The sequence below is a fragment of the Pseudomonas sp. GM41(2012) genome, assembly GCF_000282315.2.
In the GTDB taxonomy this organism is placed as follows: domain Bacteria; phylum Pseudomonadota; class Gammaproteobacteria; order Pseudomonadales; family Pseudomonadaceae; genus Aquipseudomonas.
On record NZ_AKJN02000006.1, the window covers coordinates 1 to 115,343 of the forward strand.

Below are 115,343 nucleotides of genomic sequence, written 5' to 3' on the forward strand. Positions count from 1 at the left end.
GGGTCAGTCGACATCATTGTTGGATGATCGACCGCTTTCGCGAGCAGGCTCGCTCCCACATTTTTTGATCCGGTTACAGGCCAATATCCCACTCCTGTCTCTTATACACATCTAGATGTGTATAAGAGACAGACAATACGCTATCGTCGGATCGCCGCCCGGAGCCAGCTCGGCTCCTACAAGGGATTGGCGGTGGTTTGTGGAATGCGATTGGGAGGGCCGTCGATGTGGCATCAGTCCCTACGTGATGTTCGCCGTTTGCGCCGCGACAATCGGTCTGGGCTCGTGGGCAAGTTACGAATGGGTGGAAAAATGCAGCTATCGGTGGCTGAAAGGCCGAATCGACGGCGATTTGGCTATCGAGGCCGTTCCAGCTCTTTCCCGACAAAAATACTAGGACTTTGTACGGCGCGATGATTGGCGTAAACTGCGCCCAAGCCTGCGAGGAGTTTCCATGACCGCTATTACCATTACCGACGCCGCCCACGATTATCTGGCTGATCTGCTCTCCAAGCAGAACACCCCAGGCATCGGCATCCGCGTCTTTATCACCCAGCCTGGCACCCAGTACGCCGAAACCTGCATTGCTTATTGCAAGCCGGGCGAAGAAAAACCTGAAGACACGGCGCTGGGGCTCAAAAGCTTCACCGCTTACATCGACTCGTTCAGCGAAGCGTTCCTGGACGATGCGGTAGTCGACTACGCCACCGACCGTATGGGCGGTCAGCTCACCATTAAGGCGCCAAACGCCAAAGTACCGATGGTCAGCGCCGACAGCCCGGTCAATGAGCGTATCAACTATTACCTGCAAACCGAGATCAACCCGGGGCTGGCCAGCCACGGCGGTCAGGTCAGCCTGATCGATGTGGTCGAAGACGGCATCGCCGTGCTGAAGTTCGGCGGCGGTTGCCAGGGCTGCGGCCAGGCAGACGTCACCCTTCGCGAAGGCATCGAGCGCACCTTGCTCGAGCGCATTCCCGAGCTCAAGGGTGTTCGTGACGTCACCGACCACACGCAGAAAGAAAACGCCTACTACTAAGTAAGGTGTTCGCTGCAAACATAAAAAACGGCGCCCCGTGAGCGCCGTTTTTTTATGGGGGAAGCCTTAAAAGATCGCAGCCTCCGGTAGCTCCTACATAGGGATGCGTTCACCTGTAGGAGCTGCCGAAGGCTGCGATCTTTTGATCTTTTGATCTTATGGGCGATACAAATGCGCATGCCCCGCACGATACAGCGACGACTCGCTGAAATGATCACTGCCCAAAACCCGACCCACCAAAATCAACGCCGTGCGCCGAAACCCCTTGGCTTCAACCTTCGCGGCAATGTCTTCAAGCGTCCCCACCACCCAATCCTGATCCGGCCAGGTCGCCCGGTGAATCACCGCGATCGGGCAATCCGCGCCGTAATGCGGCAGCAATTCGGCCAGGATCTTCTCCAGATGATTGACCCCCAGATGAATCGCCATAGTCGCCCCGTGCTGCGCCAGGCTGCCAAGCTCTTCGCCGGCAGGCATCGCAGTTTTGTCGGCATAGCGGGTCAGGATCACGCTTTGCGACACGTCGGGTAACGTCAGTTCCGCGCCCAATAGTGCCGCGCAGGCCGCCGTGGCCGTGACGCCGGGAATGATTTCAAACGGGATGTCGAGTTCGCGCAGATAGCGGATCTGCTCGCCAATCGCACCATAAAGACTCGGATCGCCGGAGTGCACCCTGGCCACGTCCTGGCCCTTGGCGTGGGCGGATTTGATCAGCTCGATGATCTGTTCCAGGTGCAGTTCGGCGCTGTTGACCACCTGTTCGGCGCGATGGCCTTCCAGCACGGCGGCGGGCACCAGGGAGCCGGCATAGATGATCACCGGGCAGCTGCGAATCAGCCGTTGGCCTTTGACTGTGATCAGTTCCGGGTCGCCGGGACCTGCGCCAATGAAGTAGACGGTCATCGTCGGTTCCTGTGAGAAAAAGGGGTTGGGCAAGGCTTCAGATGAAGATTGCTCATGATCGATGGCGGGGATTATCGAGGATATTAGGCGGCGCCGGCCAATGCCAAGGTGGCCTGGGCATATTTTTGTCGTGGAATCAGCAATTTTGCCGGTGCCTGGGCCAGTTGTTCGGCCAGGGCCAGGGCGGCACTTTCCGCTACGCCGTAGCAGCCGGTGCGTTCGAACGCGATGTCCGAGCGGTGGCTGAGTAGCGGTTGATAGCCGGCCAGTTGTTCGCTGCTGAAGTACATCAACGGTAACTCAAGCTGTTCGGCCAGTTCGATCAAGCCAGGTTCTTCGCGCTTCAGGTCGATGCTGGCCAGGGCTTTGATCTGGTGAAGCTCGATTTTATGAGCCTGTAACGCCTGATCGAGTAGCGCCCGCAGCGTGCTGACGGGGCAGCCGCGCTGGCAGCCCAGGCCGACCACTAAAGTCGGCGCTGTGCTGATCTCAGTCATGCGTGGTATTGACCATCGCTTTTGCGGCGGAACAACCAGGCACTGATCAGGCCCAGGGCCAGCCAGAATGCCGCGTTGGTCAACTGCGAAGCGATTTTGAACTGAGCTTCCAGGGCTTCCGGAGCCAGCATCGAGTGGACTTCCGGTTGTGGTGCGCCGATCACGTGAGGAACGGCCAGGATGGCCACGCCAAGCACTTTCATCAGCCAGTGACGGCTGAACACGATCAATGCGATGCCGACCGCGGTGGAGGCCGCCGTGCCGATCCACCAGATCTGCCGTTGCGCCAAATCAGCGGCGGCAGTGCCCGGCAGCTCAGGCGGCAGACCGAGGGTCGGTGCCAGCACGAACGTCGCGTAACCGGCCAGGCCCCAAAGCAGGCCTTGGGAGGTTTTGGTCGGTGCGCGCAAGGTGTAAAGACCGGCCAGCATCAGGGCGAAACCGACCGCTACCACCAGGTTGCCGCCGGTGGTGGACAGCACGCGCTGCCAGCCGTCTTCCGGCTCCCAGGCCTCAGCATCGTGGGTGTGAGCGGCGACAGCACCTGCGGCGTGTTCGTGAACTTCAACCGCGGTGGGCTCGGATTTTTCGTAAGTCTCGGCCTGCAGAATCAGCGGAGCCACCCAGAAGCTTTGCAGCAACGTCAGCAACAGGGCGGCCAGCAGCCCGGTGAACCCTGCGGTTTGCGCGATACGCTTGATCATGTGGGCAGGTCTCAATGACACGGGAATGCAGAGCTGTGGCGGGTATCGTGAGCGGCGTTGTGCACCGCTTCGATGTGCGAGAAACCGGCGAAATACACAAGGCACGCACCCAGGATCGACGCACACACGGCGGCGGTCAGGCGTTGAGTCAGGGTATTGGTGGTGCTGGCGGTGCTCTTATCGGTGTTGCTGCCGGTGCTGCTGATGATCGACATGGCGCTTCCCTCTGGTCTGTCAGCGGGTGATACAGAGCGCATGGAAGACCCCTGCGAGTCGGGCACGCAGAGGTTCAAACAGCGCCCGCCCACCGCGGGTTTGTTATTCAGTGATCGTAATGGTCACTTTGTGTTGCGGGCCGGTCTCCGGGCTCACGAGGGGGCACTGGCTTTCGCCTTGACCTGCAAGCATCACCTTCCCATGCCGAACTGCTGGCACAGTGGATCTGACGCTTCGCTCGCTTACCGTTGCGGGGGCAGCACCGGACTGACATGACTTTAGAGTAAAGCACATGATTCACCGGTTTCCCGTTTCACCCTGTGAAGGGCACCCGTAACAAGGCGTGTAGGAGAGCATGGGCGGGGGTTGGACGTCAATTGGCAAGGGTTCTCAACTCGACACCTCAGTGCCTCAATCGCGGGCAAGCCTTGCTCCTACAGGACGGCGGCGCTCTTGTAGGAGCAAGGCTTGCCCGCGATAGCGTCCTGAGGGTCGGCACAAGACATTGACCCGCCCCCACACGATGCGTAGCCTTGCGCTTTCGAGGTTCTTCGGCGTTTGCCGAAGCTAAGAAGGGAACGCGGTCGATGCCGCGGCTGCCCCCGCAACTGTGAACGGTGATGTTCGCTGCCACGCCACTGCAAACCCTGTGCAACGGGTTCGCGGGAAGGCGCAGCGAATGCCAGGCCCACCAGCCCTGCACACCGTCAGCCAGGAGACCTGCCTCGACACAGATTCTCACTACAACCGGGCGGGGTGATCCGGTGACGAACTCTTCCGCGCGCGCCTCCGCCGCTGCGATTGTCGTCCCGTATGCCCGCCACCTTGCCAAAGGGCATCCGATGAAAACACTGGCCAAACTCCCCGTCACCATCGTTACCGGCTTCCTCGGCTCGGGCAAAACCACATTGCTGCGGCACATGCTCGACAACGCTCAGGGCCGTCGCATTGCGGTGATCGTCAACGAGTTCGGCGAGCTGGGCATCGACGGCGAAATCCTCAAGCAGTGCTCCATCGGTTGCACTGAAGAAGAAGCCAACGGCCGCGTCTACGAACTGGCCAACGGCTGCCTGTGCTGCACCGTTCAGGAAGAATTCTTCCCGGTGATGCGCGAATTGGTCGCCCGTCGCGGCGACCTCGACCACATCCTCATCGAAACTTCGGGCCTGGCCCTGCCAAAACCGCTGGTGCAAGCCTTCCAGTGGCCGGAAATCCGCAGCGCCTGCACCGTTGACGCGGTCATCACCGTGGTCGACAGCCCAGCGGTCGCCGCCGGCACCTTCGCGGCTTTCCCGGACCAGGTCGATGCCCAGCGCAAACTCGACCCGAACCTGGACCACGAATCGCCGCTGCACGAACTGTTCGCCGACCAACTGGCCAGCGCCGACCTGGTGATCCTCAACAAGGCCGACCTGATCAGCCCTGAAGACCTGGCCCGTGTACGCCTGGAAGTCGCTGAAGAACTGCCGCCCGCGGTGAAAGTCATCGAAGCCAGCAGCGGTCGCGTGCCACTGGACGTGCTGATCGGCCTCGGCGCCGGCTCTGAAGAACACATCGACAGCCGTCACAGTCATCACGATCACCACCATGAAGACGACCACGACCACGATGCCTTCGACTCCATCTCCATCGAACTGCCGCAAGCCGACGAAAGCCTGCTGCTGGACGCGTTGACTCAACTGGTGGTCCAGCACGGCATCCTGCGCGTCAAAGGCTTCGCGGCGATTCCGAACAAGCCGATGCGCCTGCTGATCCAGGGCGTGGGCACACGTTTCGACAAGCACTTCGACCGTCAGTGGGGCGCCGACGAAGCGCGTACCACGCGCCTGGTGTTGATCGGTCAGGAGCTGGACGCCACTCTGCTTGAAGCGCAATTGCGCGCTGCGCTCAGCGTTTAAGCCATGCACCTGCTCAGGACCCAGCCCGGCGGTTTCGTGTCGGATGACAACATTGCCGACCTTGGACAAACCCCCGCCGAGCTGGTGATCCTGTGCAGCGGCGACTCCAGCCTCGCGCTGCTCGCCGAAGCGGCGCAGCAGTTGCCCGACGATTACCCCAGCGTGCGCCTGGCCAATCCGATGCAGGTGCAGAATCACGCCTCGGTCGACCTGTATGTCGACGAAGTGCTGCGCCACGCCAAGGTGATTCTGATCTCGTTGCATGGCGGTATCGCCTATTGGCGTTATGGCGTCGAGCGTCTGGTGCAGCTGTCGGAACGCGGCGTGCAGCTGATTCTGGTGCCCGGCGATGACCGCCCGGACCCGGAACTCAGCGACCTGAGCACAGTGGGCGCGGAAGACCGCGACCGGCTCTGGCAGTTTTTGCGTCAGGGCGGCATGAGCAATGCCCTGGATTTTTTCCGCTGCCTCGCCAATTGTTGGCTGGATCGCGACTACGCCTGGGCCGAGCCGCAAACCTTGCCGCGCACGGCGATTTACCACCCGCGCAAAAGCCCCGCTGAACTGAAGGATTGGCAAGCCGACTGGCAGGCCGGTCAACCGGTGGCGGCGGTGCTGTTCTACCGCTCGCATTTGCAGGCGGCCAACACCGGCTTCATCGATGTTTTCTGCCTGCGTTTGCAGGCGGCGGGGCTGAACCCGTTGCCGATTGCCGTGGCCAGTCTGAAAGAGCCCGGCTGCCTGACGGTGGTTGAGGACTGGCTGGATGAAGTCGAGGCCGGCGTAATTCTCAACACCACCGGTTTCGCCCAATCCAGCCCCGAGGCGCCGCATTTGCGACCGTTTCGCCGCAACATCCCGGTGATCCAGGCGATCTGCGCGCAGGACAACGAGCCCGGATGGCGCGCCAGCGAACAAGGCCTCGGCCCGCGTGATCTGGCGATGCACATCGCGCTGCCGGAACTGGATGGGCGGATCATCAGCCGACCGATCAGCTTCAAGGACCTGGCCTGGCGCAGCGAGCGCAGTCAATCCGATGTGGTCTGCTATCGACCACAACCGGAACGCATGGATTTTGTCGCCGAACTGGCGCGGCGCTGGATTGATCTGGCACGAGTGCCCAACGCTGAAAAACGCATCGCCCTGATCCTCGCCAACTACCCGACCCGCGACGGTCGCATCGGCAATGGCGTGGGCCTCGACACCCCGGCCGCGGCGCTGAACATCCTGCGTGCGCTGCATAAAGAAGGTTATCCGCTGCCGGCCGAGTTGCCTGATAGCGGCACCGCGTTGGTCCAGCAATTACTCGGTGGCGTCAGCAACGACCTCGACACCCTCGACCAGCGCCCGTGTATGCAAAGCCTCGCGCTGGACGACTACAACCTGATGTTCAACGCCTTGCCCGAATCCAATCGCCAAGCGGTGCTGGAGCGTTGGGGCTCGCCGCAAAGCGATCCGATGTTCCGTGGCGGGCGAATGATGATCGCCGGGCTGCGCTTTGGCCTGACCTTCGTCGGCATTCAACCGGCGCGGGGTTATCAGGTCGATCCGAGCGCGGTGTATCACGACCCGGACCTGGTGCCGCCTCACGGTTACCTGGCGTTCTATTTCTGGTTGCGCAACACCTATGGTGCCCACGGCGTGATCCACGTCGGCAAGCACGGCAACCTCGAATGGTTGCCGGGCAAAGGCGTCGGTCTGTCCGAGCATTGCTGGCCGGATGCGCTGCTCGGTCCGCTGCCGAACATCTATCCGTTCATCGTCAACGATCCGGGCGAGGGCGCCCAGGCCAAGCGCCGCACGCAAGCGGTGATCATCGATCACCTGATGCCGCCGCTGACCCGCGCCGAAACGTACGGCCCGTTGCGCAACCTCGAACTACTCGCCGACGAGTATTACGAAGCGCAAATGCTCGACCCGCGCCGTGCCCGGGAATTGCAACGCGACATCCTGCAACTGGTACGCGAGACGCACATCGACCGCGAACTGCAACTGGACGAAAAGCTCGACAGTGATGCCGATGCAGCGATCTGGCTGCCGCGTCTGGACACCTATTTGTGCGACTTGAAAGAGTCGCAGATCCGCGACGGCCTGCATGTGTTTGGCGAGTCGCCGATCGGGCGCTTGCGCATCGACACGTTGCTGGCGCTGTTACGTATTCCGCGTGGCGATGGGCGCGGTGCGCAATCGAGTCTGCTGCGGGCCTTGGCCAAGGCGTTCACGCTGGGCTTCGATCCGCTGGATTGCGCGCTCGCCGAACCTTGGACCGGGCCACGTCCGATTGAATTGCAAACCCTCACCGATGAAGTCTGGCGCACAGCAGGTGATACCCGCGAACGTCTGGAACTGTTTGCTGCTCAACTGATCTCGCAGACGTTGAATACCGAGGTCGAGCCCGTCCCCTGGGGGAGCGAGCTTTTGTGGCGAGGGGATTTATCCCCGTTGGGTCGCGAAGCGGCCCCAAAAAATGGGACTGCTGCGCAGTCCAACGGGGCGGTGCGACGTTTCGCTAAATCCCCTCGCCACAAAAGCTCTGTCCCACAGGAGGCGGGCTGGTCAGAAGTGAGCGCCATCGTCGACAGCCTGCGTGAAGTCGTCGCGCCACGGCTGGATGCCTGCGGCCCGGCGGAAATGCGCGGTCTGCTCGATGCGCTCAGTGGCCGCTTCGTGCCGGCCGGCCCCAGCGGTGCGCCGAGTCGCGGTCGACTCGACGTGCTGCCGACCGGGCGCAACTTCTACTCGGTGGACGTGCGTAACCTGCCGACCACCACCGCGTGGCGTATCGGTTTTCAGTCGGCCAACCTGATTCTCGAACGACACCTGCAAGACCACGGCGATCACTTGCGTCAGCTCGGCTTGTCGGTGTGGGGCACCGCGACCATGCGCACCGGTGGCGACGACATCGCCCAGGCCATGGCGCTGATGGGCGTGCGCCCGGTCTGGGCCACGGGCAGTCAACGGGTCGACGACTTCGAGATTCTGCCGCTGAGTCTGCTGGACCGTCCGCGCGTGGACGTGACCTTGCGCGTCTCCGGATTCTTCCGCGATGCCTTTGCCAATCTGATCCGTCTGTTCGACGCCGCCGTGCAAGCGGTCGCCGCCCTCGACGAACCGGACGACCTCAACCCCCTGGCCGCCAAGGTGCGTGCCGAGCGCGAAGCGTTGATGCAATCGGGGCTGGATGAAGACGCGGCGAAGCGTCAGGCCGGTTGGCGCATCTTTGGCGCCAAACCCGGTGCTTACGGCGCGGGCGTGCAGGGCGCCATCGATGGTCGTCTGTGGCAAAGCCGCGATGACCTGGCCGAGGTTTACCTGAACTGGGGCGGCTACGCTTACGGCGGTTCTGACGAAGGCACCGCGGCGCGCGAGCAGTTCGCTCAGCGCCTGAGCCAGGTGCAGGCGGTGCTGCAAAACCAGGACAACCGTGAGCACGACTTGCTCGATTCCAACGACTATTACCAGTTTCAGGGCGGCATGCTCGCGGCGGTGGAAAGCCTCAGTGGTGAAGCCGCGGCCAGTTACCATGGCGATCACAGTCAGCCGGATCTGCCGAAGATCCGCACATTGAAGGAAGAGCTGAACCGGGTGATTCGCTCCCGGGCGGCCAATCCGAAGTGGATCGACGGCGTGAAGCGCCACGGCTATAAAGGCGCGTTTGAACTGGCGGCGACGGTCGATAACCTGTTCGCCTTCGACGCTACAACGCAGTTGATCGACGACCACCAGTACGCGTTGCTGGCGGATGCGTATTTGCTGGATCCGGCGACCCGGGATTTTGTTCGTGAGCATAATCCGCATGCGTTGCGCGATATGACTGAACGGATGCTGGAGGCGCAGCAGCGGGGGATGTGGAAGGCGCCGGGCGAGTATCGCGAGGCGCTGGAGAATTTGTTGTTGGACATAGAAGAAGACACCTGACGCGCCGCAAACCCCTGTGGGAGTGAGCCTGCTCGCGATAGCGGTCGACCAGTCAATATTGATGTCGATTGATCCACCGCTATCGCGAGCAGGCTCACTCCCACAAGGTACAAAGTGTGCCTGCTACCGACCATGACCGAGTATTGAAGATGACCGACACCCCCCATTTCCCGCTTTCCGCCGTGGTCGGCGCTGACGATCTCAAACTCGCCCTCTACCTGACCGCCATCGACCCGAAAATCGGCGGCGTACTCATCGAAGGCCCTCGCGGCATGGCCAAGTCAACACTGGCCCGAGGCCTGGCGGACTTGCTCGCCAGCGGCCAATTCGTCACCTTGCCGCTCGGCGCCACCGAAGAACGGCTGGTCGGCACCCTCGACCTGGACGCAGCCCTGAGCGAGGGTCGCGCACAGTTTTCCGCCGGTGTACTGGCCAAGGCCGACGGCGGCGTGCTCTACGTTGATGAGGTCAATTTATTGCCCGATCACCTGGTGGACCTGCTGCTGGACGTGGCCGCCAGCGGCACCAACCTGATCGAGCGCGACGGCATTTCCCATCGGCATTCGGCGAAGTTCGTGCTGATCGGCACCATGAACCCGGAAGAGGGTGAGCTGCGTCCGCAACTGCTCGACCGCTTTGGCCTGAACGTCGCCCTCAGTGGTCACACCGCACCGACCGAACGCGGCCAGATCATCCGGCGACGGCTGGATTTCGACAGCGATCCCCATAGCTTCTGCGCCGAATGGGAACGCCAACAGCAGTCGCTGCGCGAACGTTGCCAGAAAGCACGCAGCACGCTGGCAAGCATCCCGCTCGACGATCATGCGCTGGCGCAGATTACAGAGCGCTGCTTTGCCGCCGGGGTCGATGGCTTGCGGGCCGACCTGGTCTGGTTGCGTGCCGCGCGTGCCCACGCGGCATGGCGTGGGGCGAATGCAATCGCCGAGGAAGACATCGACGCCGTCGCCGAATTTGCCTTGCGCCATCGCCGCCGCGAGCCATCGCCACCAGCGCCGCAACAAAGTCAGCCGCCCTCTACGCAGCATTCCAACCCGAGCGAAGGCCAGGGCCAATGGGGTGAAATGCCCGCTCAGGCGTTACCGGTCGGCGCACGCCGTGAAGTGCCGAGCTGGCCAAAAAAGCCCTAGGCATTCGCCCTCGATCTGACGCGGGGGCGAATGCCAGACCCCGCGCCGGACGACTGGACAACGGCAAACAGGGTAAACGTCACGCGGCGCGTAGCGGCTCGATCAATTGGCCCGGTACCTTACTGAACGGCCGCCCGCGTCGGCGTGATGATGTGTTGTTTCACCTGCGCACCCGCTCGCCCCACGAACTGTGGCTGGTGATCGTCGACGCCTCGGCTTCGACTCGTCGCCATCAGGCGTTGAGCGATGCCAAGGGCTTGCTCGCGCAACTGTTCGACGACGCCTATCGCCAGCGTGCACGCTTGGCGTTGCTCACTGCCAGTGGTCATGTGCCGAAATGGCAAGTGCAAGGGTTGAAAGCCTCCGCGGGTTTGCGCGACTGGCTTGATGGGCTGGGAGCGGGCGGTGGTACGCCATTGCTGGCGGCGCTGGGTGAAGCGGGGCGCTGGCTGGCGGTCAGGCAGAAGCGTTTTCCGGCGGAACAGCAGCGCTTGTTGCTGGTGACCGATGGCCGATTGAAGGACTGGTCGATGTTGCCGGCGCTTGATTGTCCGGGACTGCTGATCGACATCGAACGGGGGCCGATTCGGCTTGGACGGTCTAAAGTCTTGGCTACCGAGTTGCAGGCCGAATATCAACATATCGATGATATGGAGTGAACCGAAAAGATCGCAGCCTGCGGCAGCTCCTACAATGAACGGCGTACACCCGTAGGAGCTGCCGCAGGCTGCGATCTTTTGATCTTCACAGGAGTGAGTCATGCGAGTTCTAGCCGCCAACATTCAGGACGATTTCCGCGTCAAAGCCTACGCCGGCACCAATGGCGTGCTGTTGGCCATGGATCTGGCCGAACACCGGCGCAAAGGCCTCTTGGGTTTCGCCATCGAAAAGCAGCAAGGCCCCAAGCCCTGGCTGTTCCTGTTCAACAGCCTGACCTTCCCCGGCAAGGTGCATACCTTTCCCCAGTTTCACGCCACCCCCAGTGATATCGCGCCATTACAGAAATTTCGCTGGGCCGATTACGCGGTCAATCCGGGGGCGACGATCCATTACCGAATCCACCTGGCTTACGGCAGCGTTGATGCGCCGCAACTGGGTGAGTTCCTGGAAGTGACGGTCACCTCCGACAATGGTCAGCCGAATAACCAAAGCGTGATCTTCAATCGCGCAGTGGCGGCCAGCCAGGCGTTCCAGCGCAAGTTTCCCGAGCTCGATGCGCTGATCAGCGCCAACAAGAACCTGCCCATCGAAGCCTGGCCGGATATCCCGCGGCAATGGCTGGAAAACGGTTTGCTCGGACGTTTGCTGGGGTTTATCGAGCGTGCGGTGGATGGCCAGTGGGCGCTGGACGTTGCGATCTACGAGTATGAATTGCAGGCCATTGTCGATGCGGTCAATGCCGCGTTCGAACGTGGGGTGAACGTTCGCGTGCTTTATCATGCCCAGCCGGGCGATGAAGACACCGCCATGAACGAGGCCAGCCTGGAAAAAATCCCGGCAGAGAACAAGCGCGGACGGGTCACCCATAACATCTTCCACAACAAATTCATGGTGCTGAGCCGGCTCGAAGCGGCGGGGCAGCGTCAGCCGGAAGCGGTGCTTTGCGGCAGCACCAATTTCACGCCCAACGGCGTTTACCGCCAGGCCAACGTGGTGCATGTGCTGGACGACACGCGCGTCAGCACCAGCTATCTGCACACCTTCGAGCAGGTCTGGGCCAACCCTGCGGATGTCGGTGCCACCCGAAACTGGCTCACGCAAAACAACCCGATGGATTCGCTGCAGCCGATGTTCGCCGGTTTCTCTCCTCGCTCGGGCCAAGGGGATCTGCAAGCGTTTGTCGAGATCATCAACGCGGCGAAAAAAGACGTGCTGTTCGTCACCGCGTTCGCCTTGCCCGACGACATCCTGAACGCCTTGCTCGGCTTGCCCCACGACGACATTTTGCGTTACGGCCTGCAAAACACCGCCAGCCGTATCACCGGTTTCCACGCCGACCGCACCGCCGAATTCGCCGCCACCGCGCTGCTCAACACCGGGCTGGAAGGCTGGCTTCGAGAGAACATGAAAGGCCAGAAGGGCAACCTGCTGGTGCACACCAAAGCCGTGGTGACGGACTTCACCAGCGATGCGCCGACGATCATCAGCGGCAGCCACAACCTCAGTGCCGCGGCCAGCAATGGCAATGACGAGAACTACCTGATCATTCGCGGTGATACCGATCTGGCAGACCGTTATGGTCTGGAACTGCTGCGGTTCTACGAGCATTACCGCTTTCGCTACTTCGCCAGGAAACTCGCGCTCAAGCAGGTCCATCCGTTGGCGGCGGATGACAGCTGGACCGATGATTACTATCGCGCGGGGGATTTGCGCCAGCTATCCAGATTGCGTTTTTCCGGACGGTAACCCCCCCCCTTGTGGGAGTGAGCCTGCTCGCGATAGCGCCCGACCAGTCAATATTGATGCCGCCTGACACACCGCAATCGCGAGCAGGCTCACTCCCACATTGGATTACTTCATTCCCATCGCCTGCCGATACTGGCGAGTCCGCCGGGCGATGTGCACGCGGTCGAGAATCAACGCCCATAGCGCCGATACGTCGGGACGGGTCTTGCGCCCACGGCTCAGGCGATTGAGCTGGAACTTCACGACGGCCATGCTCGCCAGTGCCGCCAGGGGTTTGCGTTTCCAGCGAATCGGCGGCAGTTGCGGGTGACTGTTCTGACCTTCGCGCCAGCGTTTGACCAGTTGAGGTTCAATCGCCAGTGCTGTGCCGATTCCAGCCATGGCGATACCGCTGTCGAGCACCTGTTCGACGATCGCCAGGCGCCGAATCCCGCCGGTCACCATCACCGGCATGTTCGCCACACTGGCCAGCTCACCGGCCATCTCCAGAAAGTACGCTTCACGCGCCAGGGTCCGACCATCCCGGGCCTCGCCTTGCATGGCCGGGGCTTCGTAGCTGCCGCCGGAGAGTTCCAGCAGATCGATCGATTGATCGTTGAGCCACTGAATCACTTGCCGGGCATCGTCGGCATCGAAACCGCCGCGCTGGAAGTCTGCGGAGTTGAGTTTCACCGCCACGCAAAATGTCGGCGATACAGATTTGCGCACGGCGCTGATCACCGCCAACAACAAGCGCGCGCGATTTTCCAGAGAACCACCCCAGCGGTCGGTTCGGCGGTTGGTCAAGGGCGAGAGGAACTGGCTGATCAGATAACCGTGTGCGGCATGAATCTGCACCCCGGTGAAACCGGCCTTTTCCGCCAGGGCCGCGCTGGTGGCGAAGCGTTGGATCACGTCTTCGATGTCGCGCTCGCTCATGGGCTTGGGCTCGGCAAACATCTTCGAGAACCCACCCAGGTCCAGCGCCACTGCGGATGGCGCCAACGCTTGCTGGCCGAGGTTGGCCATGGTCTGACGGCCGGGATGATTGAGCTGCATCCAGAACTGCGCGCCACCGGCCCGACCGATGCTGGCCCATTGGCGAAAGCGTTCAAGGTGCCGCTCATCTTCCAGCACCACGCCACCGGGCCCGGTCATGGCGCGGCGGTCGATCATTACGTTGCCAGTCAGCAACAGGCCGGTTTCGCCTTCGGCCCACGCCTGATACAGACGGAACAAGGCCTCTGCAGGTGCCTGCTCGCTGTCAGCGAGGTTCTCTTCCATCGCGGCTTTGGCGATGCGGTTGCCGATGGTCTGGCCGTTGGGCAAATTCAACGCTTGGAAGGGCGACATACTTGACTCCTCATCAGTGAAGAGTAGAGGCTAAGCTTAAAGTTAACTTTAATGTCAAGCAGGCAAATGAGGCTGAGATGAAGATTGGTGAATTGGCGGAGTTAAGTGGCTTCAACCCGTCGCGTATTCGGTTTTACGAGGCCCAGGGCCTGATCCAGAAAGTGGAACGTCGGGCCAACGGCTACCGGCATTACCCCGAGCAGGTATTGCAGACGCTGTACCTGATCCAATGCGCCCAGCAGGCCGGGTTCAGCCTGGAAGAGTTGAAACAGTTGATGCCCGACACCATCACCGGTGAATTCAAGCACGACGAACTGCTGGCGGGGCTTAAGCGCAAAGTCGATCAGATCGAAGAAATGCAGCTGCACCTGGCGCAGAGCAAGGCGAAGCTGCTGGCGGTGATCGACGACATACAGGCGAAACCCGAAGGTATTGGCTGCGATGCGAATGCCGAGCGGGTGCTGGCGTCATTCAAGGATTCGCGCCGATAGCTGCGGTCGACGGAGCAGGGATCGGATTGCGCATCAGCGTGCCCACCACCAGCGCACCCAGTAATGCCAACAACCCCGCGACCCACAACAGCAGACTGAAGCCGCCGACGAAGGCTTGCCGGGCCAACGGTTCGACCACGGTGCGCGCGGTTTCCGGCAACAGGCCCATCGCCGCCGTCATGTCACCAGCCACCACCCGCGAGGCGATGCCCTGGGTTTGGCCGAGCCATTGGGCACCCTGTGCCGTCAGGCTCGTACGCAACAACAGCTCGGTATGACTGGACAGCAACGCACCGAACACGCCGATGGCCAGTACGATTGCGCTGAAGCGCATGGTGGTGCTCATGCCTGAAGCCATGCCGGTACGCTCCCGTGGCACGCAGGCCATGATGTTCTTTTGCGTATCGCCGTTGAGCAGTCCGGCACCGGCGCCCGTCACGGCAATCGCCAGGGCGAAGGGCAGGTAACCGCCGCTGCTGACCGCCCAGGCGTTGAGCAGGTTACCGCTGCCGACCAGGGTCAAACCGGCGGCCATCAACGTGGCGGGGGCAAATCGACTCGCCAGACGTACGCCGATGCGCGGGCAAATCAGCATGGTCAGGGCAAACGGCAACATCCCCAGACCTGAAGCGATGGCCGAGAAACCCAGGCCATTTTGCAGGTAGAAGGGCAGCAGGGTCATCATCACCTGGGCGCAGCCAGCGTAGGCAAACATGCCCAATAGCGCACCGATGAAGCGCGGATGCTTGAACAGTTGCAGGTCGACCATCGGCCGCCGCTGCATCCGTTCAATCACCACGAAAAGCCCCAACAACAGAGCGCCGCCGATCAGCCGAGCGTAGGTCAGCGGGTTGCTCCAGCCAATCCGGTTCGCCTCGATCAGGCCCCAGATCAGGCACAGCAAACTCGCACTGAACGCCAGACTGCCCCAGGGATCAAGGCGTGCGGACTGAGTGTCGCGGGACTCCGGCACGGCGCGCCAGACCATCACCATCAGGAACAATCCGACGGGCAGGTTCAGGTAGAAAATCCAGCGCCAGCCCATGTATTCGGTGATCAGCCCGCCGACCGTCGGCGCGGCGGTCATCGCCACCCCCATGCACGCGCCCCAGAACGCCCAGGCCTTGGCCCGTTCCACTTCATCGTGAAAGGTGTGGCCGATGGAGGCGAGGGCCGAGGTCAGCAGCAAGGCCGCGCCAATACCCTTGATCGCCCGGGCGATATCGAGGAACAGCGCAGTGGGCGCGGCACCGCAACCGATGGACGCGAGGATGAAAATGGCCAATCCGCAGAGCAGGGTTTTCTGCCGGCCGAAGCGGTCGGCGATGCTGCCAGCCGGCAACAAAAGAGCGGCGAAGGCCAGCATGTAAGCGCTGACCACCCATTCGATGTCGGCAAAGTTAGCGCCCAAGTCGCGGGCGATCGTAGGCAGGGTGACGGCGACAATGTTGGTGTCGAGGACGATCAGCGAGCAAACACCTGAGGCTGTGAGTAATGTCAGGCGCGGACTCACCGTGGGTTTGACGGGCATGGCAGCGTTTCTCTACTGTAAAAGTCAGTGCAGCTTATCGCCGGTTGCTACTTTCCTTGTTAGGTACGCCTTGTCACTTCATTACCTTTGAGCTAACGCACTGATGGATATTCGCCATTTCCGCTATTTTCTGGCCGTTGCCCGGCAAGGCAACTTCACCCGCGCTGCCGAACAACTCGGTATCGCGCCGCCGACCTTGACTCGACAGATCCAGGACATGGAGAACGAACTCGGCACGCGATTGTTCGTGCGCCAGACACGTGAAGTCAGCCTGACCGAGGCCGGCGCCGCGTTGCTGATCGAGGCCGAGGCGACGGTGCGGCAATTCGAATACGCTCAGTACAACGCCCAGCGTGCCGGGCGCGGGGATATTGGCCATATCGAACTGGGTTACGTGGCGTCGGCGGTGTATTCGGGCTTGCTGCAGAAGCAGGTGCAAGCCTTCAGCCGCGAGTGTCCTGACGTCAGCCTGAACGTACGGGAAAGTCCCATGGCGTCATTGCCGATGATGGTGGTCGAGGGGCGTTTCGATATTGGCTATGTCCGCTCACCCATGACCTTGCCAGAGGGCCTGGAAGCCATTCGCCTGGACGCAGAAGGTTTTGTGCTGGCGCTGCCGACCGAGTCCTGGCTGTGCCGACTGCCAGAGATTGGTCCGGAACATTTGCAGAACGAGACGTTCATCCTGCCGGAGCAAATCAGCGGCACCTTGCAAGTCGCCGCCGAGGGTGGATTCGCGCCGAAACTGGGGGCGCAACCGGGTGGGTTGGTGGCGGTCATTGCGTTGGTGTCGTTAGGGCAGGGCGTTGCAGTCGTGCCTGAGTCGGTGGTCGGGCATGTGGGTTTGCCCGGCGTGGTGTACCGGGCCATCAAAGGTTGCGAGGCGAGTTCGTGGTTGTCGTTGATTTATCGGCGATTCGAGAAGTCCGCGGCAGTAATCCGGTACATCGAGCAAGTCAAAAATCGCTAAGCGTAAAAGCTTCGCGAGCAGGCTCGCTCCCACAATTGACCGAGTTACCCAAACAGACACAGTCATCTGTGGGAGCGAGCTTGGCACGGACTAACCGTAAACCCGCCGATTCAACTGCCGGGTTGCGCGAGGCACAGTGCGCAACCTTCGCAGGGTCTGGCGCAACCACGCCAGATCGTGAACCGGTTTGCGCTTCACCGTTGCCGGTTTCACCTTGCCAATGTGCCTGGCGAAGTCCTCCTGCAAGGTTTGCTCTGTACCGATTCCCTTGAGCTTCTTCAGCAACTTCCCCTCCTTGTAAAACAGCACGGTGGGTGTGCCGGTGACGTCCGGGTGGCGGGGGGATTCGCTGGTGTTCAGCATGTAGATCTGCGCGTGATGCCGATACGGCTCAGCGATCTGGCGAAACACCGGTCCGGCCATTTCGCAGGCGGGACAGTGTTGACTGCCGAAGTACAGGATCACCGGGCGCCAGGTTTTCAGGGCCTTGCGGTAGACCGGGGCCAGCGCTGTATGAGTGGTTATCGAGCTCATTGAAATCTCCGTCTTCAATATGGGCACGTGTTGTAGCGGTAAAGGGGCTGGTAGCCAGATGTCTGGCTACCAGTTGGTCAGACTTCAACGTTGCTCGAGTTTCACATCATCGAAATACGATCCATAAGTGTCGAACGGACCATCGTTTGCTTCCAGTTTGATCGACACTTTGTTGGTACCTGCAGGCACATTGAAGTCTACGAAGTGCGCGCTCCAGGGGGTGCCACCGCCGATATCGAGGCGTCGCATCTCCCACGATGGATGCAGCAAAACTTGTGCTGTGCAGGCGGAGCCTCGCTCTGTTTTCATTTTCACGGAAAACCGGAACTTGCCCTCGCTGGCGATCGTAACGTCCTGAGTGATCAGGCCAGGTGCCTGCAAGACACAATAACCGTCTTCATAGCGGGCTTTCTCCGGTGAATTCGGTGTCCAATGCTGGCCTTCTTCTGTGAAATCACCATTGAGTAGCAAGTTGGCGGTTGAGGATGGTTGAGACATGTGAAAACTCCTGTAAGTGGTTTGTCAAAAACCGCAAGCCCAGCCAATCCCGTGTGATGGAAGGTTTGAGCGGTTGCACCGATTGAGCGCTCATAACCTGCGGTCCACAACTGTCAAATCTGACAGGTCGCCTCTGAAAACCGATGAACGGTCATAAACTGATAGCCTGGCGCATTAGTGCGAACGGGCAGGCATGCGCCGTGTTTTTAGGGTGCGCCACGCACCTTTTGTGGCCTTGCTACTCACGGGTGTAGCCCGCGGTAGCAGCCTCGCCGCGGTCGATAGTGCGCAGTATTCAGGTCAGATTTTCTATCCTCTTGAATTAATAGTCTTTTCGGATCCGTGAGGATTTTCTGCCGATCCTGTGGCACACTTTCTGCTGTCTATTCCGTTGTTACATACCAATATCCGGTATAGCGGAATAAACATCACCCTGGAGTGCTTGCCATGCATCGCCGACCTTCCTTGTTTAAAGCGTGTGTTTTTGTTTTCGCGGCTTCGGCTGCTGTCATGGGTGTGGCCCAGGCGGCGGACAGTAAGCTCGATAGCGTGCTGGCCCGCGGGAAACTGATTGTGGGCACGGGCAGTACCAATGCGCCGTGGCACTTCCAGGGAGCGGACGGCAAGTTGCAGGGTTTTGATATCGATATCGCGCGGATGGTGGCGAAAGGGTTGTTCAACGACCCAAGCAAGGTCGAGTTCGTGGTGCAGTCGTCCGATGCGCGGATTCCCAACCTGCTGACCGACAAGGTCGACATGAGCTGTCAGTTCATCACCGTGACTGCCAGCCGTGCCCAGCAAGTGGCGTTTACGCTGCCGTACTACCGCGAAGGTGTCGGCCTGCTGTTGCCGGCCAACAGCAAGTACAAGGAAATCGAAGACCTTAGAGCCGCCGGCGACAGCGTGACTGTGGCGGTGCTGCAGAACGTGTACGCCGAAGAACTGGTGCATCAGGCCTTGCCCAAAGCCAAGGTCGATCAGTACGACAGCGTGGACCTGATGTATCAAGCGGTGAACTCCGGCCGTGCCGACGCCGCTGCCACCGATCAGTCTTCGGTTAAGTACCTGATGGTGCAGAACCAGGGGCGCTATCGCAGCCCGGCTTATGCCTGGAGCCCGCAAACCTACGCGTGCGCGGTCAAGCGCGGCGATCAGGACTGGCTGAATTTCGTCAACACCACCTTGCATGAAGCCATGACCGGCGTTGAATTCCCGACCTACGCGGCCTCCTTCAAGCAGTGGTTCGGTGTCGAACTCCCGACGCCAGCCATCGGTTTCCCCGTCGAATTCAAATGATCCCGTGAGAGCGGGGCGGTCATCAATCGCCCCGTTCAAGGTACTGCTGACCATGAACTATCAGTTGAATTTTGCCGCCGTGTGGCGCGATTTCGACACCTTGCTGGCGGGGCTCGGTCTGGGCCTCGAACTGGCGCTGGTGTCGATCGCCATCGGCTGCGTGATCGGCCTGCTGATGGCGTTTGCTTTGCTCTCAAAGCACCGCGCGTTGCGGGTGCTGGCGTCGGTGTATGTGACGGTGATCCGTAACACGCCGATTCTGGTGTTGATTCTGTTGATCTACTTTGCCTTGCCCAGCCTGGGCATTCGTCTGGACAAGATCCCGTCGTTCATCATCACCCTGTCGCTGTATGCCGGGGCCTATCTGACCGAAGTGTTCCGCGGCGGGCTGTTGAGCATTCCCAAAGGCCAGCGCGAAGCGGGGTTGGCGATCGGTTTGGGCGAGTGGCAGGTCAAGGCGTACGTCACCGTGCCGGTGATGCTGCGCAATGTGCTGCCGGCCTTGTCGAACAACTTCATTTCGCTGTTCAAGGACACCTCGCTGGCCGCGGCGATTGCTGTGCCGGAGCTGACCTATTACGCGCGCAAGATCAATGTCGAGAGCTACCGGGTGATTGAAACCTGGCTGGTGACCACAGCGCTCTATGTGGCGGCCTGTTACCTCATTGCCATGATGCTGCGTTACCTCGAGCAGCGTCTGGCGATTCGCCGATAGGAGGCCCACATGTACGAATCCCCCAGTTGGTTGCATGAGTTGTGGGTTGCCCGGGAAGTGTTGTGGCAAGGCTTTTTGACCAGTGTGCAGGTCTCGGCCCTGTCGATTCTGTTGGGCACGATGGTCGGCATCGTCGCCGGCCTGGTGCTGACCTACGGCAAGTTCTGGATGCGCGCGCCGTTTCGGTTTTACGTCGACATCATTCGCGGCACTCCCGTGTTTGTATTGGTGCTCGCTTGCTTCTATATGGCGCCGGCGTTGGGCTGGCAGATCAGTGCCTTTCAGGCGGGTGCGTTGGGGCTGACGCTGTTTTGCGGCTCCCATGTTGCCGAGATTGTGCGCGGCGCGTTGCAAGCGTTGCCCAGTGGTCAGATGGAAGCGAGCAAGGCCATCGGCCTGACGTTCTTTCAAGCACTCGGTTACGTGTTGTTGCCTCAGGCATTGCGGCAGATCTTGCCGACTTGGGTCAACTCGTCCACCGAGATCGTCAAGGCTTCGACGCTGTTGTCGGTGATCGGTGTCGCCGAGTTGTTGCTCAGCACGCAGCAGATCATCGCCCGGACCTTCATGACCCTCGAGTTTTACCTGTTCGCCGGATTTCTGTTTTTCGTCATCAACTACGCCATCGAATTACTCGGCCGGCACATTGAAAAGCGGGTGGCCTTGCCATGACTCAACCTCAGCTCTCTAACGCAAAAGACGCCAACGCTCAAAACGATCAGCCCTTGCTGGACATTCGCGGGTTGCACAAAAAGTACGGCCAGCTCGAAGTGCTCAAGGGCGTCGACCTGACGATGCAGCGCGGCAACGTCGTGACGCTGATCGGTTCCAGCGGCTCGGGCAAGACCACGCTGCTGCGCTGCGTGAACATGCTCGAAGAGTTCCAGGGCGGGCAGATCATGCTCGATGGCGAGTCCATCGGTTATGACGAGGTCAACGGCAAGCGCGTGCGTCACCCGGAAAAAGTCATCGCCCGGCATCGGGCCATGACCGGCATGGCGTTCCAGCAGTTCAACCTGTTTCCGCACCTCACGGCTTTACAGAACGTCACCCTCGGTTTGCTCAAGGTCAAAAAGCTGCACAAGGATGAAGCGGTGGCCCTGGCGGAAAAATGGCTGGAGCGGGTCGGCTTGCTGGAACGCCGCGATCACTTCCCCGGTCAGTTGTCCGGTGGTCAGCAGCAGCGTGTGGCGATTGCCCGGGCGATTGCGATGAACCCGAGCCTGATGCTGTTCGACGAAGTCACTTCGGCCCTCGACCCGGAGCTGGTGGGCGAAGTGCTGAGCGTGATCAAAGGCCTGGCCGAGGACGGTATGACCATGCTGTTGGTGACCCACGAAATGCGCTTCGCCTTTGAGGTCTCGGACAAAATCGTCTTCATGAATCAGGGGCGGATCGAAGAGCAGGGGCCACCCAAGGAACTGTTCGAACGCCCGCAATCACCGCGTCTGGCGGAATTTCTCAAGAACACGCGGTTCTGATTTTTTTTCAGAAACATTTTCACTTTTCAATCAGGAGAAACACTCATGAGCATTACTCGTTACGGCACCGGTAGCACCGCCGGTGGCGGCCAGCCCCGTCCTTTCGCCCGCGCCGTTGAAGCCGATGGCTGGCTGCATGTGTCCGGGCAAGTACCGGCGCTGGATGGCGAAATCATTGTGGGTGGCATCGTCGAACAGACTCACCAGACCATGAAGAACCTGATCGCGATTCTCGAAGAGGCGGGTTATGGCCTCGAAGATGTAGTGCGCACCGGTGTGTGGCTGGAAGACCCGCGGGATTTCTGGAGTTTCAACAAGGTGTTCTCCGAATACTTCAAAAGCGAACACGCACCGGCCCGGGCCTGTGTGCAGGCGAACATGATGGTCGATTGCAAGGTCGAGATCGACTGCATCGCGTACAAGAAAAAGGCCTGAACCGCGGTGACTTCATCGCGGGCAAGCCATGCTCCTACAAGAGCGTTGCTCTGGTTAAACTCCCGGCGACTTTGAATGGGAACCAATGAAATGACCGAAGACACCATCAAACGCCGGGCTCGCGGTCTGGACCGGGCGTTCGATATCCTCGATTTCCTCAAGGAAGTCGGCAAGCCGCTACGCCCGAACGAAATCGCCAGCGGCATCGGCAGCCCGAAATCCACGGTCTACGAATTGGTGGCCTCCCTGTTGGAGCGACGGATTCTGGAGGCCGTGGGCAAGGACGGTCACGTCTACCTCGGCCGTCAGCTGTACTTCCTCGGGCAGGCGCATTTACGCCATTTCGACCTGACCCGCGAGGCTGATCATGCCTTGCAGGAGATCGTCAGCCAGACCCGCGAAACCGCGCAGATGTGCCTGCTCAACGGACGAAAATACACCGTGGCCTTGATGAAAGAGGGCGAGCGGCATTTCCGCATTTCCTCGGACATCGGCGAGAACGCGCCGATCCCCTGGACCGCTTCCGGGCGCCTGCTGCTGGCGCACTTGAGCGACCAGGAAATCGTCGACCTGATCGACCACGACGATTTCATCCTGCCCAATGGCGAGCGTCTGCCGTTGGCGCAGTTTCTCCAGGAGATTCGTCAGGCTGCTATAGATGGGTTCTTCTCTTTCGATAGCGTTGCCGACACCTTTACCCATTGCTTCGCTGCCCCGGTCAAAGACCCGAACGGCGTGGCCATTGCGACCCTGTGCATCGTCGCCCCACGGGCCGATGCCAAGACCAATTACAACGACTACCGCCGGGTGCTGATTGACAGTGCCAACAGCCTGGCCCGTCGCATCAACGAATAACAGCGGCTGCCTGCGGCCGCGAATGTGAGGAGTTCGACCATGTTTTCTGCCAAAACTACTGCCACCGTGGAAAAGGGCTTTGCCCACACAGGCGCCAATCTGGTGCGCGACGTCAGCCTGCCTGCGCTGGTGCTGCACCGCGAAGCGCTGGAACACAACATTCGCTGGATGCAGGACTTTGTCAGCAACAGCGGCGCGGAACTTGCGCCCCACGGTAAAACCAGCATGACCCCGGCGCTGTTTCGCCGCCAACTGGACGCCGGTGCCTGGGGCATCACCCTGGCCAGCGCCACGCAAACCCGCGCGGCTTACGCCCATGGCGTGCATCGGGTGCTGATGGCGAACCAATTGGTCGGCACGCCGAACATGGCGTTGATCGCCGATCTGCTGACGGACCCGACTTTCGACTTCCATTGCATGGTCGATCACCCGGACAACGTCGCTGACCTGGGCGCGTATTTCGCCTCCCGTGGTGTGCGCTTGAACGTGATGATCGAGTACGGCGTGGTCGGCGGTCGTTGCGGTTGTCGCACGGAAGACGAAGTGGTCGCGCTGGCCAAAGCCATTGCGGCACAACCGGCCCTGGCGCTGACCGGGATCGAAGGCTACGAAGGGGTGATTCACGGCGATCACGCGGTGAGTGGCATCCGTGCGTTCGCTGATTCTCTGGTGCGCCTGGCCGTGCAATTGCAGGACAGCGGCGCGTTCGCCATTCCCAAACCGATCATCACTGCGTCGGGTTCGGCCTGGTATGACCTGATCGCTGAATCCTTCGAAACGCAGAACGCCGGCGGGCGTTTCCTCAGCGTGTTGCGTCCCGGCAGCTACGTAGCTCACGACCATGGCATCTACAAAGAAGCGCAATGCTGCGTGCTCGACCGCCGCAGCGACCTGCACGAAGGCCTGCGCCCGGCGCTGGAAGTCTGGGCTCACGTGCAGTCATTGCCGGAGCCGGGTTTTGCGGTGATCGCCCTGGGTAAACGCGACGTGGCCTACGACGCCGGGTTGCCGGTGCCGCTGTTGCGTTACAAGGCGGGCGTGGTGCCGGCGACGGGCGACGACGTCAGCGCCTGCAAGGTGACGGCAGTGATGGACCAGCATGCGTTCATGACCGTGGCGCCGGGGGTCGAGTTGCGGGTGGGGGACATTATTTCCTTTGGTACTTCGCACCCGTGCCTGACGTTCGACAAGTGGCGTATCGGGTGTCTGGTGGATGAGCAGCTGAATGTCATCGAAACCATGGAAACCTGTTTCTAAGGCTCCAGACCGAGGCGCGGCCATCGCGAGCAAGCTCGGCTCCTACAGGATGGGTGGTTGCAAATCCTGTAGGAGCCGAGCTTGCTCGCGATGACGGCCGGCCAAACAACACAGAAACACCAGAGACACCACAACAATGAACACCATCAGCACCCTCGGCCCCAACACCCCGCGCATCGCCCTGATCGGCGAATGCATGATCGAGTTGCAGCAACGCGCCGACGGCAGCCTGCAACAGAGTTTCGGCGGCGATACTTTGAACACGGCGGTCTACCTGTCCCGGGAGCTGGGTGAGGGCGGCACCGTAGATTACGTCACCGCCCTGGGCGACGACAGTTTCAGCGATGCCATGTGCCAGAGCTGGGCCGACGAAAACATCGGGCTGGGCATGGTCCAGCGTTTGCCCGGCCGCTTGCCCGGCTTGTATTGCATCCAGACTGACGCTGCCGGCGAACGGCGTTTTCTTTACTGGCGCAACGAGGCGGCAGTCCGCGATTGTTTCACCACCCCGGCCGCCGCGCCGATCCTGGCGGCACTGCCGGATTACGATGTGCTGTATTTCAGTGGCATCACCCTGGCGGTGCTCGGTGCCCAAGGTCGGGAGAAGTTACTGGAAACCCTGATCGAAGCCCGGCAGCGAGATGCGCGGATCGTGTTCGACAACAACTACCGGCCACGTTTGTGGGCGTCGATCGAGGACGCGCGGGCGGCCTATCGCAGCGTTCTGCCCTATGTCGACCTGGCATTGCTGACTGTCGATGACGAACAGGCGCTGTTTGATTTTTCCGATTGCGAGGCGGTGTTTGCCGCTTACGAGCAGATTGGCACGCCTGAAGTGGTACTCAAGCGTGGCGCCGAGGCGAGTCTGATTCGTTGTGATGGCGAATCGTTTGAAGTGCCGGCGCAGGTGGTCGAGCGGGTGGTGGACACCACGGCGGCGGGGGATTCGTTCAGTGCGGCGTATTTGGCCAGTCGGCTCAAGGGCGGCAGCCCGGTTGAGGCTGCTGAAGCGGGGCATCGGCTGGCGAGTCGGGTGATTCAGGTGCCGGGAGCACTCATTCCAAAAAACTGAAATGCAATCCCTGTGGCGAGGGGGCTTGCCCCCGTTGGGCTGCGAAGCAGCCCCAAGCCCTGCGACCCTGACCTACCTGACACACCGAGTGCGCAGGATTTACGACTGCTGCGCAGCCGAACGGGGGCAAGCCCCCTCGCCACAGGGTCCTCGGCCAACCGATCAATCCCGGTAAAACACCTGCACCAGGTGATAGCCGAACTTGCTCTTGATCGGTCCATGCACCACGCGCAATGGTTTTTTGAAAATCACCGCATCGATGACTCCGACCATCTGCCCGGGCCGCACTTCACCCAGGTCGCCGCCGCGCTTGCCGGACGGGCAGGTGGAATACTTCTTGGCCAGCACATCGAAGGCTTCGCCCTTGGCGATGCGTTGTTTGAGCTGTTCGGCTTCTTCCGAGGTTTTCACCAGAATATGGCGGGCTTGAGCTTTCATTGGGGCAGGTACCTTGCAACGGTGGTGGCTATGTGGGTGCCAGCGTGGCGCGCGCGATTATGCCTTAACTCAGTCCGGTTGACCGATCATCGCGCGAATCTTGTTGGCCAACAGGTCCATGGAAAAGGGCTTGGCCACCATGTCCATGCCGTCCTCCAGGAAGCCCTGGCGCTCGGCGGCTTTTTCCGCGTAACCGGTCATGAACAGCACTTTGAGTTCGGGGCGGTGCTGGCGCGCAATCTCCGCCAGTTGCCGACCGTTCATCCCAGGCAGCCCGACATCGGTGACCAGCAAATCGACCCGCAGGTCGGATTCCAGCAAGGGCAGGGCGGTCTTTGCGTCTTCGGCTTCATGGGCGTGATAACCCAGCTCGTTGAGCAGGTCGAGCACCAGCATGCGCACCGCCGGGTCGTCCTCCACCAACACCACGGTTTCACCGGCGATCGCGGCCGGCGCTTCGCTGGTGACCGGCATCAGGATGTTTTCGGGCTCTGCAGCGTGCAGCCGCGGCAGGTACAGACGAACGCTGGTGCCCTGGCCCGGCAAGCTGAACAGGCTGACATGCCCGCCCGACTGCTGGGCAAAACCATAAATCATCGACAACCCAAGACCGGTGCCCTGGCCGATGGGTTTGGTGGTGAAGAACGGGTCGAAGGCCTTGGCCAGCACCGACGGTGTCATGCCGGTACCGTTGTCGCTGACGGCAATCATCAGGTAATCCCCAGCCTTGACCGGCTCCAGGGTGTTGATGTCACTGCTGTCGAGGTAAACGTTGGCGGTTTCGATCCGCAACTCGCCGCCATCGGGCATGGCGTCCCGGGCGTTGATCACCAGATTCAGCAGGGCATTTTCCAGCTGGCTGACGTCGGTGCTGACCGGCCAGACGTCATCGGCCAGTTGCAGTTTGAGCTCGATGTGGTCGCCCTTGGTCCGGCTGAGCAGATCTTCCAGGGAATGGATCAGATCATTGGCGTTCAGCGGCTTGCGGTCCAGTGACTGACGCCGGGAAAACGCCAGCAGGCGATGGGTCAGGGCGGCGGCGCGGTTGGCCGAGGACACTGCCGCCTCGCTGAAACGGCCCACCTCGGCGGCGCGCCCGTCGGCGATGTAGCGCTGCATCAAGTCGAGGCTGCCGATGATCCCGGTGAGCATATTGTTGAAGTCATGGGCGATGCCGCCGGTGAGCTGACCGAGCGCTTCCATCTTCTGCGCATGGCGCAACGCCTCTTCGGCGCGTTCGCGTTCGAACATCTCGTTCTGCAGTCGCTGGTTGGCTTCAGCCAATTGTTGGGTGCGGGCGGCGACTCGCTCCTCAAGGGTTTCGTTGAGATTGCGCAGGGCTTCTTCAGTCTGTTTGCGCTCGGTTTCGTCAATCACAAAGATATAGAAACCATTGACCGCACCATCCGCCCCGTGGCGCGGCAAGTAGTTCATCAGCGCATGGCGGATGCTGCCGTCACGGTGCGGGGTGCGGATGCTGAAACAACAAGGCTTGCCGGACAGTGCCTGGACGATGTGTTCGGCGCGCAAGGCATAGGCTTCTTCACCCAGTACTTCACGGATGGTTTTGCCAAAGAGCTCCTGAGGCGTCAGCCCGTACCAGTCGAGGTAGGCCGCATTGTTCAGGCGAAAGCGTTCTTCGCTGTCCACGTAGCTGATCAGGATCGGCATGGCGTTGATGATCAGTTGCAGCTCGGTCTGACTTTGCCGCAAGGCTTGTTCTGTGTGTTTACGTTCGGTCAGGTCCAGGGCAGCGCCGAGGAAGCGGATCGGCCGGCCATGGTGGTCCTTGTAGCAACGACCCCGGGCAAACACCCAGCGCAGCTGACCGTCGGCTTGCAGCAGGCGATATTCCTCGGCGTACTCGGTGCCGTGGGTGATGGAGTGCTTGATGCTGCGGGTGACCATCGCGCGGTCTTCCGGGTGCACGCCCTGAAGGTAGGCGCTGATGGGCAACTGATTGGCGAGCAGCGGGTCGATACCGTGTAACTGGGCGAAGTGGGCGTCGGCAATAAAGCGGTCTTCGCTGATGTCCCAATCCCAGGTGCCGACGGCGTCGGTGGCCGCGAGGGCCAGTTGCAGGCGCTCCTCGGTTTCGTGCTGGGCCTTGAGGCTGGCAGCCGAACGCTGCTCGAGTTCGAGGGCGATGCGTCGGCGTTCGTTGGTTTCGATGGCGGTCACCAGAATCCCGGCGACCTGGGCGCTTTCATCGCGGATAGGGCTGTAGGTCAGGTCCAGCCAGAAATCGGAATCCTGGCCATTACGCTGCAAGGTGAAGCGCTGTTCGCTGTAGGTCCGTACCTGTCCTTGTAGGACGGCGCTGTAAATGGGGTCGGTAAAGTCTTTTAACTCTGGCCAGATCAGGTGTGTCGGCTGTCCGAAGGCATGTGGATGCTTGCTGCCGGCCAGCAGGGCGAAGCCGTCGTTGTAGATCTGCGTGAGCTGCGGCCCCCACAGCAACAGCATGGGCATCGGCGAGTGAATCACGATATCCACGGCGGTTCGCAGGCTTTGCGGCCAGGTACTGGCAGCGCCCAGTGGGCTGCGGCTCCAGTCCAGTCGGGCAATCAAGGCCTGGGCATCGCTGCCGGTCGGTGTTGCGTTCATCAAAATGTCCTGCGCTTAAGTCGGTGTGGCGGTGTCAACTATCCTTGTACCGCAGTAGATGCCGGATGACCCGTTTGGGTCGTATTTATTCATTGAATGCTTCGCGGGTGCTTTTTGCCATGGAAATCGATGCACTGTTAAGGCTCCTGGCCAGCCAGAATGGCTCCGATCTTTATCTGTCCACCGGTGCGCCACCCAGCGCACGGTTCGAGGGTGTGCTTAAACCCTTGGCTGATCAGCCGTTCAAGCCGGGAGAAGTCGCGGCCATTGCCGCGTCCATCATGGACGCCGAACAGCGTCTGGAGTTCGACCGGGAACTGGAGATGAACCTGGCGATTTCCTTGACCGGTATCGGGCGTTTTCGGGTCAATATCTTTAAACAACGCAACGATGTATCGATTGTGGCGCGCAACATCAAGCTCGACATTCCGCGTTTCGAAGACCTCAAACTGCCGCCGGTGCTGCTCGAAACGGTGATGCTCAAACAAGGACTGATGCTGTTCGTCGGCGCTACCGACTCGGGCAAGTCTACCTCGCTGGCGGCATTGGTCGACTACCGCAATCGCCACAGCAGTGGCCACATCATCACCATTGAAGACCCGGTCGAGTACATCCATCGGCACAAGATGTCGATCATTAACCAGCGCGAGGTCGGCGTCGATACCCGCAGCTTTCACGCTGCATTGAAAAACACCCTGCGCCAGGCACCTGACGTGGTGCTGATCGGCGAAATCCGCGACCGCGAAACGATGGAGCATGCACTGGCATTTGCCGATACCGGTCATCTGGTGATTTCCACCCTGCATGCCCATAACGCCCATCAGGCGCTGGACCGGATCATCAACTTCTTTCCCGAAGAGCGGCGGACGCAACTCCTGCATGACCTTGGCAATAACCTGAAAGCGTTCGTGTCCCAGCGGTTGGTGTGTACCCGCGACGGTCAGCGACGGGCGGCGGTGGAAGTGATGATCGGCACGCCGACCATCGGCGATCTGATCCGGCGCAATGAGCTTTCAGAGCTGAAGGGGATCATGGAGAAGTCAGTGGAACTGGGGATGCAGACGTTCGACGGAGCGCTTTACGCGTTGGTCGTCGAGGGGGCGATCAATGAGGAGGAAGCGTTGAAGCATGCGGATTCGGTGAACAATTTGCGCTTGCGGATCAAGTTGCATGCCGATGCCACGCCTGGCCCCCATACACCGCCGGGTGAATGGGGACTGATGGACTGACACCGCTCCCACACTCGATCTCTGTCAATCAAGGAGTTCGGGGCGGTTGCGGAACTGTTCCAGCGCCTCGGGATTGGCCAAGGCATCAGTGTTTTTTACCGTCTCGCCATGCACCACATTCCTCACCGCCAGTTCCACGATTTTGCCGCTGATGGTCCGCGGTATATCGGTCACCGCGACAATCTTCGCCGGCACATGCCTCGGTGTGGTGTTGGCGCGGATGACCTGGCGAATCTGTTGTTGCAGCGCTTCGTCCAGTTCGACGCCTTCACGCAATCGCACGAACAGCACCACCCGCACGTCATCCTGCCATTGCTGACCGATGGCCACGCTGTCCAGAACCTGTGGGACTTTCTCCACCTGACGGTAGATTTCTGCGGTGCCGATGCGCACGCCGCCGGGGTTGAGCACGGCGTCGGAGCGTCCGTGGATCATCATCCCGCCGTGGGGCAATTGTTCCGCGTAATCGCCTTGGGCCCAGACGCCGGGGAACTGACTGAAATACGAGGCGCGAAGCTTTTCCTGCTGAGGATCATTCCAGAACCCGATGGGGATTGCCGGGAAGTGCCGGGTGCACACCAGCTCACCTTTTTCGCCGATCACCGGCTGACCGTTGTCGTTCCAGACTTCCACCGCCATGCCCAGGCTTTTGCCTTGTATCTCGCCACGGCGCACCGGTTGCAGAGGATTGCTGTTCACAAAACACGACACGATGTCGGTGCCGCCGGACATCGAGGCCAGGCACAGGTCAGGCTTGAGGTCGCGGTAGACGTAGTCGTAACTCTGCGGCGACAACGCGGAACCGGTGCACAGCAGGGTTTTGAGGCTGCTCAGGTCATGGCTTTCGCGAGGTTTGATGCCGCTGCTTTCCAGGGTCGCGAGGTACTTGGGGCTGGTGCCGAAGACACTGATGCGTTCGTCGTCGATCAAGTCGATCAGGCGCTCGGGGGCGGGATGGAATGGCGAGCCGTCGTACAGCACCACCGTGCTGTCCACGGCCAGCGCCGAGACCAGCCAGTTCCACATCATCCAGCCGCACGTGGTGTAGTAGAACAACCGGTCACCGGGGCCGAGGTCGCAATGCAATCCGTGTTCCTTGACGTGTTGCAGCAACACGCCGCCGGTACTGTGAATGATGCATTTCGGCACGCCGGTGGTGCCGCTGGAATAGAGGATGTACAGCGGATGCGCGAAGGGCACTGGGACGAAATCCGGCTCGCCACCCACGTCGTAGAAATCATCCCAGAGCGTCACGTTGGCGCGGGTGTGGAAATGTTCGATGCGCACTTGCGGTCGGGCGTAAGGCACGACAATCAATTGCTGTAAGGATGGCAAGCGTTCAAGGATTTCATTGACCTTGGCGGTCTGGTCGATGTCCTTGCCGGCATAGCGGTAACCGGCGCAGGTGATCAGCACTGTCGGTTCGATCTGGCCGAAGCGATCGATGACCCCTTGGGTGCCGAAGTCCGGGGAAGAGCAGGACCAGATCGCTCCCAAACTGGTGGTGCCGAGCATCGCCACGAGGGTTTGCCAGGTATTGGGCATGCACGCCGCGACGCGGTCACCGAGGCCGACACCGGCGGCTTTCAAGCTGTTCTGAAAACCGGCGACATGCTCCGCCAGTTCGGCCCAGGTCAGGTGTTCACGCTGGCCGTTCTCGCCGATGGCAATGACCGCCACGGCATCGTCGCGACGGCGCATCAGGTGTTCGGCGAAGTTCAGGGTGGCGCCGGGAAACCATTGGGCGCTGGGCATTTGCGCGCCCTCGACCAGCACAGCGTCCGGTTGATCGTGGAAACGGATGTCGAAGAAATCGACGATGGCCTGCCAGAAGGCTTCACGCTGATCGATGGACCATTGATGCAGGGCAGGGTAGTCGTCGACGTGGAGATTGTGTCGCTGATTGATGAAGCGCCGAAAGGCCTCCATGCGGGTCTTGCTGATGCGCTCGGCGCTGGGTTGCCAGAGGATGTCGGACATGGCTTGCCTCTTCTTCTATCTTCAGATCCATTCGCGAGCAGGCTCGCTCCCACAGGGGATCGCATTTCAATGTGGGAGCGAGCCTGCTCGCGATGAACGATAACGCGGTCTAACGTCAGATCACTGCGCCAACCACCCACCATCGATATTCCACGCCGCGCCACGCACCTGGCTGCCGGCCTCACTGCACAAAAACAGCACCAGTTCGCCCAATTGTGGCGGCGTCACAAACTCCAGGGAAGGCTGCTTCTCGGCCAGCAAATCATGTTGCGCCTGTTGCGGGTCGATCCCTTTGGCGATGCGCTCATCAATCTGTTTCTGCACCAGTGGCGTCAGCACCCAACCTGGGCAGATGGCGTTGCAGGTGACGTTGGTAGTGGCGGTTTCCAGGCCCACCACCTTGGTCAAACCGATCACCCCATGCTTGGCTGCCACGTAAGCCGCCTTGCCCACAGATCCGACCTGACCGTGCACCGAAGCGATGTTGATGATCCGCCCCCAGCCCTTGGCGCGCATGCCTGGCAGGCTCAAACGGGAGCTGTGGAATACCGAAGACAGGTTGATCGCAATGATCGAATCCCAGCGTTCCACCGGGAACTCTTCCACCGGCGCCACATGCTGGATGCCGGCATTGTTGACCAGGATGTCCACGCCGCCGAACTCACGCTCGGCGTAGGCGATCATGTCGGCGATCTGCTCAGGGTTGCTCACGTCAGCCGGGTGATGGCCAACCTTGCCACCGAATTGTTCAACTTCGGCAATCACTTTGGACGCATCACCGAAACCGTTGAGGATCAGATTGGCGCCGGCCTTGGCCAGGCTGAGGGCAATCCCTAAGCCGATGCCGCTGGTGGAACCGGTGACCAGTGCAGTCTTGCCCGAAAGAGTCGTCATGAATACCTCACACAATGCCAGTGGCGTAGAAAGTACCGATCACCACAAAAACCGCCAGGGTCTTGATCAGCGTAATACAGAAAATGTCTTTGTAGGCTTCGCGGTGGGTCAGGCCGGTGACCGCCAGCAAGGTAATCACCGCGCCGTTGTGCGGCAGGGTGTCCATGCCACCACTGGCCATCGCGGCCACCCGGTGCAGCACTTCCAGCGGAATGTTTGCCGCGTGGGCCGCAGCGATGAAGTCATTGGCCATGGCCGCCAGCGCAATGCTCATGCCGCCCGATGCAGAACCGGTGATGCCGGCCAGCAGGGTCACGGTGATCGCTTCGTTGACCAGCGGATTGGGTATGCTCTTGAGCCAGTCGGCCAGCACCAGGAAGCCCGGCAACGAGGCGATCACTGCACCGAAACCGTATTCCGATGCGGTGTTCATCGCCGCCAGCAACGAACCGCTGACCGCACTTCTACTGCCTTCGGCCAACTTGCCGCGAATCGCCTGGAAGCCGAACACCAGCACCATGATGATGCCGACCAGCAACGCAGCTTGAACGGCCCAGATCGCCGTGAGTTTGGCGATGTCTGTGGTCACCGGCGCGGCCATGCCCGGCAGCGCCAGGCTGTGGGTCTTGCCATACCACTGTGGAATCCACTGGGTAAACAGCAGGTTCATGATGCCCACCGCCAGCAGCGGCGACAGTGCAATCCATGGGTTGGGCAGTTTGATGTCGGCAGCAGTTTCCGGTTCGTTGCGCAGCTCGGTGCCATAACCCTCACCGGCGCGCTGCGCCTTGTTGCGCTGGCGCTGCAGAAACAGCATGCCGGCGCAGACCACGAAGATTGCGCCGATCAGGCCCAGCCAGGGCGCGGCCCAGGCGGTGGTGTTGAAGAAGGTGCTGGGGATGATGTTCTGAATTTGCGGGGTGCCGGGCAGGGCGTCCATGGTGAACGAGAATGCACCGAGGGCGATGGTCGCCGGGATGAGTCGCTTGGGAATATTGCTCTGGCGGAACATTTCAGCAGCAAACGGGTAGACCGCGAATACCACCACGAACAGCGACACGCCGCCGTAAGTCAGCAGGGCGCAGACCAGCACGATCACCAGCATCGCCTGACGCGTGCCAAGCAGGCGAATCGCTGCGGCGACGATGGAGCGCGAAAAGCCCGACAGCTCGATCAGCTTGCCGAACACTGCACCGAGCAGGAACACCGGAAAATACAGTTTGATGAAGCCGACCATTTTCTCCATGAACACCCCGGTGAAAGCGGGGGCGACGGCGGAAGGGTCGGTGAGCAGCACGGCGCCGAGGGCGGCAATCGGGGCAAAGAGGATAACGCTGTAGCCACGGTAGGCCGCGAGCATTAGCAGCGTGAGGGCTGCCAAGGCAATGATCACACTCATGGTGTGTCTCCTGGATTGTTATTTTTTTAGGGTGGATCTTGGTGGGAGAGGGCTTTAGCGAGTTTCGTGCCAGATGGCTAACTAGTTGAAATATAAGGAAATATTTTTGGTGTTCAGTGGCGCGCTCAGATTTCGTCTCTGTTTTGAGAATATTGCTGATTGGGCGGGCGCCTTCGCGGGCAAGCCTTGCTCCTACAGGGGGTTATGGCAATCGCTTGATTTGTGCGCGCCGCACCTCTGTAGGAGCAAGGCTTGCCCGCGATGAGGCCAGTATCTACCAATAGAGATCTATGTCTCTTTATAGAGACTCTGCAATCCCCAGCGCCACCATCTTCTTGTACAACGTCGACCGCCCCAGCCCCAACCGTGCCGCCGCTTCAACAACCTTCCCGCCGCATTGCGTGAGGGCCGCTTCAATCAACTGCCGATCAAACCGCTCCCGAGCCGCACTGAACGTCTCATGCGCAACCGGCTCAATCGTGACAGGCGCCACGCGCTCTACCGGTGTGAACGTCCCAATCGCCGCGCGGATATCCGTGGCATTCAGCATCAAGTCATCACTGAGCAGCGCTGCGCGCTCCAGCACATTGCGCAGCTCGCGAATGTTCCCCGGCCAGGCATGTTGACCCAGCAGTTCCAGGGCTTCTCGGTTCAATTCGTGCTGACTGCGCAGCTCCTCCAGAATCGCTTCACTGAGGGCTGGCAGGTCATCGAGTCGATCACGCAGCGGCGGGACCTGGATCGGCAGCACGTTGAGGCGGTAATACAGGTCGGCGCGAAATTCGCCGCGTTTGATCGCGGCTTCCAGATCCGTGGAGGTCGCGGCAATCACCCGCACATCGCTCTGGATCACTTCGTTGGAACCCACCGGCTCGAATTCTTTCTCCTGCAGGACCCGCAGCAATTTGCTTTGCAGGGGCAACGGCATGTCGCCGATTTCATCGAGAAACAGGGTGCCGCCCTGGGCGATCTGCAACTTGCCGGCGCGGCCCTTGCGATCGGCGCCGGTAAACGCGCCGGGCGCAGTGCCGAAGAATTCCGCTTCCAGCAACGATTCGGGAATCGCCGCGCTGTTGATGCTGACGAAGGCTTTGTGCGCGCGCGGCGAAGCGCCGTGGATCGCCTGAGCCAGCAGCTCTTTGCCGGTGCCGGTTTCACCGAGCAGCAACACCGGGGATTCCGCACTGGCACTGCGTCGGGCACGGCGCTTGACTTCGAGGCTGGCGGCGCTGGTGCCGATAAAGTGCGCGAAGTTGTACTTGGTCTGCCGCGCCCGCAACAGCGAGCGGGTGGACGCCAGTTCTTCCTGCATGCTCATGTAGCGCTTGAGCATCGGCGAGAGGCTGCGCAATTCATCGAACAGCGCAAACCCGATGGCGCCGATCACCACGCCGGCGTCGTCATGAATCGGCAGGCGCATCACCACCAGCGGTTCTTTGGGGGTGTCCTGCATATCGAGCAGGATCGGCCGACCGGTGCGCACCACCTCGCGCAACAGACTGCCGGGGATCACACTTTCGCAGGCCTTGCCGATCGCCACTTCCGCCGATTCCAGGCCGAAGCGCCGGGCATAGCGCTCGTTCATCCAGACGATGTTCGCATCGCGGTCGACAATCACCGTGCCTTCGCTGGACTGCTCGATGATCTCGAACAACGAACGGATGGCCAGAAGGCGAACGCGCTGGTAGTCCTTGAGGCTTTCGGTGGTGTTCATGGGCGTCATGTCCAAAATGTGTAGTGTCGGTGCGGGCCTAATCGCGAGCAGGCTCGCTCCCACATTGGATTGCATTTCAAACTGTGGGAGTGAGCCTGCTCGCGATGGCCGCGCCGCGGTTTCAAGTCTTAACCCGGATGCGCCGCCGCCAACAGCTCCTTGGTATACGGATGCTGCGGCGATTCAAACACGTCGTGGCTGGCGCCGCTTTCCACGACTTTGCCGTCTTTGATCACGATCATGTCGTGAGCCAGTGCACGCACCACTGCCAGATCGTGACTGATAAACAGATACGTCAGGCCATGTTTTTCCTGAAGCTGGCGGAGCAGGGCGACCACTTGTTTTTGCACCGTGCGATCCAGCGCCGAGGTCGGTTCGTCCAGCAGGATCAGCGCCGGTTTCAGCACCAGCGCCCGGGCGATGGCGATGCGTTGGCGTTGGCCGCCGGAAAACTCGTGGGGGTAGCGATGACGGCTTTGCGGATCGAGGCCGACCTCCACCAATGCCCGAATCACTTCGGCTTTGCATTCGTCAGCCGTCAACTGGCTATGCACCTCTAGGCCTTCACTGATGATCTGCGCCACGGACATTCGCGGGCTGAGGCTGCCGAACGGGTCCTGGAACACCACCTGCATTTTCTTGCGCCACGGCCGCAGCTGTTTTTGCGTCAGGCCGTCCAGCGCTTCACCTTGAAAGCGAATGCTGCCTTCGGAGTCGAGCAAGCGCAGGATCGCCTGACCCAGCGTCGACTTGCCGGAGCCGGATTCGCCCACAATGCCCAGCGTCTTGCCGCGTTGAATGTTGAGGCTGATGCCGTCCACGGCCTTCAGGTAAGTCTTGCGCTGAAACAGCCCGCCACCGAGGGCGAACTGCACCCGCAAGTCGTCCACCTCAAGCACGTTCTCGCGCTCGTCCCTGGGCAGTGCTTCACCTTCCGGTTCGGCATTCAGCAACACGCAGCTGTAAGGATGTTTCGGTTCGGTAAACAATATTTCGCAAGGTGCCTGCTCGACGATTTCCCCGGCCTTCATCACGCAGACTCGTTGGGCAATGCTGCGCACCAGATTGAGGTCGTGGCTGATCAGCAGCAGCGACATGCCGAGACGCTGTTGCAGGGATTTGAGCAGCAGCAGGATCTTGCGTTGCACTGTCACGTCCAGCGCTGTGGTCGGTTCGTCGGCGATCAGCAACTCCGGTTCGCAGGCCAGGGCCATGGCGATCATCACCCGTTGCCGTTGGCCACCGGACAATTGATGGGGATAGGCCTTGAGCCGCTCTTTGGGTTTCTGAATGCCGACCAGATGCAGCAACTCGAGTATCCGCGCTTGCGCCGCTTTACCGGCCAGGCCCTTGTGCAGCAGCAGGGTTTCGCCGATCTGCTTTTCGATGCTGTGCAATGGGTTGAGCGAAGTCATGGGCTCCTGGAAGATCATCGCGATGCGGTTGCCCCGCAGTTCTCGCAAGACCTTGGCCGGAGCGCCGACCAGCTCCTTGCCGCGATAGCGAATGCTGCCTGTGGTTTCGGTGCCGGTCTCGGGCAGCAGTTGCAGGATCGAGTGAGCGGTCACCGACTTGCCGCAGCCCGACTCGCCCACCAGCGCCAGGCATTCGCCGGGGCGGATATCCAGGCACAGATTGCGCACCACGGTCTGGCCGCTGAAGGCCACGCGAAGGTCACGGATTTCGATCAGGTTGTTACTCATATCAACAGTCCGCGTCATGACCTGGGATCAAAGGCATCTCGCAATGCCTCCCCGATAAACACCAGTAAAGAAAGAATCAGCGCCAGGGTGAAAAACGCCGTCAATCCCAGCCACGGCGCTTGCAGGTTCTGCTTGCCCTGACCGATCAACTCGCCCAGCGATGCGCTGCCGGCCGGCATGCCGAAACCGAGGAAGTCCAACGCCGTGAGGGTGGAGATCGCACCGGTCAGAATGAACGGCAGATAACTCAGGGTCGCGTTCATTGCGTTGGGCAGGATGTGCCGGACGATAACCTTGCGGTCAGTCAGGCCCAGCGCACGGGCGGCTTTGACGTATTCCAGGTTGCGTCCGCGCAGAAACTCGGCGCGCACCACGTCCACCAGGGCCAACCAGGAAAACAGCGCCATGATCCCCAGCAGCCACCAGAAATTAGGCTCGACGAACCCCGACAGGATGATCAGCAGGTACAGCACCGGCAGTCCCGACCAAACCTCCAGCAACCGTTGACCGATCAGGTCGACCCAGCCGCCGTAATAGCCTTGCAGGGCGCCGGCAGCGATGCCGATCAGTGCGCTGACAAAGGTCAGCATCAAGGCAAACAGGATTGACACCCGAGCACCGAAAATCACTCGGGCCAACACGTCCCGCGCCTGATCGTCGGTGCCCAGCCAGTTGACCTTCGTCGGAGGGCTGGGCGCCGGTTGATTGAGGTCATAGTTCGGCGTGTCGTCGCTGAAGGGGATTGGCGGGAACAGCATCCAGCCACCGTCCTTTTGAATCAGCTTCTGCACATAATCGCTGCGGTAGTCCGCCTGGAACGGCAGCTGCCCGCCAAACTCCTGCTCGGTATGACGCTTCAGGGCCGGGAAGTAGAGCGAGTCCTGGTAGCTGACGATTAGTGGTTTGTCGTTGGCGATCAGCTCACCACCGAGGGTCAAGAGGAACAGGCCGACAAACAGCCACAGCGACCACCAGCCGCGACGGTTTTTCTTGAAACGCTCAAAACGACGACGACCTAACGGCGAGAGCTTGAACATCAGGCGTTCCTCCCGGCGAAGTCGATACGCGGGTCGACGAGGGTGTAGCAGAGGTCGCCGACCAGTTTTATCAAGAGACCGAACAGCGTGAAGATGAACAGCGAACCGAACACCACCGGATAGTCCCGTGAAACTGCGGCTTCGTAGCTCATGCGACCCAGGCCGTCGAGAGAGAAAATCACTTCGATCAGCAGCGAGCCGGCGAAAAATACGCTGATGAACGCCTGGGGAATCCCCGAGACCACCAGCAACATGGCATTGCGAAACACGTGACCGTAAAGCACTCGGCGTTCGCTCAGACCCTTGGCGCGGGCGGTGACCACGTACTGGCGCGTGATTTCATTGAGGAAGGAGTTTTTGGTCAGAATGGTCAGCGTGGCGAACCCGCCGATCACCAGCGCCGTCACCGGCAATACCAGGTGCCAGAAGTAATCGGCGATTTTGCCCACGGTCGACAGCGATTCGAAGTTGTCCGAGACCAGCCCGCGCACCGGGAACCAGTTCAGCGAGGTACCGCCGGCGAAGACCACGATCAGGAACATCGCGAACAGGAACGCCGGCATGGCGTAGCCGATGACGATCGCGGTGCTGCTCCAGATATCGAAATGGCTGCCGTGGTGCACGGCCTTGCGGATGCCCAAAGGGATCGACACCAGGTAGGTGATCAGCGTTGCCCAGAGCCCGAGGGAAATGGTCACCGGCATTTTTTCCAGGATCAGGTCGGTGACGGTTGCGCCGCGGAAAAAGCTCTTGCCGAAGTCCAGGCGCGCATAACTGGTGAGCATCAGCCACAGGCGTTCGTGCGCTGGTTTGTCGAAGCCGTACTGCTTTTCGATGTCCTTGATCAGTTGCGGGTCGAGGCCTCGACTGGATCGGGAGGTGCCGGACATGCGTTCGCTGGAACCGCCGCCGACACTCGCACCGCCGATGCCTTGCAAGTGCGCGATGGCCTGTTCCACCGGGCCGCCCGGCGCGGCCTGGACGATGATGAAGTTGACCAGAAGAATGATCACCAGCGTCGGAATGATCAGCAGCAGACGCCGCAGTATGTAAGCCCACATCAGTGCGGCCCTCCGGGTTTGCCACGGCTGATTTGCTCAGCGGTCATCTGTTGGTTGGTCAGCGGCGTGGTGCTGATTTCCCACCAGCTCTCGATGGCTTCGTCATTGCTCGCTTGCTCGTTGGGCCTGCCGAAACGATTCCACCACACGGTGGAGCTGCCCGGTGGGTAATAGTTGGGAATCCAGTAGTAGTTCCATTGCAGCACCCGGTCCAGCGCGTGGGCGTAGTGCAGCATTTCGGGTTGGGTGGTGGCGCGAATCAGTCCGGCGATCAGTGTGTCGACCGCCGGATTTTTCAACACCATGTAGTTATTGGCGCCAGGGTCGTTGGCCGAGACCGAGCCGAAGTAATTGAGCAGTTCACCGCCGGGCGACGTCGTGACCGGGTAGCCGGTGACGATCATGTCGTAGTCGCGGCTCATCAGGCGATTCACGTATTGGGACGAGTCGATGCGGCGGATGTTCATGTCGATGCCGATCTGTTTCAGGGTGCGCTTATAAGGCAGCAGCAATCGGTCCATGCCGTTCTGGCTGACCAGGAAAGTGAAACTCAATGACTGGCCTTCGGCGTTGACCAGTTGATCGCCATCGGGTTCCCAGTCGGCCTGTTTGAGCAAATCGAGTGCCTGCAACTGTTTGTCGCGTATCACGCCACTGCCATCGGTTTTCGGTGCCTGGAAAACCTGGGTGAACACCTCGTCGGGGATCTGCCCGCGCAGCGGTTCGAGAATTGCCAGTTCGCCGGCGTCCGGCAGCTGTCGGGCGGCGAGGTCGGTGTTGGAAAAGAAACTCTGCTGGCGGATGTACATGTCGCGCATCATCTGCCGGTTGCTCCACTCGAAATCCCAGAGCATGACCAGCGCCTGACGCACTCGACGGTCCTGGAACAGCGGGTTTTGCAGATTGAACACAAAACCCTGAGCCGGTTGCGGGGCTTGGGTTGCCAGATGCGCCTTTTGCAAGCGCCCGTCGCTGAGGGCCGGGCCGTCGTAGCCGATGGAGAAAGCGGTGGCGGAGAATTCTCGGTTGTAGTCGTAGGCACCGCCGCGCAGAACCTGGCGCGCGACGTCGGTATCGCCGAAGTACTCGATGCTGAATCGATCGAAATTGTAGAGGCCGCGGCTGACCGGTAAATCCTTGCCCCACCAATCGGCGTTGCGCTCGAAGGTGATGCTGCGACCGGAGTCGACCTTGCCTACCCTGTAGGGACCGCTGCCCAACGGTGGCTCGTAACCGCCGCCATTGGCGAAGTCGCGAGTCTTCCACCAATGCTCGGGAAACACCGGCAAGGTCGCGATATCGAGGGGCAGGGTACGGTTTTCATTGCTTTTAAAGTCGAACCGAACCGTCAGAGGTGATTCCACTTCGACGCCTTTGACGTCGGCAAATTGAGTGCGATAACGCAGGCTGCCCTGGGTCATCAACAGGTCGAAGGTGTAGCGCACGTCTTCGGCCGTGATCGGTTTGCCGTCGGCGAAACGGGCCTTGGGGTTCAGGTAGAAGCGCAGAAACAAACCGTCGTCCGAGCGCTCCATCATCGAAGCCACCAAGCCGTACACGGTGTAAGGCTCGTCCAGCGAACGCTGGGCGAGGGGCGAGTAAAGCAGGCCGTCGACCTGCGTGACGCCAATGCCTTTATCGATGTAGGGCAACATATGATCGAAATGACCGATTTCGACGGCCGAGCGGCGCATCGTGCCACCCTTGGGGGCTTGCGGGTTTGTGTAGGCAAAATGACTAAAGCCGGCAGGATACTTCGCCGGTTCACCGTACACGGTCAACGCATGTTGCGGTGCTGCAGTCACGCCGGTGACGCTCAATAACAGAGCCACGGCCGTGAACAATAAAGTAGGGAACGCCAGTCGCATTGTCAGCCTTAGAGCCGGGTGGTCAATAACCGCAATTTGTACGCTAGCGGCGCGTCCCTCGCCACCCGTATCACGTATCCGAAACAAAACGGCCCACCAAAAGGCGGGCCGTTGAGCAGAAAACTTTAGGCTTGATCAGTCCTGACGGCTGGTCACTTCCAGCAGGTGGTAACCGAACTGGGTCTTGACCGGGCCTTGCACCACGTTGATCGGTGCGCTGAAGACCACGGTGTCGAATTCCTTGACCATCTGGCCTGGACCGAACGAACCCAGATCACCGCCCTGGCGGCTGGACGGGCAAGTGGAGTTGGCTTTGGCGACTTCGGCGAAATCAGCGCCGCCTTCGATTTGGGCTTTCAATTCGTTGCACTTGGCTTCGCTGGCAACGAGGATGTGACGGGCAGTGGCTTTAGCCATGGTGAAATACTCCTTTCAATGTTCAGTAAAGTGCGGAGCCTACCGGATTCAGTGGTCTATTTCTTCTCAAAGTTCCGTACAGATTATGCAGGCCGATACGGTTTTCCTTTATAGGCCGGCATTTCTCAGGCGCTCCGCATGCTGCACATACAGGGCAATCGGGTCGATGCCCTTGCGCAACGGACCGGCGGTCTGGCTGAGGCTGTCCAGATGATCCAGCGGGTAGTCGGACCGGATGACTTTGCCCAAATGGGAGCTGTAGCGGCCAACCAGGCCATCGTTCTGTTCGGGTTCGGTGGTGAAGTAGTGGGAAAAGGCGCGGAGGAACCCGTGCAGCGGATTCAGGGCATCAAGCCCTTTGTCGAGGAGGTCGCCCTGCAGGGTGCCGCTCCAGGAGTAATAGCGTACGCCGTCGACCAGTTCGCGACCCTTGCCCCCCCAGGTTTTCGGCAAACCCTGTGGGTATTTGTCGTTGAACGCGCCTACGCCTTCGGTGGTCAGGGCATTCAGCGCGGCAACGGCGTTCTGCGGCAGGTGACGGTGGCCGCTGAGCAACGATAGAAAGTCTGCAAACAACGTTGCAACCGTCGAGGCGACGTGTTCCGGCAGGCGCCCGGGCGTTAGCGCCTTGCGCAAGAAGTCGGCCAGTTCCGAGCCGTGATTCGGTCCGCTGACGGAGGTCACCGAGGCGATTGCCTGCGGCGCTGTCGCCGCCGCAAAACGTGCGGCGAGTGCGCCTTGGCTGTGGCCGATCAGGTTGACTTTATTTGCACCGGTTCCTTCCAGTACCCGTTCGATCTGCGCCAGGAGTTGGTCGCCGCGGACCTCATTGCTATGGGTAGCCGACAGGTGCGGGATAAACACTCTTGCGCCTGCATTCCTGAGTGCCTGCTTGACGTCATGAAAGAGTTCGACCTTGCCGATGCGGTCGAAGCCGAAGAGCCCGTGGACCAACAGGATCGGATACTGAGTAGTTGCATTCCGTAGCATGTTCTTTCCCTTTTTCGCAGTGGTTCAGAGGTGTGTTGATGGGCTCACTCTAAAGCACGCCTGCTGTTCGGCGTTGCATGAAAAAGCCGCTGTAACCTGATGAAAACGGAATAGAAAATGTACGAAAGTTCGAAAGTAGATGAGGTCTTGTTCGGAATATTTGGACATCTTTTGATCTGTAACAGAGCGCTTTACTGCGATGGCCTACTTCGCGAACACCCTTTACCTGTGAGTCGTGTCTCAATTCCGACGTCCAGTCCTCGATAGGAGGACTGGACGAGAGTGTGGCTCACGCCGATTGTTGATCCCTGCTCTGCGCTCTGAGCCGATCGGCTGCCTGGCGCAACAACAGTTCTGTTCCGCTCCAGCCAAGGCAGCCGTCCGTGACTGACACGCCGTAACGCATGGACGGGCTCAGTGGTTGGCAGCCTTCGAACAGGTGACTCTCGATCATCATGCCGATCAGTGATCGATCACCTTGCAGGCGCTGTTCAAGCACATCGTTAAACACCGCTGGCTGACGCAACGGGTCTTTGCCGCTGTTGGCATGGCTGCAGTCGACCATGATCCGGGCCGGGATCTTCAGTTTGGTCAAATCGCTGTTCACCTGGGCGATGCTGTCGCGGTTGTAGTTCGGCCCACGGTGTCCGCCACGCAGTACCAGGTGGGTGTCGGGGTTGCCCGGCGTTTGAATGATTGCCGGATGGCCCTGGCTGTCGACACCGAAATGGCGATGCGGATGGGCGGCAGAGCGCATGGCGTCGCTGGCCACACCGACACCACCATCGGTGCCGTTCTTGAAGCCGACCGGCATGCTCAGGCCGCTGGCCATTTCCCGATGGATCTGCGATTCGGTGGTGCGAGCGCCAATGGCGACCCAGCTCAGCAGATCGTCGAAGTAGCCGGCAGCCATCGGTTGCAGCAGTTCGGTGGCAATCGGCAGTCCCAGGCGGAGCATCTCGCGCATCAACTCGCGGGACAGGGTCAAGCCGCCGGCCATGTCATCGCTGCCATCCAGATGGGGATCGTAGGCCAGGCCTTTCCAGCCGACCGTGGTGCGGGGTTTTTCGACGTAGGCGCGCATCACCAGCAGCATTTCATCGCTGACCTCGGCGGCGAGGCGGGCGAGGTTGCCGGCGTATTCGAGGGCGGATTGAGGATCGTGAATCGAGCAGGGACCGACGATGACCAGCAGACGGGAGTCTTCACCGTTGAGGATCGCGCGAACCGCCTGGCGGTGGGCGGCGACTTGCTGGCTCAGGACGTTGCTGAGTGGCAATTGCTGTTTGAGTTGCAATGAGCTGGGCAGACGCAGGGTCAGCGCTTCATTGGCAGGGCTCAAGGTGGACAGCGGCAGAGCAGAGATGGACGAGTTCATATTCGGGCTTCCTGGGCTGGCGGCGGGTTCGTTCCCGCGCGCTCGGCCCTACTGGGGTGTTCGACAATTGGCCGGATTGGCTGCGTGTGTGTGCTTGCCACCTGTGGGTGACCGATCGGAGGCGGCAGGCTGTCCCGAGCGGAGGCTGCTAAATCGCCAGGCGGTAAAACTGTCGTAACGGTAATAAGTGGCGTAGTTCATTGTTGAATCCTCTGGTTGTCTGGTGTGTCGCTAAAAATGTGTGGGGCTGGAAAAACAAAACCCCCGGTCGGGAAGCCGACCGGGGGTTGAGAAATCTCTGGTGGCGACCCGTTTAAAGTGGGCGCCGTGTGGGTATCAGGCGCGCCAGTGGCTAAACCAATACCCAAAATAAAAGCTGACCGGAGCACAAACGTCATTCACCCGGGCAGCCGCCACCGAGCGCAGGGCGCTGACGGTACGAAGCTGTGAGAGGGCGTTGAACATGGTTTTGTCTCCGATGAGTGCGCCGAGCTTACGCGAGGCCGGTACGTGGTTTCAATCAGAAAATGCTATCGATCACCGGCGGCATTTTCTATCGCTTGAGTGCGTCACCGGTTGTGACACACTTTGTGCTTCGCTTATATACAACGTCACAAGGACGAATCATGACGCCACTGATCATCGCCGCTGCTCAATCGATCTCCATCGCCGGTGACCTTGCCGCAAACATTGTGTGGCATCAGCGCTTCATGCAAGTTGCCGCGGAGCAGGGCGTGCAATTGCTGGTGTTCCCGGAGTTATCGCTGACCGGGTACGAGCGTGGGCTTGCGGCTGAATTGGCCATTGCGCCAGACGCCGAGGTTCTGCAACCGCTGCGGGATTTCGCGCGGGAAGTCGGTGTGACGACTGTCGTCGGGATGCCAATTCGCCTGTCGGAGGATTCGCCGGTATTGATTGGGGCGTTGGTGTTGGGTGCTGATGGATCGCTCGGGATCTACAGCAAGCAGCATCTGCATCCAGGCGAAGAAGTGGCATTTGCACCGGGAACCGGCGGTTCGACCCTGACCGTAGGTGCTGATACGGTCGCGTTGGCGGTGTGCGCGGATTTCTCTCACGCCAGTCATGCAGCCGCGGCGGCGCAGCAAGGCGCCGATCTCTATGCGGCGGGCGTGCTGATCACGGAAAACGGCTACGCCCCGGATACCGCGTTGTTGCAAGGCTACGCCAGCGCTCATTCGATGACGGTCCTGATGGCCAACCATGGCGGTGCAACGGGTGGCTGGGAATCGGCAGGACGCAGCGCGATCTGGGCGTCGGACGGTTCGCTGATTGCGGCCGCACCGGGTACAGGCAATCTGATGGTCGTGGCTCGCCGCGATGCTGACGGTTGGAAGGGGCAATTAGTGGAGGTTGCATTGGGGTGATGGTATTTGAATTACGTCCGGCGACATCCCGGGATCTCGACTTCGCTCGTGAACTGACCCGCAACAACATGCTGCGCTATTACATTCAGCACGATCTGCTGTGGCAGGACGAAGGGTTCGATGTTGGCTGGGCAGGGCGCGAGAACTGGTTGATTGTGAGTGGCAGTACCGTGTTGGGCTTTTTCAGTCTGAGTCGTGACGCCAAAGCCCTGTACATCCGCGAACTGCACGTCCTCGAAGCGTTTCGGGGGCAGGGCGCCGGCTCCTGGACGATTGATCAGGTATTCGCCATGGCGTGCAAGGAACGGCGTCCGGCATTACGTTTGACGGTTTTTGAAAATAATCCCGCGCAAGCGTTGTATGAGAGAAAGGGACTGAAGGTGGTCGGCACGGACGAGTGTTTCCTGAGAATGCAGCGCGATATCGATGCCTCGCCCGGCTGAAACATGCATGCGACAAGCCTTTCAAGATGTATTGAAACTTTTTATATGACGCTTGCCGCTAGGTCTGCCAGTTGCTTTTTGCTAAGGTGTCGGCAACCCAATAAGACCATTTCGCGAGGTGTCTGCTTGATTAGGGTGCTAGTAGTCGATGATCATGATCTCGTTCGTACAGGCATTACACGAATGCTGGCTGACATCGATGGCCTGCAAGTAGTCGGCCAGGCTGAGTCAGGCGAAGAATCCCTGCTCAAGGCGCGTGAGTTGAAACCCGATGTGGTGCTGATGGACGTCAAGATGCCCGGCATCGGCGGTCTTGAAGCCACACGCAAATTATTGCGCAGTCATCCGGATATCAAAGTCGTCGCGGTCACCGTGTGCGAAGAAGACCCGTTTCCGACGCGGTTGTTGCAGGCAGGGGCCGCGGGCTATCTGACCAAGGGTGCCGGACTGCCGGAAATGGTCCAGGCCATCCGCCTGGTGTTTGCCGGGCAGCGCTACATCAGCCCGCAAATTGCACAGCAACTGGCGATCAAATCCTTCCAGCCGACCAATGATTCGCCCTTCGACGCCTTGTCGGAGCGGGAAATCCAGATCGCGCTGATGATTGTCGGCTGTCAGAAGGTCCAGATCATTTCCGACAAACTGTGTCTGTCGCCAAAAACCGTGAACACTTACCGTTACCGCATTTTCGAAAAGCTTTCGATCAGCAGCGATGTCGAGTTGACGCTGTTGGCGGTTCGTCACGGCATGGTCGATGCCAGTCTCTGAAAATGACTGAAGTCTTCGATCCAAGCGCCTTTCTGTCGACGGTCAGTGGGCGTCCCGGTGTGTATCGCATGTTCGACAGCGAGGCACGCCTGCTCTACGTCGGCAAGGCCAAGAACCTCAAGAATCGCCTGTCGAGTTACTTCCGCAAATCCGGTCTTGCGCCCAAGACCGCGGCGCTGGTCGCGCGTATCGCTCAGGTCGAAACGACGATTACGGCCAATGAAACCGAAGCCTTGTTGCTTGAGCAGACGCTGATCAAGGAGTGGCGTCCGCCCTACAACATCCTGCTGCGCGACGATAAATCCTACCCCTACGTCTTTCTCTCGGATGGCCAGTTCCCTCGCTTGAGCATCCATCGCGGTGCAAAAAAGGCCAAGGGCAAGTATTTCGGCCCTTATCCCAGCGCCGGTGCGATTCGTGAAAGCCTGAGCCTGCTGCAGAAGACGTTTTTCGTTCGTCAGTGCGAAGACAGCTATTACAAGAACCGCACGCGTCCTTGCCTGCAATACCAGATCAAACGCTGCAAGGCGCCCTGTGTCGGGCTGGTGGAGCCCGAGGTGTATGCCGAAGACGTACGGCACTCGGTGATGTTCCTTGAGGGGCGCAGCAATGCGCTGACGGATGAGTTGTCCGCAGGAATGGAAGAGGCGGCGATCAACCTCGAGTTCGAGCGTGCGGCCGAGCTGCGGGATCAGATCTCATTACTGCGCCGGGTCCAGGACCAGCAAAGCATGGAAGGCGGGACGGGCGATGTCGATGTGATCGCAGCGTTTGTCAATCCGGGTGGTGCTTGCGTTCATTTGATCAGTGTGCGTGGCGGGCGGGTGTTGGGGAGCAAGAACTTCTTTCCGCAGGTGGGTATTGAAGAGGACGTTTCTGAAGTCATGGCGGCGTTTCTCGGCCAGTACTTCATCAGCAGTCCCGAGCGCGACTTGCCCAGCGAACTGATCGTCAACGTGGTTCACGAAGACTTCCCGATCCTGATCGCGGCCATCGATGAGCTGCGCGGTCGCGAATTGACCATCAGTCATCGGGTTCGTGGTACGCGAGCACGCTGGCAACAGTTGGCGGTCACCAATGCCGAGCAGGCCCTGGGAGCGCGACTGGCTAACCGTCAACACGTTGCTGCACGCTTCGATGCCCTGGCGGAAGTGCTGAACCTGGACGAACCGCCACAGCGCCTGGAGTGTTACGACATCAGTCACTCCAGCGGCGAAGCGACCGTGGCATCCTGCGTGGTGTTCGGTCCCGAAGGTCCGATCAAGTCCGACTACCGTCGCTACAACATTGAAGGCGTCACCCCGGGCGATGACTACGCCGCGATGCATCAGGCCCTGACCCGACGCTTCAGCAAGCTGAAGGACGGGGAGGGCAAGCTACCGGACATTTTGCTGGTGGACGGTGGCAAGGGGCAGCTGTCCATGGCCCGCGACGTGCTCAATGAACTGGCCGTGCCGGATCTGATTCTGCTGGGCGTCGCCAAGGGCGCCACGCGTAAGGCCGGTTTCGAAACCCTGTACCTGAATGATGCTGCCCACGAATTCACCTTGCGCGGTGATTCCCCCGCGCTGCATTTGATCCAGCAGATACGCGACGAAGCTCACCGTTTCGCGATTACCGGGCACCGCGCCCGTCGTGGCAAAACTCGCCGCACGTCTACGCTTGAGGGCGTAGCTGGCGTCGGGCCGACACGTCGCCGCGATTTGTTGAAACATTTTGGTGGATTGCAGGAGCTGTCTCGTGCCAGCATCGAAGAGATCGCCAAAGCACCCGGGATCAGTAAAAAGCTCGCAGAGTTGATTTATGCCAATCTGCACAGCGAGTAGAATGCCCCCTCACCTCGTAGCCAGTTGTGCCGATGAATATCCCTAATCTGATTACCGTACTACGCGTCCTGCTCATTCCGATCTTCATTTTACTGTTCTACCTGCCGTATCAATGGAGCTACCTGGCGTCCGCCTCGGTGTTCGCATTTGCCGCCGCCACAGACTGGCTGGATGGGTATCTGGCTCGCCGACTGGAACAAAGCACACCGTTCGGGGCTTTCCTCGATCCCGTGGCTGACAAGCTGATGGTCGCCGTTGCGCTGGTATTGCTGGTGCAAGAACATGGCAACCTGTGGCTCACACTGCCGGCCGCCGTGATCATCGGTCGCGAGATTGTCGTCTCGGCACTTCGCGAATGGATGGCCGAACTCGGCGCTCGTGCTCACGTCGCGGTGTCGAACCTGGGTAAATGGAAAACCGCCGCGCAAATGCTGGCGCTGGTGATCCTGCTGGCCAATCCGTCGGACTTTACGTTCTGGGTGCTGCTGGGTTACGCCTTGCTGCTGATATCCGCGGGCCTGACGTTGTGGTCCATGGTCCAGTATTTGCGCGCTGCCTGGCCGCATCTGAAGACCGACGTGGAAAAGAAATAAACTTTTTTGAATCAAGGGGTTGACGGGGCTTCTGGATTCTATAGAATGCGCCACACCAAGACGCGGGAATAGCTCAGTTGGTAGAGCACGACCTTGCCAAGGTCGGGGTCGCGAGTTCGAGTCTCGTTTCCCGCTCCAAGCATTAAAAAATGGATCTCTGAAAAGAGGTCCATTTTTTTCGTCCAAAGAAAAGTTTTTCTTTGGCTTTTCCCTCGACATCTGCTGAAAAAACATACCCCGCCTTGGATAGGGTGGGGGTTGGTGGAGCGGTTACTTTAGTCGTATCCAGACGCTCCTACCAACGCAACTCGAAAGCATTTTTTGCGCCCGGCTGGATGCTGCTGCCCAAGCGTGCGCACTCGCGAGAAAGGGTGTCGTGCAGCCATTGACGGTCATCCCCTTCGGCGCGACAAATGCGATAGCGACGCACGCGGGTGGGTATCAGGTCCAGCGACTGCAGGTGCCCGCCCGGGTCCAGCGAGGCAAAGTACAGAAGCCCCAGATCGCCGCGAAAGGCTGTGTGGCCCTCGATGCCTTCGTAATCGTTCAGTAGATCACCGCAGCCATAGAGAATCAGGCGTTCGTGGTACACCTCGATGCCCTTGACGTGGTGCGAGGAATGCCCGTGCACCACGTCAACTCCGGCCTCGTCGATCAAGGCATGGGCGAACCGGACCTGCTCGCGCGGGATATCGAACCCCCAGTTGCCGCCCCAGTGAATGGAGGCGACCACCAGATCCCCCGGATTTTTGCCCTCGAGAATCCGTTTGGCCACAGGGCGCAGGCTTTGCATCGACAAATCTTCCAGTCGCGCGACGCCCGCGCGCCTATCCGTGGCGGCCCAATCCGGCGCAATGCCGCTGTCGGGTGCACCGAGGCCAAACACCAGCAAGCGCCGCCCGCCAGGCTGCGGCAGCACGGCGGGCGCTTCGGCAGATTGCCGATTGTGCCCGGCGCCAGCGCTGCACATACCGTTGCTCGCCAGGGTATCCAGCGTATCGGCCAGCCCGGTTGCCCCCCAGTCCAGCACATGGTTGTTGGCCAGCACGCAGCAGTCGATGCCGGCTGCGCTGATGGCCGGGAAGTTCTCCGGGCTCATGCGGTAATTGATGCCCTTTGGCTCCGGTCGTCCGCGGCGGGACACCGCAGTTTCCAGATTGATGATGCGTGCGTGTGGCCGACGAAGTTCGAACTCTTCCAGCGCAACGCCCCAGACATAGGTAAAATCGGCTGGGCATGGAATCGAGCCACTGAGTCTTTCTGCCAGCCGGACGTAGTCGCCGGCATTCTTGACGTAAGCTTCGTAAAGCCGCGGATCACCAGGATGCGGCAGTACTGAGTCGATGCCGCGGGCGGTCATGACGTCGCCGGCGAGAAACAGCTTCAGCGTATCGGTAACAGTTGCCATGGCACCCTCCCACGCAAACTGGGGACAGTCCCCGATTAGCTCACCTGCGGCTCCATCACTACAATCATCACGCCTCAACTATAGCCAGGTTCCCAACGTGTCTAAGACCAGGGTCGTTCGGCCGCTGGCAGCATCGTTGACAACCATAGCTGGCGCTTCGTCAACGACGTGCCGACCGGCATCTACACCATTCCGGAGATCAGCTCGATCGGCAAGAACGAGCAGGAGCTGACTCAGGCCAAGGTACCGTACGAAGTGGGCAAGGCGTTCTTCAAGGGCATGGCGCGTGCACAGATCGTCGGCGAGCCCCAGGGCATGCTGAAGATTCAGTCCGCGAGACCCTGGAAGTGCTGGGCGTTCACTGCTTCGGTTATCAGCGTCGAAGATCGTTCACTTGGACAGTGAGCCGAGGTAGCGGGAAATGTCCTGCCTGGGTCATCGGATTTTCTGGCGCAATCTGTCATAGCGACGCCCTATCCACCAATGGACAATCGACTGGCTGGGCTCCCGATACCTCGAGGGCCTCGATCAGGTGCCGGGCAGCATTGCGACCGATCTCGTAGTACGGCAGTTGCACTGTGGTCAGCGGCGGGATGAACAGTTCGGCAATGCCGATCATGTTGTCATAGCCGAGCACGGCGACATCGTCGGGAATTTTCAGGCCCCGGCCCAACAACAGCTGATAGGCACAGAAGGCAATGCGGTCGTTGCCACAGATCAGAATGTCGAATTGGGGGCGACCCTCAATGATGTGCCGGTCGAGGATGGCTGCGGTTTCGCCATAGGCATCATGATCAGAAAGGTCGTATTGCAGGAGTGCGTCAGGCGCCAGGCCGAATGCCTGACAGGCACGCTGCAAGCCTTTTTGTCGCAGGTCCCAGGCCAGACTCTGTTTTGGCAGATTGATACACAGAGGGCGCCGATAGCCTTGGCTTAACGCGTGATGTACGGCTCGATACTGCCCCTTTTCGTCGTCTGGCACATAACTGACCAGGCGACTGTCATCGGCCAGGCAATTGGCGAGTACCAGTGGTTTGCTCTTCAACCGCTCGGGAATGCTCACCTGGCGCAACCCCATGGCGCTGAAGATCAATCCGTCGGGACGGTGCGATAACATAAGGTCGATGTTCTGGTCGGTGGGCGGGTTGCTCAACAGGTTAAGGATGAACACATTCCAACCCGCCTGCTGCGCGGTCTGTTCGATGGACAGCAGCAATTCGACCGCGAACGGTGTGGTCGCGGTGTCCAGCGCGAACACACCGATGGTTCGCGACTGGAGGTTGTCGCCGCGCATCTTGCGCGCCGACAGGCTCGGTACGAATTGCAGTTCATCAATGGCACGACGCACCCGCAGAAGGGTTTCGGGGCTCAGTTTTTCCGGGTTGTTGAGCGCGCGAGAAACCGTCATCAGGGACACGCCGGCCAGTTGTGCAACGTCTTTCACTGAAGTCATGCGAGGCGAGGCCGGTCAGGTTGACGCAGAATCATGACACAGGGCCCGGGCTTCTCGCGACTCGAATGACGCTGCTCATAGCCATCCCGAGGCCAGAGGCCATGCCTTGGGAATGCAGACACGCCCGCCACTTCCGCTGGCCAGCAGCTTCACGCCCAGGCTGTCGGGCCGCGGATAGAGGCGACTGCTGAGGCTGAAGCGCCCGTTTTCGTCGAACACCTCGATGGACGAGCGATCGAGAAACACCCGCAGTTCCAGTTGCCCTTGTGTCGGGTCTATCGCCACGCTGCGCTGACCGCTGACTTGCGCACCCGAGCGGCTACGGTCAAGCACCAGGCGCTGCAGCGCAGCATCGTAGTAAAGCAGGGTTTGTTCATGACCATCATCGCTGCAACGCAAGGCGATTCCGAGGTGGTCATCGGTGCAGCCGAGCAGATCCAGATGCACATGGATTTCGAGCATATCGCCATTCACTTCCGGCACCCAGCGGGTTCCCGACTCACCCCACCAGAGCGTGCCCGGCAATGGCGCCTGGCGCAGAGCGGTGAGCTCCCGTGCCGGATACACGCAAAGGCGATCGGCGCACAGGTCAAGTTCGCGCGGCAAACCGAGCATGCCGCACCAGTGATGGGCCTGGCTCGGCATCGGGCTTTCCCACATGTCGAGCCATGCCCACACAAGACGTCGACCATCGGCGGCCAGTAGCGTTTGCGCGGCATAGAAATCGTGGCCGTTATCCAGCTCGATAAAAGGCCCGCCGGTGAAGTGCCATTCGCTGTCGAGGCGGCCCACTCGATAACCGGTCTGGTATTTGTTGAGCCGCTCGTAACCCTGGGGTTGCATGCCTTGAGGGGAGTAGAGCAGCACATCGCGCCCATTCAGCCGGAACAGATCCGGGCACTCCCACATATAGCCATCGCCCTCGCTGCCGCTGGCCACATAATCGAGGAACTCCCAGGTGTGCAGATCGGTGGAACGGTACAGCGGCAGCAGCGGTTTATCGCCCAGGCGTGCGCCGGCAATCAGATACCAACAGTCATCCTCCTGCCAGACCTTGGGGTCGCGAAAGTGCATGATCGTGTCTTGAGGCGCGGTCTCGATGACGGCGCCATGCTTGATGAACCGGATGCCGTCGGTACTGGTGGCCAGGCACTGGACTTGACGGATCGAGCGTTCGTCACCCACTTCCCCTAGCCAGGTGTGCCCGGTGTAGATCAGTGCCAGGGTATCGCCACACACCACCGCGCTACCGGAAAAACAACCGTCACGGTCGAAGTCATCGCCGGGCGCCAGCGCAATGGGCAGATGCTGCCAATGGACCAGATCGGCACTCTTGGCATGCCCCCAATACATCGGGCCCCATTTCGCTTCGAAGGGGTAGTGCTGATAGAAAACGTGGTATTCGCCGCGAAAGTACACTACCCCGTTTGGGTCGTTCATCCAGCCCGCCGCAGGGGCAAGATGATAACCGGGTTGGTAATCGTGGATGACGCGAGACAGGCCATCATTCAGCGCATGCTGCGCAAGCTCAAGGGTAGCGGACATCGGATCGTTCATGGAATTCAAAGCCAAGGTCATAGGGCTGCTTCTCGTACCGAGTGCAGCGGGACGTCGTCTGCCAGGGCCTGTGGGTAGCGTTTCAAGGCTGTGCCATCGGCGTCGAACAGGTGCAGATTGCCGGGGTCCAGCTGCAGCTCGACCTGATCGCCCACTCGCCATCCGGCGTTGACTTCACAACGACAGATCAGTGGTTCGTCCTGACCGGTATCGAGGTGCACATAGGTTTCGCTGCCCAGATACTCGACCGCGGTCACAACGACGCCGGCGGTTCCATCCGCTGCCTTGAGCGACAGGTGTTCCGGGCGAATTCCCAGGCTCAACTGTGCGTCCGCCGCCAGGTTCGAGCTGTCAAAGGGCAGGGAACTCATCCCCAATACGGGGGTATGAACCAGGCTGGTTTTACCTGGCGCATGCAGGCGCGCCGCCAGAAAGTTCATTCTGGGCGAACCGAGAAAACCGGCGACAAAGCGACTGGCCGGGCGTTCATAGAGTTCGCGCGGTGAGCCGACCTGCTCGATGCGACCGCCATTGAGCACGACAATTTTGTCGGCCAGGGTCATCGCTTCAACCTGATCGTGGGTGACATAGATCATGGTCGAGCCCAGCCGATCATGCAGCCGGGCGATTTCGTTGCGCATCTGCACCCGCAACGAGGCATCCAGGTTGGACAGCGGCTCATCGAACAACAGAATGTCCGGTTCCCGCGCCATGGCTCTGCCCATGGCCACACGCTGACGCTGCCCACCGGACAGTTCCTTTGGTTTGCGTTGCAGCAGTTTGTCCAATTGAAGGATTTGCGCTGTTTTCAGCACGCGTTCGCTCAGGCTGCTCTTTTCAGTCTTGGCCAGTTTGAGACCAAAGCTGATGTTGTCGTAGACGCTCATGTGCGGGTACAGCGCATAAGACTGAAACACCATACCGACGCCACGCTCGCGCGGTTCCAGGTCGTTGACCCGACGCCCGTCGATCAACAGGTCACCGCCGCAGATCGAATTCAGGCCGGCGATCAGTCGTAGCAGGGTCGATTTTCCGCAGCCCGAAGGGCCGACGAACACCACGAATTCACCCGTCGCGATTTCCAGGCTGACGTCGCGAAGAATCCGCATGCCGCCCAATTGTTTGTTCACGTTGTCCAGTTTCAATTTGATCACGATGCTGTTCCTTGTCTTTGTTGGGCATCAACCCTTTAACGCGCCGGCAGTGAGACCGGAAACGATTCGGCGCTGGAAGATCAGCACCAGAATCACCAGTGGGACGGTGACCAGCACCGAGGCGGCCATCAACAACCCCCAAGGCAACTCATGGGGGCTGCCGCCGGAAATCAGGGCGATGGCCACCGGCACCGTGCGTTGCGTGTCGGTGAGAGTGAAGGTCAGGGCAAACAGGAACTCGTTCCACGCTGCGATGAAGGCCAATAAGCCGGTGGTGACCAGTGCAGGCCAGAGCAGGGGCAACAGCACCCGGGTCAGCGTGACCCATGGGGACGCGCCATCCATGATTGCCGCTTCTTCCAGTTCATGGGGCAGTTGCCCCATGAACGTGGTCAGCACCCAGACGGTGAAGGGCAGGGTGAAAATCGTGTAGCTCAGGATCAACGCCCAGGACGTGTTGTACAGGCCCAGGGCGCGGATCACTTCGAACAGCCCCGACAGCACCGCGACCTGGGGAAACATCGACACGCCAAGGACCATCATCAAGACCGTGCCACGCCCACGGAACTTCACCCGGCCCAAGGCATAGGCGGCGGTCAGGCTGAGGAACAGCGCCAGCGTCACCACGCACAGCGCAACCACCAGCGAGTTACCGATCGCCCGCAGGAATGAGGCTTGATGGAGTACCGCCGCGTAATTGGAGAAGTCGGGGTTATCGATCCAGTAGCTCACCTCGAACAAGGCGCTGGACGGCTTCAGCGAAGTCACGATGGCGTAGTAGAAAGGGAAGACCGCATACAGCAGCAGAACCCCGATCAGACACCAGAATCCGAGACGCAACAGTGATTTTTTCAGTAGGCGCAGGTTCATGACCGGACCTCCAGTTGACGGCGTCCGAGGTAGAGATAAAGCATGGCGATGACCGCAACCACCAGAAACAACAGCGTCGAGGCCGCGCTGCCGTAACCGACGTCCTGGAACTCCACGAGGTGCTGGCGGGCATACACCGACATGCTCATGGTGCTCGACGAGTTCGAGGTCAGCACATAGATGACGTCGAATACCCGCAGCGAGTCGAGGATGCGGAAGATCGCCGCCACCAGCAGTGCGGGCATCAGCAGGGGCAGCGTGACACGCCAGAACACCTTCAGCGGATGAATGCCATCGACCCTGGCGGCTTCGTAGCAATCGCTCGGCAACATCTGCAAGGCCGCCAGCATCAGCAGCGTGACAAAAGGCACGGTCTTCCAGACGTCGACGATGATCACCGCCCACATCGACAAATCCGCATCTGCCGTCCAGGCCAGGGGCGCGTCAATCAGGCCAAGGCTCAGCATCAGGTGATTGATGATGCCGAACTGGTCGTTAAGCATCCATGACCAGATCTTCGCCGAGACAATGGTCGGAATCGCCCAGGGAATCAGAATCAACGCACGTACCAGAGAACGTCCGGTGAACTTGATGTTTAGCAGTAACGCCACCAGCAGTCCCAGTACGACTTCCAGTCCCACGGACACCACGGTGAAATGCAAGGTGTTGCGCACAGCGTTCCACCATTGAGGATCGACCAGGACGCCCGACCAGGTGGAACCGTTGTGGAACAGATAATTGCCAAAGCCTATGAAGGTTCCGCCACCGGTGTCCGCCAGGTTGGCGTCGGTCAGGCTGAACCAGAATGTGCGCAATAACGGCCAGGCCGCCACCAGGGCCAGACACAGCAACATCGGCGTCAGAAACAGCCAGGCAGCGCGTACTCGGCGACGTTGTACGGGCGTTTCCCTGGTGAGCAGAAGCTCGTCACAGGGGGCATGGGTAGTAGAGACAGACATGGTGATTTCCTTCCTTGTGGCTTACCAGTTCCGGCGTTTGATGCGCGTGAGTTCGCTTTCCAGTTCGGCCAGCGCCTGATCGACAGGCAACTCGCCCGCGAGCACGCCATGCACTCGATCGAAGAACGCATTGGAGACCCGTGGATAGCGATCGGCAGTGATGGAGGCGGGGCGCATCACCCCATCGTTGAGAATGCTGTGCAACTGAGCGTAATAAGGCATTGCCGCGAGCAGTTCGGGATCTTGATACAGCGACTCGATAACCGGGTTATAGGCGCCTATCAGGGCACGACGTTTTTGCTCTTGGGCACTGGTCAGGTAGCTCACCAGCTCGGCGGCAAGTTTTGGATGGGCGCTGTAACGCGATACCGCCAGGCCCCAGCCACCGAGAGTGGATGCATGGGTGCCGGCTTCGCCGCCGCGGGGCAGGGGAGCGACACCGACCTTGTCTTTTACGGCACTGTCCTGACTTTGAACCAGGGCCCAGACATACGGCCAGTTACGCATGAACAGCGCATTTCCCGACTGGAATACGCCACGTCCTTCTTCCTCGGTGTAATTGAGCACGCCCCGCGGGGAGATGTCTCCGACCCAGCTTTTCGCCAGGGTCAAAGCTGTCCTTGAGGCCTGATTGTTGACCACGATGTCGCCTCGTGAATTGACCAGTCCGCCTTCCGGTTGGCTGCTGATCCACTCCAGCGCATTGCACGTCAGGCCCTCGTAGGCGCGCCCCTGAAATACGTAACCCCATGCATTGGGATTCCCGGCAGTGCGCTCGGCCTGTTGAATACTCTTGGCGGTAGCGGTCATTTCCTCCCAGGTCTGTGGCACCTGCTGGTTGTACTTCTCGAGCAAGTCCTTGCGGTAGTACAGCAGACCCGAGTCGGTAAACCACGGCATTGTCACCAGCCGTCCGTTCACCGTGGCGTTATCCACCTGTGCCTGGAAGTAACCTTGGGTCGCGTTAGCGGGAAGCACCTCGCGCAGATCCATCAGATGTTTGGCCAGCATCCCCGGCCACACCATATCGATTTGAATGATGTCGATGTCGCTGGATTGCGCACTGAGAATCTGTTGGTAGAACGACAACCGCTCGGTTGCCGAGTTAGGCGTGGAAACCACCTCGACGTTGTTGCCAGTCTGTTTCGACCACGCCTCGACAGCCTCCTTGCAGAGTTGCAGTTCCGCACCTACCGCACCGCACGAGATCGTTAAATCGGCTGCGCTCGAGAGAGATGGAAGCCCGGCGCAGAGGGTGAGCAGCGCTGCTGGAAGGAGAGATTTCAGCTGTTTCATAAAGCCCTCTTTATTTTTGTTTTTAGAGAAGTTAACGTTAACATCGCCAAATGTAGCAGCGTATTTGCGATGAGGCATCCTTTTTTTCGTCGATTTTGACAATTGATACCTAAGGAAAAAAGGCCGGTCGCGGGAACAAAACAATAAAAACAAAACAGGGAAATCCACATGCAGAAAGCATCAAGCTGGCTACTCGCAGGCGTGCTCGGCACCTCGGCGGCGACCTCTCAGGCCGCGACTCTGGAAGAACGCATGGCCGCGTTTGAAGCCCGTGCCAGCGCCGCGGAAAAGCGTGCGGCCGCAGCCGAACAGCAAACCCAGGCGCTTGCCAGGGAATTGCAGCAGATCAAACTCGCCGCTCCCGTCTTGCAACCCGCCGGGTCCACTGCGACAGCCATTTCGGCGCCTGCTTTGGACACCCGACTGGCAAAACTCGAAGCCCGTCAGCAAAGCATGGAAAAGCAGGGGAGTACCGGAGGACACCTCACTGACGGGTTCAGCTTCAAGGGTTACGCTCGCTCCGGATTACTGATCAACGATGGACTGGGGGGTGGACGTGGCGGTCCTTATACAACCCCGGCCGGGTCAGTCGGTGGCGCCGTCGGGCGACTCGGCAATGAAGACGATACCTACATGCGCATCGACCTGTCGAAAGAGGCCTATGCGCAGAACGGCACCCATTCCAAATTCACGGTTTCCATTGCCGACGGTGTGGAAAGTTCCAATGACTGGACGGCCGATGAGAGCAACCTGAACGTGCGTCAGGTCTTTACCGAACTCGATCATCTCGCCGCCTTCAAGGGGAGCTCGGTGTTCGAAAACTCCACGTTGTGGGCAGGCAAGCGATTCGATAGGGACAATTTCGATATCCACTGGCTGGACTCGGACGTCGTCTTTCTGGCCGGCACCGGAGGTGGAATCTACGATGTGCAGATGAATAAAAACTGGCGGTCGAATTACTCCTTGATCGGGCGTAACTACGGGGATTTCAGTGAGGGCGGTATCAATGCCGATGTGGAAAGCTACATCCTGACCTCTAACCAGTTCTTCGATAATGGTCAGTGGCAGTGGATGTTCAATGGCATTGGCTCAAAGAAAAACGACATCGGCACCCGCACCAATGAAGCGGGTCTGACGCCTGCGGATTCCGGCTTGCACAGCATGCTGGCCAATCACCAGAAAGACTTTTTCGGCAGGGAAGGCTTCTTCAAAATGGCGCTGCTCTATGGGCAAGGTCTGGGGGCAGAAGTCAAAAACATTGGCTCGGATGGCGAACTGATCGACGACGCCCGCGCTCTGCGGCTGGCGCTTTACGGCGAGACACCCCTTGCACCTGGCTGGCGAGTCGGCCCCAGTTTGCTGGCCGAACAGAGCAAGGATCGATACGTCAAAGGTGATGACTATCGCTGGATGACACTGAACGTGCGTTTGGCCAATGAAATCAACAGCAATTTCGAGATGGCCTACGAGTTGAGCTGGCAAACCATGAACCTCGACCCCAAGGGCTACCTGCAACGTAATGCGGTCGACGGCAACTTCTGGAAATTCACTATCGCCCCGACATTCAAACCTGACGTTGGAGACCTGCTCACACGTCCTGAATTGCGAGTATTCGCAAGCCTCATGAACTGGTCTTCGGACCTGGACCGATACAGTTCCACAGACAACTTCGGCAAGTCGGACTTCAACGCCGGAGGTGTATGGCAGTACGGCATACAGATGGAAACCTGGTTTTGATATCGGCTTCATCTGCGACAGGTTCCGTGCTGTAACCAACCTTTGGCGTTTGTCGATCGTTCCGCTGCTCCACTTTACGTGCGTTGGCGCAGTAGTGTTGGTCGTGTTCAGCGTTGTCGCCTGGCCGAACTTTAAACGGCGCTCTCCCTGGGGGCTTGGCTCAAGGACTACAACCTGGCGCTCTAGCGAACCTGTTCGGCCAGGGCGCCTTCGATCTGTGGACCTTTAGTGGCGGCCAGGTGACCTCCAATGAAATCGCCGGCCTGACCCTCTTTGGCGGCCAGTTTCGTAGCAACAGCCCACGCAACGACGCGAGCATGGAAGACATGTTCATGAACGGCAAAGCCGCGTTCACCTCCGACCGTTTCAACTTCGGCGGCGGCGAATACAGCTTCAACGACAAGCGCACCCAGATCGGTCTGTGGTACGCCGAATTGACCGATATCTACCAGCAACAATATGTCAACCTCACCCACAGCCAGCCCGTGGGCGACTGGACTCTGAATTATCACCGCTGATATATCGGCTGAAAAATCTCAGCGTTAGATGGCGAAATTCGAATGTTCGCAGGGGTTTCAGCGCCAATGAGTTTGATGAAAACCGGATTTTTATTAATTATCCTATATCGTTATTGTGACGAAAATTCTGCACGCTCAATACTTGGCAGTGGCGGCGAGTCAATAAAAAATCATTCCGTCAGGCTTACCTGCGCCGCCTCGTCAAACTTCAACCGGGCCGCTTCAACCTCGGGCAATTTATCGAGCGTCCATTTATGCAATTCGCGAAATGGCTGCTGCAGTGTTCGACCAAGTTGGGTGATCTCATACTGGACTGCCACAGGCGAGAACGAAATGACCTTGCGCGAGACAAGACCATTTCGTTCCAGCCGTCGCAGGCACTGTGTCAGTGCCTTCTGAGTGACGCCCTCCAGGCGGCGCCTGATGGCATTAAAGCGATGCGGTCCGTCATCAAGTACTGCCAGAACCATCATTGACCACTTATCTGCGATTTGGTCGAACAGCGCCCGGCTTGGGCACTCCGACGAAAAACATTGCGGCTTTAATTCCAGCATCGAAGTTTCCTCATGTATACCTAGGCGACTCTAGGTGCCTAATTGACATTTGGTTTACAAAATATACTTATATGGCTTCCAAAAGCAAATGGACTCCATCCAATGTCAAACCCTGATACCAGCATTTTATTTCGTCCTTTTTCCATCCGGTCGCTTGAACTGAAAAACCGGATTGTCATGGCGCCAATGACGCGTCTGTTCTCACCTGAAGGCATCCCGGGTGAAGCGAGCACTGCTTACTACCGGCGGCGGGCAGAGGGACGTGTCGGGCTGATTTTGTCGGAAGGCACCGTGATTGATCGCCCGGCATCACGCAATGATTCCGGCATTCCTTTTTTTCACGGCGAAGCGGCGCTGGCTGGGTGGAAAAACGTGATCGATGCGGTCCACAACGCTGGCGGGCGCATGGCACCGCAGATCTGGCACACCGGTGCCACGCGTTACATCAACGACTGGGAGCCAGATGCGCCAGTGGAAAGCCCGTCGGGCCTTGATTCGCCAGGCGACCTGCGTGGTGTGGCGATGAGTGAAGAGGACATTGCCGACACGGTAGCAGCGTTCGCCAAGGCCGCAGCGGATGCCAAACGACTGGGCTTCGATACCGTTGAGATCCACGGAGCCCATGGTTATTTGATCGATCAGTTTTTCTGGTCTGGTACCAATCTGCGCACCGACCGCTACGGCGGCCCGACAATCAAGGAACGCTCGCGCTTTGCCAGCGAGATCGTATCTGCTGTTCGTCATGCTGTTGGCCCTGAATTCCCGATCATCATGCGTGTCAGCCAGTGGAAGCAACAGGATTACGGAGTACGCGTCGCTGAAACGCCAGCTGTGATGGAAGACTGGCTGTTGCCATTAGTCGAGGCTGGTGTCGACGTCCTGCACTGCTCACAACGTCGCTTCTGGGAACCTGAGTTCCCCGAGATTGACGGTGAGAACGGCCTGAACTGCGCGGGCTGGGCGAAGAAAGTAACCGGGGCCGCGACCATCAGTGTTGGTTCGGTTGGGCTAGAAAATGATGTTACTAATGCCTTCGCCGGCAAGGGATCAACTCCTGCGAGTTTGGATCGGCTCGTCGAGCGCATGGAGCGCGAAGAGTTTGATCTGATCGCTGTAGGGCGTGTTCTGCTGAGTGACAAGGATTGGGCCGCCAAAGTTGAAAAAGGCGATTACGCAGACCTAAAGGGCTTCAATCCGGCATCTTTAGCCGAATTGGTTTGAGCCTTGTTGCGGAGTAGAGAGTGCGATGCCACAAAGGTTTAGTCTGAAAAAATCAGAGGTCTAGCCTCGGATGTTGCGAGGTCGAGTCGCAATCCGTTGTTGAGTGCAGCTTGACTGTTTCAATGACTGACCTGATACGGCCACTCAACATCCGTCAGAATTGGATTAAATTACAGTGGGTCCCGGGCATCTACGTGCGAGTCGTAGATGTCCGTTGGCGGGGTGATACAGCGTCGCCACGGGTGATGCCGGCGTTTCCACACGAAAGCGCCCGCTGGTACGCTCAGGGCCGCGCCATAGATGACGTACCGATATGGCAAGGGGGGAGCGACCGGCCAGGGGAAGGTGTATTCAAGTATACCTAGTTGGGATTTGGTGCCTAATTGAAACCAGGGCGTATATCATTGGTTTCTTTAGCCATCGCCTCTACTTGAAGTTTGGGTGTACGGAACAGGACTGATCATGACGCTTGGCACCAACCAGCCAAGGTTGCAGGAAATCGTGGCGCTGATGGACGCCAACCTCGAAGAACCGATCGACCTCGACGAACTGGCAGTTTTTGTTTCCGTGTCGCGGCGTCAGCTGGAGCGGTTGTTTCAGAAATACCTGCACTGCTCACCGTCCCGCTATTACTTGAAACTGCGCCTGATTCGCGCCCGACAACTGCTCAAGCAAACACCCATGTCGATCATCGAAGTGGCGTCGGTGTGTGGCTTCGTGTCCACACCGTACTTCTCCAAGTGCTACCGCGAGTACTACGGCATTCCACCACGCGACGAGCGTGTGGGTTCCAACACCACGCAACAAGTGGCAATGATACCGCTGCCACAAGCGCTGGGGCTGTCACCGTTGTCCGCCCCGTCGTCGGCGCTCGGCCAAGCTCGCAACGAATCAACTTTTGCCAGCGTTCGGGTATAAAACTATATCGCGATGGACTTTGAGCTCATTACTCAGGATTTTCCGGCCTTTCAAAGCCTATGCGAGAGGCTTTATGAGGCTATTGCATCACTGATAGACCTGGCCACGTTGATCATAGGAGTTAATCTCGCAACTTTTTCACTACTCTGGCGAGATAAAAAAGTACCGACTGAGAATGGGAATTGATATTATTCGATGTCAATTCTCGCCGAGCTCCTGAGGTGCCCGGCATCTTCTCAAGGTTGTATGTCGATGCGTCGAACTCTCGTTTCTCTGTGTGTGATCCAAGCCATTTCCCCGACCACCTGGGCTGACCAGGCACCGACTGATCCTGCGTCAATAGAGTTACAAGCGATCGACATCAACGGCACATTCGAAGAGCCGGCCCAGGGCCCGGTCCAGGGGTATCGGGCGACCCGTTCGGCCAGTGCGACGCGCACAGACACTCCGATTCATGAAACCCCACAATCGATCAGCGTGGTCACCCGGGATGTCGTGGAAGACCTCGGCGCCACCCGCTTGCAAGACGCTCTCGATTACGCAGGAGGCGTGGGCCGCGCGAACAATTTCGGTGGCCAGGGCCTGACCACTTTCACCGTGCGTGGCTTTACCACCGGTGAGTTCTACCGCAATGGTTTCCCGATCAACCGCGGTTATCCGAACATGCCCGATGCCAATACCATCGAGCGCCTGGAGGTCCTACGCGGGCCAGCCACCACGCTCTATGGCCGTGGCGACCCGGGCGGCACCTTCAACGTGGTGTCCAAACAACCCCTGACCGAGCGCACTGTGACCTTGGGCAGTCAGCTCAATGATCAGGGCATGCGTCGCGGAACGCTGGATGCCTCAGGACCGCTGGATGATGAAGGGCAACTGGCCTATCGGCTCAACGTGATAGGCGAGGGTGGCGACACCTTTCGTGATCACGTTGAAAACGAGCGTTACGGTGTGGCGCCGGTCCTCGGTTGGCAGGTCAACGACACCACCCGTATCACCTTCGAAGGCGATTTCATGCGCAACAACGCGCCGCTCGATCGGGGTGTGACCCGCTATCGCAATCAGATCGGCGTCGCGTCGCGGGATACTTTTTTCGGTGAAAAGGATATCGGCAAACTGCACAACGACAACAACATGGCGCAACTGCGTTTCGAGCATTTCCTGAACGACGACTGGACCTTGGGCGGTGGCACGCAATATCTCGACGGCAGTTTGCAAGGCAATGCTATCGAAGCCAACGGTGTTGCTGCCGACGGCCGAACGCTGGGGCGCAACTTCAACTATCGCAAGCTGGAGTGGCGTGACCTTGATGTGCAGTTGAATCTGACCGGACATTTTTCCACCGGTGGATTCGACCACACGTTGTTCACGGGCATCGAGTATGAGGATTACGATTACAAGTCGATCATCCGTCGCTCCAGTGGGGCGGTGAGTGCCTACCCCATCGATATTTTCAATCCGGTCTACGGCCAGCCGCGTCCGGCGTTGACTCGCACCACCACCCACGATCAGGAAAACCTCAAGACCTATGCCGCTTTCGTGCAAGACCAGGTGACCCTGGCCGAGGGGTTGAAAGCTTTGGCTAGCGTGCGTTTCGAACGCTTCGAACAGGATTACGACAACTACCTCGTCAACGGCCCGAGCTGGACCAACAGCGACAACGCCGTTACCCCGCGTCTGGGGCTGATCTACGATCTGACCCCGACCGTGGCGATCTATGCCGATACGGCGCGGTCCTTCAAGCCCAACAGCGGTGCCAGTCGAACGGGGGGCGGCTTCAAGCCTGAAGAAGGGAAATCCTATGAGGTGGGTGTCAAGTGGGAGGCCCTTGATCGTCAGTTAAACGTGGACGCCGCGGTGTATCAGATCGAAAAACGCAATGTCCTGACGACAGACCCTGTGGACTCCACCTTCAGCGTTGCGGCGGGTGGAGTTCGCAGCCGTGGCTTCGATCTGAATGTGGCCGGCAACCTCACGCCAGAGTGGCGCATGATCGGTGGCTACGCCTACGTGGATGCCGAAGTCACCCACGACAACGTGCTGAAGTCAGGCACCCGCCTGGTGAACATTCCGCGCAACAGTTTCAGCCTGCTGAACGTCTACGAGTTTCAGGACGGTGGCCTCAAAGGACTGGGCCTGGGACTGGGCGCCAAGTATGTCGACGAGCGCGCCGGCCAGACCGCGGCCAATGCCTTCTCCATGGATAGCTACGAGGTGTTCGACCTGCTCAGCTTTTACAAAGTCAACGAGCACCTGCGGCTTAACCTCGACCTGAAGAATGTGTTCGACAGCCACTATGATGAAGGCGCCTTTGGCAACGTTTACGCCTATCCGGGCGCGCCGAGAACCGTGCAAATGGGTTTCTCGTACACGTTGTAGCGGATAGATTGGCAGTGCCCTTGCCATGAGGTCGGCATTGAGTGTCATTTCATGTCTTTGGCCTGCACCCACAGCACGGCGTCTTGCGACAGGGGTTTGCCCTTATGGGTTTTCGTTGAGCCGATGTCGAGCGCTGCAATGCCCCACCAGCCGGCCCGGGGCAGGCCGATGGTCACGATGCCCTGAGCGTCCGAGTACGTGCTTTCGGGTCATTTTTTTCGTTCCGGCGGGAACCACTGAAATCCAGCACCATCCAGTGCTTTTAAGTCCTGAATTGAGTCTCAAGTGAGAGTCTTGAATTCGGACAAGCACTGTCGCCGTGATGAGGCGCGTGCTTTGGTTGCCCAGGGCATCAACCCTTATGACCCTTATGAGCACGTAAATAGCAGCGTCGCGCAGTTCGTAGCGCAGTTCGTAGCGCAGCGGAGCACACTTTTGGTGGGGGGACCCTACTTGCTCGCGAAAACTGCAATGCCCGCGATACAGATCCTGACCAGATATCAATCCAACTGATGCCGATAAGGCAAGTCCGGCCCGGTCTTGCCGCAGGTCAGGGCGGCGGCGCTGACGGCGAAGGTGAGCATCGCGTCGATCTGTTCGCGACTCAAGCGCTGCAAACCCTCCACCGAATCCAGCTGCTGTTCGGTCAGCCAGGCGATCAACGCCGCTTGGAAGGTGTCGCCGGCGCCCACGGTATCAGCCATCACCACCGCGCAGGCCGGCGCCGACCAACTGCCATGGCGGCGGCTGAACACCGTTGCTCCCTGGCCGCCACGGGTGAGGAATACCAGCTGGCAGCGGTGTTCCAGCCAGCCATGGATCACGCTCTGCGGATCACGCTCGGGGTAGAGCAGGTTCAGGTCCTCGTCGCTGACCTTGATCAGGTCGGCATGCTCGACCAGAGTGTTGATGCGTTCGCGCCACAGTTCGATATTCGGTTCCGGGTTCAGTCGCACGTTGGGGTCGAGGCTGATCAGGCGTTTGCCGCTTTCCCGGCGGACCAGGGCCAGCAGGGTGTCGGCAATCGGCTGCACCACCAGCGAGAACGAGCCGATATGCAACCCACGCACCTCAGCGCCTAACTCAGGTAAATGCCCCGGCAACAGCTGGCGATCGGCACAGCCTTCGCCTCGGAAGCTGTAATGCGGCGAGCCGTCGGCACCGACGGCGACCATCGCCAGAGTGGTCGGTGCGTCGACGTCCTGCAGGTAGTCCGGGCGCACGCCTTCCTCCTGCAGCACTTGCTGTAAACGCCGGCCGAGGTAGTCGCTGGACAGCCCGGCGAACAGCGCGACGTCGATGCCCAGGCGGCGCAAGCCAACGGCGACGTTGAACGGCGAACCACCGGCAATCGCTTTGTAGTTCACTTTTGAAGCTTGAGCGTTGACGTCGTTTTCACTGAAGAAGTCGAACAGCGCTTCACCACATACCAGATACATAGTCATTCGCTCTTAAAGGTTCGCTACAAGTTGTTGATAGCGTTCGTAGGCCTGTTAGCGTTAAAAAGCTAGCCAAGCAAAGCTGTTGGTTAACGCGTGATTCTTTCTCAAAAGAGAGGAATTGGGATCTTAATTTGTGATCGTGAAGTCAGCGATATTGCTGGCCGAAATCACAATGTCGGCATTCGGAAGGTCGTTGCGATGAACTTTTTCATAGGAAGTAGCCTCATCGAAACCCAATGATCGCCATCGATCAAGCAGGCGCGCTTCCAGGGTTCTGCGGTCAGCCTGCAGCATTATGGTGGCGTCAAAACAGTCTCTTAAGGACGACCATGGGGCGAGGTCTAATAGAAGGTAGTTTCCTTCCACGATGAGATATTTCACGTCAGAGGGAATCAACTGTCCTGCAGCACGGGATATCTCCAGGATTCGATCGAATACCGGAACGGCAATCACTGGTTCGTTGTTCGCACGAAGCCGCAGCAGCAGACTCCTGAAGCCACCCACATCGAATGTATCAGGTGAGCCCTTACGATCCAAAAGGTTCAAGGATCCAAGAACCGCGTCATCGTAATGAAAGCCATCCCCGGGAACGACAACTGCGCTCCCCGGCATAACGCTATTAAGAGCCTCTACCAAGGCCTGAGAAACGGTGGACTTACCGGCACCAGGCGGCCCCGCTAGCGCAACGACAATTCGATTACCAGACAGAGCCTTAACGTAGTTGAGTAGCTCTGTGCTTACTATTGTGTTTGTTTTGGTAAACATGCCAAATCTCTCCTCAGCAGCCGTCGCTCAGGTTTCCCGTAGGTTCGCCCTTCTAGGGTTTTTCATGCCGTTCGGCCGCTGCGAGCACCTCGCAGCAGCCATTTCCCGCATGACAGAGGTGGGACCCCTATGTCATTTGACTCAATCGCTCAGTGGTCAGCTTGCCAGCCTTTGTACTCCATGACGTTGGCTCGTGTTACCAGTGAGGGTTGAAGCAATACCGTTGTGCTTTCCAAAGATTTGCCATTCAACAGGTCATAACCCATCGTTACGGCCTGTTGTGCCTGGCCCCAAGGGGATTGGGAGGCGGATGCCTGGATCTGTGTATCGCTTTTGAGCGCAGTCTCTATATCGGGAGCTCCATCCACCGATGCGATAATGATGCCTTTGCGCTTGAGTTGTTTTGCTGCCAGGTCTGCACCTATGGCCTGGGGGTCATTGATCGCGAACACCGCGTCGACTTTTGCAAAGCGAGTCAAGTCGCCTTGCATCACGCTGTAGCCACCTTCGCGCGAGCCTTTGGCATCCTGATTATCAGACAGTACTTTGATATCGGGCGCCTGCGCGAAAACACTCTTACAGCCATTGACTCGGTCCAAGACTGCTGAAGTTTGCGTACCATTCTGGATAATAACGTTACCCTTGCCACCCAGTTTCTCAGAGATGTACTGACATACAATCCTGCCGGCTTCGACGTTATCGGTCTGTACCGTGGCGTTGGCACCTTGCACCATGACATCTACGCCCACAACCACTATGCCTGCCTTCCTTGCTTTCGCAATCGCAGGCGCGATTGCGACAGGGTCGACGGCGTTGACAAGAATCAAGTCTACGCCCGAAGAAATGAAGTTATCGATTTGAGTGAACTGCTTATTCAAATCGTAATCTGCCGACACTGAGATAAATTTTGCGGCGGGATTGATATGCAGGGCCTCGGCTTTGGCGCCATCTACCATCGCGACAAAGTAAGGATTGCCCAGCGAGCCAACAGTTATCCCGACGGATTTCAACTCTCGCGCTTGAGCGCTGCTAAATGCCAGTAGTGTACAAACAGCGGTAAATATTATTTTTTTCATGAACACTGTCTCTTGTTATTGGAGTGTGGGGGGGTATATATGATTCAGGTTCGTGCACCTGACTGCCGAAAGCGATCGAGGGCTACCGCTCCGATGATGACAACACCTTTGATAATGTATTGCCAGATATCCGAAACTCCCAGCAATATCAGGCCATTGGAAAGTGTGGCGATAATCAGGGCGCCAATTAGCGTACCGACGATAGTGCCGACGCCTCCTGTAAAGCGCGTGCCTCCCAGAATAACGGCGGCGATAGCGTCGAGCTCATAAGACTGTCCCATTTGCAGTCCATTAGCAGCCATCAGTCGAGCGGAAGTCATGATGGCCCCCACGCCCGCCAATAAACCGGACAGGGCATAAGTAAATAACAGGACTTTCCAGACTTTGATTCCCGACAACCGTGCGGCCTCAGGATTACCGCCCACTGCGTAAATCTGTACGCCTAACACCGTACGTCGAAGAATAACCCACGAAAGAGTAACCACGACTACCGCGATTACAACCAGCCATGGCACCCCGAACAACGTATCGTTTCCAATGTAAGCAAAGGACAGGTCGGGATTGAAAACCGTTTTGTCTTCGCCGATGAGGCGTGCGATTCCACGCATCGCAGTCAAACCGCCTAGCGTGACTATAAATGCCGGTAGCTTTCCAAACGCGACCAATACACCATTGACGAGCCCTAGCAGCAGTCCGACTCCAAGCCCCGCAGCGATGGCCAGGGGAGCAAAACCCGGAACTTGCGATACCAATAGCGCCACTACTGCGGAAACAGCCAGAATCGAACCAACCGAAAGGTCGATTCCACCTGTCAAAATCACGAAAGTCAGACCTGACGCCAATACCACATTGATAGAGGCTTGCTGACTGATGATCGAGAAATTCTGAACCGAGAAAAAGCTCTCGCTCATCAGGCCAAAGCCCACGCAAAGGAGTAACAGTACGGGCAGCATGCCCGCCACTCTCATCAGTTGGCGCATTTTATCCTGGGTGGAAACTCCGGCGATGCTTCGTACATCAGGCGTGGTGAAGTCACTTGCTACTTTGTTTTGCAGTGGGGAAGTCATTGGACTAAGTCTCCGTTGGCTAGAGTCAACCTGTCGCTGCCTGTGGCAGACGCGATAATGGCTTCAGGTGTGATATCAAGACCGCTGTGGCCACCGAGTTCGGTGACAAGTTTACCTTCACACATGACCAATACACGGTCGGCAATTCCAACGATTTCTGGTAGTTCACTTGAAATTATCACTACGCAAACGCCGGATGCTGCTAATGCATTGATGATTTTATATATTTCTGATTTAGCCCCAATGTCGACACCCGATGTAGGCTCGTCGAGGAACAATACTCTGGGCTTCATCTCCAGCAGACGAGCCAGCAAAACTTTTTGCTGGTTGCCTCCGGACAGTGCTCCAACATTGATATCTGAAGACGCTTTGATATTGAGTGCCTGGATTGCTTGTTTGGTACGTCCAGTTCCGGCGGTTCGGTCCACGAACCCCGCATATCGAGCATCACTTCCCACAACACATACATTGATATTGTCGTGGACACTCATGTCGAGAAAAAGGCCCAGTGCTTTGCGGTCTTCTGTCAGATAGACGATGCCTGCGTTACCTGCATCGCGAGGAGAGCGTATGACTGCAACTTCGCCGTCCATTTCAATCTTTCCGCCTGAGTACGCGTCGACGCCTGCGATTAATCGGGCAAGTTCGGTTCTTCCAGAACCCACCAGTCCTGCAATCCCGAGAATTTCGCCGGCATACAGATCGAAACTGCAATCCTGAATTTTGAAGTCATCTGTAAGATTGCGAACACGTAGTATCGGTTGCTCGTAAGAGCACAAAGGACGCTCATGGGCGTAGAAGCCGGAAACATCGCGGCCAACCATCATCCGGACCAGGGTTTCAGCTGACAGCGTGACGCGATCCAGCGAACCAACGTAACGACCGTCCCGGAGCACCGAAACAAAGTCGGACAATGCGTATATCTCGGCCATACGATGGCTGATATAGATGATCGCGACGCCATCATCACGTAGCTGGCGAATCAATGTAAAAAGACTTTCGGTTTCTTTTGTGGATAGCGGCGTTGTAGGCTCGTCCATCACCAGGATTCGCGTATCGGCATGAATTGCACGCGCGATTTCAACAAGTTGTTGGTCCGCAATCGACAAGGTACCGACCAGTGCGTGCGGATCAAATGTGACGCCAAGTCGCTTTAGTACTACGAGCGCACCTTCGGTCATTGCCTTGCGGTTTATAACTCCACATCGTCGAATCTCTCTACCCAGGTAGATGTTCTCCACCACGCTCATATTCGCGCACAAGCTGAGCTCTTGATAGATGACGGATATGCCATGGCGCTTCGCATCGTTCACGCCATAGTTTCGAATCTCACATCCGTCGATTCGAATAGTGCCACTGTCGGCGACATAGGCCCCCGATAGTATTTTCATCAGGGTGGATTTTCCGGCGCCGTTTTCGCCCATTAGCGCGTGGATTTGTCCAGGGAAAATACTGAGGTCAATGTCATGCAGGACGCGCACCCCATTGAATGACTTCGAGATGGAATGCATTTCCAATAGGGCAGGAGGGGGGCTTTCAGATCCAGTGCTCAGCATAGCTGTTAACTCCTTATCTACCGATTTGAGAAGCAGTTGAAACCTCTCATCGGTGTTCTTGTTCGAGCAACATAGTCGAAAGGAAAGCGCTTGCGCAAGCGCTTTCCTTTTCGTTCGAGGAATTCTCCAAAAAGCACTTCCATGTCCATCCCCTAGGGAAGCCCCGATCAAAGATGAGGTGAATAGGATGTTAGGAAAGCGCTTGCGCAAGCGCTTTCGTCTCGGCTATGCTTTTTTCAACAAGCGCTGCTGCGTCCATCAATTGGTTCGCAGGATGATCGCTACGATAATAAAAAGGAGTGCCCGGCTATGCTGCATAGCGGATTCCACCATCTCGATTCACAGACTTCAGATGTGCTGCACACCTCGCTGGGTCTTTCACGAAATTGCGGGTTCGTCCCGGCATCAATTCCGAGAGCCATCGACGCATTTTCTCGCCGTGAGCTTTACAATAGGTAGCAACTGGACATGAGTTCAGCGCTATCCATCAAATCACGTGAGAAAGGAGTGATACACAGTGGGCGCAAAGATGAGCGATGTCGCGAGAGCCGCGAACGTATCAATGTCTACGGTATCTCATGTACTCAACGGTACTCGTAAAGTACATCCTGACACCGTCCGTAGTGTGAATCAGGCTGTAGAGTCCGTAGGCTATATTCGAAACTCACTCGCTCGGTCTCTGGCTCGTTCCTCTTCGGGTTCGGGTGCTATCGGCGTGGCGATTGCTACGCTTTCAAACTATTATTTCAGTGAAACAGTACGTGCCATCGAAGCGGCATGCGCGAAAAGCGGTTTGATGATGATACTGGTCAATACGCAAAGAGATCCGGAACAGGAACTCAAAGCGGTCAAGGCACTGCATGAGCGACGTGTTGACGGGATTGTACTCGCTTCGGAATATGATCCGGAAAATCGAGTATTTAATTACTTAAAAGCCAACAAGATACCCACGGTTCTCATCGATCGACTTCTCTCGACGTCTTTTGATCAGGTGGGGGTAGAGAATAAGCACTCCTCTCAAGAGTTGATTGCACATTTGATTAAGCTTGGTCATCGGCGTATCGGGATGGTATCCGGACGATTGACCCAGTCTTCTTCTCATGAGCGAATTGACGGCTACCGTGCGGCTTTGGCTGACGCTGGAATTGAGTACGAAGATCAATTGGTTTGCTGTGGTGAATCGGCGATTGCGCCGGCAATGGAAGCCACTCGCCATTTGCTATCGCTAGAGCACCCGCCCACCGCAATAATGACTGCAAACAACTTGATGACTATTGGTGCAATGCAGGCTCTTCGTGAAGCGGGGCTTGAGGTGCCAAAGGATATCGCGCTGGTTGGCTTTGACGATTTCGACTGGGCGGATGCTTTTAGCCCAAGACTGACAGTTGTAGCGCAACCTCTCGAGGAACTCGGAGCCCAGGCTGTGAAGCTTTTATTGAAGCGTATCAAGCAACCTGAGGGTAGACGTCAGACTATTAGATTAAAACCCTCTTTAATCCAGCGAGATTCTTGCGGCGCTCCCAAATGACTGTACTCAGGGTTTCGTCCTGAGGATTTAGCGGTGCAGACGTGAATTACTTGACTCTTGTTCACGTCTCGCCGCCTGGATAACTTTGAAACTAAACGACTAGCACCTGGTTTCCATTTGTCGTGCACGTATATGTATGTTTTCAGTGTTTTCTGCTTGAGTGTCCCGCGTTCGGTTTTGTTTTTCTTCAGGTAATTGGTTGTAACTGCAAAATGCAGAGCTTATTCCTGTGATGGCGCTTCTGCGTTCGCAGAATTACGAAATGCTTAAATTTGAATGGCAAGAAAAGAGTTGATTGAGACGGCACAAGCCGTATTGGCGAAGAAGGGCTGAGCATGAATAACTACAACAAAACGAATGATGTGACTGCACTGCCGGCATGGCGCAATCTGCTCGACCATCGGGAGAGCATGAAAAATTTTAGTATGCGCGATGCCTTTCGAGATAACAGTAAACGCTTTCAAGACTTTTCCTTGGCGGGCTGCGGGCTTTTTTTGGATTACTCCAAAAACCTGATCACTCACGAAACGCGTTCATTGCTTGTAAACCTTGCTCGCGAGGCAGGCGTGGAACAGGCCGCGCGTGCCATGTTCAGTGGAGAGAAAATCAACTGCTCCGAGGGACGTCCAGTGCTGCATACGGCGCTGCGGCGACCAGTGGGAGACGCTTTGATGGTCGATGGTCGCAACTTGATGCGCGATGTGCATGGAGCCTTGGCGCAGATGACTGACGTTGTGAGTCGTATCCATAACCATCTGTGGCGTGGTTACAACGACAAGGTCATCACCGATGTCGTAAACATTGGTATTGGTGGCTCATTTCTGGGCCCGGAGCTTGTCTCTGAGGCGCTGGCGCCTTTTGCTCGGCATGGGGTGCGGTGCCATTATCTAGCTAATATCGACGGCAGTGAGTTCCGAGAGGTTACAGCCGAACTGAACGTAGAAACAACGCTGTTCATCATCTCCAGCAAAACCTTCGGTACTCTTGAAACCTTGAAGAATGCACAAGCTTCTCGTAGCTGGTACTTGGCTAAGGGCGGGACGGAAGAGAAGCTATATCGCCATTTCATTGCTGTGACCAGTAATCGCCAGGCAGCGCTGGATTTCGGCATCCGTGAAGCAAACATATTTCCTATGTGGGACTGGGTCGGTGGCCGTTACTCACTATGGTCTGCAATTGGCCTGCCGATTGCGCTGGCCATTGGCATCGCTAACTTCAAGGAACTGCTATCCGGCGCATACGCTATGGATCAGCATTTCCTGAACGAACCATTGGAACAGAACCTTCCTGTTCTTTTAGCGGTACTCGGCGTTTGGTATCACAATTTTTGGGGTGCGCAAAGCTATGCTTTCTTGCCCTATGACCATTACCTGCGCAACTTCGTTAAGCATCTGCAGCAGATGGACATGGAGTCAAATGGCAAAAGTGTTCGTCATGACGGCACGTCAGTGTCTTGCACCACGGGCCCGGTAATCTGGGGCGGCGTGGGGTGTAACGGACAGCACGCTTACCACCAGTTGCTGCATCAGGGAACGGCTCTGATTCCAGCTGACTTCATTGTGCCTGTGGTCAGCCACAATCCAGTGGCTGATCATCAGGAATGGCTGTATGCCAATTGCTTGTCTCAAAGCCAAGCGCTGATGTGGGGCAAAACTCGCAGTGAAGCTGAGGCAGAGTTAAAAGCCAAAGGCCTTTCCTCCAGTGAGATTGAACGACTGGCACCGCATAAAGTGATCCCCGGTAACCGGCCAAGCAATACAGTTGCTCTTGAGATCATCAATCCACATAGCCTTGGTGCGCTGATCGCCCTTTATGAGCACAAGGTCTTTGTCCAGGGCGTAATTTGGGGAGTCAATTCGTTTGATCAATGGGGCGTGGAACTGGGCAAGGAGCTAAGTAACAGCGTGCATAGCCTCCTGACTCGCTATGACGCACAACCGGCTGATGATTCCTCGACGCAGGGTCTTATAGATTTCTTCCGAGGACGTCATCGGGGGTAGAGCCTCATAAGATTGGACGGGACTAATGCCTTATCGTTAGCTCGTCTGGTCACTTTGCGCCGGCAATGCCTGGATTTTTCTCATTGGTTCAGCGGTGCCTTTTCTATTCGATTTAACTTGGTATTTCCCTTTCTGAAACAGGTGCGTGGGAGTTAACCGCGTACTTTGATTAAAAGCGTGCTGTTCGCGTCGGCCTTATCCAATAAATATAACAAACAAAAGGTGTTATGAATGAACGTTAAAACTCTCAGCGCAGTTCTGGGTGCGTCCTTTGCTGTCGGCTTTTTGCCCGTTGACGCGTATTCAACAGACTTCAGTGGTTATTTCAGAACCGGAGTAGGGGATTCGACTCAAGGAGGGAAACAGTCGTGTTTCCAGCTACCGGGCGCGCAATCCAAATACCGTCTTGGCAACGAATGTGAGCAATATCTGGAGCTGGATTTGCGCCAGGATCTGCTTTCACTGGACGACGGCTCGGTGGTCAGCGTGGAAGGCATGGCACAGTTTTATAACGAATATGGCCATGAACCAAAATTTGACGGGGAGCACGGCTATACGCGGATGAGCCAGCTCTACGCTGAGTGGAGCAAGATGCCGGCATTGAATGGCGGTTCTTTCTGGGCGGGCCGTCGTTACTACAACCGAAACGACATCAATATTTCCGACTACTTCTACTGGAACCAAAGCTCAACAGGCTTTGGGTTCGACCAGGTCGCATTGGGAGATCTGAAATACAGCTACGTGTTCTCACGCAAGGACAACGTCTTCCAAAAGGATTTTGTTACCCGTCATGATGTGACCGTCAGCGGATTCAACACAAATCCCGGTGGCGAGGTTCAACTGGGCGTCAGTTATCTGGACAAGCCGAGCCGCGAGAATGCTCATCAGGGCTGGTCGGTGGTTGCCCAGCACAAGCAGGTCGCGTTTCTTGGCGGAGTCAACAAGTTCGCTGTTCAATACGGCCGAGGGCCGGGCACCGCATTGGGCTACACCGGTGATACCACGTTGGATGAGAGCAACAAGAGCTGGCGGCTCGTGGAGTTTTTCGACTGGCAAATGACCCATGCTTTTAGTGGTCAAGTTGAATTGGTCTATCAAAAAGACACGCGCCCTGATGGTGATGATCAGAACTGGTTATCCATTGGTGTTCGGCCAATTTATGCGTTCACGGACCAGTTCAAGTTGATCACCGAAGTTGGGCGCGACCAGGTTGAAGCTGCAGACGGTACCCGAAAACTCACTAAGTACACCATCGCGCCTACCTGGTCACCGAAGGGCCCTGGATTCTGGGACAGGCCGGAATTTCGTCTGTATTACACCTACGCTACCTGGAACAAGGTTGCGCAACGCGCCGCCAGCTTGCAATCTCCGGGATCGGCGCTGTCTGATACCGGTGCGTTTGGTACAGACCTGCAAGGTTCCAACGTAGGTGTTCAGGTCGAGTATTGGTGGAAATAAGTCCTGAAATGACAGGGCTGACAATCAGCCCGGATCTGCTTCGACAACTGCGGATAGCGAGGGCAATCCAACGCTTCCTCTCAAGCAGGAAGTGGTGAACCGCGAGAGGAAGTGAGCGAGTCAGAGGGTGCTGAACGTTGTGACGTTCAGCACCCTGGTCGATCGAACATTGTTGAAGTTTTTTCAGGCGAGTCACTCAGAGTGAGAGACAACGTCACCATCCTTTTATCCAGTGATCGAGTTTGTAATCGCGCACTGATGCACCGGCGCGAAAGTCACCTATGCCGCCGCTTCGTCGCTTCTTGCAGCTGCATTCGAAAGTATCAGCTCAAATATTCGTCCAGGTTGCTGGATTCTTCTGCAAAGCGCTCGATCAGAAATTCGAGAAGGGCGCGTACGCGAGGTGCCATATACCGGTTACGTTGATATAGGGCATGTACCGGCGCGTCCTCAGACCGCCACTGCGGCAATAGAATCTTCAAGCGTCCTGCTCGTAGGTCTGCGCCAATATCCCACATCGATTTCATTGCAATGCCGTAACCGTGAACCGCCCACTCTCGAGCAACCGCGCCATCATTCGTCTCGCGAGCGTTTGCAAGCGGGACCCTATAACTTTCGACTTTGTCATTTCGGCTGAAGCGCCAGTCGTTTGCAGGCCCGGCGACAGAGTTAAGGACAATGCAGTCGAAACGTTCCAAATCCCGTGGATGTTCGGGGGCGCCGTGTTTTGCCAGATATCGAGGCGATGCACACAGCACGCGCCGATTGGGTGCCAGGGGGCGGGCAACGAAGGAACTGTCCGGCGGCACGCCAAATCGGATGGCGAGATCAATATCGTCTTGCAACAAATTCGACAGCGAATCCGACAGCACCAGCGCGAACCTCACCTCAGGGTATTGCGTGTTGAACTGGTCAAGCCAGCTCTTTAACACGTTGCGACCGAAATCCGAGGTAGCGGATATTCGCATCTTGCCACCCACGACGCTTTTCCCAGCTTGGAGAAAGGCATTGCCATCGTCGAGTGCCTGGAGTGCCTGCTGGCAATAGGACAAATACGTCCGCCCTTCATCCGTCAAGCGCAGGTGGCGTGTCGTGCGCTCGAACAGGCGCGTATGCAACACAGATTCGAGCTTAACCAGGCGCGCACTCGCGGCAGCGGGGGATAGCCCGAGCTTGCGACCTGCAGCCGACAATCCACCGAGATTTGCTGCTTCGACAAACAGCCTGATGTCGCCTAGGTAGTCCATGATATTTCGAAATTTTTTGAAAGTTATTCAAATAATACGCCAATTATCAAATTGAGGAGGGCTACGCAAAATAGCGGCATGAACAAACAGCCAGAGTCTCGTCATGAAGCTTGACCATGCAACGATCGTCACCGGAGACCTCGAAGGCGCACGGCGCTTTCTTTGCTCCGTCGTTGGCCTCAGCGAGGGTCCACGTCCGCCATTCGGCGTAAGTGGCTACTGGCTTTATGCAAACGGGCAGCCGGTCATTCATCTGATCGAAGCGGCCGCCGCCTCGTCTGGGAAACCAGTTCCCCCTCGTATTGACCATATCGGATTGCGCCTCAACAGCCTTCAGGAATGGTCGCAGTCGCTCGATCGGATTCGACTCAGCGGCGTTCACTATGGGCTCAATGAAGTGCCGCTTGCGGGCGAACGCCAGTTGTTCGTCGCAATGGCATCCGGCGTCGTCATCGAACTGGTCACCAATCAGCAATCAGTCATCCCCTGAGCAGCCGAGCCTTTATCAAACTGCGGTTCGACCGTGTATCCCTCATTACCTATCGATTGGAGAATCCTCATGTCGCTTTTGCCTGTTGCGCGCCTGACCCGCGCAAGTTGTTGGTTACTCACTTCTCTGGTCACCGTCGCGCTGACCCCCGTCTTCGCCGCGACCGATTCGCTCGTCCAGCCCCGCACTGTGATCGTCGATCATAGTCTTGCGAAAACACAGGTCGAGGCGCAGATCCTGGCCGCACGCCGCTATGGCACGTTCTGGACCACCGGCGACGAAGCTCTCGCGCACGCCGCCCTGGCACCCGACTTCAAGGATTCAACACTGCCGCCAGGTCGCCCCCAAGGCATCACCGGGCCGATCACGGCATCGAAAACGATGCATGCGGCTATTCCCGATATCCAGTGTGAAGTGGAGCAGATGATGGTGGTTGGCGACCGAGTCATCGCTCATTTGCATTTCACCGGCCACTTTACCGGCCAGTTCAAGAGCGTCCAGGGCAAAGGGCAGCCGATCGACTTCATCGCGACCGATATTTATCGCGTCGTCGAAGGTCGCATCGCTGAGAACTGGCATCTCGAAGACAATCTGACTCTGCTGCAACAGCTCGGCTTGATTGCCAAGTAAGGATATTTCACTGATGAACATTGACCATGAACCCATTGCTGACGGCCCGAATACATTGGAGCAAGTCAGCCGCCGGACGTTTCTCAATCGAGCCGGGGCGGCAGCGGGCGTTCTTGCTGCGAGTGCGGTGTTCCCTACCGTCGCAGCCGCGCAAGCTGCTCCCTCCACGTCAAAGCTCGTGACTACGCCACGCCATGGTCAGTTCTGGCCTGACGGCATTCGGCTGGTCATTTCCATTTCCATGCAATTTGAGGCGGGTGGACAGCCGTCCAAAGGTACGGACAGTCCTTTCCCCAAGGTAGATTTTCCGCCGGACATTCCATCGGATCTAGCAGCCAATACCTGGTTCGCCTACGGCTATCGCGAGGGAATTCCACGCATGCTCGATCTGTGGGATCGCCACCATGTCAAGGTGACCTCGCACATGATCGGCGAGGCCGCTCGGCGGCATCCCGAAATGGCAAGAGAGATCGTTGCGCGCGGCCATGAAGCGGCCGGACACGGTCCTCGCTGGAGTTCCCAGTATGCGATGAGCCGCGAGGAGGAGAAGCAGTTCCTCATCCAGGCAGCCAGCATGGTCGAAGAAGTCACGGGCCAGCGACCGATAGGCTACAACTGCAACTGGCTGCGGCGTGGTCCGAACACGTTGTCGTTGCTACAAGAGTTGGGCTACGTCTACCACATCGATGATTTGAGTCGCGATGAGCCTTTCATCGAACAGGTCAACGGCAAGGACTTCGTCGTGGTGCCATATACGCTGCGCAACAACGACATCCTGCTGATCGAAGGCCGCAACTATTCGCCGACCCAGTTCCTGGAGCAGATCAAGCTGGATTTCGATCAACTCTACGAAGAAGCCGGCACACGCCGCCGCATGATGTCGGTCAGCGCTCATGACCGCATCAGCGGCTCGCCGCAGATGGTGAGGGTCTGGGACGAGTTTCTGCGTTACGCCAAAAGCCGGCCGGGGGTCGCATTCATGCGCAAGGACGAGATTGCACGCTACATCCAGAACAGCCCGCTGACTTTGCGCGAAGCTGAAACACTATAAAAACGGCCCGAATTGCGGCCGTCATGGCGCTTTTCGTTTGACGCTATGTGAAACGATCGGCTGTGGCATGTCGGTCGGATGTCCCATCCCGACTTCCACAACGGCGAGTTTCCGGTCGCGCCTTCGGCGGTTCCGTTCGACGTGTTGGCGACCGATCTGGCCGAGCGCGATGCCGCGACGCTCCGATTTTGCCGAAGAAGCTATCCGCGTTCTCGCCGGCCAATCGATGTCCTGGGCTGTACTTGAAGCCTTCAGCAATCTGCTTCAGAGCGATGGTGCGGAAAACCTCCTTGTTGCGCTCGATCCAGCCAAAAGAAACCCCTTGGATTTCAATGGGTCGGATACCAGGTGCGAGTCTCGTTTCCCGCTCCAAATATTGCGCTGCAGAGTTCCACTGAATTCTGCAAGCGACTGAAATCAGGACCTTCGGGTCCTTTTTTCGTTCCGGCGGGAACCACTGAAATCCGGCGCCATCCAGTGCTTTTAAGTCCTGATTTGAGTCTCGAATGAGAATCTTGAATTCGGACGCGCACTGAATCGGTTTGTTGCTGGAGCAGCTTGGATAGCGAGATGAGGATTTGGCCCGATTGGTGATCTGGTCAAGGCTTCAATTACAGAACAAGCAGACCTGATTCTGCAACTCGAACAGTATATTCGCGGTCACTAATTGCCTGCCCACGGGCGCAAGAAATTTTGCTCGGGCAAAAAAGGGAGTCTTGGAAAGTGAGCAGGGCTTTGAGGTAACAACCTCATTTCTGAATGGCCGGAAGCACTATCAGGCGTTCACTGACGAACAGCAACAGCCTAGCGACTCTTGTCGGCGGGCGAACTCTGGATGAGGGGGGCCTCTCATTAGCCTCGGCCTATTGGAAGGCCGAGGTTTTTCGTTGGCCCCGAGCACCAGCACCACGTCCGGTACGATGAACCCTTGGGTGCACCGCTTTTCTACGTGCGCGAAGGCGAATCCAGCGATCCGCCAAATCCAATGATTGCTTTGGTTTCCAGGTATTCCTCAAAGCCGTAGACACCGTACTCACGACCATTACCCGATCGCTTATAGCCACCGAACGGAGCCATTGGATTCCAGGCGGGGTAGTTCAGATGCACTTGTCCTGCTCGAATACGAGAGGCAACGGCACGCGCAAGATCAAGGTTCTGCGCCTGAACATGGGCGCCCAGCCCATATACCGTGTCGTTTGCGATAGCGACCGCCTCATCGATCGTTTCATACGGAATGATGCACAACACTGGGCCAAAAATTTCTTCTTGAGCGATCCGCATGGCGGAATCGACTTCGGAGAAAATAGTCGGTCGGGTATAGAAGCCTTTTTCAAAACCCGGCACACGTCCTGGTCCACCGCAAACGAGTTTTGCGCCTTCGTTCAGGCCGGCCTCGATCATTGCTTGCACGCGATTGAACTGGGCCTCGTTGGCAATGGGACCGAGTACCGTCTCTTCCGATTGCGGGTCACCCACGATGATTGCATTGGCGGTTGCGGCAGCCAGCGATTCGACTTCCGCCAGCCTGTCCTTTGGAACGATCATTCTTGTCGGGGCGCTGCACGATTGTCCGACGTTGCGAAAGGCAGACATCACTCCCAGCGGGACGGCTTTGGCGAAGTCAGCGTCGGGAAGAAAAAGATTCGGCGACTTGCCTCCCAGTTCTTGTGTGACGCGTTTCACCGTATGGGCGGCCGCCTGTGCGACCAGCGCGCCCGCGCGGTTGGAGCCGGTAATCGAAATCATATCGATATCGGGATGCGCGGCCATGGCTGCGCCGACCTCGGGACCACTTCCGTTCACTAGGTTGAAGACGCCAGGAGGGAGGCCTGCGTCATGCACCAGTTGTGCAAAAAGAAGGGCGCTCAGAGGTGACAGCTCGCTCGGTTTCAAGACCACTGTGCACCCGGCAGCAATCGCCGGGGCAACTTTTGCGGTGATTTGATAAAGCGGCCAGTTCCACGGAGTGATGAGACCGCAGACGCCTATGGGTTCGCGTTCAATCGCGGTGCCGCCTTCAACTGTTTGGAAACGATAGGTGGACAGGAGATCACGTGCGACCCGAACGTGTTCGGCCGCCAGAGGCACTTGCATTGCCCGTGCGAAACCGATGGCAGCGCCCATTTCCAGAGAGAGAGCCTGCGCAAGAACCTCTTTGCGCTCAAGGATGAGGTCATAGATCTTTCCAAGGACAAGCGCACGCGACTTCGCGGAGGAAGCAGACCAACCAGGAAACGCTGCACGCGCCGCGGCTACTGCCCGATCAACATCCTCGGCAGAGCCACGCGCGACCTCAGCTACAACGGCTTCACTTGCCGGATTGACCACAGGCAAACTTGCCGGGATTGCAGGGGAAGACCAACAGCCGTTGATATAAAACTTGTGAGACGTTTGTGGATCAACGCTGTAGTTATTCGAAGATTGTGTTGTCATCCAACTAGCTCCTTGGAGCGGTAATAGGCGCTGCGAACAGCAGGGCCGGGGAGGTCGCGAGTCAGAGCATCACCGTAGCGACCAGTACATCCCTAGGGCCCTGTCACATCAATAAACTAACAAAATGGCTCAGGCAAAATATGCCGTTGTTCAAGTCGGCAAAGGATAATCTGCTGTATCTGCCGGGCTAACTTTGCATCAATGCAACTGAGCCGCTTACGTTGGCATTGCGTTCCGATAAAACCCTTGCTGGCGGTCGTGATCGCTAGCCGATAGCTTGAGTAACCAGAGCAAACTGCTCGATTCCGCCGCTTGATTGCGGGGGCACGCCGAGAACCATTCGCGGCGCTCTGTCGACGCACTGCAACCCCAGGCTCTCCAACCAGCCGGCCAACCCGCAATCGGCCAGAATGTCGAAGCGAACAAAGGCACCGGGTATCAAACGCAGAAGGAGGGTAATCAAGTGCTGGGCCTGTTCCAGGTTTTGTGCGACAACCGGACCAATGATATGGCCACGGCCAAAACGGCGGAGCAGGGCAGTCCCTTGTAGTTTTCCATCCACGTCAATGCCGACCACGTACTCGGCCATCGGGAGCAAATCGTTGAGTACCGCTGTGCGGTCAAGGCCGCTACCAGCATTGGCCAATTCAATCAGCCTTGGGTAATCGGCTGGGCCTAATGCGTGACAATAAGAACCCTTGATCAAAGGGCTCAGCTCTGGTGTCTGTGGCACGCCTTGATGCTGCTGGATTCGCGCGAAGTCGACGAATCCCATGCTTGCATAGAGCGGTGCGCCCGACTCGGTGGCATTGAGAATCGGCGTGCGTGGTGCAGTGGCTTCCAGGCACAGGTTCATCAGTCGACGTCCGATCCCCTTTCCTTGGTGCTCATCACTCACGATCACCAGGCCGATGGAGGAATAAGCACCTTGATGGCAGGCGAATGCTACGCCGACCAACTGACCGTTATGTTCCGTGACAAAGCCTTCGGACGTGCGCTGTACCATGGCCCAGTCTTCTTCTCGGTGAGGCCATTTCAGGTGCACGGAGAGAGCATGTGCCGCAGGCATGTCGGCCGCGGTTACAGTGCGGTAAAGATAGGCAGAATCTGACGTTGCAGGCATGGAGCCTCCTTGAAGATGGCGATCTTGAGTGGGGCGATCAGGGAGTTGCGGTGCGCGGCTCATATAAGTTTGCCTGTGCTGAGGAGGCTTGTAGATAACGGCATCGCAATCGCGGATGGGTTAGTAAACCGACGGATATCGAATGGACTGATCAAGGTGCTGGTACTGCCGGTGCTGATCAGTTCGGCCATCACGTCGCCGACGCCCGGTCCGAGCTGGAAGCCATGGCCGCAGAAGCCGAAGGCATAAAACAAGCCGTCGACGGTGCCGCTGGGGCCGATGACCGGCAGGGAGTCCGGCGTATAGCTCTCGATGCCGCTCCACACCCGGATGATGTTCAGCTTCTCGGCCCCCGGCAGCAGACGGCGCATTTGCCGCATCTGGTTGAGCAGGCTTTCCGGCTTGAAGTAGGCGCGCCGGTTGAACATGTCTGGTTTGCAGCGGTTGCCGCCGCCGATGATGATGTTGCCGCGGGGGATCTGGCGGAAGTAGATCACCTCTTCCTTGATTTTGGTAAAGACGCCGATCACGGTCGGCAAGGCGTAGGGCACCGGCTCGGTCACCGACATCTGCGGACCATTGGGTTCCAGCGGCACCGGTTCGCCGAATTGCTCGGACAGCTTGGCGGCCCAGGCGCCCGCGGTGATCAACAGTTGCTGGGCGACGAATAGCTGGCCATCGGCGGTTGTGACGTGGAATTCGTCATTGATCTTCTGCACCTCGGCGACCTCGGTTCGCTCTTCGATCCGCGCACCAAGACGGCGGGCTGCCCGGGCAAAGGCCGGGGCGGCTAGACGCGGGTTGGCGTGGCCATCGTGGGGCGCATAGGAGCCGCCTTTGACTTCCGGGCCGAGGAACGGGAAACGGGCATGCAAGGCCTTGCCGGTGAGGATCTGCAAGTCCAGTTCACGGGCCTCCGGGGCCGCGGCATAGGCCTCCAGTTCAGCAATTTCATCTTCGCGATAACACACACGCATATGGCCGCTGGCGATGAACTCGAGGTCGTCGTCGATCAGCTCCGGCAGTCGTTTCCACAACGCCCAGGAACGGTTGGCCAGTTCTAGCTGGCCGAGGTAACGCCCCTGGCGTCGCACGTTGCCGAAGTTCACGCCGCTGGCGTACTGACCGATCTGGTCTCGCTCCAGCAGGGTGACCGAGTGTCCACGCTGGCGCAGGAAAAACGCCGACGTTGAGCCCATGATGCCGCCACCGATAATCAGGACATCGCTTTTTTGCGGTTTCATGAGGGCTCCTCGATGATCGTCATCGGTAAGGGTTTGACCGGGGCTTGACCGCGCTGACGACCGACCTGCTCCACGCAAACGCCGGCCGCCGCGGCAATCACTTCAGTCCCCGCCTGGGAGCAATAACGCCCTTGGCAGCGGCCCATGCCGACCCGGCTGAACGCCTTGGCCCGGTTGACTTCGCAGGCGCCTTTTTCCCGGACCACGGCCCGTAACTCGCCCGCGCTGATCATTTCGCAGCGGCAGACGATGGCCGTGTCCGGCAACGCTTTGGCTTGCGCCGCCGGCCAGGGAAACGCCTGGGCCAGGCCGAGACGAAACTCATCCATTACCGCCAGCGCGTGCCGTTGTTCGTCGCGCAACCCGATGTTCACCGGTTGCTGAAGATCCTCCAGCAGCGCCATGGCCACCAGTCTTCCGGCGTGCTCGGCGGCATCGGCACCGCGAATTTTCGAACCATCGCCGGCGGCATATACACCGCTGACCGAGGTCCGACCGTCTTCATCGACGGCCAGCCACCATTGGCCGGACGCTTCATCGAAGCGCATACGGCAACCGGCCAGGTCGGCCAATTGGGTTTCCGGGCGCAAGTGATAACCCAGGGCCACGGCATCGCAATCCACCGCCAAGGTCTCACCGCGCGCCGTGCGCACGCTTACGCCACTAACACCACTGGCCGCATCGCCGAGCACTTGCAGCGGCGAAATGCCCAGATGCACCGGGATCTTCGCTCGATAGAGCTGCGCCAGCAGTTTCATCCCGGTGAACAGCAAGCCGGGGCGTGCCAACAGCTTGGGCAATGCGCCGATTCGCTTGCTCAACGGCGAGGTGTCGAGCACCGCCGCCACCTTGGCGCCGGCCTTGACGTATTGGCTGGCGACCAGATACAGCAACGGCCCGCTGCCCATGAACACCACGCGGTGGCCGATGGACACGGCCTGGGACTTGAGCGCGATCTGCGCCCCGCCGAGGCTGTAGGTGCCCGCCAATTGCCAGCCTTCGATTGGCATCAAGCGGTCGGTGGCGCCGGTGCACAGGATCAGGGCGTCGTACTCCACCATCGAGTGCTTGCCCTGGCTAACGCAGCACAGTTGCCCCGGTGTCAAGTTCCACACCAGCGTGTCCGGACGGTAGTCGATCTGCCCGCGCAAGCGGTCAAAGCTATGGTGCAGGTCGTTGGCCTTGGCGGCTTCGGTGCCATACAGGGTGGCGTAATCGCGGGTAAAGCCTTCGGGCTGGCGACGGTAGATCTGCCCGCCATCCCGGCGATTCTCGTCGATCAAGATGGGCTTGAAACCAGCAGCGACCAGGGTTTCGGCACAACGTATGCCGGCCGGCCCGGCGCCGACGATAACGACTCGGTGAGTGCTCAGCCGCGCAGTGGCCATATCGCCTCCGGTTGTGTGGTGACAATATCCAGCCCTTCACGGACCTCATTGGAACAGGCGCGCAGGCGCTCGCCGCTGCGGGTCCAGACCCAACAATCCTGACACGCGCCCATCAGGCAGAAACCGGCGCGGCGACCCGAATCGAATTCCGATTGGCGCAGTGCCGCGCCCTGAGTCAGCAGCGCGACCATCAGGGTGTCGCCCTGCAACGCTGTGATGGGCAAGCCGTCCACCCAAAGTTTTACGCAGAGGCGTTCGTGCTCTCCCAGTCTTGCAAGGCGCCCCGTCATAGGTAGGTTTCCTTTTGTTCACCGCGGGCCAGTGCTTCGATTTCGATCAAGTAACCATGATGCAAGACCGGAACGGGTACCACGGCGCGTGCTGGCCGATGTTCACCCAGGTAATGGGCATAAATCCGATCAAAGGCGGGCCAGTGTTCAATCCCTACGACATAGACAGTGACCTTCAGGAGGTCACTCGTACTCCGGCCCGCTTCGCTGAGGATCGCCATGAGGTTGTCGAGGGCGATTGATGCTTGAACCTCAAACGGTTGGTCGACACTGTGGTCGCCATTCGCGCGTACCGGCAGTTGCCCGGACACATATAAAACACCCTCGTGCAATACCGCCTGGGAGTAATGTCCACCCGGAGCTGCTGCATTAGCCGTGTGGATTAAGTCGATCGAACCTGCTTGATTACCAGCCATGTAGGCGACTCCAGGTGTGCACGAGACCCTCGGCGTCACAGGCGTGATAGTCCGGGAATTGCGCGCCCGTGGCACATGCATGGTTGGGCAGAATGCGCAGACGGCTGCCGATGGGGAAGCGCGCTACGATGTTGGCGCTCTCGGCCGCTCCAAGGGTGATGATGCCGTGTTCCTGGTTGGCGCCAGTGACCAGCGCGCCCTCGATCCAGTCGCCAGCTTCGGTACACACCTGTCCGTAACCGAAGTCCTGTCGCTGGCGTTGCGTGCCGCGATCACGACTCATGGCCATCCAGCCGGCATCGGTGATGATCCAGCCTTTATCTTGCTGGTGGCCGATGACGGTGGTCAGCACGCTCAGTGCCAACTCGTCTGTCTGGCAGACGCCGATGTTGTGCATTACCAGGTCGAAGAACACATAGACGCCTGCGCGTACTTCAGTGACGCCTTCCAGACTCAGTGCCGACAGTGCCGTGGGAGTGGCGCCGATGCTGACCTCTGGACACGCCATCCCGGCGTCGCGGATTCTTTCGGCGGCGCTGACGCAGAGGAAGCGTTCTTGTTCGGCCAAAATCTGCAGCGCTTCAAGATTGTCGAGTTCGTAACTGGACCCGGCGTGGGTCATCACGCCTCGCAATTGCATGCCCCCCTCAACAAGGACACGTGCGACGTCTATGAGTGCGTTGTCTTCAACGGTCAGACCGGATCGATGGCCGTCGCAATCTATCTCGATCCAGACCTCGAATCGTTCGTCGTGTTTCTGCCCGAAGGAGACGATGGCTTGAGCCCCGATCACACTGTCGGTGAGCACGCTCAGCTTGCAGCCTTTGCGCCTGAGTGTCAGTGCTGGGACCAATTTGCCGGGCGCTATTGCAACGGCGTAGAAAATGTCGCTGATGCCTTCAGCGAAACAATGCTCAGCTTCCTTCAGGGTGGAAACCGTGACACCGCTTGCGCCAGCGGCTATCTGAGCCTTGATCACGGGGAGGCATTTGCTGGTTTTGATGTGTGGGCGCAAACGCACACCCAGGGTATCCATGCGTTGCTGCATGCGCTGGATATTGCGCTGCATTTTCGGGACATCGACTATCGCGACGGGTGTGTCGAGGGAGGCAATAGGGGCTGACATGACAGGACTCGGGTGGCTGGGTATGGGGTTCACTCTACTCAGCTGTCATGAAGTTGTGGTTCAATGAATCGTCATCAATCATTAAGTAAAATTGAATGATCTCCGTCGAAGACCTACGTCTGGCCGTAACGCTGGCGCGCTCCGAGTCTTTAAGCGCTGCCGCCAGAGTCCTCAATGTCTCACCACCGGCGTTGTCCATGCGTCTGCGTAAACTGGAGACGCTGCTGGGTCTGACCCTGGCCAATCGCGATGCCCGGCGCCTGAGTCTTACTGTCGATGGTGAGCGTTTCTCCCGTGAATGCGCGATCTTGCTGGAACAGCTGGATGCGCTCCCGGAATCCTTCAAGCAACAAGACGAGCGGCTGGTGGGCACACTCAGGCTGGCGGCGCCGTTCGGCTATGGGCGACAGCGCATTGCGCCTCTGCTGGCCCGTTTTGCCAGGTTGCATCCACAGCTGTGCCTGCACCTGGATTTACGCGAAACGCCGTGGCCTGATCGTCACGACAGCGATGCGGTGATCCACATCGGTAACCTCAACGACAGCCTGTGGATCGCCAGGCCACTCACACAAAACAACCGATGGTTATGCGCCAGTCCGGCCTATCTTGAGCAGCACGGTGTACCGTCGTTGCCGGAGCAACTCGCCGAGCATCGCTGCATTTGCATTCGTGAGAATGATGAAGATGTCACGCTGTGGCATATGCGAAAGGGGCAGGGGCGCAAAACGTTGCGCATCGAACCCGTATTGTTGAGCAACGATGGAAGCGTAGCCCGGCGTTGGGCCGAGCAAGGCTTGGGGTTGGTGTTACGTTCGCAATGGGATGTCAGTGACGCAATCGCCAACGGCAGCCTGATACGGGTGTTGGCGGATTGGCAATTCGACAGCGCACCGATCAACCTGTTGGTGCCCTCACGCAAACTCCGCAGCCCTCGCGTACAGGCATTGGTGGCATTCCTGGAAGATGCATTGAAAGCATGATCAGGGCGAGAAGCAGCACGGATCACTTCGTTGGTCAGCACCGGTTGGCGATGCATGATCGGCGTTATTCAAATATCTGTTGAGGGGATTACATCTTTTCTTTCAGGTATCAAATTTTGCTCATTTGACCGCTTCCCTGTTACAGCGAACACCGACTCCGGTGGTAATTGGCCCCGTCTCTCCCTCGCAGCACAATCAGCGGGCGTATCCTCAGGGGATGCGCCCGTTCTCGTTCCACCAGTCGTAGATTCTGCCGCACGTTGCGTTGTGCATGGCTCGTCGGCGCACCATAACAGTCCACAAAGGCATAGAAACAGGGGTGGAGCGCCTGAGTCTGGAGCATCCCGCAAAGTCTGCTGAGCAAGCCCTGCAAAACGGTGGTTTGTACCAAGCAGCCTATACTTTTAACAGTTTATGCATGGTCTCTTGGTGTTGTAATAATTCCGTGATGCAGCGTTGCACCGATGCTTCCCGAACGGTGTAACTGCTTGCCCCGTCATGACCTCAACAATCATCCAGGACTGCACTCATGAGCTTTCTTCGACCCAAGTTTATTACCTTTGACTGCTACGGCACGTTGACCAACTTTCAAATGGGAAACATGACGCGCGAACTGTTCGCCGATCGTGTCCCTGCCGAGCAAATGGATCAATTCGTCAAGGACTTCTCCGCCTATCGCCTGGATCAGGTGATGGGTGACTGGCGGCCATATGATGAGATTATCAAGACCTCCTTGGCGCGGGTCTGCAAACGTTGGGGTGTCGAGTACAAAGGCGAAGGCCAGCTTTACTACGATGCCGTACCGACGTGGGGTCCGCATGCTGACGTGCCGGCTGGCCTGGCGAAAATCGCCGACAAGATTCCGCTGGTGATTTTCTCCAACGCGATGGACGAGCAGATCATGTCCAACGTCGACAAGCTCGGCGCGCCTTTCCATAAAGTCTTCACTGCCCAGCAAGCTCAGGCCTACAAGCCGCGCCTGGCTGCCTTCGAGTTCATGCTCGACAACCTCGGCTGCGGGCCGGAGGACGTTCTACATGTGTCCTCGAGCTTCCGTTATGACCTGATGCCGGCCCACGACATGAAGATCAAGAACAAGGCCTTCGTTGCCCGTGGTCATGAACAGCCGGCGAATGCCGTCTATGGCTACCACCAGATCCCCGATATCGGCGGGTTGGCCGGGTTGGTCGGTCTCTGAGTCTCAAGGCACTCTTCAAGGCGAAAGGGGTTAGACATGGGCAGTGAGTCCTATTGGCTCGATACCGCACCGGCATTCACCGGTGCTCAGCTCGGTGCATTGCCCGGGCAGGTCGATGTGGCCATCGTCGGTGGTGGTCTCACCGGCCTGGCGGCGGCCCGCACCTTGGCCTTGAAGGGGGCCAGTGTGGTGGTGCTGGAAGCTGGGCGGGTGATTGGCGAAGCTTCGGGGCGCAATGGCGGCCAGTGCAACACCGGCGTTGCCCAGGACTACGCAGCACTCAGTGCCAGCCTTGGCGCTGATAAGGCGCGTGCTTATTACCAGGCCTATGAAAGCGCCGTACAGAGCGTCGTCTCTTTGGTGGAGCAGGAGCAAATTGCCTGCGACCTCAAACGCAATGGCAAGCTCAAACTGGCCGCCAAACCGATGCATTACGAAGGCCTGGCGCGCACCTGCGAATTGATTCGGCGAGAGGTCGATGCCGATGTCGAGTTGCTGTCCGCGCAAGAGGCCCGCGTGGAAGTCAATTCGGCCCAGTTCCATGGTGGGCTGCTGCAGCGCAACGGCGTGCAGATGCACGTTGGGCGCTTCGGTGTCGGGCTGGCCGAGGCGGCGGCACGTCACGGCGCATTGATTTTCCAAGGTGTGTCGGTGACGGACTGGAAAGCCCGTGCCGGCGGCTATCAGGTCAACACCACCAAGGGCTCGCTGCACGCCAAGCAGGTTTTACTGGCCACAGGCACGTGCCAGCAGGGCGGATTGGGCTGGTATCGGCGGCGGATCGTACCGGTGGGCAGTTTCGTTATCGCCACCGAGGTGCTACCGCAGGCCCTGATCGACAGCTTGCTACCGGCACGGCGTTCCTATGTCACCAGCCGCATGATCGGTAACTACTTCCGCCTGACGCCGGACAACCGCTTGCTGTTTGGCGGCCGTGCGCGGTTTGCCATGTCTGACAGCGTTTCCGACGCCAAGAGCGGCAAAGTGTTGCAAGCGGCGATGGTCCAGATGTTCCCGCAGTTGGCGGGCGTGAAGATCGACTATTGCTGGGGTGGGTTGGTGGACATGACCTCTGATCGGTTGCCCCGGGCCGGCCAGCATGGAGGTGTTTATTACTCCATGGGTTATAGCGGTCATGGGGTGCAGATGTCGGTGCACATGGGGCAGGTCATGGCCGAGGTCATGGCCGGCAAGGTCGAAGCCAATCCTTGGCGCGAACTCGACTGGCCGGCAATTCCCGGTCATTTCGGCAAGCCCTGGTTTCTGCCTCTGGTAGGTGCGTATTACCGCCTGCAGGACTATCTACATTGAGTTCATGTGGTTGCTTTTCATTTTTACGTTTCAATCACGCTGCGCTTAATCGCCAGCAATCGAGCCCTATCATTGACGAAAGGTAGATCTGACATGACTGACAACAAAAAAAATATCGACTCCCAGTTGATCACCGGTGAAGAAAGTCTGCGCGTATTCGAAGGGCTCAATCGCGGCATGTCGCGCCGCAATGCGTTGCAGATGCTGGGGTTGGCCGGGGTGGCTGTCGCGGGTGCCAGTAGTCTGTTCGGCGCCGCCGGCAAGCTGTTTGCCGATGAAGAAGCCGCAACCCCTGGCAAAGGAAAACCAGGCGGACGGATTCGCGTTGCCGGTCAGACCTCTTCCACCGCCGACACCCTCGATCCGGCCAAGGGCTCATCGTCAACCGACTACGTGCGTCATTACATGTTCTACAACGGCCTGACGCGTTTCGACAGCCATATGGTCCCGCAGCTGGAGTTGGCCGAGCGCATTGAAACCACTGACGCCAAGCTCTGGGTCATCACCCTGCGCAAGGAAGTGACTTTCCATAACGGCAAGGCCCTGACAGCCGCCGATGTGGTGTTTTCTCTGTTGCGGCACAAGGATCCAATCACCGGTTCCAAGGTCCTGCCACTGGCGGAGCAGTTCGCCGAAGTCAAGGCCAACGGCACCCACGAAGTGCAGATACAATTGAGCGGCCCAAATGCTGAACTGCCGTCGATTCTTGCCATTTCCCACCTGCTGATCGTGCCCGAAGGCACGAGCGACTTCAGTCAGGGGATCGGTACCGGTCCGTTTAAGGTCAAGGAGTTCAAGCCGGGTGTGCGTTCGATCGGTGTGCGTAACACCAGTTACTGGAAACCGGGCTTGCCATACTTGGACGAGATCGAATTCATCGGTATCGCCGACGAGCCGTCACGGGTCAACGCGCTGTTATCGGGCGATGTGCAGATCATTAACGAGGTTAACCCGCGCTCAACGGTCCGCATCAAGGGCAGCACCAAGCATCGAGTCGTGGACTCGCCGTCGGGTAACTACACTGACCTGATCATCCGTCAGGATCAGATGCCAGGCCAAAGCCCGGAATTCACCCAGGCCATGAAATTGCTTTTGGACCGGGAACAGATCAAATCGGCGATATTCCGTGGCTACGCGAGGGTCGGTAACGATCACCCAATTGCACCCGGTGCGCGCTTCTTCAACGCCGACCTGCCACAACGTATCTACGATCCGGAAAAAGCCAGGTTTCTGCTCAAAAAGGCCGGCATGGAAAGCATCTCTATGCCGCTGATGTGCTCGCCGGCCGCCACCGGTTCAGTGGACATCGCCGTGCTGCTGCAACAGTCGGCCAAAGAGGCCGGGCTCAAGCTCGACGTCAACCGCCTGCCGGGCGATGGCTACTGGTCCAATCACTGGGCGAAGCATCCGCTGACCTTCGGCAACATCAACCCGCGGCCCAATGCCGACATGCTTTTCTCGCAGTTCTTCCAGTCGACAGCACCCTGGAATGAATCCGGCTGGAAAAACGAACAGTTCGACCAGCTGTTAGTACAAGCCCGAGGTGAAACCGACGAGGCCAAGCGCGGCAAGATGTATGCAGATATGCAAACCCTGGTGCATGAGCACAGCGGTATCGGCATTCCGGTATTCATCAGCAACATCGATGGCGTCGACCAGCGCGTCAAAGGCTATGGCACCAACCCCCTGGGCGGTTTCATGGGGTACATGTTCTCCGAGCAGATCTGGCTGGACGCTTGATAACAGTCGGGTTTTTGCTGCAGCGATATTGCATGAGGATAGGGTGATGAATAGCAACACACTGTGGTTGATCGGCCGGCGCCTGGGCGCGGCGATCGTGACCTTGTTGATTGTGTCCATGGTGGTTTTCGCCATCACGGCGGTGCTGCCGGGGGACGCGGCGCAACAGTCTCTGGGGCAATTCGCCACGCCCGAACAGGTGGCAGCCTTGCGCCTGAAAATGGGGCTGGATCAGCCTGGTGTGTTGCGTTACCTGCACTGGTTGATGGGCCTGCTCAGCGGTGAGATGGGAGTGTCGGTATCCAACGCCATGCCGGTCAGCGACTTGATGGCCGGGCGAGTGCCCAACACCCTGATGCTGGCGGCCACCACGGCGCTGGTGTCAGTGCCGGTGGCTTTGATCCTGGGCGTCGGCTCAGCGATGGGCCGCGGTGGGCGCATCGACAGCTTCCTCAGCTTTTTCACCTTGACCATGGTGGCGGTGCCGGAGTTTCTGGTCGCGACCCTGGCGGTGCTGATTTTTGCGGTGAACCTGGGCTGGTTGTCGGCGTTGTCTTATTCCAGCGAAATCACCACACCACTGCAATTCCTGCGCACTTACGCGTTGCCGGTGATGACGCTGTGCTGCGTCATCGTCGCGCAAATGGCGCGTATGACCCGGGCGGCGGTGATCGATCAGCTCGACAGTCCTTACGTGGAAATGGCCCGGCTCAAAGGCGTGAGCAAGATGCGGATCGTCCTGCGCCATGCCTTGCCCAATGCCATCGGGCCGATTGCCAATGCCATCGCTCTGAGCCTGTCCTATCTGTTAGGTGGGGTGGTGATCGTCGAGACGATCTTCAACTACCCCGGCATCGCCAGTTTGATGGTCGACGCAGTGACGAACCGCGACATGGCGCTGGTTCAGGCCTGCACCATGTTGTTTTGTACGGCGTATCTGACGTTGGTGCTGATTGCCGACCTGTGCGCGATTCTTTCCAATCCGAGGCTGAGAAATCAATGAACAATCTCATTGTGAAATCGCCGCCTGCTGCGCCCGAACTGGCGGGGGGCAAGGTCTCCCATGGGTCCTGGCTCGGCCTGGCCGGTGCTGCGATGTGTGTGATCTGGTTGTTGGTGGCCATCTTCGGCCCGTGGCTGGCGCCACATCCGGTAGGGGAAGTGGTCTCTGATAATGTATTCGACAACCTGAGCATTGCTTACCCATTCGGCACCGATTACCTGGGCCGCGACATGCTCAGCCGGATCCTCGTCGGCGCACGCTTCACCGTCGGCCTGGCATTGGTGGCCGCGGTAATGGCCAGCGGTCTGGGGACCAGCTTCGCATTGCTGTCAGTAGTTTCACCAAAGTGGCTGGATGAGTTGATCAGTCGCCTGATGGACGCCTTCATTTCGATCCCGAGCAAGATGCTGGCGCTGATCATGGTCTCGGCCTTCGGCTCTTCGGTCACCTTGCTGATCTGCACGGCGGTATTGAGTTTCACCCCGGGCGCGTTCCGTATCGCCCGCAGTATGGCGGTGAATATCGAAGCGCTGGAGTACGTGCAAGTGGCCCGTACTCGCGGCGAGCGTCGGCTGTACGTCGCCTGCGTGGAAATCCTGCCCAACATTCTCAACCCGGTGCTGACGGATCTGGGGCTGCGCTTCGGTTACATCGTGTTGTTACTCAGTGGCATGAGCTTCCTCGGCCTCGGGGTGCAACCGCCTGACGCCGACCTTGGCTCATTGGTGCGCGAGAACATCGGCGGCCTCAACCAGGGTGCACCGGCCATCGTAATTCCGGCCCTGGCCATCGGCACCCTGACCATCGGTGTGAATCTGTTTATCGACCGGCTGTCGTCGCTGCGTAGTCGACGTTCGGGAGGCCATTGAAATGAGCGAATTGATTCGAGTCCAGGGCCTGCGAGTGGTCGCCTGTGGCGAGCTCGGTGAGGTGGAAATCGTCAAGGGCGTCAGCTTCTCCCTGCAAAAGGGTGAAGTGCTGGCATTGATCGGTGAGTCTGGCTCCGGCAAGACCACCATCGCCCTGGCGTTGCTCGGTTATGCCCGGCGCGGTTGTCGGCTGGCAGGCGGTGTGGTGCAAATCGGCGAACACGACATGCTGGCGTTGAGCGAAAGCGAGCTGCAAGGCCTGCGCGGCAATCGGGTGTCGTACATCGCGCAAAGCGCTGCGGCGGCGTTCAACCCGGCGAAAAAACTCATCGACCAAGTGGTGGAGGGCGCGTTGATTCATGGTCTGGGCAGCCGGGCTGTGCTTGAGGCCAAGGCCATCGAGTTGTTCCGCGACCTGGCCCTGCCAGACCCCGATCGCATTGGCCAGCGCTATCCTCATCAGGTCTCTGGCGGGCAACTGCAACGCGTGATGGCGGCCATGGCACTGATCAGCGATCCACTGCTGGTGGTGCTCGACGAACCGACCACGGCACTTGATGTGACGACCCAGATCGACGTGCTGCGTGCCTTCAAACGGGTGGTACGCGAACGTGGCGCGACGGCAGTCTATGTATCCCACGACCTCGCTGTGGTCGCGCAGATGGCTGATCAGATCGTGGTGCTCAATGGTGGCGAAATTTTCGAACAGAGTGCCACGGCGCCATTGCTCAAAGGCCCTGCCCACGAATACACCCGCAGCTTGCTGGCGGCAGCACGGCCGGACACCACGATCCGTCCACCCTGCGGTATCGCTGAAGACACGCCTTTACTGACTATCCAGGGCCTGACCGCCGGTTACGGCAACAAGAACTCGCAAGGCATGCCGGCAATTCGCGTGCTGGAAGACATCGACCTGACGGTTCGCAGAGGTCAGGCCATCGGCGTGATCGGTGAGTCGGGTTCCGGCAAGTCGACCCTGGCGAGGGTGGTGGCCGGGTTGCTGACGCCGGCACTCGGCGGTTTGACTTTCGATGGCCAGCCTTTGGGCGGCAGCCTGTCCGAGCGCACGGACGAACAGTTCCGCCGCATTCAGATGGTCTTTCAGAATGCCGACACCGCGCTCAACCCGATGCACAGTGTCAGTACGATTCTGAGTCGTCCTCTGAAAATGTATTTCGGCCTTAAGGGCGCCGCACTGCGCGAACGTATCGGCGAGTTGCTGGATCTGGTGCGCTTGCCGCGAGCCATGGCCGAACGTCGTCCGAATGAACTGTCCGGCGGGCAAAAGCAACGGGTCAACCTGGCCCGGGCCCTGGCCGCCAAGCCGGATCTGATTCTGTGCGATGAAGTGACCTCCGCGCTGGATACCGTGGTGGGTGCAGCGATTCTCGAACTACTGCGTGACCTGCGTCAGGAGCTGGGCGTTTCCTATCTGTTCATCAGTCACGACATCTCCACCGTCCGCGCGCTGTGCGACGACATTGTGGTGATGTACAGCGGCCACAAGATTCAGGCCGGCACTCGCCAGTCGTACGCCCAGGCGCCTTTCCATCCCTACACCGACCTGTTGATCCATTCGGTACCGGAGTTGCGCCAGGGTTGGCTGGAAGGCTGCGGCACAACGACCTGCGGCTCGCTGCCGCCCATTGGCGCAAAAGCCAATGTGCCTGGGCTGTGCACGTTCCTCAACCGTTGCCCGGTACGGGTTGACGGCCTGTGCAATTGCGTCCCGCCGGACCGTCGGTTGATTGTTGGCGGCAGTGAAGTCCTTTGTCATCACGACAGTGCCGAATTGCTGAAAACCCAGCAGGATTCCAACAGCATGAACGCAGGAGCCTATGCATGAACGGGCGTTTCGTAAGGCTGGCCGAACAGGGCCGGCCCACCATCAAACTGCAGGTAGACGGCAAGCCCATCGAGGCGCTACAGGGCGATACGCTGATGGTCGCGTTGCTGACCCAGGGTTCGGCGTTGCGCCAATCTGAATTCGATTCGGGTCGCCGCGCCGGTTTCTGCCTGATGGGCGCGTGTCAGGATTGTTGGGTCTGGACCCGCAGCGGCGAGCGTCTACGCGCCTGTTCCAATGAGGTCCGTGAAGGGCTGGATATTGTCACCACACAACCGGAGGCGATATGGCCACTGCGCGGCTGAGCACTCACCGAGTCGTTATCGTCGGCGCCGGGCCGGCCGGTATTCGCTGTGCCGAAACCCTGGTCGCCGCAGGTTTCAAGCCCATCCTGATCGATGAAAATCGCCGGGATGGCGGGCAGATCTACCGTCGCCAACCCGAAGGCTTTACCCGCGATTACGCCACGCTGTATGGCACCGAAGCCGCCAAGGCCAACGACCTGCACCAGAGCTTCGACCGCTTGCGCGGGCAGATCGACTACCGTCCGGACACCCTGGTGTGGAACCTGACGCCGGGGCAACTGTGCTGCGTTAGCCAGGGCAAGCACTCGATGGTGGAGTACGACGCCCTGATCCTGTGCACCGGCGCCACCGACCGCTTGATGCCAATCGAAGGCTGGCAATTGGCGGGCACCTACAGCCTCGGCGGGGCGCAGATCGCGCTCAAGTCCCAGGCCGTGTCCATCGGTCACCGCGTGGTGTTCATGGGCAGCGGGCCGCTGCTGTATCTGGTCGCCAGCCAATACGTCAAGGCTGGCGCCAAGGTGGCGGCGGTGCTCGACACCTCGCCGTTGAGCAAGCGAATCGGCGCATTGCCCAAGCTGTTGGCACGCCCCGGCTTGCTGTTCACCGGGATGAAACTGCTGGCGCAGCTCTATCGAGCGAAGATCCCGGTGCATCTGGGCATTTCGCCGCTGCAAGTGCTCGGCGATGCGGCCAGTGGTGTTAGTGGCGTAAGCGTGCGCACGGCGCGCGGTGAGACCTTGGCGGTGGATTGCGATGCCGTGGCCCTGGGTTATCACTTGCGCCCGGAAACCCAATTGGCCGACCTGGCCGGTTGCCGTATGCGCTTCGATGAAGCGTCCGGCCAATGGTGGCTGGCCGTCGATGAAGACGGTCGGACCTCGGTCAGCGGTGTATATGCCGCCGGCGACGGTTCGAAAATTCGCGGTGCCGATGCCGCCGAGCACGCCGGAAGACTAGTGGCCATGGCGCTGCTGGAGGATCTTCAGCAACCGGTGAACATCGGGTTGCGCGACGAACAACGGCACGCGCTGGCGGTAATGGATGAGTTTCGTCTGGGTCTGGCCCAGGCGTTTCCCTGGCCGGCGGCGCAAGCCAAAGCGTTGCCGGACACGGCCATCGTCTGCCGCTGCGAAATGATCAGCGCGGGCGAGTTACGGGCCGTGGTCCGGGAAAAAGGCGCCTGCGAAGTCAACCGGGCCAAGGCGTTCAGCCGGGTCGGCATGGGCCGCTGCCAGGGCCGTTATTGCTCCCAGGCCGGGGCTGAAGTGATTGCTGCGGCCTCCGGCGTTTGCGTGGAACAGGTCGGTCGTCAGCGCGGTCAGGCACCGGTCAAACCCCTTTCGATGCTCACCGAGGAGGTGTCGTCATGACGCTACACAAAGCCGATGTCGTGATTGTCGGCGGCGGCCTGATGGGCTCGGCGGCGGCGTTTTTCCTGCGCCAGCGCGGGCAGTCGGTGATTCTGCTGGAACGCGACCAGATCGGTCAGTACGCCAGCGGCGTGAACTTCGGCAACGTGCGACGCCAGGGGCGTTACCTCGGGCAGCTGGAACTGGCCAATCGCTCCTGGGCGCTGTGGAAGCGTCTGCCGGAACTGATCGACGATGACCTGGAATTCATCGCCAGCGGGCATATGCGGGTGTGTTACCGCGAAGACGAGATCGCCGAGCTGCAAGCCTACGCAGATGCCCCTGAGGCAGAGCAGCTGGACCTGAAGATCTTTCGTGGCGACGAGTTGCACAAGCGCTTTCCATTTCTCGGCCCGGATGTGAAGGGCGGCTCTTATGCTCCCCACGATGGGCATGCCAACCCGCGTCTGGCCGCCCCGGCATTTGCCCGCGCGGCACGACGCCTTGGTGCGCGGATCGAAGAGCGCACTGAAGTGGCCGAGGTGCAAAAGGTCGGTGGCGAGTTCAATGTCACCACCACCGATGGCCGCCAATTCAGCGCCGCTCAGCTGTTGATCACCGCCGGCGCCTGGGGCCAGAAACTGTCGGCGCAGTTCGGCGAGCCGGTGCCATTGGAAACCCATGGCCCGCAGATGGCCGTGACTGAACCGGTGCCGTATGCCTTGCCGACGGTGATCGGTGTGTACACCAAAATTCCCGAGGAAGTGATTTATTTCCGCCAGATACCCCGCGGCAATATCGTCATCGGCGGCGGTTATCGCAGCAAGCCGGACATGCTCAATCGCCGGGCCTATGTCGAGCCACGCAGCATCCTCAATCAGATGGAGCAGATGCGCCGCCTGCTGCCGGGAGTCGGCAACCTGAACATCATCCGGGTGTGGAGCGGCATCGAAGGCTACTTACCTGATTCCCTGCCGGTCATGGGCCCCAGCGGCACTGTTGATGGCTTGTTTTATGCCTTCGGCTTCTGCGGCCATGGCTTCCAGCTGGGTCCGGGCGTGGGCGACGTGATGGCCGAACTGATCAGTACCGGTAGCACCAGCACTTCGATTTCACCGTTCTCCATCAACCGGTTCGCTTCTTCAGCCGAGCAACGGAGCAAGGCCTCATGAAACCCCGCGTACTGGACATTCTCAAACGTCTGATGGCCTTCGACACCGTGTCGTCGGAGTCGAACATGGCCTTGATCGAGTACGTGCGCGATCTGCTGCTGACCAAGGGCATCGAGTCGTTGATCGTCAAGGATTCCACCGGTAAAAAAGCCAACCTGTTCGCCAGTACCGGGCCGCGGGAGGTGCCGGGGATTTTGTTGTCCGGGCACACCGATGTGGTGCCTGCAGCAGGGCAAGCCTGGACCTTCCCGGCGTTTCAGGCGACCGTGCAGGACGGACGGATTTATGGCCGTGGCAGTTGCGATATGAAGGGCTTTGTCGCGCTGGCTATCGACGCCATGCTCGATGCCGCCGATCATCCGTTGAGTCGGCCCTTGCAACTGGCGCTGTCCCATGACGAAGAAATCGGCTGCGTGGGTGTTCGACGCTTGCTGGATGTGTTGCATCTGGCGCCGGTGCGACCGTTTCTTTGCGTGATCGGTGAGCCGACCAACATGCAGTTTGTGCTTGGGCACAAGGGCAAGGGTTCTTACCGCTCTTACTGTCGTGGCCTGGAAGCGCATTCCTCTCTGGCACCGCGTTCGGTCAATGCGATTCACGTGGCTTGCGATTTCATCGCTGCGCTGCGTCAGAGCCAGCAGCAACTGCAAGAGCAGGGCGCCCAGGATGCCGGCTATGACGTGCCCTTCAGTACCGTGCATGTCGGGCAGATTGTCGGCGGCAAGGCGCTGAACATCGTGCCGAACCTGTGCACCCTGGATTTCGAAGTGCGCAACTTGCCGGCGGACGATCTGGATCAGTTTCTGGAGCAGATGCGCGAGCGTGCCGAAGTGATCGTGCGCGAAGCTAAAAAGCTGTCCAGCGTGGCGGATATCGAAATTGAAACGCTGAACGTCTATCCCGGCCTCGATACCCACCCGAGTGTCGAGGCGGTGCGCTTTCTGAAAAACTTCGCCGCGCCGGATACCGGCACTGCCAAAGTCTCATTCGGCACTGAGGGCGGGTTGTTCAAACAACGCCTGGATGTGCCGGTGGTGGTCTGTGGCCCAGGCTCGATAGAACAGGCACACAAGCCTGACGAGTTCATCGAGATTAGCCAGATGGAAGCCGGGGAGCACTTTCTACAAGGGTTATTAGGCTCGATGCGGGTTTAGTGCATCGTTTGCTTACTCCGAACACTCGCTCACCGCGCTTATGGCCTTGTTATGGCGTGGCGTTCAGGAAGGCGTGATGTCCTGAGCTTGAGTTCATCCGCTCATCGTGCTGACAGTGTGGGAAGTGCTGAGAAAGGCTTCCCAGGCTTGCTTGACTGCGCCTATTCAGAAAAACCGCCAGCCACTCGCAACCCTTCCGGAGTTCCCCCATGAAAGTGCTTGAGCGCCTGTCATTCGCTGGCAAGTTCGCCTTGCTCGGCTTGCTAGCCGTGACCCTGATTGCCATTCCTACCAGCCTCTACGTACTGGGTGCGTATCAGAATAGCCACCAGACAAATCTGGAGCTGCGCGGCATAAGACCAGTGCAGGCGTTGCTCCAGCTAATCCACTTGACACAGCAGCATCGCGATCTGGCATCCGTCGTGCTAACCGGCAATCGGGACTTCAACAAAGCCCGTCTGGACAAGCAGGCCGAAGTGGATCGCGCCGTCGAAGCAACCGACCAGGTTTTACAGGAGGCCCAAGTCGCCCCCACCATTCTGGCCGTCTGGCGAGAGGCGCAGCAACAATGGCAAGAATTGGCCGGCCAGGTTGATCAGGCCGCAGTCAAGAGCCCGCAGAGTCTGGTCCGGCACAGCCAGTTGATCGCAGCCTATCTGCTGATCGAGGACGCAATGCTCGATCACTTCAAACTGTCCCTTGATCCAGTGTTAGGGACGTACTCGTTGATGGCGGGCGCCTTGATCGAGTTGCCGCAAGCCACCGAGTTGTTGGGTCAGTTGCGTGGTGCCGGCGGCTTGTATCTGGCGCAGGGTCGGATCCTGCCTGAGCAACAAGGTGCGCTGCGTGGCTTGGCCACCCAGGCGCTGAGCAGCGTTGACAAGGCTGCACGTGCCTTGACCAAGGCGAGTGCCGCCGAGCCGGAACTCAAGGCTTTACTAGAAGCGCCGCTAACGGCACTAGGTCCGCAAATCCGGCAGGCGCTTGAACTCAGCAATGCGCGATTGGTATCGGTCGTCGAAATGGACATGGATTTCGCGCCCAGCGCAAGCCCCGCAGGAAATAACGAGCCTGCCGATGCCTTGTACGCGCTTAAGCTGAATTACCCGGTCGGCGACTATTTGACTGCTTACAACAAACCTGTTGACGCCTTGTATGCCCTTGGCCGTTCAGCGCTGACGGCGCTCGATAACGCGCTGATAGAACGTCGCGACAGCGCCCGGCAGAGCGTCATCCTGATGTCCGCAGGTTTGCTGGCGCTGTTGTTAGCTGGCGGCACCTTGGCCACCTTGATCGTGCTGCGACTGCTTAAGCAGTTGGCGATTGCCATGACGGCAGCCGAGCGTATCGCCAAGGGTGACCTGACCCAACCACTGATTATCGTTGGCATGGATGAGGCGGCGCGCCTGCTGCAAGCGCTTGAGCGCATGCAAATGAACCTTCGTGGTACGGTCAGACAGGTGCTGAGTTCTTCCGGGCGGCTGGCCACGACATCCGCTCAGTTGAATGCAGTGACCGATGACGCCACCCGTGGTTTGCAACGGCAGAGCGGCGAGCTCGACCAGGCCGCCACTGCGGTCACCGAAATGACTGCCGCGATCGAAGAGGTGGCGCGCAATGCCGCCTGTGCCTCGGAGGTATCCCAGACAGCAGACCAGCGCTCGCGTCAAGGCCAGGAGAGCGTCAGCCGTACAGTCGGCACCATCGAATCGTTGGCCGAGGATATCGAGGATACTGCGGGGGCCCTGCATGCCCTGGCAGGCCAGATAGGTGATATCGGCTCGGTGCTGGATGTGATTCGAGGCATTGCCGAGCAAACCAATCTGCTCGCCCTGAATGCCGCGATCGAGGCGGCCCGCGCGGGCGAAAGCGGACGGGGTTTCGCCGTAGTGGCCGACGAGGTCCGGGCCTTGGCGCAACGAACCCAGGAATCGACCAAACAGATCGAGAGCATCATCGGCTTGGTGCAAAAAGGCAGTCAGGGCACCCTGCGGGCTATGCAAAGCAGTAACGGTAAAACCCGCGAAGCCCTGGAGGTCGCTCGTGCGGCAGGCGTGGCACTGAATGCCATCGTCGACGACATTGCCCAGATCAACGAACGCAATCTATACATTGCGAGTGCCACCGAAGAGCAGTCCCATGTTGCTCGTGAGGTGGACCGCAACCTGCTCAATATCCGTGATGTTTCCCAGCAGGCCTCGGCCGGGGCCAGTCAGAGCCAGGCCTCTAGTCGGGAACTCGCGGGCTTGGCCAGCGAGTTGAATAGCATGGTCAAGCATTTCATTGTCTGATCCAGACTCGTTGCGCCCTATCCATGCTCGATGACCGGCTGCCTCTCGGCACCGGGGACCGCCACGATAGCCATCACAAACCAACAGTAGAGCCTGCCGTCGAATGCTGATTTTCAGCATTCAAGGCTGCTGGGGTGGCGCTTTCAGCATCCTCGCCTGTGGCGACTCAATAGACTGAAGGCTGTCTCGAAACAGGACTCGACCATGCTCAAGAATTTCCTGAAAGACCCCAGCCTGCTGGCAGAACTCGCCTATGTCGACGGGCAGTGGATCGGCGCCGACAACGCCGCAACCCTGGACGTCATCGACCCGGCCACCGGCCAGTTGATTGGCCGCGTACCGGCGATGCAAGGTGCGGAAACCCGTCGCGCCATCGAAGCGGCCGAAAAAGCCTGGCCGGCCTGGCGCGCTCGCCCGGCAGCAGAACGTGCGGCGCTGCTCGAGCGCTGGTATCAGGCCATGATCGATAACCTCGACGACTTGGCGCTGATCATGACCTGCGAACAGGGCAAACCGTTGAACGAAGCCAAAGGCGAAATTCGCTACGGCGCCGGTTTCGTCAAATGGTTCGCCGAGGAGGCCCGACGGGTCTACGGCGAAACCATGCCGGCCCCCAGCGGTGACCGCCGACTGCTGACGCTCAAGCAACCGGTGGGTGTGTGCGCCGCGATTACCCCGTGGAATTTCCCCAACGCGATGATCACCCGCAAATGCGCGCCGGCCCTCGCGGCCGGGTGCCCGATCATTGTCAAGCCCTCGGACCTGACGCCGTTGTCTGCTTTGGCGTTGGCGGTACTGGCCGAGCGCGTGGGCATCCCGGCCGGGGTGTTCAACGTGTTGACCGGCATGCCCGCCGGCATCGGCGAAGAGCTGACCGGCAACCCGAGCGTGCGCAAGATTTCCTTCACCGGCTCGACCGCCGTCGGCCGCTTGTTGATGCGCCAGAGCGCCGAACACATCAAGCGCTTGAGCCTGGAACTGGGCGGTAACGCGCCGTTCATTGTGTTCGACGATGCCGATCTGGAGCAGGCGGTGGCCGGCATCATGCTCAGCAAGTTTCGCAACGCCGGGCAAACCTGCGTCTGTGCCAACCGCATTCTGGTGCAGGACGGCATCTACGAACGCTTCGCCCAGCGCCTGGTGGAGGAGGTGGGCAAGCTCAAGATCGGTAACGGCCTGGACGCCGACGTCACCATCGGCCCGCTGATCAACCCGGCGGCGGTGAGCAAAGTCGCCCGGCACATCGACGATGCCCTGAGCCAGGGCGCACGTTTGCTCTGCGGCGGCATGCCCGAGGGCGACAGCCAGTTTGTCCAGCCGACGGTCCTCGGCGAGGCCCACGCGGGCATGCTGCTGGCCAACGAAGAAACCTTCGGCCCGGTGGCGCCGCTGATGCGCTTTACCGATGAAGTCGAAGCCCTCGCGCTGGCCAATGCCACGCCTTACGGTCTGGGTGCCTACTATTTCACCCAGGACTTGCGTCGTTCATGGCGTTTCGGCGAGGCGCTGGAGTTCGGCATGATCGGCCTCAACACCGGGATCATTTCCATGGAAGTCGCCCCGTTCGGCGGCATCAAACAATCAGGCCTGGGCCGCGAGGGCAGCAAGTACGGTCTGGATGAATACCTTGAAGTCAAAGCCTTCCACATCGGTGGGCTGTAATTCACAGACACGGGAGGCAGATTGATGAGCAAGACATTCAAAATCGCCGCGATTGCCGGCGATGGCATTGGCAAGGAAGTCCTGCCGGAAGGGCTGCGAGTACTGGAGCAAGCCGCGAAGAAATGGCAGCTGGATCTGAGCATCGAAGTGCTCGACTGGGCGCACTGCGATTACTATCTGGAACACGGGCAAATGATGCCCGACGACTGGTTCGAGCAGCTCAAGGGTTTCGACGCGATCTACTTCGGCGCTGTGGGCTGGCCGGACAAAGTGCCGGACCACATTTCCCTGTGGGGTTCGCTGCTGAAGTTTCGCCGTGACTTCGACCAATACGTGAACATCCGTCCGGTGCGGCTGTTTCCCGGCGTGCCGTGTCCTCTGGCCGGACGCGAAGCGGGGGACATCGACTTCGTGGTGATCCGCGAGAACACCGAGGGCGAGTATTCGTCGGTGGGCGGCAAGATGTTCGAAGGCACCGAGCATGAGTTCGTGCTGCAAGAGTCGGTGTTTACCCGACGCGGCGTGGACCGGATTCTCAAGTTTGCCTTCGAGCTGGCCCACACCCGACCGCGCAAACGCCTGACGGCGGCGACCAAGTCCAACGGGATTTCCATCAGCATGCCGTACTGGGACGAACGCACCGCATTGATGGCGGCGCAGTACCCGGACATCACCTGGGACAAGCAGCACATCGACATTCTCTGCGCGCGTTTCGTGCTGCAACCGGACCGTTTTGATGTGGTCGTGGCGTCGAACCTGTTCGGTGACATCCTGTCCGACCTGGGGCCGGCCTGCGCCGGGACCATCGGTATTGCGCCGTCGGCCAACCTTGATCCGGAGCGGCGCTTTCCGTCGCTGTTCGAGCCAGTGCATGGCTCGGCGCCGGACATCTATGGGCAGAACATCGCCAACCCGATTGCGATGATCTGGTCCGGTGCCTTGATGCTGGACTTCCTGGGCAATGGCGATGAGCGCTATCGTGCGGCTCATGACGGCATTCTCAAGGCCATCGAGCAGGTCATCGCCGAGGGGCCGATCACCCCCGATCTGGGAGGGCAGGGCTCGACTCAGGATGTCGGTATGGCAATCGCCGCGGCGCTTTGAGCTGAGGTAACACCAGGGCGGTTTGACCGCTCTATTCATTCTTGTGTGTCACCCTTTTAGCCCGTCTCACTGCGGGCTTTTTTTATCGCGCGCAAATACCCCTCTGACAGTCTCTTCTCAAGGTGGCCTGTTGAGCGCCTGCGCAGTGGAACCGCTTCTAACGGCTCTTTCCTTCAGTGTGCGAAGGGCCAGCGAAGAGGGATCAAAGGAATGTGAAGGACGTCGAGTATGCGGTTGTTATTGATGGTTTTGGTGGGTTGCGCCATGCACGCCAAGAGTTGGGCGAGCGCGCCAATAGACGTGGTCATTCTCTGTGACGCGGGCTATCCACCCTACAGCTATGCCGAAGCCCAAAATGATCTCAACTGGTTAGTCGAAGGACCTTGGCTCTCCGGTGAGGCGGGCTACCTTGGTTATATCCGGCTCAATGCTTCGGCCTACCTTTACAAGCCAAAATTCATGCAGAGTCTCGATAAGGTTCTGGCGGAGTTGGACGGTGATGGCAGCATCGAGCGCCTGGTAAAAAGTTACGATTTGGTCAACCCTTTCTACTCCCCGGGTGACGGAATCTAACAGGTTGCCGGACTCGAAAAACTTAAGGCAGCTTTCTGATCTCAATGCTTAGAACGATGAGATCAGAAAGGTGTGTGCAGACGCATCCTCTATTCGTTGTCAGGCAGTCCACCGGCCTATCTGCTTGCAACCACCTGCTTTAGCGCCTCGACAAAGCGGCGCAGATCGCTCTTCTGCGTGTAGATGCTCGGCGACACCCGAAGTCCGCTTATGTGCCTGATCTGGCGGAACTTGACATGCACCTTGTGGGTGTTTCGAAGTTCCTGCTCAACCCATCGAGCATCGCATTGATCGATGGAGAACAGGCTTACTGCGCCCAGCTCGACGGTATCAAGTGGCGTGTGAAGCCTGAAACCGGGAATGTCTTTGGCGAGGTCAACCCAGTAGCGGGTCAGCTCCTGTAGACGCGCGTGAATGGTTTGCGTGCCGATCTCTTTATGGAAACGGATAGCCGGGACAATGCCTGCCTGTATCGCCGAGTTATAGGTGCCGAGATTCCAATGATCGAACTTGTCGATCTGCAGCGGCGGAGGGTCGAAAGGCCCTAGCAACGGCCAGGTGCTGTCGATTCGGTCGCGTCTGACAATCAGCATGCCATTGCCGACCGGCGCACCCAGCCATTTGTGGAGGCTGGTGACGAAGTAGTCGCAATCAAGTTCGCGGAAGCTGAGTGGCATCTGCGCAAACGTCTGGGCACCGTCCACCACTGTGATAATCGCTCGCGCCCGGGCTAGCGCACAGATGCGCTTTACCGGTAGGGCCCGCCCGGTCCAGTGCAGCATGTGGGTCAGCTGGATCACCCGGGTGCGTGGTGTAATTGCCTGCGCATAAGCTTTCACGATGATTTCCTCATCGTCCATCAGGTCAAAGTCGACGGTCACCACTTCGATGCCTTCGCGTTGCTGGCGCTGCAGCCATCCGGCTATTACGCTCGGATAGTCCCACAGTGAGACCAGCACCTGGTCGCCGGCCTTCAACGGGATGCCGAAGATGGCTGTCGACAAGCCTTCGGATGAGTTACGGTTCAGGGCGATCTCATCAGGATCGCAATCGGCCATGTCAGCCAGCTGTTGCTTGATCGTAGGGAGCTCGGCGTCGAGCTTGCTCCACATATTGACGTCCGGATTTTGGCTGATCAGCCGATAGGCATCGATCATAGCCTGCTCTACCACCAGCGGCGGCGGGCTCACGGCCGCGTTGTTCAGGTTCAATAGGGGGCGCTGCTCCGGATAGGCTGCGCGCACGCGCTCCCAGAATGCTTCCCCAGCGACCGACTTGTCTGACATCGACTGCACTTCCATTTCCGCTTCTCACCTCAATTTGAATGGTTGACTGGGGCTTGGACATTTGCCACGCCCATGAGCTTCAACGCCACGGTTGGTGATCTATTCAGAGCTGTCTGGACCATCAATAGCCGTTCGCTAAAGCCGATATAGATTAGGGTTCAGTATTTTTTTACCGAGTCTTCGAGCGTGCGCGCCTGAGCGTCAATGGGCGGGTCCCTGGGCTCCTCAGTGACTGGCTTATCGTCGCCCATGGATTTGCGGAACCCCCTGATCGTGTCGCCGAGGTCCGACCCCAAACCTTTCAGGCGCCTGGTTCCGAACAGCATGACCACGATCAACAGGATGATCAGGAGTTTTCCGGTACTGAAGCCACCTAATCCCATTGTCTGAGCTCCGCAAGTGATTGATCGGTTTTGTGGTGGGGCCAGCAGAGGAGAATCCGTCTGCCAGTGCTAACGTGTTTCGAGTTACTTGACGACGTAGAACTTGCGTACATAGGCGCTGCTATTCCAGGCGCATGGGGCACCTCGGGGCACGAATACCGTATCGCCAGTGTTGACTGTCAGATCGATCCCGTCCGCCAGCTGGAGGGTGACGCTGCCTTCGATCAGGTGCATCAGTTCATGCAGCAGGTGCGGCCTCGCCCCGCGGGTATAGGGTGTCGAATCCCAGACGCCGATGCGCAGGTTGGTCGGTTCTTCGACAAACAAATTGTGTGAGCGACATTGCGGTGCCGGGCTTAGCAGAATTTCTGGCCCCGGTGCCGCCGAGGGAGAGAGCAGGGTTAGCGGGGGGAGCGCGGTGAGCCCGGGATGGCGCTCTTCGACGAGCTGGGTATCCGCGCAGAATGCCCAGAGAGAGTCGGGTTGCGCCTCGATCTGGAGCGACGTACCGCGGGCGATCACGGCGCTGTCGCCGGGATTTAGTTGGAGCCTGTGATCCTGGCTCTGCAGGGTGACGCGTCCCGCGTGAACCACGATCGTTTCGCTGTAGGGATAGTCATCGACATTGAACTGTCCGCTCGCCTGGACCACGCCGGCAGCGATGTCATCCGCCCCTAGATAAGCAATGTGCCGGTCGAAAGGATCGGTGGCCCCCAACGAACCGGGGGTGAATTTTGTTGAAGCGGGACTGCCGTCGGCGTGTGCCAACAGCACTGCAGTGTGTTCGAGCATGAAAGTGTTTCTCCAGGAAAATGCATTGGGTGTAACGCCGGGTTTGTCAGCCGATGGCCTGAGTCACCAGCGCAAACTGGCGCACTGCGCCGATAGCCTGCGGTGGGGTGCCACGAGCCATTTGCGCAACGGTGTCGACGTGCTTCAGCCCGGCGTCTTCGAGCCAAGAGGCCAGCCCGCTATCGGACGGTATATCCATGCGCACGAATGCGTTTGGCACTTGGGCCAAAAACACCGCGATCAAGTGCTTGGCCTGCTCTGGATTTTCTGCGATGACCGGGCCGATGCAGCGACCACGGCCGAATGGACGCAGCATGGCGAAGGCGCGCAGCTGACCATCGCGTTCGATACCAACCGAGTGTTCGACAATATCGAATAGATCATTGAGCACGGCGTGTCTGTTCAGGCCACTGCCGGCGTTGGCCAGTTCGATCTGGTCGTTCCGATCGGCTTCGGTCAGCGCGCGGCAGTGCTCATCGGCTGCCAGGTCATTTGGTACAGGAGCCAGTGCGTGCCCCTGATGTTGTTGAATATGTCCAAAGTCAATGAATCCCTGGCTGGCATAAAGTGGAGCACCGGCTAGCGTCGCATTGAGTATGGCGGTACGTGATCCGCATGCCTCAAGTGCCAGCTCCATCAGCTTGCGACCTATACCCTGGCCCTGGTACTCATCACTGACGATCACCAGACCGATGGTGGCGTAATGTCCCTGCGGACAGGTGAACGCAGTACCGATCAGGCGGCCTTCGTCTTCCACGACAAAACCTTTCGCGATGCGCTGCAACATGGCCCATTCTTCCAGGCGATGGGGCCACTTCAACTGTACGGACAAGGCGTGGGCTGACGCCACATCGGCCGAGGTCATGGGGCGATAGAGATATGCAGAGCGTTGCGAGTTGGACATGTCAGGTCTCCATTGACAGGGAGCTTAATCGGTCGGATTTTTCCGCTGAAAGTATTTGTATCTCACCTGCGGCGAGGCCTGACAAGAGGCCCCCATTGATTCGGTAGATTCCGTAAGCGACGGCTCTGCGGGCCACAGTTATTGCTCAAATGAGGCGCAAGGTCGGCAGTAAATACCGGGTTGGTTTTCGGGATGCAGACCAAAGAGAAAGGCACTGTGTCGATTGAATCTGGTGCGCGATGGTGTGGTTGCCGTCGAGTTCGACAACTGCGGGTTAGTACCTTCGCTTGAGGTCAACCAGGCCAAGCATTGATTCACCGCGTTGATGACGGCGGATATTCTCCAGCAACACGCTAAACGCACTTTCCGGTTGGGTCATCGCAGCGATATGCGGTGTCAGCAATATTTGCGGATGGTGCCAGAAGGGATGGTCCGGCGCCGCCGGCTCCTGTTCCAGCACGTCTAGCACCGCCGCGCTGAGCTGACCGCTGGCCAAAGCCTCAAGCAGATCCTCTTCTATCAGGTGCCCACCGCGGCCCATGTTGACCAAGGCAGCGCCTTTGGGCAGGTGCTGGAACAACTGACGGTTGAGAATCCCTTTTGTCTGCTCGGTCAATGGCAGGACACAAAGCACTATGTCGCACTGGCCGAGGAAGGCCGGAAGTTGCTCGTCCCCCGCAAAGCAGTCCACCCCGGCAATACGATGCTCGCTACGTGCCCAGCCCGATAAGGCGAACCCAAAGGTCTGCAAGGTGGCCAGAATCTGTTGAGCCTGCGTACCGAGGCCCATGACGCCTACCCGACGTTTGGCTGCCGGTTGCAGCAGGTGAGCCTGCCAGCACCGAGCCATTTGTTGCTGGCGATAACGGAGCATATCCCGGTGCAGGCTCAGCACCGCAAAAGTGGCGTACTCGCACATGCCCCGGGTGATGCTCGGGTCGAGTAAACGTACCACCGGCAGGGTCGTTGGCAGGCGGTCAAGGTCAAGTTGGTCGACCCCGGCTGACAAGGCGAACAGTACCTGCAGGTTTGGTAACAATGTTTCGAGATCGTCCGGCGCCTGCCACGCCGCCAGGTAGCGAATGTCCTGCGGATCGCCGATGTCTGGCCAGGCACGCCATTCGATATCCGGAGCGTGCTCAGCGAATAGACGCTTCCATTGTTCGCCGCGCACCGGGTCAGCTTTATAGAGCAGGGCCATGGGTAACTTCTCGCATTAGATTGGGGGTATCCAGCATGCCCGAGTGGCAGAGCAGGATATGTCGAAAGAATCTGCTTAAACGCATAACGTTGCGTTGTATGGGGCGTATGTCGGCAGATTCCATGGGGCTGGCCGCCGCTGAAGGAATCTGCTGTTTGCCGGGGTGAAAACAGTCGATCCGAATTTCTCAGAGGCCAAGTTCGGCTTAGACAATTGCGTCGAAAGCTTAACCTGTGAACCACATCGCAGCCGCTTCCCGGCTGCCAGGCCCACCATGAGAGATGCCAATGAACAGTAAAGTCGAAGAAACCCCGAGTTTGCTCCGTCAACGCGATCAATTCGTGCCACGGGGTTTGGTCACCGCACACCCGCTGGTTATCGATCGTGCCCAGGGTTCCGAGGTGTGGGACGTGGATGGGGCGCGTTACCTGGACTTCGTCGGTGGCATCGGCGTGTTGAACATCGGTCACAATCACCCGAAGGTGGTCGCGGCGGTGCAAGCCCAATTGCAAAAGGTCAGCCATGCTTGTTTCCAGGTAGTGGCTTACAAACCTTATCTCGACCTGGTCCAGCGTTTGTGCGAGTTGGTCGGTGGTCGTGAAGCCTACAAGGCGGCGCTGTTTACCTCCGGTGCAGAGGCTGTGGAGAACGCGGTGAAGATCGCTCGCGCGCATACCAATCGCCCAGCGGTCATCTCCTTTCGTGGCGGTTTCCATGGACGCACTTTGCTCGGCACGACCTTGACCGGCATGAGCCAGCCCTACAAGCAGAACTTCGGTCCCTTCGCTCCTGAGGTCTTTCATACCCCGTACCCTAACGCCTATCGCGGTTTTACCAGCGAGATGGCCCTGCAAGCCCTGAACGAATTGCTGGCGACCCAAGTTCCTGCAGACCGGGTAGCAGCGATCATCATCGAGCCGGTGCAGGGCGATGGCGGCTTCCTCTCCGCGCCGCCGGAGTTTCTCCAGGCGCTGCGGACTCTGACCGAACAACATGGCATCGTGCTCATTCTCGATGAAATTCAGACCGGTTTTGGCCGTACCGGAAAATGGTTCGGTTTTCAGCACGCCGGGATTCAGCCGGATCTGGTCACCGTCGCCAAGAGCCTGGCAGGTGGTTTGCCAATATCGGGCGTGGTGGGTCGTGCACACATCATGGACGCGCCATTACCCGGTGGTCTCGGTGGCACCTACGGCGGTAACGCGCTGGCTTGTGCGGCCGCATTGGCAGTGATCGAAACTTACGAACAGGACCAGTTGCTTGAGCGTGGTGAGGTATTGGGTGAGCGGCTGCGTCAAGGCCTTCTGCGCTTGCAGGCACGTCACCCTCGTATTGGTGACGTACGCGGCACCGGCTTCATGCTGGCAATCGAATTGATCAAAGACGATGAGGCCCGCAGCCCCGATGCAGAACTCACCCAACAATTGATCGATCAGGCCAGGGTTGGCGGGCTGTTGGTGATCAAATGCGGGGTGTACCGAAATGTGTTGCGCTTCCTTGCTCCTCTGGTAACCGAAGAACAACAGATCGACGAAGCGCTGACCATTCTTGAAGCGGCATTATTGCGAGTGTTGGATTAATCTCAGGTCTCGGTTGGCGCAATGTAGCAATGCGCCAACCGAGGCATTTAGAGCACATGGATTGATGAATGCATCATGGGAGGCTACACCATGTACCTGACTGATTATCGTGCACTGCTGATCGATTGCGACGAGGTCCTGGTCGATCGGGATTCCGGTATCTGGACGGCCCTGCAACCGTTGCTCGAAAATCATCTGGGCGTGCTGGGCAGGGAAGAGGTATTGGCCGCATTTGACGAGGCGGTACGCACGCTCTATCCACGTTTTTCCGAACTGGGTTTCAGTGGCTTATTGTGCTTCGCCCATCGTCAGTTGGCAGAGCGCTTCGGGCTCAAGGCCAGTTGGGAGGAGGGCATGAGTTTCGCCCGATCGGTGGGCAACTGGTCGCTGTTCGAGGATGCGCCCGGCGCCATGTTGTATTTGCGCAAATTCTATCGGCTGCTGGTGTGCTGCGATCGTGATGCCGAGGATCGCGAACAGCTCTGTGAGCGCTTGGGAATTACGCCCGAAGACTTGCTTTCCCGAGTCAGCAAGCCACTGGAGGACAGTGTCTGGTTGCAGGACAATAACCTGCAAGCCAAAGATATCCTGCAGGTCTCCAGGCCTCCTGCCGAGCCGCCAAAATCGGCTGGTTTGTGCCTGATTTGTCGTGGGCATGGCAACGATACCCAGCAATGTCCTGCGGATTTTTGCATCAATAGCATGGCCGACCTGGTTGCTCAGCATCAGCTATCTTTGCGACGCTGACTTTGCTAAAACCTCTGTATAACTGAATGGCAACCAAGAGGTACACGATGGAAGGTTTAATCAAACTAGACCGAATTGATATCAGTATCCTGGTTGAGCTTCAAAAGGACGGCCGAATGACTAACGTCAGCCTGGCCGATGCGGTGGGTCTGTCGTCCAGCCCATGTTTGCAACGGGTCAAGCGGCTTGAGTCGGCCGGCTATATTTCCGGGTATAGAGCCCATCTCAATCTTGCCAAAATCACCGACTCAGTCACGGTATTTACTGAGATCACGCTCAGCGACCACAAGCGGGAGGACTTCGCCAAGTTCGAGTCCAATATCCGCTTGGTCGATGAGGTGCTCGAGTGCCACTTGATCAGCGGCGGTTACGATTATCTGGTGCGTTTCATGACCTGCAGCATCCAGCACTATCAGGAAGTGATTGAAGGTCTGCTGGACAAGAATATCGGTATTTCAAAATACTTCAGTTACATCGTCATTAAATCGCCGGTACTGAAAGATGGGGTCCCGCTTCGCAGGTTATTGCGCCACTGATGCCACCCGGGTCAATTGGATCAGACGAAGTAAGAAGTAGTACGAAATTCAAATCCATATTGCTCAGCTGCTTCCAGATATGACTTGTCGTTAGAAGAGCTCAACACCATCACGGGCGTGCTTGAGACGTCGGCTATAGCGCTTGCGAGCCGAGCACGTTTGATCAGCGCAAAACATTTAACAAAAACAACTATTCACCGAGGTAGCAAAGATGAGTGCGGCTTCTCTGTATCCCGTTCGTCCCGAGGTTTTGGCCAACACGCTGACTGACGAGGCGACCTACAAGGCCATGTACCAGCAGTCCGTCGTCAACCCGGACGGCTTCTGGCGCGAGCAAGCCAAGCGCCTCGACTGGATCAAGCCTTTCACCACGGTGAAACAGACTTCCTTTGACGATCACCATGTCGACATCAAATGGTTCGCCGACGGCACCCTGAACGTTTCCTACAACTGCCTCGACCGTCATCTGGCCGAGCGCGGCGATCAAGTCGCGATCATTTGGGAAGGGGATGACCCTGCCGAAAGCCGCAACATCACCTACCGCGAGCTGCACGAACAAGTCTGCAAGTTCGCCAACGCCCTGCGCGGCCAGGATGTGCACCGCGGCGACGTGGTGACTATCTATATGCCGATGATCCCCGAAGCCGTGGTCGCCATGCTGGCGTGTACCCGGATCGGCGCGATTCACTCGGTGGTGTTTGGTGGTTTCTCGCCGGAAGCCCTGGCCGGTCGCATCATCGACTGCAAATCCAAAGTGGTGATCACCGCCGACGAAGGCATTCGTGCCGGCAAGAAGATTCCACTGAAGAGCAACGTCGACGACGCGCTGACCAACCCGGAAACCAGCAGCATTCAGAAAGTCATCGTGTGCCAGCGCACCGGTGGCAACATCAAGTGGAACCAGCATCGCGACATCTGGTACGAAGACCTGATGAAAGTGGCCGGCAGTGTCTGCGCGCCGAAAGAGATGGGCGCGGAAGAAGCGCTGTTCATCCTGTACACCTCCGGTTCGACCGGTAAGCCGAAGGGCGTGCAGCACACCACCGCCGGTTACCTGTTGTACGCGGCGATGACCCACGAGCGCGTGTTCGATTACCGTCCGGGCGAAGTCTACTGGTGCACCGCCGACGTCGGCTGGGTCACCGGCCACAGTTACATCGTCTACGGCCCGCTGGCCAATGGCGCGACCACGCTGCTGTTCGAAGGCGTGCCGAACTACCCGGACATCACCCGGGTGGCGAAAATCGTCGACAAGCACAAGGTCAACATCCTTTACACCGCGCCCACCGCCATTCGCGCGATGATGGCGTCGGGCAAGGCCGCCGTGGAAGGCGCCGATGGCAGCAGCCTGCGCCTGCTCGGTTCGGTCGGTGAGCCGATCAACCCGGAAGCGTGGGACTGGTACTACAAGAACGTCGGCCAGTCCCGTTGCCCGATCGTCGACACCTGGTGGCAGACCGAAACGGGCGGCAACATGATGAGCCCGCTGCCGGGTGCGCACGCACTCAAGCCGGGCTCGGCGGCACGTCCGTTCTTCGGCGTGGTGCCGGCCCTGGTGGACAACTTGGGCAACATCATCGAAGGCGTGGCCGAGGGCAACCTGGTGATTCTCGATTCGTGGCCGGGCCAGGCGCGCACGCTGTATGGCGACCATGACCGCTTCGTCGATACCTACTTCAAGACGTTCCGCGGCATGTACTTCACCGGTGACGGTGCGCGTCGTGATGAAGACGGTTACTACTGGATCACCGGTCGCGTGGATGATGTGCTCAACGTCTCCGGCCACCGCATGGGGACTGCCGAGATCGAAAGTGCGATGGTCGCTCACCCGAAGGTCGCCGAAGCGGCGGTGGTCGGTGTGCCGCACGACATCAAAGGCCAGGGTATCTATGTCTACGTCACGATTAATAGCGGCGAAGATGCAGACGAAAAACTGCGTACTGAGCTGAAGAACTGGGTGCGCAAGGAAATCGGCCCGATTGCCTCGCCGGATGTCATCCAGTGGGCGCCGGGGCTGCCGAAAACCCGTTCGGGCAAGATCATGCGCCGCATTCTGCGCAAGATTGCGGCTGCCGAA

At 58.9% G+C, this 115,343-nt stretch carries 100 protein-coding genes, 1 tRNA gene, 4 pseudogenes and 2 riboswitches (1 of these 107 running past the window's edge); of the genes and pseudogenes, 56 read left to right on the top strand and 49 right to left on the bottom strand.

What is annotated here, in order from left to right; genetic code table 11:
- Positions 1-454: 454 nt before the first annotated feature.
- The gene (gene nfuA / locus PMI27_RS25540) at positions 455-1,039 is read left to right on the top strand and encodes a Fe-S biogenesis protein NfuA (RefSeq protein ID WP_008150988.1); all 585 of its coding nucleotides are present in this window, start codon (positions 455-457) and stop codon (positions 1,037-1,039) included.
- Between the two features lie 156 nt (positions 1,040-1,195).
- Here the strand turns inward: nfuA and cobM are convergent, their stop codons facing one another.
- The 4 genes from cobM to PMI27_RS25520 all read right to left on the bottom strand — a co-directional run bounded on the left by cobM (position 1,196) and on the right by PMI27_RS25520 (position 3,358).
- Positions 1,196-1,942 (bottom strand): precorrin-4 C(11)-methyltransferase, encoded by a 747-nt coding sequence (cobM, locus tag PMI27_RS25535; protein ID WP_008150987.1) that lies wholly within the window; start codon positions 1,940-1,942, stop codon positions 1,196-1,198.
- A gap of 83 nt (positions 1,943-2,025) precedes the next feature.
- On the bottom strand, positions 2,026-2,439 hold the full coding sequence (locus tag PMI27_RS25530; RefSeq protein WP_008150984.1) for a cobalamin biosynthesis protein: 414 nt from the start codon (positions 2,437-2,439) through the stop codon (positions 2,026-2,028).
- On the bottom strand, positions 2,436-3,143 hold the full coding sequence (locus tag PMI27_RS25525) for a CbtA family protein (RefSeq protein WP_008150981.1): 708 nt from the start codon (positions 3,141-3,143) through the stop codon (positions 2,436-2,438). The genes PMI27_RS25530 and PMI27_RS25525 overlap by 4 nt, the downstream gene beginning before the upstream one ends.
- Before the next feature lie 11 nt (positions 3,144-3,154).
- A complete protein-coding gene (locus PMI27_RS25520) occupies positions 3,155-3,358 on the bottom strand; it encodes a CbtB domain-containing protein (protein ID WP_008150980.1) in 204 nt (67 codons plus the stop codon).
- Positions 3,359-3,479: 121 nt separating this feature from the next.
- A riboswitch (cobalamin riboswitch) is annotated at positions 3,480-3,709 on the bottom strand.
- A gap of 177 nt (positions 3,710-3,886) precedes the next feature.
- Positions 3,887-4,101: riboswitch (cobalamin riboswitch) on the top strand.
- Between the two features lie 100 nt (positions 4,102-4,201).
- On the opposite strand from PMI27_RS25520, the gene cobW reads away from it, so the two are divergent.
- From cobW to PMI27_RS25495, 5 genes are all read left to right on the top strand, one after another.
- A complete protein-coding gene (cobW, locus tag PMI27_RS25515) occupies positions 4,202-5,257 on the top strand; it encodes a cobalamin biosynthesis protein CobW (protein ID WP_008150978.1) in 1,056 nt (351 codons plus the stop codon).
- 3 nt (positions 5,258-5,260) lie between these two features.
- The gene (cobN, locus tag PMI27_RS25510; RefSeq protein WP_008150976.1) at positions 5,261-9,175 is read left to right on the top strand and encodes a cobaltochelatase subunit CobN; all 3,915 of its coding nucleotides are present in this window, start codon (positions 5,261-5,263) and stop codon (positions 9,173-9,175) included.
- A 149-nt stretch (positions 9,176-9,324) separates the two neighbouring features.
- On the top strand, positions 9,325-10,323 hold the full coding sequence (locus tag PMI27_RS25505) for an ATP-binding protein (protein ID WP_008150974.1): 999 nt from the start codon (positions 9,325-9,327) through the stop codon (positions 10,321-10,323).
- Positions 10,324-10,325: 2 nt separating this feature from the next.
- Entirely contained in the window at positions 10,326-10,982 is a 657-nt protein-coding gene (locus tag PMI27_RS25500) for a vWA domain-containing protein (protein ID WP_443200778.1), read from the top strand.
- Between the two features lie 100 nt (positions 10,983-11,082).
- Complete coding sequence (locus PMI27_RS25495; RefSeq protein ID WP_008150968.1) at positions 11,083-12,729, top strand: phospholipase D-like domain-containing protein; 1,647 nt, start codon at positions 11,083-11,085, stop codon at positions 12,727-12,729.
- Positions 12,730-12,834: 105 nt separating this feature from the next.
- Here PMI27_RS25495 and PMI27_RS25490 read toward each other — a convergent pair whose 3' ends face one another.
- The gene (locus PMI27_RS25490; protein WP_008150966.1) at positions 12,835-14,061 is read right to left on the bottom strand and encodes an NADH:flavin oxidoreductase/NADH oxidase family protein; all 1,227 of its coding nucleotides are present in this window, start codon (positions 14,059-14,061) and stop codon (positions 12,835-12,837) included.
- Positions 14,062-14,138: 77 nt separating this feature from the next.
- Between PMI27_RS25490 and PMI27_RS25485 the strand changes: the two genes are divergently transcribed.
- Entirely contained in the window at positions 14,139-14,552 is a 414-nt protein-coding gene (locus tag PMI27_RS25485; RefSeq protein WP_008150963.1) for a MerR family transcriptional regulator, read from the top strand.
- Here the strand turns inward: PMI27_RS25485 and PMI27_RS25480 are convergent.
- Positions 14,533-16,083 (bottom strand): MFS transporter, encoded by a 1,551-nt coding sequence (locus PMI27_RS25480; RefSeq protein WP_008150961.1) that lies wholly within the window; start codon positions 16,081-16,083, stop codon positions 14,533-14,535. The two genes, PMI27_RS25485 and PMI27_RS25480, sit on opposite strands and share 20 nt — an antisense overlap.
- Before the next feature lie 103 nt (positions 16,084-16,186).
- Between PMI27_RS25480 and PMI27_RS25475 the strand changes: the two genes are divergently transcribed.
- On the top strand, positions 16,187-17,053 hold the full coding sequence (locus PMI27_RS25475) for a LysR family transcriptional regulator (protein WP_008150958.1): 867 nt from the start codon (positions 16,187-16,189) through the stop codon (positions 17,051-17,053).
- A gap of 90 nt (positions 17,054-17,143) precedes the next feature.
- On the opposite strand, the gene PMI27_RS25470 is transcribed toward PMI27_RS25475, so the two are convergent.
- Both PMI27_RS25470 and PMI27_RS25465 read right to left on the bottom strand, forming a co-directional pair.
- Entirely contained in the window at positions 17,144-17,587 is a 444-nt protein-coding gene (locus PMI27_RS25470) for a thioredoxin family protein (RefSeq protein WP_008150956.1), read from the bottom strand.
- An 84-nt stretch (positions 17,588-17,671) separates the two neighbouring features.
- Positions 17,672-18,085 carry a hypothetical protein gene (locus PMI27_RS25465; protein WP_008150954.1) on the bottom strand — a complete coding sequence of 138 codons (414 nt, stop codon included), beginning with the start codon at positions 18,083-18,085 and terminating at the stop codon, positions 17,672-17,674.
- A 447-nt stretch (positions 18,086-18,532) separates the two neighbouring features.
- Here PMI27_RS25465 and PMI27_RS25460 point away from each other — a divergent pair, with 447 nt between their 5' ends.
- The 8 genes from PMI27_RS25460 (at position 18,533) to PMI27_RS25425 (ending at position 25,196) form a co-directional block, all read left to right on the top strand.
- A complete protein-coding gene (locus PMI27_RS25460; protein WP_008150952.1) occupies positions 18,533-19,381 on the top strand; it encodes a transporter substrate-binding domain-containing protein in 849 nt (282 codons plus the stop codon).
- A gap of 52 nt (positions 19,382-19,433) precedes the next feature.
- Positions 19,434-20,096 carry an amino acid ABC transporter permease gene (locus PMI27_RS25455; protein ID WP_007941741.1) on the top strand — a complete coding sequence of 221 codons (663 nt, stop codon included), beginning with the start codon at positions 19,434-19,436 and terminating at the stop codon, positions 20,094-20,096.
- A 9-nt stretch (positions 20,097-20,105) separates the two neighbouring features.
- Positions 20,106-20,768, top strand: a complete 663-nt coding sequence (locus PMI27_RS25450; protein ID WP_008150950.1) for an amino acid ABC transporter permease — start codon at positions 20,106-20,108, stop codon at positions 20,766-20,768.
- The gene (locus tag PMI27_RS25445) at positions 20,765-21,577 is read left to right on the top strand and encodes an amino acid ABC transporter ATP-binding protein (protein ID WP_008150948.1); all 813 of its coding nucleotides are present in this window, start codon (positions 20,765-20,767) and stop codon (positions 21,575-21,577) included. Before PMI27_RS25450 ends, PMI27_RS25445 begins: the two co-directional genes overlap by 4 nt.
- A gap of 45 nt (positions 21,578-21,622) precedes the next feature.
- Positions 21,623-22,012, top strand: coding sequence for a RidA family protein (locus tag PMI27_RS25440; RefSeq protein WP_007898265.1), 390 nt, complete (start codon positions 21,623-21,625; stop codon positions 22,010-22,012).
- Between the two features lie 90 nt (positions 22,013-22,102).
- On the top strand, positions 22,103-22,867 hold the full coding sequence (locus tag PMI27_RS25435; RefSeq protein ID WP_008150946.1) for an IclR family transcriptional regulator: 765 nt from the start codon (positions 22,103-22,105) through the stop codon (positions 22,865-22,867).
- Between the two features lie 39 nt (positions 22,868-22,906).
- Positions 22,907-24,124: an amino acid deaminase gene (locus PMI27_RS25430; protein WP_008150943.1), complete on the top strand. Its 1,218-nt coding sequence runs from the start codon at positions 22,907-22,909 to the stop codon at positions 24,122-24,124.
- Positions 24,125-24,260: 136 nt separating this feature from the next.
- Positions 24,261-25,196, top strand: coding sequence for a sugar kinase (locus tag PMI27_RS25425; RefSeq protein WP_008150942.1), 936 nt, complete (start codon positions 24,261-24,263; stop codon positions 25,194-25,196).
- Between the two features lie 162 nt (positions 25,197-25,358).
- Here PMI27_RS25425 and PMI27_RS25420 read toward each other — a convergent pair whose 3' ends face one another.
- Both PMI27_RS25420 and PMI27_RS25415 read right to left on the bottom strand, forming a co-directional pair.
- Positions 25,359-25,634, bottom strand: coding sequence for a peptidylprolyl isomerase (locus PMI27_RS25420; RefSeq protein WP_007898282.1), 276 nt, complete (start codon positions 25,632-25,634; stop codon positions 25,359-25,361).
- Positions 25,635-25,703: 69 nt separating this feature from the next.
- A complete protein-coding gene (locus PMI27_RS25415; RefSeq protein ID WP_008150939.1) occupies positions 25,704-28,241 on the bottom strand; it encodes a PAS domain-containing hybrid sensor histidine kinase/response regulator in 2,538 nt (845 codons plus the stop codon).
- Positions 28,242-28,360: 119 nt separating this feature from the next.
- Between PMI27_RS25415 and PMI27_RS25410 the strand changes: the two genes are divergently transcribed.
- Positions 28,361-29,470 (top strand): PilT/PilU family type 4a pilus ATPase, encoded by a 1,110-nt coding sequence (locus tag PMI27_RS25410; RefSeq protein WP_033053241.1) that lies wholly within the window; start codon positions 28,361-28,363, stop codon positions 29,468-29,470.
- 24 nt (positions 29,471-29,494) lie between these two features.
- Here PMI27_RS25410 and PMI27_RS25405 read toward each other — a convergent pair whose 3' ends face one another.
- The 12 genes from PMI27_RS25405 to PMI27_RS32210 form a co-directional block, all read right to left on the bottom strand.
- On the bottom strand, positions 29,495-31,450 hold the full coding sequence (locus tag PMI27_RS25405) for an acetoacetate--CoA ligase (protein WP_008150934.1): 1,956 nt from the start codon (positions 31,448-31,450) through the stop codon (positions 29,495-29,497).
- A 120-nt stretch (positions 31,451-31,570) separates the two neighbouring features.
- Positions 31,571-32,344: a 3-hydroxybutyrate dehydrogenase gene (locus PMI27_RS25400; RefSeq protein WP_008150933.1), complete on the bottom strand. Its 774-nt coding sequence runs from the start codon at positions 32,342-32,344 to the stop codon at positions 31,571-31,573.
- Between the two features lie 7 nt (positions 32,345-32,351).
- The gene (locus tag PMI27_RS25395) at positions 32,352-33,743 is read right to left on the bottom strand and encodes a GntP family permease (protein ID WP_008150931.1); all 1,392 of its coding nucleotides are present in this window, start codon (positions 33,741-33,743) and stop codon (positions 32,352-32,354) included.
- A 298-nt stretch (positions 33,744-34,041) separates the two neighbouring features.
- A complete protein-coding gene (locus tag PMI27_RS25390) occupies positions 34,042-35,457 on the bottom strand; it encodes a sigma-54 interaction domain-containing protein (protein ID WP_008150929.1) in 1,416 nt (471 codons plus the stop codon).
- Positions 35,458-35,585: 128 nt separating this feature from the next.
- Positions 35,586-37,160: an ABC transporter ATP-binding protein gene (locus tag PMI27_RS25385; RefSeq protein WP_008150926.1), complete on the bottom strand. Its 1,575-nt coding sequence runs from the start codon at positions 37,158-37,160 to the stop codon at positions 35,586-35,588.
- Positions 37,161-37,174: 14 nt separating this feature from the next.
- A complete protein-coding gene (locus tag PMI27_RS25380) occupies positions 37,175-38,197 on the bottom strand; it encodes an ABC transporter permease (protein WP_008150924.1) in 1,023 nt (340 codons plus the stop codon).
- The gene (locus PMI27_RS25375; RefSeq protein WP_008150922.1) at positions 38,197-39,258 is read right to left on the bottom strand and encodes a microcin C ABC transporter permease YejB; all 1,062 of its coding nucleotides are present in this window, start codon (positions 39,256-39,258) and stop codon (positions 38,197-38,199) included. Before PMI27_RS25375 ends, PMI27_RS25380 begins: the two co-directional genes overlap by 1 nt.
- A complete protein-coding gene (locus PMI27_RS25370; RefSeq protein ID WP_008150920.1) occupies positions 39,258-41,126 on the bottom strand; it encodes an extracellular solute-binding protein in 1,869 nt (622 codons plus the stop codon). Before PMI27_RS25370 ends, PMI27_RS25375 begins: the two co-directional genes overlap by 1 nt.
- Before the next feature lie 135 nt (positions 41,127-41,261).
- Positions 41,262-41,543 (bottom strand): peptidylprolyl isomerase, encoded by a 282-nt coding sequence (locus PMI27_RS25365; RefSeq protein ID WP_008150918.1) that lies wholly within the window; start codon positions 41,541-41,543, stop codon positions 41,262-41,264.
- A 108-nt stretch (positions 41,544-41,651) separates the two neighbouring features.
- Positions 41,652-42,533, bottom strand: coding sequence for a lipase family alpha/beta hydrolase (locus PMI27_RS25360; RefSeq protein WP_008150916.1), 882 nt, complete (start codon positions 42,531-42,533; stop codon positions 41,652-41,654).
- Positions 42,534-42,822: 289 nt separating this feature from the next.
- Positions 42,823-43,911: a 3-deoxy-7-phosphoheptulonate synthase gene (locus tag PMI27_RS25355; protein WP_008150914.1), complete on the bottom strand. Its 1,089-nt coding sequence runs from the start codon at positions 43,909-43,911 to the stop codon at positions 42,823-42,825.
- 336 nt (positions 43,912-44,247) lie between these two features.
- Entirely contained in the window at positions 44,248-44,376 is a 129-nt protein-coding gene (locus tag PMI27_RS32210; protein ID WP_024164522.1) for a hypothetical protein, read from the bottom strand.
- A gap of 161 nt (positions 44,377-44,537) precedes the next feature.
- On the opposite strand from PMI27_RS32210, the gene PMI27_RS25350 reads away from it, so the two are divergent.
- From PMI27_RS25350 to PMI27_RS0229100, 6 genes are all read left to right on the top strand, one after another.
- Positions 44,538-45,296, top strand: coding sequence for a carbon-nitrogen hydrolase family protein (locus PMI27_RS25350; RefSeq protein WP_008150910.1), 759 nt, complete (start codon positions 44,538-44,540; stop codon positions 45,294-45,296).
- On the top strand, positions 45,296-45,739 hold the full coding sequence (locus tag PMI27_RS25345; RefSeq protein WP_033053051.1) for a GNAT family N-acetyltransferase: 444 nt from the start codon (positions 45,296-45,298) through the stop codon (positions 45,737-45,739). Before PMI27_RS25350 ends, PMI27_RS25345 begins: the two co-directional genes overlap by 1 nt.
- Positions 45,740-45,865: 126 nt before the next feature.
- A complete protein-coding gene (gene gacA / locus PMI27_RS25340; RefSeq protein ID WP_008015884.1) occupies positions 45,866-46,507 on the top strand; it encodes a response regulator transcription factor GacA in 642 nt (213 codons plus the stop codon).
- A 2-nt stretch (positions 46,508-46,509) separates the two neighbouring features.
- Complete coding sequence (uvrC, locus tag PMI27_RS25335) at positions 46,510-48,333, top strand: excinuclease ABC subunit UvrC (RefSeq protein ID WP_008150906.1); 1,824 nt, start codon at positions 46,510-46,512, stop codon at positions 48,331-48,333.
- A 32-nt stretch (positions 48,334-48,365) separates the two neighbouring features.
- Positions 48,366-48,926, top strand: coding sequence for a CDP-diacylglycerol--glycerol-3-phosphate 3-phosphatidyltransferase (gene pgsA / locus PMI27_RS25330; RefSeq protein WP_008150904.1), 561 nt, complete (start codon positions 48,366-48,368; stop codon positions 48,924-48,926).
- 62 nt (positions 48,927-48,988) lie between these two features.
- A tRNA-Gly gene (locus tag PMI27_RS0229100) sits at positions 48,989-49,064 on the top strand.
- A gap of 157 nt (positions 49,065-49,221) precedes the next feature.
- On the opposite strand, the gene PMI27_RS25325 is transcribed toward PMI27_RS0229100, so the two are convergent.
- Positions 49,222-50,334, bottom strand: coding sequence for a CapA family protein (locus tag PMI27_RS25325; protein WP_008147057.1), 1,113 nt, complete (start codon positions 50,332-50,334; stop codon positions 49,222-49,224).
- Positions 50,335-50,439: 105 nt separating this feature from the next.
- Here PMI27_RS25325 and PMI27_RS25320 point away from each other — a divergent pair.
- Positions 50,440-50,731, top strand: a pseudogene (locus PMI27_RS25320) (hypothetical protein); the annotation flags it as partial.
- A gap of 63 nt (positions 50,732-50,794) precedes the next feature.
- Here the strand turns inward: PMI27_RS25320 and PMI27_RS25315 are convergent.
- The 6 genes from PMI27_RS25315 to PMI27_RS25290 form a co-directional block, all read right to left on the bottom strand.
- A complete protein-coding gene (locus PMI27_RS25315) occupies positions 50,795-51,787 on the bottom strand; it encodes a LacI family DNA-binding transcriptional regulator (protein ID WP_008145790.1) in 993 nt (330 codons plus the stop codon).
- 75 nt (positions 51,788-51,862) lie between these two features.
- Positions 51,863-53,365 carry a glycoside hydrolase family 32 protein gene (locus PMI27_RS25310; RefSeq protein WP_008145791.1) on the bottom strand — a complete coding sequence of 501 codons (1,503 nt, stop codon included), beginning with the start codon at positions 53,363-53,365 and terminating at the stop codon, positions 51,863-51,865.
- Positions 53,362-54,498: an ABC transporter ATP-binding protein gene (locus PMI27_RS25305; RefSeq protein ID WP_008145792.1), complete on the bottom strand. Its 1,137-nt coding sequence runs from the start codon at positions 54,496-54,498 to the stop codon at positions 53,362-53,364. Before PMI27_RS25305 ends, PMI27_RS25310 begins: the two co-directional genes overlap by 4 nt.
- A gap of 27 nt (positions 54,499-54,525) precedes the next feature.
- Complete coding sequence (locus PMI27_RS25300; RefSeq protein ID WP_008008788.1) at positions 54,526-55,368, bottom strand: carbohydrate ABC transporter permease; 843 nt, start codon at positions 55,366-55,368, stop codon at positions 54,526-54,528.
- A complete protein-coding gene (locus PMI27_RS25295) occupies positions 55,365-56,327 on the bottom strand; it encodes a carbohydrate ABC transporter permease (protein WP_008145793.1) in 963 nt (320 codons plus the stop codon). The genes PMI27_RS25300 and PMI27_RS25295 overlap by 4 nt, the downstream gene beginning before the upstream one ends.
- A gap of 21 nt (positions 56,328-56,348) precedes the next feature.
- Positions 56,349-57,623, bottom strand: a complete 1,275-nt coding sequence (locus PMI27_RS25290; protein ID WP_008145794.1) for an ABC transporter substrate-binding protein — start codon at positions 57,621-57,623, stop codon at positions 56,349-56,351.
- 168 nt (positions 57,624-57,791) lie between these two features.
- Here PMI27_RS25290 and PMI27_RS25285 point away from each other — a divergent pair, with 168 nt between their 5' ends.
- The 3 genes and pseudogenes from PMI27_RS25285 to PMI27_RS32375 all read left to right on the top strand — a co-directional run bounded on the left by PMI27_RS25285 (position 57,792) and on the right by PMI27_RS32375 (position 59,997).
- Positions 57,792-59,360: a carbohydrate porin gene (locus PMI27_RS25285; RefSeq protein ID WP_008145797.1), complete on the top strand. Its 1,569-nt coding sequence runs from the start codon at positions 57,792-57,794 to the stop codon at positions 59,358-59,360.
- A 221-nt stretch (positions 59,361-59,581) separates the two neighbouring features.
- A pseudogene (locus PMI27_RS0229105) lies at positions 59,582-59,863 on the top strand (OprD family outer membrane porin); the annotation flags it as partial.
- On the top strand, positions 59,782-59,997 hold the full coding sequence (locus tag PMI27_RS32375; protein ID WP_443200775.1) for an OprD family outer membrane porin: 216 nt from the start codon (positions 59,782-59,784) through the stop codon (positions 59,995-59,997). The pseudogene PMI27_RS0229105 and the gene PMI27_RS32375, both read left to right, overlap by 82 nt.
- 51 nt (positions 59,998-60,048) lie before the next feature.
- On the opposite strand, the gene PMI27_RS25280 is transcribed toward PMI27_RS32375, so the two are convergent.
- Positions 60,049-60,432: a winged helix-turn-helix transcriptional regulator gene (locus tag PMI27_RS25280; RefSeq protein WP_008145801.1), complete on the bottom strand. Its 384-nt coding sequence runs from the start codon at positions 60,430-60,432 to the stop codon at positions 60,049-60,051.
- Positions 60,433-60,534: 102 nt separating this feature from the next.
- Here PMI27_RS25280 and PMI27_RS25275 point away from each other — a divergent pair, with 102 nt between their 5' ends.
- The 3 genes and pseudogenes from PMI27_RS25275 (at position 60,535) to PMI27_RS25265 (ending at position 64,947) form a co-directional block, all read left to right on the top strand.
- Positions 60,535-61,653, top strand: a complete 1,119-nt coding sequence (locus PMI27_RS25275; RefSeq protein ID WP_008145803.1) for an NADH:flavin oxidoreductase — start codon at positions 60,535-60,537, stop codon at positions 61,651-61,653.
- 468 nt (positions 61,654-62,121) lie between these two features.
- Positions 62,122-62,571 (top strand): annotated as a pseudogene (locus PMI27_RS25270) (helix-turn-helix domain-containing protein); the annotation flags it as partial.
- 252 nt (positions 62,572-62,823) lie between these two features.
- Complete coding sequence (locus PMI27_RS25265; protein ID WP_008145806.1) at positions 62,824-64,947, top strand: TonB-dependent siderophore receptor; 2,124 nt, start codon at positions 62,824-62,826, stop codon at positions 64,945-64,947.
- A 44-nt stretch (positions 64,948-64,991) separates the two neighbouring features.
- On the opposite strand, the gene PMI27_RS32215 is transcribed toward PMI27_RS25265, so the two are convergent.
- The 6 genes from PMI27_RS32215 to PMI27_RS25240 form a co-directional block, all read right to left on the bottom strand.
- Positions 64,992-65,123 (bottom strand): hypothetical protein, encoded by a 132-nt coding sequence (locus PMI27_RS32215; protein WP_274519667.1) that lies wholly within the window; start codon positions 65,121-65,123, stop codon positions 64,992-64,994.
- 324 nt (positions 65,124-65,447) lie between these two features.
- Positions 65,448-66,386 carry a carbohydrate kinase family protein gene (locus PMI27_RS25260; protein ID WP_008145808.1) on the bottom strand — a complete coding sequence of 313 codons (939 nt, stop codon included), beginning with the start codon at positions 66,384-66,386 and terminating at the stop codon, positions 65,448-65,450.
- A 129-nt stretch (positions 66,387-66,515) separates the two neighbouring features.
- Entirely contained in the window at positions 66,516-67,154 is a 639-nt protein-coding gene (locus tag PMI27_RS25255; protein WP_008145810.1) for a nucleoside triphosphate hydrolase, read from the bottom strand.
- A 149-nt stretch (positions 67,155-67,303) separates the two neighbouring features.
- Complete coding sequence (locus PMI27_RS25250; RefSeq protein WP_008073813.1) at positions 67,304-68,230, bottom strand: ABC transporter substrate-binding protein; 927 nt, start codon at positions 68,228-68,230, stop codon at positions 67,304-67,306.
- A 44-nt stretch (positions 68,231-68,274) separates the two neighbouring features.
- Entirely contained in the window at positions 68,275-69,297 is a 1,023-nt protein-coding gene (locus PMI27_RS25245) for an ABC transporter permease subunit (RefSeq protein ID WP_008145812.1), read from the bottom strand.
- Entirely contained in the window at positions 69,294-70,853 is a 1,560-nt protein-coding gene (locus PMI27_RS25240) for a sugar ABC transporter ATP-binding protein (RefSeq protein WP_008145814.1), read from the bottom strand. The genes PMI27_RS25245 and PMI27_RS25240 overlap by 4 nt, the downstream gene beginning before the upstream one ends.
- Before the next feature lie 517 nt (positions 70,854-71,370).
- Between PMI27_RS25240 and PMI27_RS25235 the strand changes: the two genes are divergently transcribed.
- The 3 genes from PMI27_RS25235 to PMI27_RS25225 all read left to right on the top strand — a co-directional run bounded on the left by PMI27_RS25235 (position 71,371) and on the right by PMI27_RS25225 (position 75,839).
- Positions 71,371-72,381 carry a LacI family DNA-binding transcriptional regulator gene (locus PMI27_RS25235; RefSeq protein ID WP_008006387.1) on the top strand — a complete coding sequence of 337 codons (1,011 nt, stop codon included), beginning with the start codon at positions 71,371-71,373 and terminating at the stop codon, positions 72,379-72,381.
- Between the two features lie 335 nt (positions 72,382-72,716).
- Positions 72,717-74,381: a glucose-6-phosphate isomerase gene (gene pgi, locus PMI27_RS25230; protein ID WP_008145816.1), complete on the top strand. Its 1,665-nt coding sequence runs from the start codon at positions 72,717-72,719 to the stop codon at positions 74,379-74,381.
- Positions 74,382-74,612: 231 nt separating this feature from the next.
- Entirely contained in the window at positions 74,613-75,839 is a 1,227-nt protein-coding gene (locus PMI27_RS25225) for a maltoporin (RefSeq protein ID WP_008145818.1), read from the top strand.
- 323 nt (positions 75,840-76,162) lie between these two features.
- Here PMI27_RS25225 and PMI27_RS25220 read toward each other — a convergent pair whose 3' ends face one another.
- The gene (locus PMI27_RS25220) at positions 76,163-77,086 is read right to left on the bottom strand and encodes a LysR family transcriptional regulator (RefSeq protein ID WP_008145820.1); all 924 of its coding nucleotides are present in this window, start codon (positions 77,084-77,086) and stop codon (positions 76,163-76,165) included.
- 103 nt (positions 77,087-77,189) lie between these two features.
- Between PMI27_RS25220 and PMI27_RS25215 the strand changes: the two genes are divergently transcribed.
- The 4 genes and pseudogenes from PMI27_RS25215 to PMI27_RS31050 form a co-directional block, all read left to right on the top strand.
- Positions 77,190-77,576, top strand: coding sequence for a VOC family protein (locus PMI27_RS25215; protein WP_008145823.1), 387 nt, complete (start codon positions 77,190-77,192; stop codon positions 77,574-77,576).
- A gap of 69 nt (positions 77,577-77,645) precedes the next feature.
- Positions 77,646-78,206, top strand: coding sequence for an ester cyclase (locus tag PMI27_RS25210; protein ID WP_008145825.1), 561 nt, complete (start codon positions 77,646-77,648; stop codon positions 78,204-78,206).
- Between the two features lie 13 nt (positions 78,207-78,219).
- Positions 78,220-79,257: a polysaccharide deacetylase family protein gene (locus PMI27_RS25205; RefSeq protein ID WP_008145827.1), complete on the top strand. Its 1,038-nt coding sequence runs from the start codon at positions 78,220-78,222 to the stop codon at positions 79,255-79,257.
- Positions 79,258-79,831: 574 nt separating this feature from the next.
- A pseudogene (locus tag PMI27_RS31050) lies at positions 79,832-79,924 on the top strand (CBS domain-containing protein); the annotation flags it as partial.
- A 278-nt stretch (positions 79,925-80,202) separates the two neighbouring features.
- Here the strand turns inward: PMI27_RS31050 and PMI27_RS25200 are convergent.
- The 7 genes from PMI27_RS25200 to PMI27_RS25170 all read right to left on the bottom strand — a co-directional run bounded on the left by PMI27_RS25200 (position 80,203) and on the right by PMI27_RS25170 (position 87,277).
- Positions 80,203-81,690, bottom strand: coding sequence for an aldehyde dehydrogenase family protein (locus PMI27_RS25200; protein WP_008145828.1), 1,488 nt, complete (start codon positions 81,688-81,690; stop codon positions 80,203-80,205).
- 265 nt (positions 81,691-81,955) lie between these two features.
- Entirely contained in the window at positions 81,956-82,813 is an 858-nt protein-coding gene (locus tag PMI27_RS25195) for a GNAT family N-acetyltransferase (RefSeq protein WP_008145830.1), read from the bottom strand.
- 59 nt (positions 82,814-82,872) lie between these two features.
- Complete coding sequence (locus PMI27_RS25190) at positions 82,873-84,057, bottom strand: NAD(P)/FAD-dependent oxidoreductase (RefSeq protein WP_008145832.1); 1,185 nt, start codon at positions 84,055-84,057, stop codon at positions 82,873-82,875.
- Positions 84,054-85,445 (bottom strand): FAD/NAD(P)-dependent oxidoreductase, encoded by a 1,392-nt coding sequence (locus PMI27_RS25185; protein WP_024164524.1) that lies wholly within the window; start codon positions 85,443-85,445, stop codon positions 84,054-84,056. Before PMI27_RS25185 ends, PMI27_RS25190 begins: the two co-directional genes overlap by 4 nt.
- The gene (locus PMI27_RS25180; RefSeq protein WP_024164525.1) at positions 85,427-85,735 is read right to left on the bottom strand and encodes a (2Fe-2S)-binding protein; all 309 of its coding nucleotides are present in this window, start codon (positions 85,733-85,735) and stop codon (positions 85,427-85,429) included. The genes PMI27_RS25185 and PMI27_RS25180 overlap by 19 nt, the downstream gene beginning before the upstream one ends.
- Positions 85,732-86,151 carry a RidA family protein gene (locus tag PMI27_RS25175; protein WP_008146444.1) on the bottom strand — a complete coding sequence of 140 codons (420 nt, stop codon included), beginning with the start codon at positions 86,149-86,151 and terminating at the stop codon, positions 85,732-85,734. The genes PMI27_RS25180 and PMI27_RS25175 overlap by 4 nt, the downstream gene beginning before the upstream one ends.
- Positions 86,141-87,277, bottom strand: a complete 1,137-nt coding sequence (locus PMI27_RS25170) for a DSD1 family PLP-dependent enzyme (protein WP_008146446.1) — start codon at positions 87,275-87,277, stop codon at positions 86,141-86,143. The genes PMI27_RS25175 and PMI27_RS25170 overlap by 11 nt, the downstream gene beginning before the upstream one ends.
- Before the next feature lie 95 nt (positions 87,278-87,372).
- Here PMI27_RS25170 and PMI27_RS25165 point away from each other — a divergent pair, with 95 nt between their 5' ends.
- From PMI27_RS25165 to PMI27_RS25095, 15 genes are all read left to right on the top strand, one after another.
- Positions 87,373-88,257, top strand: coding sequence for a LysR family transcriptional regulator (locus PMI27_RS25165; protein WP_008146447.1), 885 nt, complete (start codon positions 87,373-87,375; stop codon positions 88,255-88,257).
- Between the two features lie 529 nt (positions 88,258-88,786).
- Positions 88,787-89,455: a haloacid dehalogenase type II gene (locus PMI27_RS25160; protein WP_008146451.1), complete on the top strand. Its 669-nt coding sequence runs from the start codon at positions 88,787-88,789 to the stop codon at positions 89,453-89,455.
- Positions 89,456-89,491: 36 nt separating this feature from the next.
- Entirely contained in the window at positions 89,492-90,766 is a 1,275-nt protein-coding gene (locus tag PMI27_RS25155) for an NAD(P)/FAD-dependent oxidoreductase (protein ID WP_008146453.1), read from the top strand.
- 93 nt (positions 90,767-90,859) lie between these two features.
- The gene (locus tag PMI27_RS25150) at positions 90,860-92,506 is read left to right on the top strand and encodes an ABC transporter substrate-binding protein (RefSeq protein ID WP_008146455.1); all 1,647 of its coding nucleotides are present in this window, start codon (positions 90,860-90,862) and stop codon (positions 92,504-92,506) included.
- 46 nt (positions 92,507-92,552) lie between these two features.
- Positions 92,553-93,509, top strand: a complete 957-nt coding sequence (locus PMI27_RS25145; protein ID WP_008146458.1) for an ABC transporter permease — start codon at positions 92,553-92,555, stop codon at positions 93,507-93,509.
- Complete coding sequence (locus tag PMI27_RS25140; RefSeq protein ID WP_008146460.1) at positions 93,506-94,378, top strand: ABC transporter permease; 873 nt, start codon at positions 93,506-93,508, stop codon at positions 94,376-94,378. The genes PMI27_RS25145 and PMI27_RS25140 overlap by 4 nt, the downstream gene beginning before the upstream one ends.
- A 1-nt stretch (position 94,379) precedes the next feature.
- Positions 94,380-96,224 carry an ABC transporter ATP-binding protein gene (locus tag PMI27_RS25135; protein ID WP_008146462.1) on the top strand — a complete coding sequence of 615 codons (1,845 nt, stop codon included), beginning with the start codon at positions 94,380-94,382 and terminating at the stop codon, positions 96,222-96,224.
- The gene (locus tag PMI27_RS25130; RefSeq protein ID WP_007904408.1) at positions 96,221-96,529 is read left to right on the top strand and encodes a (2Fe-2S)-binding protein; all 309 of its coding nucleotides are present in this window, start codon (positions 96,221-96,223) and stop codon (positions 96,527-96,529) included. The genes PMI27_RS25135 and PMI27_RS25130 overlap by 4 nt, the downstream gene beginning before the upstream one ends.
- Positions 96,511-97,902: an FAD/NAD(P)-dependent oxidoreductase gene (locus PMI27_RS25125; RefSeq protein WP_024164526.1), complete on the top strand. Its 1,392-nt coding sequence runs from the start codon at positions 96,511-96,513 to the stop codon at positions 97,900-97,902. The genes PMI27_RS25130 and PMI27_RS25125 overlap by 19 nt, the downstream gene beginning before the upstream one ends.
- The gene (locus tag PMI27_RS25120; RefSeq protein WP_008146556.1) at positions 97,899-99,053 is read left to right on the top strand and encodes an NAD(P)/FAD-dependent oxidoreductase; all 1,155 of its coding nucleotides are present in this window, start codon (positions 97,899-97,901) and stop codon (positions 99,051-99,053) included. The genes PMI27_RS25125 and PMI27_RS25120 overlap by 4 nt, the downstream gene beginning before the upstream one ends.
- Positions 99,050-100,207, top strand: coding sequence for an acetylornithine deacetylase (argE, locus tag PMI27_RS25115; RefSeq protein WP_008146554.1), 1,158 nt, complete (start codon positions 99,050-99,052; stop codon positions 100,205-100,207). The genes PMI27_RS25120 and argE overlap by 4 nt, the downstream gene beginning before the upstream one ends.
- Positions 100,208-100,416: 209 nt before the next feature.
- Complete coding sequence (locus PMI27_RS25110; RefSeq protein WP_008146552.1) at positions 100,417-102,498, top strand: methyl-accepting chemotaxis protein; 2,082 nt, start codon at positions 100,417-100,419, stop codon at positions 102,496-102,498.
- Positions 102,499-102,702: 204 nt separating this feature from the next.
- Positions 102,703-104,160: an NAD-dependent succinate-semialdehyde dehydrogenase gene (locus PMI27_RS25105; protein WP_008146550.1), complete on the top strand. Its 1,458-nt coding sequence runs from the start codon at positions 102,703-102,705 to the stop codon at positions 104,158-104,160.
- Positions 104,161-104,184: 24 nt separating this feature from the next.
- On the top strand, positions 104,185-105,264 hold the full coding sequence (locus tag PMI27_RS25100) for a tartrate dehydrogenase (RefSeq protein WP_008146548.1): 1,080 nt from the start codon (positions 104,185-104,187) through the stop codon (positions 105,262-105,264).
- A 228-nt stretch (positions 105,265-105,492) separates the two neighbouring features.
- The gene (locus tag PMI27_RS25095) at positions 105,493-105,837 is read left to right on the top strand and encodes a hypothetical protein (protein ID WP_008146547.1); all 345 of its coding nucleotides are present in this window, start codon (positions 105,493-105,495) and stop codon (positions 105,835-105,837) included.
- Positions 105,838-105,953: 116 nt separating this feature from the next.
- Here the strand turns inward: PMI27_RS25095 and PMI27_RS25090 are convergent, their stop codons facing one another.
- The 5 genes from PMI27_RS25090 to PMI27_RS25070 all read right to left on the bottom strand — a co-directional run bounded on the left by PMI27_RS25090 (position 105,954) and on the right by PMI27_RS25070 (position 110,403).
- Entirely contained in the window at positions 105,954-107,138 is a 1,185-nt protein-coding gene (locus tag PMI27_RS25090) for an aminotransferase class V-fold PLP-dependent enzyme (protein WP_008146545.1), read from the bottom strand.
- A 143-nt stretch (positions 107,139-107,281) separates the two neighbouring features.
- A complete protein-coding gene (tatA, locus tag PMI27_RS25085) occupies positions 107,282-107,506 on the bottom strand; it encodes a twin-arginine translocase TatA/TatE family subunit (RefSeq protein WP_008146543.1) in 225 nt (74 codons plus the stop codon).
- An 84-nt stretch (positions 107,507-107,590) separates the two neighbouring features.
- Positions 107,591-108,298, bottom strand: coding sequence for a cupin domain-containing protein (locus PMI27_RS25080; protein WP_008146540.1), 708 nt, complete (start codon positions 108,296-108,298; stop codon positions 107,591-107,593).
- Between the two features lie 46 nt (positions 108,299-108,344).
- Entirely contained in the window at positions 108,345-109,202 is an 858-nt protein-coding gene (locus PMI27_RS25075) for a GNAT family N-acetyltransferase (RefSeq protein ID WP_008146538.1), read from the bottom strand.
- 274 nt (positions 109,203-109,476) lie between these two features.
- Complete coding sequence (locus PMI27_RS25070) at positions 109,477-110,403, bottom strand: 2-hydroxyacid dehydrogenase (RefSeq protein WP_008146536.1); 927 nt, start codon at positions 110,401-110,403, stop codon at positions 109,477-109,479.
- Between the two features lie 287 nt (positions 110,404-110,690).
- Between PMI27_RS25070 and gabT the strand changes: the two genes are divergently transcribed.
- The 4 genes from gabT to acs form a co-directional block, all read left to right on the top strand.
- Positions 110,691-111,983, top strand: a complete 1,293-nt coding sequence (gabT, locus tag PMI27_RS25065) for a 4-aminobutyrate--2-oxoglutarate transaminase (RefSeq protein ID WP_008146534.1) — start codon at positions 110,691-110,693, stop codon at positions 111,981-111,983.
- A gap of 90 nt (positions 111,984-112,073) precedes the next feature.
- Positions 112,074-112,730, top strand: a complete 657-nt coding sequence (locus tag PMI27_RS25060; protein ID WP_008146531.1) for an HAD family hydrolase — start codon at positions 112,074-112,076, stop codon at positions 112,728-112,730.
- Positions 112,731-112,777: 47 nt separating this feature from the next.
- A complete protein-coding gene (locus tag PMI27_RS25055; protein ID WP_008146530.1) occupies positions 112,778-113,266 on the top strand; it encodes an Lrp/AsnC family transcriptional regulator in 489 nt (162 codons plus the stop codon).
- 211 nt (positions 113,267-113,477) lie between these two features.
- Positions 113,478-115,343, top strand: partial view of an acetate--CoA ligase gene (gene acs, locus PMI27_RS25050; protein WP_024164527.1) — the 5' portion only. The gene runs 90 nt beyond the window's last position; only the first 1,866 of its 1,956 coding nucleotides appear in the window; its start codon is at positions 113,478-113,480; the stop codon falls past the right edge of the window.

Coding starts and splice junctions, on each gene's coding strand:
- nfuA (WP_008150988.1), top strand. CDS start 455: ATGACCGCTATTACCATTACCGACGCCGCCCACGATTATCTGGCTGAT.
- cobM (WP_008150987.1), bottom strand. CDS start 1,942: ATGACCGTCTACTTCATTGGCGCAGGTCCCGGCGACCCGGAACTGATC.
- PMI27_RS25530 (WP_008150984.1), bottom strand. CDS start 2,439: ATGACTGAGATCAGCACAGCGCCGACTTTAGTGGTCGGCCTGGGCTGC.
- PMI27_RS25525 (WP_008150981.1), bottom strand. CDS start 3,143: ATGATCAAGCGTATCGCGCAAACCGCAGGGTTCACCGGGCTGCTGGCC.
- PMI27_RS25520 (WP_008150980.1), bottom strand. CDS start 3,358: ATGTCGATCATCAGCAGCACCGGCAGCAACACCGATAAGAGCACCGCC.
- cobW (WP_008150978.1), top strand. CDS start 4,202: ATGAAAACACTGGCCAAACTCCCCGTCACCATCGTTACCGGCTTCCTC.
- cobN (WP_008150976.1), top strand. CDS start 5,261: ATGCACCTGCTCAGGACCCAGCCCGGCGGTTTCGTGTCGGATGACAAC.
- PMI27_RS25505 (WP_008150974.1), top strand. CDS start 9,325: ATGACCGACACCCCCCATTTCCCGCTTTCCGCCGTGGTCGGCGCTGAC.
- PMI27_RS25495 (WP_008150968.1), top strand. CDS start 11,083: ATGCGAGTTCTAGCCGCCAACATTCAGGACGATTTCCGCGTCAAAGCC.
- PMI27_RS25490 (WP_008150966.1), bottom strand. CDS start 14,061: ATGTCGCCCTTCCAAGCGTTGAATTTGCCCAACGGCCAGACCATCGGC.
- PMI27_RS25485 (WP_008150963.1), top strand. CDS start 14,139: ATGAAGATTGGTGAATTGGCGGAGTTAAGTGGCTTCAACCCGTCGCGT.
- PMI27_RS25480 (WP_008150961.1), bottom strand. CDS start 16,083: ATGCCCGTCAAACCCACGGTGAGTCCGCGCCTGACATTACTCACAGCC.
- PMI27_RS25475 (WP_008150958.1), top strand. CDS start 16,187: ATGGATATTCGCCATTTCCGCTATTTTCTGGCCGTTGCCCGGCAAGGC.
- PMI27_RS25470 (WP_008150956.1), bottom strand. CDS start 17,587: ATGAGCTCGATAACCACTCATACAGCGCTGGCCCCGGTCTACCGCAAG.
- PMI27_RS25465 (WP_008150954.1), bottom strand. CDS start 18,085: ATGTCTCAACCATCCTCAACCGCCAACTTGCTACTCAATGGTGATTTC.
- PMI27_RS25460 (WP_008150952.1), top strand. CDS start 18,533: ATGCATCGCCGACCTTCCTTGTTTAAAGCGTGTGTTTTTGTTTTCGCG.
- PMI27_RS25455 (WP_007941741.1), top strand. CDS start 19,434: ATGAACTATCAGTTGAATTTTGCCGCCGTGTGGCGCGATTTCGACACC.
- PMI27_RS25450 (WP_008150950.1), top strand. CDS start 20,106: ATGTACGAATCCCCCAGTTGGTTGCATGAGTTGTGGGTTGCCCGGGAA.
- PMI27_RS25445 (WP_008150948.1), top strand. CDS start 20,765: ATGACTCAACCTCAGCTCTCTAACGCAAAAGACGCCAACGCTCAAAAC.
- PMI27_RS25440 (WP_007898265.1), top strand. CDS start 21,623: ATGAGCATTACTCGTTACGGCACCGGTAGCACCGCCGGTGGCGGCCAG.
- PMI27_RS25435 (WP_008150946.1), top strand. CDS start 22,103: ATGACCGAAGACACCATCAAACGCCGGGCTCGCGGTCTGGACCGGGCG.
- PMI27_RS25430 (WP_008150943.1), top strand. CDS start 22,907: ATGTTTTCTGCCAAAACTACTGCCACCGTGGAAAAGGGCTTTGCCCAC.
- PMI27_RS25425 (WP_008150942.1), top strand. CDS start 24,261: ATGAACACCATCAGCACCCTCGGCCCCAACACCCCGCGCATCGCCCTG.
- PMI27_RS25420 (WP_007898282.1), bottom strand. CDS start 25,634: ATGAAAGCTCAAGCCCGCCATATTCTGGTGAAAACCTCGGAAGAAGCC.
- PMI27_RS25415 (WP_008150939.1), bottom strand. CDS start 28,241: ATGAACGCAACACCGACCGGCAGCGATGCCCAGGCCTTGATTGCCCGA.
- PMI27_RS25410 (WP_033053241.1), top strand. CDS start 28,361: ATGGAAATCGATGCACTGTTAAGGCTCCTGGCCAGCCAGAATGGCTCC.
- PMI27_RS25405 (WP_008150934.1), bottom strand. CDS start 31,450: ATGTCCGACATCCTCTGGCAACCCAGCGCCGAGCGCATCAGCAAGACC.
- PMI27_RS25400 (WP_008150933.1), bottom strand. CDS start 32,344: ATGACGACTCTTTCGGGCAAGACTGCACTGGTCACCGGTTCCACCAGC.
- PMI27_RS25395 (WP_008150931.1), bottom strand. CDS start 33,743: ATGAGTGTGATCATTGCCTTGGCAGCCCTCACGCTGCTAATGCTCGCG.
- PMI27_RS25390 (WP_008150929.1), bottom strand. CDS start 35,457: ATGAACACCACCGAAAGCCTCAAGGACTACCAGCGCGTTCGCCTTCTG.
- PMI27_RS25385 (WP_008150926.1), bottom strand. CDS start 37,160: ATGAGTAACAACCTGATCGAAATCCGTGACCTTCGCGTGGCCTTCAGC.
- PMI27_RS25380 (WP_008150924.1), bottom strand. CDS start 38,197: ATGTTCAAGCTCTCGCCGTTAGGTCGTCGTCGTTTTGAGCGTTTCAAG.
- PMI27_RS25375 (WP_008150922.1), bottom strand. CDS start 39,258: ATGTGGGCTTACATACTGCGGCGTCTGCTGCTGATCATTCCGACGCTG.
- PMI27_RS25370 (WP_008150920.1), bottom strand. CDS start 41,126: ATGCGACTGGCGTTCCCTACTTTATTGTTCACGGCCGTGGCTCTGTTA.
- PMI27_RS25365 (WP_008150918.1), bottom strand. CDS start 41,543: ATGGCTAAAGCCACTGCCCGTCACATCCTCGTTGCCAGCGAAGCCAAG.
- PMI27_RS25360 (WP_008150916.1), bottom strand. CDS start 42,533: ATGCTACGGAATGCAACTACTCAGTATCCGATCCTGTTGGTCCACGGG.
- PMI27_RS25355 (WP_008150914.1), bottom strand. CDS start 43,911: ATGAACTCGTCCATCTCTGCTCTGCCGCTGTCCACCTTGAGCCCTGCC.
- PMI27_RS32210 (WP_024164522.1), bottom strand. CDS start 44,376: ATGTTCAACGCCCTCTCACAGCTTCGTACCGTCAGCGCCCTGCGCTCG.
- PMI27_RS25350 (WP_008150910.1), top strand. CDS start 44,538: ATGACGCCACTGATCATCGCCGCTGCTCAATCGATCTCCATCGCCGGT.
- PMI27_RS25345 (WP_033053051.1), top strand. CDS start 45,296: ATGGTATTTGAATTACGTCCGGCGACATCCCGGGATCTCGACTTCGCT.
- uvrC (WP_008150906.1), top strand. CDS start 46,510: ATGACTGAAGTCTTCGATCCAAGCGCCTTTCTGTCGACGGTCAGTGGG.
- pgsA (WP_008150904.1), top strand. CDS start 48,366: ATGAATATCCCTAATCTGATTACCGTACTACGCGTCCTGCTCATTCCG.
- PMI27_RS25325 (WP_008147057.1), bottom strand. CDS start 50,334: ATGGCAACTGTTACCGATACGCTGAAGCTGTTTCTCGCCGGCGACGTC.
- PMI27_RS25315 (WP_008145790.1), bottom strand. CDS start 51,787: ATGACTTCAGTGAAAGACGTTGCACAACTGGCCGGCGTGTCCCTGATG.
- PMI27_RS25310 (WP_008145791.1), bottom strand. CDS start 53,365: ATGACCTTGGCTTTGAATTCCATGAACGATCCGATGTCCGCTACCCTT.
- PMI27_RS25300 (WP_008008788.1), bottom strand. CDS start 55,368: ATGAACCTGCGCCTACTGAAAAAATCACTGTTGCGTCTCGGATTCTGG.
- PMI27_RS25295 (WP_008145793.1), bottom strand. CDS start 56,327: ATGTCTGTCTCTACTACCCATGCCCCCTGTGACGAGCTTCTGCTCACC.
- PMI27_RS25290 (WP_008145794.1), bottom strand. CDS start 57,623: ATGAAACAGCTGAAATCTCTCCTTCCAGCAGCGCTGCTCACCCTCTGC.
- PMI27_RS25285 (WP_008145797.1), top strand. CDS start 57,792: ATGCAGAAAGCATCAAGCTGGCTACTCGCAGGCGTGCTCGGCACCTCG.
- PMI27_RS25280 (WP_008145801.1), bottom strand. CDS start 60,432: ATGCTGGAATTAAAGCCGCAATGTTTTTCGTCGGAGTGCCCAAGCCGG.
- PMI27_RS25275 (WP_008145803.1), top strand. CDS start 60,535: ATGTCAAACCCTGATACCAGCATTTTATTTCGTCCTTTTTCCATCCGG.
- PMI27_RS25265 (WP_008145806.1), top strand. CDS start 62,824: ATGCGTCGAACTCTCGTTTCTCTGTGTGTGATCCAAGCCATTTCCCCG.
- PMI27_RS25260 (WP_008145808.1), bottom strand. CDS start 66,386: ATGTATCTGGTATGTGGTGAAGCGCTGTTCGACTTCTTCAGTGAAAAC.
- PMI27_RS25255 (WP_008145810.1), bottom strand. CDS start 67,154: ATGTTTACCAAAACAAACACAATAGTAAGCACAGAGCTACTCAACTAC.
- PMI27_RS25250 (WP_008073813.1), bottom strand. CDS start 68,230: ATGAAAAAAATAATATTTACCGCTGTTTGTACACTACTGGCATTTAGC.
- PMI27_RS25245 (WP_008145812.1), bottom strand. CDS start 69,297: ATGACTTCCCCACTGCAAAACAAAGTAGCAAGTGACTTCACCACGCCT.
- PMI27_RS25240 (WP_008145814.1), bottom strand. CDS start 70,853: ATGCTGAGCACTGGATCTGAAAGCCCCCCTCCTGCCCTATTGGAAATG.
- pgi (WP_008145816.1), top strand. CDS start 72,717: ATGAATAACTACAACAAAACGAATGATGTGACTGCACTGCCGGCATGG.
- PMI27_RS25225 (WP_008145818.1), top strand. CDS start 74,613: ATGAACGTTAAAACTCTCAGCGCAGTTCTGGGTGCGTCCTTTGCTGTC.
- PMI27_RS25220 (WP_008145820.1), bottom strand. CDS start 77,086: ATGGACTACCTAGGCGACATCAGGCTGTTTGTCGAAGCAGCAAATCTC.
- PMI27_RS25215 (WP_008145823.1), top strand. CDS start 77,190: ATGAAGCTTGACCATGCAACGATCGTCACCGGAGACCTCGAAGGCGCA.
- PMI27_RS25210 (WP_008145825.1), top strand. CDS start 77,646: ATGTCGCTTTTGCCTGTTGCGCGCCTGACCCGCGCAAGTTGTTGGTTA.
- PMI27_RS25205 (WP_008145827.1), top strand. CDS start 78,220: ATGAACATTGACCATGAACCCATTGCTGACGGCCCGAATACATTGGAG.
- PMI27_RS25200 (WP_008145828.1), bottom strand. CDS start 81,690: ATGACAACACAATCTTCGAATAACTACAGCGTTGATCCACAAACGTCT.
- PMI27_RS25195 (WP_008145830.1), bottom strand. CDS start 82,813: ATGCCTGCAACGTCAGATTCTGCCTATCTTTACCGCACTGTAACCGCG.
- PMI27_RS25190 (WP_008145832.1), bottom strand. CDS start 84,057: ATGAAACCGCAAAAAAGCGATGTCCTGATTATCGGTGGCGGCATCATG.
- PMI27_RS25185 (WP_024164524.1), bottom strand. CDS start 85,445: ATGGCCACTGCGCGGCTGAGCACTCACCGAGTCGTTATCGTCGGCGCC.
- PMI27_RS25180 (WP_024164525.1), bottom strand. CDS start 85,735: ATGACGGGGCGCCTTGCAAGACTGGGAGAGCACGAACGCCTCTGCGTA.
- PMI27_RS25175 (WP_008146444.1), bottom strand. CDS start 86,151: ATGGCTGGTAATCAAGCAGGTTCGATCGACTTAATCCACACGGCTAAT.
- PMI27_RS25170 (WP_008146446.1), bottom strand. CDS start 87,277: ATGTCAGCCCCTATTGCCTCCCTCGACACACCCGTCGCGATAGTCGAT.
- PMI27_RS25165 (WP_008146447.1), top strand. CDS start 87,373: ATGATCTCCGTCGAAGACCTACGTCTGGCCGTAACGCTGGCGCGCTCC.
- PMI27_RS25160 (WP_008146451.1), top strand. CDS start 88,787: ATGAGCTTTCTTCGACCCAAGTTTATTACCTTTGACTGCTACGGCACG.
- PMI27_RS25155 (WP_008146453.1), top strand. CDS start 89,492: ATGGGCAGTGAGTCCTATTGGCTCGATACCGCACCGGCATTCACCGGT.
- PMI27_RS25150 (WP_008146455.1), top strand. CDS start 90,860: ATGACTGACAACAAAAAAAATATCGACTCCCAGTTGATCACCGGTGAA.
- PMI27_RS25145 (WP_008146458.1), top strand. CDS start 92,553: ATGAATAGCAACACACTGTGGTTGATCGGCCGGCGCCTGGGCGCGGCG.
- PMI27_RS25140 (WP_008146460.1), top strand. CDS start 93,506: ATGAACAATCTCATTGTGAAATCGCCGCCTGCTGCGCCCGAACTGGCG.
- PMI27_RS25135 (WP_008146462.1), top strand. CDS start 94,380: ATGAGCGAATTGATTCGAGTCCAGGGCCTGCGAGTGGTCGCCTGTGGC.
- PMI27_RS25130 (WP_007904408.1), top strand. CDS start 96,221: ATGAACGGGCGTTTCGTAAGGCTGGCCGAACAGGGCCGGCCCACCATC.
- PMI27_RS25125 (WP_024164526.1), top strand. CDS start 96,511: ATGGCCACTGCGCGGCTGAGCACTCACCGAGTCGTTATCGTCGGCGCC.
- PMI27_RS25120 (WP_008146556.1), top strand. CDS start 97,899: ATGACGCTACACAAAGCCGATGTCGTGATTGTCGGCGGCGGCCTGATG.
- argE (WP_008146554.1), top strand. CDS start 99,050: ATGAAACCCCGCGTACTGGACATTCTCAAACGTCTGATGGCCTTCGAC.
- PMI27_RS25110 (WP_008146552.1), top strand. CDS start 100,417: ATGAAAGTGCTTGAGCGCCTGTCATTCGCTGGCAAGTTCGCCTTGCTC.
- PMI27_RS25105 (WP_008146550.1), top strand. CDS start 102,703: ATGCTCAAGAATTTCCTGAAAGACCCCAGCCTGCTGGCAGAACTCGCC.
- PMI27_RS25100 (WP_008146548.1), top strand. CDS start 104,185: ATGAGCAAGACATTCAAAATCGCCGCGATTGCCGGCGATGGCATTGGC.
- PMI27_RS25095 (WP_008146547.1), top strand. CDS start 105,493: ATGCGGTTGTTATTGATGGTTTTGGTGGGTTGCGCCATGCACGCCAAG.
- PMI27_RS25090 (WP_008146545.1), bottom strand. CDS start 107,138: ATGGAAGTGCAGTCGATGTCAGACAAGTCGGTCGCTGGGGAAGCATTC.
- tatA (WP_008146543.1), bottom strand. CDS start 107,506: ATGGGATTAGGTGGCTTCAGTACCGGAAAACTCCTGATCATCCTGTTG.
- PMI27_RS25080 (WP_008146540.1), bottom strand. CDS start 108,298: ATGCTCGAACACACTGCAGTGCTGTTGGCACACGCCGACGGCAGTCCC.
- PMI27_RS25075 (WP_008146538.1), bottom strand. CDS start 109,202: ATGTCCAACTCGCAACGCTCTGCATATCTCTATCGCCCCATGACCTCG.
- PMI27_RS25070 (WP_008146536.1), bottom strand. CDS start 110,403: ATGGCCCTGCTCTATAAAGCTGACCCGGTGCGCGGCGAACAATGGAAG.
- gabT (WP_008146534.1), top strand. CDS start 110,691: ATGAACAGTAAAGTCGAAGAAACCCCGAGTTTGCTCCGTCAACGCGAT.
- PMI27_RS25060 (WP_008146531.1), top strand. CDS start 112,074: ATGTACCTGACTGATTATCGTGCACTGCTGATCGATTGCGACGAGGTC.
- PMI27_RS25055 (WP_008146530.1), top strand. CDS start 112,778: ATGGAAGGTTTAATCAAACTAGACCGAATTGATATCAGTATCCTGGTT.